General features: G+C 24.8%; 86 protein-coding genes and 9 tRNA genes (2 of these 95 running past the window's edge). 65 read left to right on the top strand and 30 right to left on the bottom strand.

The features are described from left to right. Positions 1 to 30: the 5' end (the start) of an MPN555 family protein chaperone gene (locus MCAV_RS00890; protein WP_391592014.1), read on the bottom strand. The gene continues 621 nt to the left of window position 1, outside the view; the window shows 30 of its 651 coding nt (coding positions 1-30); it begins with the start codon at positions 28 to 30; its stop codon lies off the left edge, out of view. A gap of 12 nt (positions 31 to 42) precedes the next feature. Next, complete coding sequence (locus MCAV_RS00895; RefSeq protein WP_391592015.1) at positions 43 to 1974, bottom strand: hypothetical protein; 1932 nt, start codon at positions 1972 to 1974, stop codon at positions 43 to 45. A 190-nt stretch (positions 1975 to 2164) separates the two neighbouring features. On the opposite strand from MCAV_RS00895, the gene MCAV_RS00900 reads away from it, so the two are divergent. After that, positions 2165 to 3367: a hypothetical protein gene (locus MCAV_RS00900; protein ID WP_391592016.1), complete on the top strand. Its 1203-nt coding sequence runs from the start codon at positions 2165 to 2167 to the stop codon at positions 3365 to 3367. Here the strand turns inward: MCAV_RS00900 and MCAV_RS00905 are convergent. From MCAV_RS00905 to tpiA, 8 genes are all read right to left on the bottom strand, one after another. Next, on the bottom strand, positions 3357 to 4088 hold the full coding sequence (locus MCAV_RS00905; RefSeq protein ID WP_391592017.1) for a hypothetical protein: 732 nt from the start codon (positions 4086 to 4088) through the stop codon (positions 3357 to 3359). The genes MCAV_RS00900 and MCAV_RS00905 overlap by 11 nt on opposite strands. A gap of 108 nt (positions 4089 to 4196) precedes the next feature. Further along, positions 4197 to 5663: a hypothetical protein gene (locus MCAV_RS00910; protein ID WP_391592018.1), complete on the bottom strand. Its 1467-nt coding sequence runs from the start codon at positions 5661 to 5663 to the stop codon at positions 4197 to 4199. A gap of 26 nt (positions 5664 to 5689) precedes the next feature. Continuing rightward, the gene (locus MCAV_RS00915; protein WP_391592019.1) at positions 5690 to 7087 is read right to left on the bottom strand and encodes a DUF31 family putative serine protease; all 1398 of its coding nucleotides are present in this window, start codon (positions 7085 to 7087) and stop codon (positions 5690 to 5692) included. Positions 7088 to 7367: 280 nt separating this feature from the next. Next, positions 7368 to 8090 carry a purine-nucleoside phosphorylase gene (gene deoD, locus MCAV_RS00920; protein WP_391592020.1) on the bottom strand — a complete coding sequence of 241 codons (723 nt, stop codon included), beginning with the start codon at positions 8088 to 8090 and terminating at the stop codon, positions 7368 to 7370. Positions 8091 to 8105: 15 nt separating this feature from the next. Then, positions 8106 to 8870, bottom strand: coding sequence for a 4'-phosphopantetheinyl transferase superfamily protein (locus tag MCAV_RS00925; protein ID WP_391592021.1), 765 nt, complete (start codon positions 8868 to 8870; stop codon positions 8106 to 8108). A gap of 81 nt (positions 8871 to 8951) precedes the next feature. Further along, a complete protein-coding gene (locus tag MCAV_RS00930; RefSeq protein WP_391592022.1) occupies positions 8952 to 9269 on the bottom strand; it encodes a DivIVA domain-containing protein in 318 nt (105 codons plus the stop codon). A gap of 24 nt (positions 9270 to 9293) precedes the next feature. Then, positions 9294 to 10826: a 2,3-bisphosphoglycerate-independent phosphoglycerate mutase gene (gpmI, locus tag MCAV_RS00935; RefSeq protein ID WP_391592023.1), complete on the bottom strand. Its 1533-nt coding sequence runs from the start codon at positions 10824 to 10826 to the stop codon at positions 9294 to 9296. An 84-nt stretch (positions 10827 to 10910) separates the two neighbouring features. Continuing rightward, on the bottom strand, positions 10911 to 11702 hold the full coding sequence (gene tpiA, locus MCAV_RS00940; protein WP_391592024.1) for a triose-phosphate isomerase: 792 nt from the start codon (positions 11700 to 11702) through the stop codon (positions 10911 to 10913). A 389-nt stretch (positions 11703 to 12091) separates the two neighbouring features. Between tpiA and MCAV_RS00945 the strand changes: the two genes are divergently transcribed. The 13 genes from MCAV_RS00945 (at position 12092) to MCAV_RS01005 (ending at position 24375) form a co-directional block, all read left to right on the top strand. After that, entirely contained in the window at positions 12092 to 12853 is a 762-nt protein-coding gene (locus MCAV_RS00945; protein WP_391592025.1) for a hypothetical protein, read from the top strand. A gap of 12 nt (positions 12854 to 12865) precedes the next feature. Continuing rightward, on the top strand, positions 12866 to 13543 hold the full coding sequence (locus MCAV_RS00950; RefSeq protein ID WP_391592026.1) for a hypothetical protein: 678 nt from the start codon (positions 12866 to 12868) through the stop codon (positions 13541 to 13543). A 19-nt stretch (positions 13544 to 13562) separates the two neighbouring features. Continuing rightward, entirely contained in the window at positions 13563 to 14117 is a 555-nt protein-coding gene (locus MCAV_RS00955; RefSeq protein ID WP_391592027.1) for an MSC_0623 family F1-like ATPase-associated protein, read from the top strand. Continuing rightward, the gene (locus MCAV_RS00960) at positions 14117 to 14971 is read left to right on the top strand and encodes an MSC_0622 family F1-like ATPase gamma subunit (protein ID WP_391592028.1); all 855 of its coding nucleotides are present in this window, start codon (positions 14117 to 14119) and stop codon (positions 14969 to 14971) included. Before MCAV_RS00955 ends, MCAV_RS00960 begins: the two co-directional genes overlap by 1 nt. Before the next feature lie 7 nt (positions 14972 to 14978). Continuing rightward, the gene (locus MCAV_RS00965) at positions 14979 to 15527 is read left to right on the top strand and encodes a hypothetical protein (protein ID WP_391592029.1); all 549 of its coding nucleotides are present in this window, start codon (positions 14979 to 14981) and stop codon (positions 15525 to 15527) included. A gap of 32 nt (positions 15528 to 15559) precedes the next feature. After that, entirely contained in the window at positions 15560 to 17092 is a 1533-nt protein-coding gene (locus tag MCAV_RS00970; RefSeq protein WP_391592030.1) for an ATP F0F1 synthase subunit alpha, read from the top strand. Continuing rightward, complete coding sequence (locus MCAV_RS00975) at positions 17080 to 18579, top strand: MSC_0618 family F1-like ATPase beta subunit (RefSeq protein WP_391592031.1); 1500 nt, start codon at positions 17080 to 17082, stop codon at positions 18577 to 18579. Before MCAV_RS00970 ends, MCAV_RS00975 begins: the two co-directional genes overlap by 13 nt. Before the next feature lie 157 nt (positions 18580 to 18736). Continuing rightward, a complete protein-coding gene (locus MCAV_RS00980) occupies positions 18737 to 20587 on the top strand; it encodes a hypothetical protein (RefSeq protein WP_391592032.1) in 1851 nt (616 codons plus the stop codon). A 195-nt stretch (positions 20588 to 20782) separates the two neighbouring features. Further along, positions 20783 to 21277, top strand: coding sequence for a hypothetical protein (locus tag MCAV_RS00985; protein ID WP_391592033.1), 495 nt, complete (start codon positions 20783 to 20785; stop codon positions 21275 to 21277). Positions 21278 to 22090: 813 nt separating this feature from the next. Further along, the gene (locus tag MCAV_RS00990; protein WP_391592034.1) at positions 22091 to 22693 is read left to right on the top strand and encodes an Mbov_0400 family ICE element protein; all 603 of its coding nucleotides are present in this window, start codon (positions 22091 to 22093) and stop codon (positions 22691 to 22693) included. Continuing rightward, positions 22662 to 23027, top strand: a complete 366-nt coding sequence (locus tag MCAV_RS00995; RefSeq protein ID WP_391592035.1) for a hypothetical protein — start codon at positions 22662 to 22664, stop codon at positions 23025 to 23027. Before MCAV_RS00990 ends, MCAV_RS00995 begins: the two co-directional genes overlap by 32 nt. Positions 23028 to 23239: 212 nt before the next feature. Beyond that, complete coding sequence (locus MCAV_RS01000) at positions 23240 to 24097, top strand: Mbov_0400 family ICE element protein (protein WP_391592036.1); 858 nt, start codon at positions 23240 to 23242, stop codon at positions 24095 to 24097. Further along, positions 24097 to 24375, top strand: coding sequence for a hypothetical protein (locus MCAV_RS01005; protein ID WP_391592037.1), 279 nt, complete (start codon positions 24097 to 24099; stop codon positions 24373 to 24375). Before MCAV_RS01000 ends, MCAV_RS01005 begins: the two co-directional genes overlap by 1 nt. 726 nt (positions 24376 to 25101) lie before the next feature. Here MCAV_RS01005 and MCAV_RS01010 read toward each other — a convergent pair. Further along, on the bottom strand, positions 25102 to 26457 hold the full coding sequence (locus tag MCAV_RS01010) for a type ISP restriction/modification enzyme (RefSeq protein ID WP_391592038.1): 1356 nt from the start codon (positions 26455 to 26457) through the stop codon (positions 25102 to 25104). A gap of 306 nt (positions 26458 to 26763) precedes the next feature. Then, positions 26764 to 29913 (bottom strand): DEAD/DEAH box helicase family protein, encoded by a 3150-nt coding sequence (locus tag MCAV_RS01015; protein WP_391592039.1) that lies wholly within the window; start codon positions 29911 to 29913, stop codon positions 26764 to 26766. A gap of 983 nt (positions 29914 to 30896) precedes the next feature. On the opposite strand from MCAV_RS01015, the gene MCAV_RS01020 reads away from it, so the two are divergent. From MCAV_RS01020 to MCAV_RS01055, 8 genes are all read left to right on the top strand, one after another. Next, positions 30897 to 31994, top strand: coding sequence for a thiamine pyrophosphate-dependent dehydrogenase E1 component subunit alpha (locus MCAV_RS01020; protein WP_391592040.1), 1098 nt, complete (start codon positions 30897 to 30899; stop codon positions 31992 to 31994). Positions 31995 to 31997: 3 nt separating this feature from the next. After that, complete coding sequence (locus tag MCAV_RS01025; RefSeq protein ID WP_391592041.1) at positions 31998 to 32984, top strand: alpha-ketoacid dehydrogenase subunit beta; 987 nt, start codon at positions 31998 to 32000, stop codon at positions 32982 to 32984. 53 nt (positions 32985 to 33037) lie between these two features. Then, complete coding sequence (locus MCAV_RS01030) at positions 33038 to 34627, top strand: 2-oxo acid dehydrogenase subunit E2 (RefSeq protein ID WP_391592042.1); 1590 nt, start codon at positions 33038 to 33040, stop codon at positions 34625 to 34627. Between the two features lie 21 nt (positions 34628 to 34648). Next, complete coding sequence (gene lpdA, locus MCAV_RS01035; RefSeq protein WP_391592043.1) at positions 34649 to 36028, top strand: dihydrolipoyl dehydrogenase; 1380 nt, start codon at positions 34649 to 34651, stop codon at positions 36026 to 36028. Between the two features lie 121 nt (positions 36029 to 36149). Next, entirely contained in the window at positions 36150 to 36662 is a 513-nt protein-coding gene (locus MCAV_RS01040) for a hypothetical protein (protein ID WP_391592044.1), read from the top strand. Between the two features lie 9 nt (positions 36663 to 36671). Then, entirely contained in the window at positions 36672 to 37724 is a 1053-nt protein-coding gene (locus tag MCAV_RS01045; RefSeq protein ID WP_391592045.1) for a hypothetical protein, read from the top strand. Between the two features lie 44 nt (positions 37725 to 37768). Next, on the top strand, positions 37769 to 38764 hold the full coding sequence (locus MCAV_RS01050; protein ID WP_391592046.1) for a lipoate--protein ligase: 996 nt from the start codon (positions 37769 to 37771) through the stop codon (positions 38762 to 38764). A 23-nt stretch (positions 38765 to 38787) separates the two neighbouring features. Then, positions 38788 to 39930 (top strand): CPBP family intramembrane glutamic endopeptidase, encoded by a 1143-nt coding sequence (locus tag MCAV_RS01055; protein WP_391592047.1) that lies wholly within the window; start codon positions 38788 to 38790, stop codon positions 39928 to 39930. 193 nt (positions 39931 to 40123) lie between these two features. On the opposite strand, the gene MCAV_RS01060 is transcribed toward MCAV_RS01055, so the two are convergent. The 3 genes from MCAV_RS01060 to rplJ all read right to left on the bottom strand — a co-directional run bounded on the left by MCAV_RS01060 (position 40124) and on the right by rplJ (position 43308). Continuing rightward, positions 40124 to 42058, bottom strand: coding sequence for a P80 family lipoprotein (locus MCAV_RS01060; protein ID WP_391592048.1), 1935 nt, complete (start codon positions 42056 to 42058; stop codon positions 40124 to 40126). A gap of 323 nt (positions 42059 to 42381) precedes the next feature. Further along, the gene (gene rplL, locus MCAV_RS01065) at positions 42382 to 42750 is read right to left on the bottom strand and encodes a 50S ribosomal protein L7/L12 (RefSeq protein WP_391592241.1); all 369 of its coding nucleotides are present in this window, start codon (positions 42748 to 42750) and stop codon (positions 42382 to 42384) included. 69 nt (positions 42751 to 42819) lie between these two features. Continuing rightward, positions 42820 to 43308, bottom strand: coding sequence for a 50S ribosomal protein L10 (rplJ, locus tag MCAV_RS01070; protein WP_391592049.1), 489 nt, complete (start codon positions 43306 to 43308; stop codon positions 42820 to 42822). Between the two features lie 343 nt (positions 43309 to 43651). On the opposite strand from rplJ, the gene MCAV_RS01075 reads away from it, so the two are divergent. Next, positions 43652 to 44296 carry a hypothetical protein gene (locus MCAV_RS01075; protein WP_391592050.1) on the top strand — a complete coding sequence of 215 codons (645 nt, stop codon included), beginning with the start codon at positions 43652 to 43654 and terminating at the stop codon, positions 44294 to 44296. A 90-nt stretch (positions 44297 to 44386) separates the two neighbouring features. Here MCAV_RS01075 and MCAV_RS01080 read toward each other — a convergent pair whose 3' ends face one another. Beyond that, a complete protein-coding gene (locus MCAV_RS01080) occupies positions 44387 to 46702 on the bottom strand; it encodes a hypothetical protein (protein WP_391592051.1) in 2316 nt (771 codons plus the stop codon). 383 nt (positions 46703 to 47085) lie between these two features. After that, the gene (locus MCAV_RS01085; protein ID WP_391592052.1) at positions 47086 to 48093 is read right to left on the bottom strand and encodes a hypothetical protein; all 1008 of its coding nucleotides are present in this window, start codon (positions 48091 to 48093) and stop codon (positions 47086 to 47088) included. A gap of 527 nt (positions 48094 to 48620) precedes the next feature. Between MCAV_RS01085 and MCAV_RS01090 the strand changes: the two genes are divergently transcribed. From MCAV_RS01090 to MCAV_RS01130, 9 genes are all read left to right on the top strand, one after another. Continuing rightward, a complete protein-coding gene (locus tag MCAV_RS01090; protein ID WP_391592053.1) occupies positions 48621 to 49109 on the top strand; it encodes a hypothetical protein in 489 nt (162 codons plus the stop codon). Positions 49110 to 49129: 20 nt separating this feature from the next. Further along, the gene (locus MCAV_RS01095; RefSeq protein ID WP_391592054.1) at positions 49130 to 49432 is read left to right on the top strand and encodes a hypothetical protein; all 303 of its coding nucleotides are present in this window, start codon (positions 49130 to 49132) and stop codon (positions 49430 to 49432) included. A gap of 469 nt (positions 49433 to 49901) precedes the next feature. Continuing rightward, the gene (locus MCAV_RS01100) at positions 49902 to 50228 is read left to right on the top strand and encodes a hypothetical protein (RefSeq protein WP_391592055.1); all 327 of its coding nucleotides are present in this window, start codon (positions 49902 to 49904) and stop codon (positions 50226 to 50228) included. Next, positions 50203 to 52968, top strand: a complete 2766-nt coding sequence (locus MCAV_RS01105) for a type IV secretory system conjugative DNA transfer family protein (RefSeq protein ID WP_391592056.1) — start codon at positions 50203 to 50205, stop codon at positions 52966 to 52968. Before MCAV_RS01100 ends, MCAV_RS01105 begins: the two co-directional genes overlap by 26 nt. Beyond that, positions 52969 to 53400, top strand: a complete 432-nt coding sequence (locus tag MCAV_RS01110; RefSeq protein ID WP_391592057.1) for a hypothetical protein — start codon at positions 52969 to 52971, stop codon at positions 53398 to 53400. Positions 53401 to 53402: 2 nt separating this feature from the next. Then, positions 53403 to 56201, top strand: coding sequence for a VirB4 family type IV secretion system protein (locus tag MCAV_RS01115; RefSeq protein ID WP_391592058.1), 2799 nt, complete (start codon positions 53403 to 53405; stop codon positions 56199 to 56201). A 2-nt stretch (positions 56202 to 56203) separates the two neighbouring features. After that, positions 56204 to 57064: a hypothetical protein gene (locus tag MCAV_RS01120; protein ID WP_391592059.1), complete on the top strand. Its 861-nt coding sequence runs from the start codon at positions 56204 to 56206 to the stop codon at positions 57062 to 57064. Between the two features lie 18 nt (positions 57065 to 57082). Then, a complete protein-coding gene (locus tag MCAV_RS01125) occupies positions 57083 to 57481 on the top strand; it encodes a hypothetical protein (protein ID WP_391592060.1) in 399 nt (132 codons plus the stop codon). A gap of 16 nt (positions 57482 to 57497) precedes the next feature. Beyond that, complete coding sequence (locus MCAV_RS01130) at positions 57498 to 59396, top strand: Mbov_0396 family ICE element transmembrane protein (protein WP_391592061.1); 1899 nt, start codon at positions 57498 to 57500, stop codon at positions 59394 to 59396. Between the two features lie 27 nt (positions 59397 to 59423). Here the strand turns inward: MCAV_RS01130 and MCAV_RS01135 are convergent, their stop codons facing one another. Continuing rightward, a complete protein-coding gene (locus MCAV_RS01135) occupies positions 59424 to 59966 on the bottom strand; it encodes a hypothetical protein (RefSeq protein ID WP_391592062.1) in 543 nt (180 codons plus the stop codon). Positions 59967 to 60065: 99 nt separating this feature from the next. Between MCAV_RS01135 and MCAV_RS01140 the strand changes: the two genes are divergently transcribed. From MCAV_RS01140 to MCAV_RS01270, 27 genes are all read left to right on the top strand, one after another. Continuing rightward, on the top strand, positions 60066 to 63971 hold the full coding sequence (locus MCAV_RS01140; protein WP_391592063.1) for a hypothetical protein: 3906 nt from the start codon (positions 60066 to 60068) through the stop codon (positions 63969 to 63971). A 14-nt stretch (positions 63972 to 63985) separates the two neighbouring features. Further along, a complete protein-coding gene (locus MCAV_RS01145) occupies positions 63986 to 64474 on the top strand; it encodes a hypothetical protein (RefSeq protein ID WP_391592064.1) in 489 nt (162 codons plus the stop codon). Between the two features lie 34 nt (positions 64475 to 64508). Continuing rightward, complete coding sequence (locus MCAV_RS01150; protein WP_391592065.1) at positions 64509 to 65438, top strand: Mbov_0400 family ICE element protein; 930 nt, start codon at positions 64509 to 64511, stop codon at positions 65436 to 65438. Positions 65439 to 65623: 185 nt separating this feature from the next. Further along, positions 65624 to 66772, top strand: a complete 1149-nt coding sequence (locus tag MCAV_RS01155) for an Mbov_0400 family ICE element protein (protein WP_391592066.1) — start codon at positions 65624 to 65626, stop codon at positions 66770 to 66772. A gap of 101 nt (positions 66773 to 66873) precedes the next feature. Next, positions 66874 to 68010, top strand: a complete 1137-nt coding sequence (locus MCAV_RS01160) for an Mbov_0400 family ICE element protein (protein ID WP_391592067.1) — start codon at positions 66874 to 66876, stop codon at positions 68008 to 68010. A gap of 367 nt (positions 68011 to 68377) precedes the next feature. After that, positions 68378 to 69799 (top strand): UPF0236 family transposase-like protein, encoded by a 1422-nt coding sequence (locus MCAV_RS01165; RefSeq protein ID WP_391592068.1) that lies wholly within the window; start codon positions 68378 to 68380, stop codon positions 69797 to 69799. A 915-nt stretch (positions 69800 to 70714) separates the two neighbouring features. After that, on the top strand, positions 70715 to 72217 hold the full coding sequence (locus MCAV_RS01170) for a dicarboxylate/amino acid:cation symporter (protein WP_391592069.1): 1503 nt from the start codon (positions 70715 to 70717) through the stop codon (positions 72215 to 72217). A 196-nt stretch (positions 72218 to 72413) separates the two neighbouring features. After that, a tRNA-Cys gene (locus MCAV_RS01175) sits at positions 72414 to 72488 on the top strand. Between the two features lie 5 nt (positions 72489 to 72493). Beyond that, positions 72494 to 72570 (top strand) — tRNA-Arg (locus tag MCAV_RS01180). Between the two features lie 54 nt (positions 72571 to 72624). Continuing rightward, a tRNA-Pro gene (locus MCAV_RS01185) sits at positions 72625 to 72701 on the top strand. A 6-nt stretch (positions 72702 to 72707) separates the two neighbouring features. Continuing rightward, positions 72708 to 72784: transfer RNA gene (locus MCAV_RS01190), tRNA-Met, on the top strand. 66 nt (positions 72785 to 72850) lie between these two features. Beyond that, positions 72851 to 72941: transfer RNA gene (locus tag MCAV_RS01195), tRNA-Ser, on the top strand. A 1350-nt stretch (positions 72942 to 74291) separates the two neighbouring features. Continuing rightward, positions 74292 to 75158, top strand: coding sequence for an Mbov_0400 family ICE element protein (locus MCAV_RS01200; RefSeq protein WP_391592070.1), 867 nt, complete (start codon positions 74292 to 74294; stop codon positions 75156 to 75158). A 985-nt stretch (positions 75159 to 76143) separates the two neighbouring features. Next, positions 76144 to 77064, top strand: coding sequence for an ABC transporter ATP-binding protein (locus MCAV_RS01205; protein ID WP_391592071.1), 921 nt, complete (start codon positions 76144 to 76146; stop codon positions 77062 to 77064). Between the two features lie 9 nt (positions 77065 to 77073). Beyond that, a complete protein-coding gene (locus tag MCAV_RS01210; protein WP_391592072.1) occupies positions 77074 to 77958 on the top strand; it encodes an ABC transporter permease in 885 nt (294 codons plus the stop codon). 192 nt (positions 77959 to 78150) lie between these two features. Continuing rightward, positions 78151 to 79074 carry an Mbov_0400 family ICE element protein gene (locus MCAV_RS01215; protein ID WP_391592073.1) on the top strand — a complete coding sequence of 308 codons (924 nt, stop codon included), beginning with the start codon at positions 78151 to 78153 and terminating at the stop codon, positions 79072 to 79074. 113 nt (positions 79075 to 79187) lie between these two features. After that, positions 79188 to 79562: a hypothetical protein gene (locus tag MCAV_RS01220; protein ID WP_391592074.1), complete on the top strand. Its 375-nt coding sequence runs from the start codon at positions 79188 to 79190 to the stop codon at positions 79560 to 79562. Between the two features lie 572 nt (positions 79563 to 80134). Next, a tRNA-Met gene (locus tag MCAV_RS01225) sits at positions 80135 to 80211 on the top strand. Positions 80212 to 80216: 5 nt separating this feature from the next. After that, positions 80217 to 80293, top strand: a tRNA-Asp gene (locus MCAV_RS01230). A gap of 164 nt (positions 80294 to 80457) precedes the next feature. Beyond that, positions 80458 to 80533, top strand: a tRNA-Phe gene (locus tag MCAV_RS01235). A gap of 1024 nt (positions 80534 to 81557) precedes the next feature. Then, entirely contained in the window at positions 81558 to 82031 is a 474-nt protein-coding gene (locus tag MCAV_RS01240; RefSeq protein ID WP_391592075.1) for an NfeD family protein, read from the top strand. 38 nt (positions 82032 to 82069) lie between these two features. Continuing rightward, positions 82070 to 82984 carry an SPFH domain-containing protein gene (locus MCAV_RS01245; protein WP_391592076.1) on the top strand — a complete coding sequence of 305 codons (915 nt, stop codon included), beginning with the start codon at positions 82070 to 82072 and terminating at the stop codon, positions 82982 to 82984. A gap of 103 nt (positions 82985 to 83087) precedes the next feature. Then, positions 83088 to 83177, top strand: a tRNA-Ser gene (locus MCAV_RS01250). Positions 83178 to 83342: 165 nt separating this feature from the next. Then, a complete protein-coding gene (locus MCAV_RS01255) occupies positions 83343 to 84050 on the top strand; it encodes an RDD family protein (RefSeq protein WP_391592077.1) in 708 nt (235 codons plus the stop codon). 47 nt (positions 84051 to 84097) lie between these two features. After that, positions 84098 to 86353 carry an ATP-dependent helicase gene (locus tag MCAV_RS01260; protein WP_391592078.1) on the top strand — a complete coding sequence of 752 codons (2256 nt, stop codon included), beginning with the start codon at positions 84098 to 84100 and terminating at the stop codon, positions 86351 to 86353. Between the two features lie 2 nt (positions 86354 to 86355). After that, positions 86356 to 87201 (top strand): TIGR00282 family metallophosphoesterase, encoded by an 846-nt coding sequence (locus MCAV_RS01265; RefSeq protein WP_391592079.1) that lies wholly within the window; start codon positions 86356 to 86358, stop codon positions 87199 to 87201. A gap of 146 nt (positions 87202 to 87347) precedes the next feature. Continuing rightward, positions 87348 to 87959, top strand: a complete 612-nt coding sequence (locus MCAV_RS01270; RefSeq protein ID WP_391592080.1) for a dephospho-CoA kinase — start codon at positions 87348 to 87350, stop codon at positions 87957 to 87959. Positions 87960 to 88051: 92 nt separating this feature from the next. Here MCAV_RS01270 and MCAV_RS01275 read toward each other — a convergent pair whose 3' ends face one another. From MCAV_RS01275 to MCAV_RS01290, 4 genes are all read right to left on the bottom strand, one after another. Beyond that, complete coding sequence (locus MCAV_RS01275; RefSeq protein WP_391592081.1) at positions 88052 to 89002, bottom strand: hypothetical protein; 951 nt, start codon at positions 89000 to 89002, stop codon at positions 88052 to 88054. Positions 89003 to 89029: 27 nt separating this feature from the next. Further along, entirely contained in the window at positions 89030 to 89329 is a 300-nt protein-coding gene (locus MCAV_RS01280) for a hypothetical protein (RefSeq protein ID WP_391592082.1), read from the bottom strand. A gap of 2 nt (positions 89330 to 89331) precedes the next feature. Continuing rightward, the gene (locus tag MCAV_RS01285; protein WP_391592083.1) at positions 89332 to 90084 is read right to left on the bottom strand and encodes a hypothetical protein; all 753 of its coding nucleotides are present in this window, start codon (positions 90082 to 90084) and stop codon (positions 89332 to 89334) included. A 125-nt stretch (positions 90085 to 90209) separates the two neighbouring features. Next, on the bottom strand, positions 90210 to 96443 hold the full coding sequence (locus MCAV_RS01290; protein WP_391592084.1) for an FtsX-like permease family protein: 6234 nt from the start codon (positions 96441 to 96443) through the stop codon (positions 90210 to 90212). Positions 96444 to 97078: 635 nt separating this feature from the next. Here MCAV_RS01290 and MCAV_RS01295 point away from each other — a divergent pair. The 3 genes from MCAV_RS01295 to MCAV_RS01305 are packed head-to-tail and all read left to right on the top strand — an operon-like array spanning position 97079 to position 99648. Further along, on the top strand, positions 97079 to 97504 hold the full coding sequence (locus MCAV_RS01295) for a TM2 domain-containing protein (protein WP_391592085.1): 426 nt from the start codon (positions 97079 to 97081) through the stop codon (positions 97502 to 97504). 3 nt (positions 97505 to 97507) lie between these two features. After that, a complete protein-coding gene (locus MCAV_RS01300) occupies positions 97508 to 98923 on the top strand; it encodes an MFS transporter (protein WP_391592086.1) in 1416 nt (471 codons plus the stop codon). Continuing rightward, complete coding sequence (locus MCAV_RS01305; RefSeq protein ID WP_391592087.1) at positions 98923 to 99648, top strand: glycerophosphodiester phosphodiesterase family protein; 726 nt, start codon at positions 98923 to 98925, stop codon at positions 99646 to 99648. The genes MCAV_RS01300 and MCAV_RS01305 overlap by 1 nt, the downstream gene beginning before the upstream one ends. A gap of 132 nt (positions 99649 to 99780) precedes the next feature. On the opposite strand, the gene MCAV_RS01310 is transcribed toward MCAV_RS01305, so the two are convergent. Continuing rightward, complete coding sequence (locus tag MCAV_RS01310) at positions 99781 to 101475, bottom strand: restriction endonuclease subunit S (RefSeq protein ID WP_391592088.1); 1695 nt, start codon at positions 101473 to 101475, stop codon at positions 99781 to 99783. A 586-nt stretch (positions 101476 to 102061) separates the two neighbouring features. Beyond that, the gene (locus MCAV_RS01315; RefSeq protein WP_391592089.1) at positions 102062 to 108478 is read right to left on the bottom strand and encodes a hypothetical protein; all 6417 of its coding nucleotides are present in this window, start codon (positions 108476 to 108478) and stop codon (positions 102062 to 102064) included. A 135-nt stretch (positions 108479 to 108613) separates the two neighbouring features. Here MCAV_RS01315 and MCAV_RS01320 point away from each other — a divergent pair, with 135 nt between their 5' ends. Then, positions 108614 to 108898, top strand: coding sequence for a hypothetical protein (locus tag MCAV_RS01320; protein ID WP_391592090.1), 285 nt, complete (start codon positions 108614 to 108616; stop codon positions 108896 to 108898). A 63-nt stretch (positions 108899 to 108961) separates the two neighbouring features. Next, positions 108962 to 109129 carry a hypothetical protein gene (locus tag MCAV_RS01325; RefSeq protein ID WP_391592091.1) on the top strand — a complete coding sequence of 56 codons (168 nt, stop codon included), beginning with the start codon at positions 108962 to 108964 and terminating at the stop codon, positions 109127 to 109129. Between the two features lie 225 nt (positions 109130 to 109354). On the opposite strand, the gene MCAV_RS01330 is transcribed toward MCAV_RS01325, so the two are convergent. Beyond that, a complete protein-coding gene (locus MCAV_RS01330) occupies positions 109355 to 109642 on the bottom strand; it encodes a hypothetical protein (protein ID WP_391592092.1) in 288 nt (95 codons plus the stop codon). Positions 109643 to 109739: 97 nt separating this feature from the next. Here MCAV_RS01330 and MCAV_RS01335 point away from each other — a divergent pair, with 97 nt between their 5' ends. Beyond that, positions 109740 to 109922 carry a hypothetical protein gene (locus MCAV_RS01335; protein ID WP_391592093.1) on the top strand — a complete coding sequence of 61 codons (183 nt, stop codon included), beginning with the start codon at positions 109740 to 109742 and terminating at the stop codon, positions 109920 to 109922. Positions 109923 to 110121: 199 nt separating this feature from the next. Here the strand turns inward: MCAV_RS01335 and MCAV_RS01340 are convergent, their stop codons facing one another. The 5 genes from MCAV_RS01340 to rpsL all read right to left on the bottom strand — a co-directional run. Then, positions 110122 to 111672 carry a hypothetical protein gene (locus MCAV_RS01340; RefSeq protein ID WP_391592094.1) on the bottom strand — a complete coding sequence of 517 codons (1551 nt, stop codon included), beginning with the start codon at positions 111670 to 111672 and terminating at the stop codon, positions 110122 to 110124. A 382-nt stretch (positions 111673 to 112054) separates the two neighbouring features. Beyond that, the gene (locus MCAV_RS01345; RefSeq protein ID WP_391592095.1) at positions 112055 to 112513 is read right to left on the bottom strand and encodes a hypothetical protein; all 459 of its coding nucleotides are present in this window, start codon (positions 112511 to 112513) and stop codon (positions 112055 to 112057) included. Between the two features lie 136 nt (positions 112514 to 112649). Further along, complete coding sequence (gene fusA, locus MCAV_RS01350) at positions 112650 to 114722, bottom strand: elongation factor G (protein WP_391592096.1); 2073 nt, start codon at positions 114720 to 114722, stop codon at positions 112650 to 112652. A gap of 95 nt (positions 114723 to 114817) precedes the next feature. Beyond that, the gene (gene rpsG / locus MCAV_RS01355) at positions 114818 to 115288 is read right to left on the bottom strand and encodes a 30S ribosomal protein S7 (protein ID WP_391592242.1); all 471 of its coding nucleotides are present in this window, start codon (positions 115286 to 115288) and stop codon (positions 114818 to 114820) included. 54 nt (positions 115289 to 115342) lie between these two features. Next, position 115343, bottom strand: a 1-nt sliver of a protein-coding gene (rpsL, locus tag MCAV_RS01360) for a 30S ribosomal protein S12 (RefSeq protein ID WP_391592097.1). Its footprint extends 422 nt past the window's final position; just 1 of its 423 coding nucleotides falls inside the window; its start codon lies beyond the right edge, outside the window; the stop codon is cut by the window's right edge — 1 of its three bases falls inside, at position 115343.

Below are 115343 nucleotides of genomic sequence, written 5' to 3' on the forward strand. Positions count from 1 at the left end.
TGATTTGATTTTTGATTTAAGTATTTCCATAATTAATTACTTTTATTGTCATTGATTTAAATTATCTAAAAAGTTTTTTAATGTTTTTTGATAGTTTAATTCTTCATTTTTTAGATTAACTAAGCATTGATTAAATGTTTGTTTTAAAGAGGAGACATCAACATCAGGAATGGTGTTTAGATTAATTAGTTGTTCAAACTCAGCTTCATCACGTTCCTTATAAAGTTGTCGTGTTTTCTCATTGTATTGAACTAAAGCCTTAGCGATGTTAATATACAATTGATATTCTGGTGAAAAACCACGTAAAGATTCACCAACATGATTTAAGTATTCAGCACTTAAATTAATTAATAAGTAATCATGCATCCAACCACGTTTGTCATTTGTTCCTTTTCACAAATGAGTTCAAGGAGCATTTTCATAATGGAATTTTGCTAAAAACTTACGAGCTTCAGAATTAAACTCTAAGTTAACATTAGTTCAATATTGTTGGTGTTGATCTAAAATATTAGTTGTAATATTTTCAACATCTAAACGTAATTTTTCAATTGTTTTTTGAAAATCAGTTTGAATGTATCCAATATCTGATTTAATAAAATTATATTTATTGTCAAATAATTCAACTAATTTTGCTTTACTTGCTTCAAATTCTTTAGTAAACTTACCAACATTTTCATTTTCTAAAAATTTCAATTGACTTAATTGTTCATGTAATTTACGACGATCAAAAACATAATCACGTTCAATTAACATTTCCATATTTTGAAAATCATCAATTAATGGTTTAATTTTATTACTGTATTTATGTTTTAGTTGTTCAATCCGAATTTTTAGTTCTTGACGATTTAAATTTAGTAACAAATCAATTTCATCTTGACTTAAATAAGCTTTGTCATTACTATAAATTGATTCTTGTAATTTCAGATTTTTTTCTAATTCTTTAATTTTTTCATCATAACGTTTTTTAGCATAAGAGATCAATTCGTTCAAATATTGATTAGCTTTAGTTTGTTTTTTTAATAACATCCGTTTGTAATGATTAATTACTTGAACAATTTGTTGAAAATCTTTATCTTGTTGTTCGCGAATTTCACGAACCATACGATCAATTTGTTGCACATCAAAATCATAAAACTTACCAAAAGGCACTTTTAATGACTGGGCATTAATTAAACGTGATTCTAATTTTGCTTTTAAAAAATCTTGAAATTTGGTTAATTCAGTAGGTGGCAAATCAAAGTGACGTAAAATTTCATTAAACTGATATTCATTATCAATGTTTAATTGTTTTAGTTGTTCACGATAATTATTTAATTCTTGTTTTACATATAATTGATAATCTAAATATAAATTACCAACTTGATAAAGACACATACGGTTTTTATAACCAATAATGTTATTGCAATATTCGCGATTGATTTCAACAGTTTTTAAATGATGTGATCAAGCAATATTACGCAATCGGGCTAATTCTTCTTTAGAATCAGGAATTAACTCAGCAGGATTATTTTTTTGTTTTGTATAATCTGCTAATAAAATTTTATTTTTATTGATATTAGCATATGCTGTATCAATTTGAGAACGATAACGATTAATTACAAAAGCTAAACGTCGTTTAATAAATTCAACATCTTCTGAAACTAAGTCTAACTTTTGAATTTCAGAACGTTGTTTTTTATAAATTTCAATTAACTTGTTGCAATTTTCAATAATACTAGAATACAAAAAAGAACTCAATTTAGATTTAATTAAATTTTGTTCATACATTTGCTTCAAAGCCAAAATTCGATTTTGTTGACTTGGTCGAACTAAATCAATATTTAATTTTTTAGCTAATTCAGATCGATCTTCAATACCAGTAATGTTATTTAGCGAATCAGAACTAAAAGTTTTTTGTTTTTTTAATGCGTTATCTTTTTCAGCTAAAGCACTACTAGTTTTTTTCTTTTCTGAATTGTTTTTTCTTCTTGCCATTTTTATTTCAATACCAACTTGTTTGTAAATGGTTTTATATTTAGCCTAAAACATTCTTAATTTTTCAGAATAAATTTTCAAACTAAAAGTAATTATAAATAATTTATTTTAAATTTTAAAAAATATAAATTACATTTTTTTGTAAAATATTTTTGAAATCAGTTTAATTATTTTTTATAATTTCTAAAATATGAAAATTCCTCATCTTAATTTTAAAAAAATTATTTCCTTAAAAAAGGCTTTAATTATTAATGATGATTATCGTTATAACAAACGTTTTTTTGAAACAATCATTCATTTAGTGACTAAAGAAAACCCAGAAATTGAAATTATTTACTTTGCAACTGAACATTATGTCAAAATCGGTTATCAATTAGAGAAAATTTGAGAAAACTTGCAAAATTTATTGCAACAAAAAAATAATCCTAACCAATTAGTAATGCTTTTAATGGATGGATTAGAATACTTTAGTAAAAAAAATTTTAATTTTAATTTTAATGATAACTTTATTTTTTATGGTATATGTTCTAATTTTATTCACTGAAACAACCGTAATTTATTTTTACAACTAATTCCTAAATTTTATTGTGAACGTGTTTTAAACTTAGCTTATTTACTAGAAAATCAAAAATGAAATGATTATAACCAACTAATTTATCATTATGCCTTTCATCTATCTGAAGCTAATAATTTAGTTAAAACTAATGATAATTGAAACATTATGATTGAAAATTTGATTAGTCAAAAATTAGGTTTTCTAGAAAATAAAAAAATTAATAGTTGGACTTTAAGAAAAATTATTCGCCAAATTGCTAGTTGTAGTTTTGGTGCTTTTTCAATTGGTAAGTTTTGTGATGACTATGATTTACGTTATGAAAGTGTGATGTTAGGCATTAAGTTTTTAATTGAAATTAAGTTAATTACAGAAATTAAGTATATTTTATTTAATGACTTTCATAGTAAAAAACGACAATCAATGTATCTTTTAAACCACACTTTTATTTATTTTTATTTATGTCACTATTCACAAATCAACATTCCTGTAGAAAATATTGTCTTATCACAACTAATTAAGGATTTTAATCAATTTAACCAACACGCACCAACTAGTTATAGTTATCAAATGATTAAAAGTGATGATGATTCATTATTGAAATGTAAGTTTGGGTTATTAGAATTTAAGATTGATTTAAAAAAAGACAGTTATCAGAAAATCATTTTAAGTGCTAGTATGATGCAAAAAATTTATAATGTTGATACTGAACATTTCAATTGTCTTCCAATTAATCATAAAAGTTTTTTTGAGCATAAAAAAATTAATATTATTTCTGATTTAACTTATCAGAAAAATAATATTAACTTATTTGATTATTTAGTAAAAATTAGTCTTTAGCATGAAATCCAAAGCAAATTTGATCAAAGTCAATCTCTTCTTTTCAGTTTTGAAAAGAAATGTGACTATAACAATTAGATGTTAAATTATCAATTGCCACAGTGTAAATGTTAGCTTCAAAAGCAGTTTTAATTAAATGAGAATTTTTAGCAATAACAACAATTTGGTTATAACGTAATTGATATTGTGATGCTCAATCTAAAATATCTTGACTAGAATCAAACCGAATAAAATGATCTTCTAAATATTTTGTTTGATACTCTTTTGGGATCGAAAAACATAATTTAATAAAGGGATATTTTTTAGCTAAATTAAGTTTTTCTCAAATTCAGTTAGTAAGTTGAGAACAATTATAAAGATAACTTGTAATATCAAAAACTTGGTATAAACGTTGCAACTCTAATAAAAAATGAGGATTAATAAATTCTTCACTAATTTCCTGATTTAATACTTCTAGAAGCGATTGGTCATAAAATTTTAATAAAACTAATTTGGGTAACTCAGCAATTTTAGGATAAAGTTGAGCACACTTGTTTTGAAATTCTTGTCAGAATATTAGTTTTTGATTGGAAGTATTAAGTGTAATTAATTTTTTAATTAAAGCATTTGAGAGTTTAAATTCAGGATCGATTTTAGCAAAAACTTTTTTTCAAGCTTTAGTTTTATGATATTCTAAATGGATGAAAACATCATTAAATTCAATTATGAAAGCTTTTAGCATAAATAAATTAAAAACTATTTTATATCTTAAGAATAAATTATAAATTGATTTTTAACCCTAATAAAAAAATCTATTTTAATCATAATTCTTGATTAATTATTGGTGATTTTAGCAAAAACTAGGTAAAACTAAATGCTTAGTCTGAGATTTATTATAATCTGAAGTTGAACTAATACTATAACTTTCTAAAACTGATCGATTCTGATTTTGCTTGCTAATTTCATCTCTAAGATAATTGCAAAAAGAATTATTAGCTGGTGTGTTTGACAAATTAGTTTGTGAACTTCCAATTAAATCATAATGCCCTGGATCAGTAAATTTAGTAATTCATCCGTGTGAATCAACTAGTAATGGTTGTTTGTTTTGCTTTTTTGAATTATCATCATCATTTACTTCTGCAGTAATACCTCAATAAATACCATTTAAATAAACTTCTTGATGATTATTATCATAATGAACAAAAATTGAACCTGATGCTCCTGGTTGCAAATTTAGTTGGTTAATAACATAATCACTAACAAGACTTGTAAAATAAGTATGATTTTGAAAATTGATCGTTGCAATATTTTGATCATTTTGAAAAACATATGGTGGATAAAAATTGCCACCATCTTCTAAATTAGAGTTTAAATTTTGTTGACTTAATTTTAAGTTCACCATGCCAATTTTAGTTTTTGGATTATTAGCTTGATTAATATTTTTAGGAAAACCTAAAATATAACCATCAGTATTAGACTGATAATTGAATTTAACATCTTTATTTAAAACGTTATTAATAAAAAGTGTTTGATATAAAGATCAATTATTATTTAATTGATGTTGTTTTAAACTAAATAAATTAGCAAAATCTAATTTTAAAATTGCCAAATCTGCTGCAAAACGGTGCTCAATTCCTTCTTGATCAAAAAAGGAATTTTTTTGTTGCTGATTCGATTTAATTATTTTTCATTTATTGTTATTATTTTCTGACACTAAAATTTGATAATCATTAATTTCAAGATTAGTAGCAGTTCAAACAATAGGATTAGCATCATAATGATTTTTAAAATTTAAATAATTATTTGCTAAATCAAAACTAATTTGCTCTTGATCTAATAACTGATCTTCAGTTGGTTGTTCTAATTGCAAATATGGGTTGTAATGAAATTGAGCCTTAAAATTTACTTGATTGTAATTAAGAAAATTTTTAGCAAAATGTAAATTAGTAGCAACATAAAAATGATAATCATTTTGATTAGAACTAACTTTTGCTAAAATTGTTCCTGTACCAATATTAATAACATTTTGATAAGTTGTTGTTAAACTAATCACACGTGATTTTAAAAACTGAAAAATATAAGCATTTGACTGATTATACTTAGGTATTGAATAAGTGCTGTTTTGAGCATTTTCAGGATTATTAGTATGATTAATGCTATTTTTTAAATAACTTAAAATGGGAAAGTTACTTGTTTCAGCAATCGGATTATTAACTAAAAAATTACCCTTATAACTACAAGCAGATAATAGTAATAATGATTTTGTTAAAACAAAAAAGAATAGATTTTTCCAAGAAAAAAGTGTTTTTAATTTCATGAAGGATTTTTGTTTTTATTAAGATATTAACAATAACTTAAATTTCTTAGAAAAAGATTGTCTTTTTTTACACTACTAATTGCATTACACAAATTGTTTTCTGTTACTGGAGTTTGTTGGTTATTAGCTTTAATTAAATTATAAGTATTGGAATTAATGAATCTAGTAATTTTGCCTTGAAAAGAATTTTCATCATCAGCATCTTGAAATCCACCCCAATAAATTCCTGCAATTTTAAATTTATTTTTTTCATTTTGATTTGGATCATAATTAAGTAAAACTGATCCAGAAGATCCACCACCAATTTTTAAACTATTAATTGAATATTCAGAAACTGGAGAATAAAATTCTTCTGTTGTATTAGGAGTTGTATTAACTTTTAATAAGTTATCAAAACTATCATCAAACAATGGGTTGTTTCTAATAAGAACCCGATCTTTAGGAATGCTATTGCCTTTGACTTCAAAGTTAACTAAACTAGTTGCACTAGTAATTGTATTGTCATGTTCAACTGATGGATAACCAGCTAAATAACCATGAGAATCAATTTGGTCACTAAATTTAGTATCATTTTGTTTTTTAGCAACATTCTCTCTAATATACTCTAAATAACTTTTTAATAAATGATCATTTTTAGCAAGCGCATACTGATAACTAAGACTAAAATTAACTTCAATGACACTAGCATCTGCAGCAAATTTAAAACCTTCAAAATTAGTTTGATTTTTTGAAGAATTAATTTTTTTTGGTGAAATATTATTTGATTGGGTTACTGTTTTATTAGTTTTAAAATTAGTAGCATTTCAGTGAAACCCACTTCTACCTAAGTTAAATGGAACATAATCACCAGTATTTCTTAAACTATTAAAAACTGAAACAGTACTATTACTAAATCCTAATAATTCATCACGAGAAGGTAAATTTTTTGTTGCTAAATAATTTTTAAAAAAGGGACTATAAGCAAAATTGTATAAACTAACTGGTCCATTATTAAATATTTTTTCATAATTATTAATCGATTGACTATTTCGATCGTATCAAAAATTATTAGCAACATGAACATTAGTTAAAACATAATATGATCAATCTCGCCCCTCAACTGTTGCTTGATTAGATGGACCTAAAATTCATCCAGTCCCAAAAGAAATTTTAGCACTACTATCAAATCCAGCACCATATTGAATTGCTGAAATAGAAATTGCACGAGAATTAATGTATTCAAATAATTCTAAATTATTTTGATTGTATTTAGGAATATCAAATTGTAAGTTTCGTGTTGAGCGAGCAATTTTGTTTTGAGCAAACGTTCATGCTTCAATGTTAGTTCTAGGGATAAATAAATCATCAGGAAACAATCCACAACTTGTAACAGTTATTGGGATTAGAGCAAAAAAGAATCCAAAAATTTTTTTATAAAATTTCATGCTGACTACTCCTTGTAACTTGATCAACAAATCATTGATTATTACTTTAAAATTGAATTTTTTATTATTATTAATTAAAAAAAGTAATATTGTTTTTTACATTAAGATCAACAATATTTACTTTTTTAGTTTTATCAATCTTAAATACTTTATTATAAGATAATTATTAAGATCATTAAACAATTAGATTTACTTATTTTAATCATTATTAACAAAGATGATGATCAATTTTTAAAATTAAATTAGTAATTAAATTAATGATCAAAAGCAAATTAATCAATTATTGATTAATCAATTCTACAGCCATATCTAAACCTAATTGTATCATATTTTTAAATCCAGTTTGTCTTTGATCAGCTGACATTGATTCATGAGTTATCAAAGAATCTGAAACAGTTAGTAATACAAGAGCTTGTTTATTAAACTTAATAGCATTAGCATATAAAGCAAATGCTTCCATTTCTACTACTGCAGCTTTAGTTCTAGTTACTGTTTGCTGATAATTTTCCACATTATAAAAAACATCAGAAGCATATGATCGAGCTGTTTTAGTAGCAATATTTAAATTTTTGGCTTTTGCTTGTGCTAATGTTACTAATGATGAAGATGCTAATAATACACCATGATCAGTTGTGATCCCAATTCCTTTGGCATAAGAACTTTCTGAATAAGTTTGATCAGCAATAATAACATCATTTAGTTTGAAATTAAGATCTAAACTACCACATGAACCAACGCGAATAATAGTATCAACATCAAACATTTCTGGATTAAATAGTTCATAACTATAAATTCCCATTGATGGATTACCCATACCATGACCCATAACACTAATGCGTTTGTTTTGATATTTACCAGTAAATCCTAACATCCCACGAACATCATTAATTTGAACTACATCAGTTAAAAAATTATCAGCAATTCACTTAGCTCGTAATGGATCACCAGGCATTAGTACAACTTTAGCGAAATCAGATTTTTTTGCTTTAATATGTGGAGTCATAAATTTTAATAATAATTAATTAATTTTCATTACATAGTTTAATCGATCAATTAACTGATCAATTTTATTAGTTAACTTGTTTTCAATTTCACCTAATGAATGAGCAACTTGATTTAAGTTATAATTATTTTTATTAGGATCTTCTAATTGATCTTGCATTTTAGATAATGATTTTTTAATATCTTCTAAACTATGAATTAAATTTTGATTGTTGGCTTTTGGATCAAAATTATTAATTAGTGCTTGAGTTTTTTCTGATAATTGTTGCACCATTTCACTAGTTAGTTCATGATTAGTTTTTTCTAATGATTTTGTTGCAAGATTTGGTTTAAAACCATAAGTATCAGTTGTTTTATTTCAATTACTAATTTGCAATCTTAAAGCTTCATCATTAGTATCAATATCTAATGGTCTAATTGTTAAATCCCGTTCAATTAAAACACAAGCAGCAGCACAATGGCCTTCTGAATATGTTAAACTTAATAACCCTTCAACTGGTAAGTTATTAGGACGAAATGATAAATGACCATTTTCTAAACGGATTAGTTCAATTTTATCTAAAGCAATATCATTTCGTTTTAGTGCTTTAAAGACAGCTTCTTTAGCACATCAATGCGATGTTAAAAACCGCACTTGACCTTGATGATTGTTAATTTTTTTAAAAGTTTGATATTCTTTGGGGCTTAAAAAACGTTTGATCAAAAATTTATTTATTTTTGAAATTCGATGATCAAAACGTGCTAATGGTTCTAAATCAACACCAAATCCAATAATTTTCATATTTTATTTTTTCTTTTTTAATTTATTTAGTATTAATAATTTTATTATGATTTTTTAAATAACAATTAAATCATAAAATTTTTAAGAAGTAATTTTTTTAGTAGTGGTATTTAAAAAACTATTATATCCTGCTTCTTCTAGAGAATGAATTACTTTTTTTAGTTCAATAATTTCATTATTTAAATTTTTATTGATTGAATTAGTTTGATCAACCTGGCTTTTTAGATCAATGTTAGTCTGTTTTAGAGTTTGCAATTGCTGATATAAAATACTAATTCGATCTTCTAGTTCATCTAAAAATGAATCAACATGCACCATATTATATCCACCAGTTGTTGCTTGTTTAAATTTATAATTTTTAATAATGTGGATAATATTATCTTGAATTTTTTTCTGCATTTTTTAACAATAATTATAATTGATTTAATTTTTTTTAATTAAACTAGTTCCTGTCATTGATTCAGGTTGTTTAATATTTAAGTATTCTAAAATGGTTGGTGCAATATCTGCTAAAATGCCATCAGTGCGCAGTTTAATGTTAGGATTAGAATCAGTAATAATTAAAGGTACAGGATTAGTTGTATGACTAGTTGCAGGTTGATTAAATTGATCTAATTTAACTTCAGCATTACCATGATCAGCAATAATAATGCAAACCCCATTTAATGATTCAACTGCTTTAGTAATAATGCCAATTTGTTGATCAACTGTTTCAACCGCTTTAATCGTTGCCATAATGACCCCAGTATGCCCCACCATATCAGGATTAGCATAATTGAGAATTACAACATCAAAATTACTTAATTCAGGTAAGAGTTTTTCAGTAATTTCTTGTGCAGACATTTCTGGTTTAAGATCATAAGTAGCAACTTTAGGTGAAGGAATTAAAATTCGTTTACATTGGGCTAAAACCACTTCTTTACCACCATCAAAAAAGAAAGTGACATGAGGATATTTTTCTGTTTCAGCAATCCGTAATTGTTTTAGTTGGTGCTGAGCTAAAACATCACCTAAAGTATTAGGAACTGAAAATGGTGGATAGATAACATTATCAATAATGATTTTTTCATAAACCATCATTGTTGTTAAATAAATGTTTTTTAATTTAAATGATGGTTGATAATCATATAAGTTTTCTGAACCACGGATTAAATGTGCTAGTTGTCTTGCTCGATCAGGTCGAAAGTTAAAAAAGAAAACAACATCATTATCACTAATTTGTTTATTAGCAAAATCTTCTGGCAATGCTGGGTGAATAAATTCATCAGTAACATTATTATTATGTTCACTTTTTAAATAAGTAATTACATCATGATAACGTCTTTGACATTGGTTTTGACTTAAAGCATTATAAACCAATTCAGTGCGTTCTCATCTACGGTCTCGATCCATAGCATAATATCTTCCTGAAACTAAACCTCATGAACCATTAGTAGCTTTTAATTTTTGATCAACAACAACAAAATCAGATAACGAGGCATTTGGTGATACATCCCTACCATCACTAAAAGCATGTAAAATATAATTTATTCCATGTTCTTTAGCAGCATCCATAAAAGCAACTAAATGATCAATGTGTGAATGGACACCACCATTTGAAACTAAACCAATAACATGTAATTTAACTTGGCGTTTTTTAACAATTTCAAAAATTTTTAAAAATTCAGGTTTATGATAAAAAACTTTATTTCTAATATCTTGATTAATTAGTGATAAACCAGTATAAACAATTCTTCCAGCACCTAGATTCATATGTCCTACTTCACTATTACCCATTTGATTATCTGGTAGACCAACTGCTGCTCCTGAAGCTTTTAGTGTTGCATGTGGATACTTATTTCATAATCGATCATAATTACTAGTGTTTGCTAAAGCAACAGCATTACCTGGATTAGCATTAGTTAAACCTCATCCATCCATGATACATAAAACGATTGGTTTTTTAATTTGATTCATACTAAAATTTCTTACTTTTTAAAATTAAATTACAACTAATTTTGTTTTATATAAAAAAAAAAAAAAAAAAATTAAGCAAGAACACTAGTTTTGCTTAATTGATTTAATTTGCATAATTTTATGTGCCATATTAATAAAAGTTTGTGGACTTAAACTTGCTCCACCAACTAATACTCCATCAACATCAGCTAAGTTAATAATTTCAGCAACATTATTTTCATTAACAGAACCACCATATAAAATAAAATTATCAATTGCTACTTGTGAATTTCACATATTAGCAATAATTTTATATCTAATGTAATGAATAATATTTTGAATTTGTTCTAAAGTAGCTGTTTTACCTGTTCCAATTGATCAAATTGGTTCATAAGCAAAAATCACTTGCTTATAATATCTTGTGTCTAAATCTTTTAATGTTGTTTCTAATTGATCTTTTAATACGGCTTCAGTTCTATGGTTTTCATAATCTTCTAATGTTTCACCAAAACAGAAAACAACAGTTAGATTAGCAGTTACTGCTGCTTTAAGTTTTTGAGTTACAACATTAATGTCATTATGAAATAATTGTCGTTGTTCTGAATGACCAATTAGTGTGTATTTAATACCATCAGCAGCTAATTGATCAGCAGAAACAGCTCCAGTATAAGCTCCTGATGGTTGATCAAAAGCATCTTGAGCTAAAATAACAATTTTATTATTTTTTAATTCTTTTTTTACTGTTAATAAATGTAAAAAAGTAGGAGCAATACCTAAAATACAGTTTGATTTTTCTTCTAATCAATGTTGATTCAAAAAATTAATATAATCACTTACTTCTTGCAAATTTTTATTACATTTTCAATTGCCAAACAAAAGTTTAGGTCGTAGATTCACAATGTTATCTCAGTTCTTTATTTAATAATTACTAATTATAATACTTTTAAACTAAGGATATCAAAATAATATTGCACCTTTTTGATTATCATTATTTCAAATTCAAAAATGATAATCGATCATAAGACTAAATCCTAATCAAATTAACTATTTAACTTTTTGGTTGTTAATTTGAAAATATTATCTAAATTTAAAAAAATTAATGATGATTTTTTAAAATTTAATATTAATTAATCAAATTGCAAAATATTATTAATTTATAATTTATTAATAATTAATCACAAAAGAATTGTTAATCATTGTTATAATAGAGAGACATTTAAAAATAAAATAGATTAGATTGAATTGATTATTGGTGTTTTAATTTGATAATTGAAAATTAAGTTAATATGAAACAAAAGTGAATTTTTATTCAGCAAAACGATCTTTCAGAAGTAAATTATGGCAGTATTAAAAAATATCAACAATTCAGTGTTTTTCTTACTTATGCAACTTTATTTGTCTTATCATATTTGACAATTCATTTTTTTTCAAATAATGTAAGTTCAATTGTTGGTTCAAAAAAAAGCATTGTTTCAAATGTTGCTGATTTTATTTTTCAAATCATTCATACTGGATTTGCATCTTATTTTTTAAGTTTATGTTTTGCTCGTTTTTATCATAATCACAAAAGTTTTAAATATTATTTAGTCTGAATGGTGATTTATTATTCTAGTGGTATTATTAGTTTTGGTTTATGATTCCAATTTCAAAAATTAATTGTTTTTGAAACGAATGATTGAATTGATTTAATTTTTTTCAGATATGTCGTTTATTTTTTATTGTATGCAGTTTTATTAGAAATTATTTATGCGATTTATTTTATAAAAGTTAATGCCAAAGTTGAACCACTAAAGATTTTGAATTACAAAGTTAAAATTTTTAATTTAGTTGTTTTTTCAATTTATGTTTTAATTCTTTTAATTCTTTTTAGTGGTAATTTAGATCAAACGATTATTTTTGTTAATGAAAAATTAGTTCCCTTTTTTTTATTAGAAGATTTTAATGTCGCTAATATTCTTAGAAATGTTTTCATTATTTTTATTGCTATAATTCCAATCTTATTTTTATTTGGTTTAAACATTAATTTAAAAAAATATGCTAATCCATAAATTATTACTCGTTTGTTTAGAAGTCGTTTAACTATTTCTTTTTTATTAGCTAATTTTTTATATTTTATTATTAATCAATCTCAATCAATTCGTACTTTTTATTTTGGTACGATTAATTATGTTTATTTAATTTTTGTAATCATTGCCATTATTGCTTTTTTTGGTTTATTAATTTGAAATCGAATTTATTTTAATTCTTCAATTTATTATTTTTTACTAGTTAGTTTTTTCTGATTTTTAATGTCATGATTTTTAGTTATTTTATACATTAGTAGAGATACAGTTAATTTCTTTTCTAAAGTTAATTCGATTATGTTAGCAATCATTATGATTGTTGTTTTAATCACTATCTTTTTTAATAATTATTTATTAAAAAAATACATTAATTTTATTTTTAATACTTTATTACAATTAACAGGATTATTATTTATTATTTTGTATTTAATCAATTTTAATTTACCTGAAATTAATCTAACTACTACAGATCCATTTTTAATTTTATATTTTTTAATTGCGATCTTTTCACTCTTGAACATTAATATTTTATTAATTGTGTTTATGCGTTCACTAAAACGTTTAATGAAAACTAAAAACCAGAAAATCAATTGATGGACTCATCTAACTAATCGCTCAAAAATTCAAAAACCAAATAAAGTTAAATTAACTAAAAAAGCAGCAGCAATCATTTAAACAATAATCAACATTAATTATGAAACAGACAAATTTGAAAAATTGACAAAAAAATTTAAATAAGTTTTTTACTGATTTTAAATCTAATCATAAAAACATTAAACATTCATTAAGCGAAGAAATTGCTATTCAGTTTGATAGTATTATTAATAATCCCACAAGTTATGTTAATCGAATTGAAAATTATCAAAACATTATTTACTTACAAAATTTTTTTAATCAAGATAATCCTGCTTTTGATCAATTAATTAAAGAGATGCAACAAGCTTTAAATTTAAAAAAACAAATTATTTTTTCTGAATTTATTATTACTTGATGATCTAATACTGATGGTTATTCTAAACTACCAATTTTAGGTAATAAAAAAAATAATTTAAGTAGTAACATTGAAATTTATGATCCACTAAATTCTAAAAATCCTGATTTGATTACTACATTTAAAGCATTAGATCATTTAATTGTTCATGAATTAAAACATAGCAATTTACATTTACTTTTAAATGATTCAATTATGATTGCTTATTCAAAAAATAATGGTTATTTTTTATTGTATAAATTTGGAGTTAATCATTAATGAAAATTAATCAACAAGCTGAACTAAAAGTAAAAAATCTAAATATTCTAAAAAATTATTTAAATGTTTATTTTTATGAAACTTTATCGTTACTAAAAATTAGAAGTCGTTTATTTAATAATAAATTAAATGAAATGTGATACATTAGAAGTTTCTTTTTAGAAATTGAACATAAATATCATCAAAAATCATTTTTTTATTACAATAATCGCAATAGTGAAAAAAATAATTTTAGTTGCTTGTATGTTTATATTTCTGAAAAACTAAAACTTTCAGGTGTTTCATCTGAACAACATGAATTGAACTTATTAAAAAAATTACAAAAAAACGATAAATTAATTGTGATTGGTCAAGCAGCAATTGAGTTTAGTGAAAAATATGATCTTAGTCCCTTACTAACATTTCCTAAAAATCAAATTGAAATTTTAGGTGAATTGAAAACTTTAATTTATGAATATTATTTAACTGGTAAAGTTAATGAAGTTAAATTTGTTTTTGTTAGTGATCGTTTAATTGATGGTGATGTTACTATTTTACCAATTAATAAATTTGTGATTCGTAATGATTGAAATAACAATTTAAATGAAACAGTAGATATTACTAAATATCATATTTATCCTAATTTAAATCAATTTCAAGACAATTTAGCTGCAATGTATGTTGAAAGCGTCATTTATGGAATGATTTTTGAAGCAAGTTTTTATTTATTAAAAAAACGTTTATTAAAAATTCGTAATAATATTAATGAAGTTGATAAAAAAATTTCTGCGTGAAATTATCAAATTGTTAAAAACCGTTATGAAGAAATTAATAATGACATTATCATAACCCATCAAGATGATAATAATTTTTAAAAAGTTTATGAAAAAATTAATTAATATTTTGAGCAAATTTTTCAAATCAATCATTAATCAACAAATTGATTATTTTCAAATAATTTGACCAGAAGATAAAAAGTTATTAGAAAATGCTAATATGGAGCAAATTGACTGGTCGCAATCGTTTTTAATTAAATTACTAATTCATCAAGATTTTGAACCAATATTAGCCAAAAATAATGATTTGATTTTTGAAAAAGATTTATTTATTTCTTTGCATAATAAAAAACACAACTATTTATTTTGGTTTCAAAATGCTTTAATTATTTTTGAAAATAATCAAGCTCATATTAAAATTTGTTCACAAATCCAACAATTTATTAAACCTAAAAAAAATCATCCAAAAAAATTAGTTAAAGACGAATTAGATATTAGTACAATTAAGAAACAATTGCGTAAAATTAGTAAAAATGAAATTTTAGGATTATTTCCTAATGAAATTCTAGAACGGCATCATTTAAATTCAGCACTAAAACTAAAAAAGTTTACTACTACTTATAATATCGAACCATATCAGAAAATTGAAGAATAAAACATTTTTAATAATAGAAAGTTAATTTTAAGATGAATTCATACATTAGATCAGTTCAAGATTATATTGTTAAAATTTCAGGTAATGATAAATATGGCATTAACCAAATTTTTCGTTTTAAAAATGATAAATTTGGAATTGTTGTTAATGCTAAATCTGATCATGCATTTTTAATATTTGATGGTTCTACAAGTGATTTAGCAGTAGGTGATTTAGTGAAGTTAGAAGAGAAGAATTTTGTTGTTGAAACTAAAACGAATTTCTTTGGTACGATTATTGATATTTATGGAAAAAAAATTTTTGGCAAAACAATTATTAAAGAAAAAGTCATTCCATCAACTTCATCAGTTTTTAAAGAAGCATTAAATTTAAATTACCGTCAAAATTTAAATCAACAGTTATATACAGGAACATTTGCTATTGATGTTCTTTTTCCAATTGGTTATGGTCAACGTCAAGCAATTTTAGGTGATGCACAAACAGGTAAAACTAGTTTATGTTTAAAAATGATTATTAATAATAAAAATAATCACAATTTAAAAATTATTTATGTTTCCATTGGTAATAAAAGACTTGATATTGCTCGAATTTATCACATTCTACAAGAACATCAAGCACTAAATAATACAATCATTTTACATGCTGCTAGTGATAATGCTTTACAACAATATTTATTACCTTATGTTGCAATGAATCATGCTGAAAATTTAATGGCAGCTGGTTTTGATGTTTTAGTTTTAGTTGATAATTTAACAAGTCATAGTAACATTATTCGTGAAATTGGATTATTAACTAATACTCCTGTTGGCAAAGAAGCATTTCCAGGGAATTTATTTTATGCTCATGCGCAATTTTTAGAACGAGCTGGTAAATTTAGTAATGGTAAAAGTATTAGTTGTATTCCTGTTGTCAAAACAATTAATAATGATATTACTTCTTTATTAGCATCAAACATTATTTCAATTACTGATGGTCAAATTGTATTAAATTCAGAAATTCGTAATTCAGGTATTTTACCTGCAATTGATTTAAGATTATCAGTTTCACGATTAGGTGGTGCTGTTCAATCACAAATGTTATCAAAAATTAGTAGTCAAATGAATCGTGTTTATAGTTTATATCTTGCTAATTTAAAATTTAGTCAAATTAACTTTGATTTTAATCCATACATTAAAAAGATTTTAAATCAAGGTAAATTAATGATTAATATTTTAAATCAAGCTGAATTTAGTTGTTATTCTCAAGTTAGTTGTTTAATTTTAGGAACAATTATTGCTAATAATTTATTAGAGCCTGACGCTAATATTCAATATTATATTAATATGTTACAAGAATATATGAAGCATGATTATATTGGTAATATCATTGATCAAACAATTGCTAAACAAATTGAAAAACATCGTAGCATTGATGATCGTTTATTAGAAAGTTGTTTAAAAAACTTATTTAAACAATTTGATCTTTTAAAAAAATCTGAAGATCAACTCAGTTTTAATGATCCTGATGTTTTTAAAATATCACCTAATGCCATGAAAATCTTGAAAGGATTATTATGGGTAAAATAATTGTTACTTTACCAGGTGTTTATGATGTGCAATTTCTTAGTAGTAAGGAATTACCAAAAATTAATCATATTTTAGTTGCTGAAAATAAAAAAAATGTTTTATTAGTTGAATCGATTTTATCAGAAACAGTTGTTCGTTGTATTTTAATTAAAGGTTTAGATGGTAATTTAAGAATTGGTGATCATTTAATTGATACTAAAAAACCATTAATGGTTCCAGTAGGTTCTGAATCATTAGGTGGTGTTTTTGACATTTTAGGAACACCATTAAATAGTATTAAACCTAGTTTTAAAAAAATCGCAATTAATTCAACTGTACCAAAACAACAAAATTTCTTTATTAAAAATGAAATTATTGAATCAGGAATTAAAGCGATTGATTTTTTTACACCAATCTTACGTGGTGGTAAAATTGGTATTTTTGGTGGTGCTGGTGTTGGCAAAACAGTTTTAATTAAAGAAGTAATTAATAATATTTCTTCACAAATTAATGATAATGTGCACAATATTTTTGTTGGCATTGGTGAACGAACTAGAGAAGCAAAAGAATTATATGATGAATTAAAAGCAAGTAATTTTTTAAAAACAATGAGTTTATACTTTGCTGAAATGAATGAATCATCAGGAACCAGAATGAAAATTCTGCAAGCAGGAATTACTGCTGCTGAATATGCTCGTGATTATAATCACAATGAAGTTTTAATTTTTATTGACAATATTTATCGTTATTTACAAGCAGGAAGAGAATTGGCTTCTTCATTAGGTAAAAAACCATCAGAATTAGGTTATCAATCAACGATTAATAGTGAAATGAGTTATATTCAAGAACGACTTAATGCTAATCATAATGGTTCAATTACTTCATTTCAAGCTGTTTTCTTACCAATGGATGATTTAAATGATCCAGCATCAGTAGCAATTTTAAATCATTTAGATTCATTATTAGTTTTATCGCGTGATATTGCTAATAGTGGTTTATTTCCTGCAGTTGATGCTTTAAAAAGTATTTCATGAATTGCTACACCAAATATTATTGGTGAAACACATTATCAATTAATTAAAAAAGTAAAATCAATTTTAATTAAACAGAAAGAATTAGAAGAAATTATTGCAATTTTAGGAATTGATGAATTAGATGAAAAATCTAGACGTGAAGTGAAAATTGCCACACAACTAACTAATTACTTTACTCAAAATTTGCACACAACAGTACATTTTAGAAACCAACCTGGAGTTTCTGTACCACTAAAAAACAATATTGAAACAGTAAAACGAATTTTAAATGGCGATTATTTAGAATTAGAAGATTATCAGTTTTTATATATTGCTGATTATAATGATCTTGATCAAATGTTATCAGCCCAAAAATTAGCAAAAGCGAAATTACTTGAATCTGAAAATCAATCTCTTTTAGTTAAAACTAAATCAAAAGCAAAATCAAAAACTAAATGAAATCAATTTTTAAAAAACAGTTTTAAAATTAATTAAGTTTAACTTGATTATAGTAATTAACTTTATTAGTTATTAATATAGAAACAATTTTATAATTTAATTTTTTTATTATTTTTAACTTCTACTTTTTTTCTTATTTTTGTTTATTTTAAAAAAGTAATTATTTAAAATAAAGATATAAGGAGTTGTTATTATGAAAAGAAATTTGAAAAATTTAACTAAATTAGTAGTTATTTTATTTGCAACTACGATTGTTGGATTAGGATTAAGTTATAAAACCAATCATAATTTAGGTTTATCTAAAACAACTTCTGCTCATGTGATTAAAACTAATTTTCATCATGATCAACCTGTTGCAACTGGAAATGATTATGCTCAAATTGCCAATTCAACTTCTAAAAACTTAGTTAAAAATTTGATTAATCAAAAATTAACTAATAAAGTTGATACAACTTTAGCAGCAATTCAAACAGTTTTTAAAACCAAGTTAAATAATAGTATTAATTCTTTACCTAAAAATGAAACTGAAGCTCAAAATAAAGCAATTACTTATTTAGTTCAAAAAATTACTGAAAAAACTAATAATAACCTTTGATATCAACGTCTTAGTGATTATTTGAAAAAAATTTTATTAAATAATTTTATTAATGAAAAACTTTATCATTATTTAAATAAAAACGAACAATATTTACCTCATAAAAAATATTTAGATAATTATAGTTCAATTGGTAATAACTTACCATATGTTTATAACACTTTAACTTTTCAAGAAATTGAAGAAGCAGTTGATAAAGTTTTAAGTACTTGAAAAAATTATTTAATTGATCAATCAAATAATAATCAAAATAATAATGATAATTTTGGATTTAGTTGATATTCTAATATTCCTAATAGTTTAAAACCAACAATTTATTACAATCAATCTTTTGATCAACAAGATTATTTTAACATTATTGATGCAATTGTAACAAATCGTGAAAATAGTGAAATCATCACTCAACATGGTGGTTTAATTGCTGAACAAAATGCAGTTGATGAAAAATTAAAAACTAAATTAGAAGCAGATAAAAAATTTTTATTAGAAAAAACTACTAATCATAAAAACGAATTATTTATTGATCAAGCACCAATTAATTTAGCTAAAATTTTTCAAGATTTATCTCAAGTTGATCTTGATTTTACTAAATTATGAAATTTACATTTTAGTAACTGAAATGATATTAAATTAAACAAACAAATTTTTGAAGGTCATGATATTCGTGTTCAAGTTCGTTCGTTATTTAAAATTGTTAATCCTTTCAGTAGTGTTGATCAACCAAGAATAGAGTGAAAACTATCATTAAATAATGCAATTGTATTAGGACAGACAGACTTTGGATATAATTTAAATATTAATGATTCAGCTCACCAAATTTTGAATCTAATTTATCAAACGATTGAAAAACAAGGAGCAAATTTATTTATTAAATTTAATCCTAAATCAGTTAATAAATTTGACTTAAATTTTAATGGTTATGATTTTATTCTTAATCAAAGACTAGTTCAATATTTAAGTATAAGAAATATTAATTTAAAAATTAATCAAAATGTAGAAAGATATTTTACTAATAAAACAAACATTAATCAATATCAACTTGATTTAAATGGTTCAATTAAATCCTATAATAAACTTGATCAAGTATTAAATAAAAATCTTGTTTATACAATTAATCCTGATTTAGAACGACAATTATTAGAGAGTGCACCATTATTACCACCAATTTTTGATAATAATGAAAATAAAAATATAGAAAATAAACTCCCTTGAGGTTTCACTGATCAACTTGGTGAAATTAAAAAATTTTCTTATCATAATTCTAATCCGATTTTCAATTATAGAACAATTTTGTTTCACATTTATAATGAAAATCAAAATGATACTAATCGAAAAATAAGAGTTGTTACTAGAATAACTTTAAAAGATCAATTTGCAACAAATAAATTTAAAGATTATACAACAATTGTACCTTTTTATGCTTTAAATAATTTAAACCAATTTGCTTAGTTAGCAGCAATTGCAGCAGAACAAATTAATCAAGAAGAAAAACTAGAAGGTGGGGCATTATATAATAAAAATTTAAATCAAAAAACTTTAAACATTTTATTTAATCAAGCATTAGAAAATAGTAATAATGATCTTAATTTATTTAAAAATAATTATCGTTCTTTACTAAAAAATCAAACTGATAATTTTGATAATTTGGATTCAAAAAATATTAAAAGCGCTAAGCAGTATGATGATTTAAGGACGCGGTTAAAAAACGCATTAATTAAAGTTAATATTGATTTAGAAAGTAAATTTGCTAAAAGTTTATTTGAGGAAATTGATAAAGTTGAACAAGATGCCTTAACTAATCCTGATGCCACTTTAAAACCTGAGTTTTTAGAATTAATTGATTTCATTAATAAATCAGAAAATAATTTAAATATTTTCAAACCATTTACAACATTATTACAAAAATATAGTCCTGAAGAAATTAGGTTTGCTTTAAATTCAAGTCAGAAAAGTTTATCTTATGCATTTACTGGTATTAGTTCATTAATTGTTATTAGTTCAATTGGAATGATTGTTCGTGGTTTAAGATTAAATAGTAGAAAATATCAATTAAGAAAATCAATGATTATTACTATTGGAGCAATTCTTTTAATTGTTAGTGTTTCTGGATTATCATACTTACTAACAATTCTTTTATAAAAAAATCATCAGTAGAGATGCAGTTTTAGAGATTATTTTAAAGTTGATGGAATTATAGAAATTATCAACAAAAACACCCTAACAACAAATTAGGATGTTTTTTTATTATCTTCAATCAATTTTGATTCATTAAAAAGTAATTTTCATTCATAAACAAGAATATTAAAATGGTTCATATTTTTTAAAAAATTAATTTAATTTAATAAATTTGATTGTTAAAAAATTTCAAATTCAAAAATGATTGAAACAATAAATTTTTTAAAAATCGATATTAATTTATAAATTAATTAAAGGAAAATAATCATTTCAAAAATCAAGCAACTGTTTTAGAAATTTTAGAAATGTTAAACAAAAATATGAAAGAAGCAAAAACTAATCTAATTGAACTAAAAAATGAAACTTATGAACTAAATGCTAAGTTAACTTTTTTAGAAAATGAAAATTAAATTAAAAGAAAATCAAATAAATAATTCTTAAAAATGGATTAAAAAATCAATATGTAAAAAATTTAGTTAAAATTCTTTTTTTGATAATGAGCCTTGACGAAAGATTTTAATGAATTTAATTGAAGAGTACAACATGAGCAAATCATTATTTAGTGAAGTAAAAAATTTTATTAAAGTAAAAGAAAGAAATTAGTTCTTAAAAAAGACTAAATTCAGCACTAATCTTGAACAAAAAACTTACTGCATACTAGTTAATCATATTTAAAAACGAGAATCAAAATCAGACAAATTTTTTCTTAGATTTAAAAGATGAGTAAAATCAAAAAAATTTAATAAAATAAATTTAATTAAAAAGGAGTAAATAAAAATGAATATTGAAAAAATGAAGCCAATTTTTACTAAAAATAAAACTGACATTACTTTTAGTGAGTTCGGAGAAAACTTAGAACATCATCCAATTATTATTCTTTATTTGGAACGTGAAGATGAATATTGTTATTTAAAAATTCGTAGTGCTAGAGATGATCAAGGAAGATTAAAAAAACCTGAATTTAATGATGTTTTTCTTCCTGCAAATCCTAATGCTAAAGGTATATTAAAAAAGGATTCTTATGTTGATCCTACTAAAATTTATCACATTAAAAGATCTGAACTTGAAGAATATGTTGATCCAAATAATTCTCATTCTATTGGTTCAATTGATCCAATCAAAGGATTAGATATTTATTATGAAGTAATACATAACTTAAATCAAAAACCACCCTTTTGTTCAATAATGAAAGTTAGTTATGATCAAAATTTAAACAAATTTATTAGCAAAACCGAGTATGCTCATGAAGAATTATTAAATCATGAATGAAGATTATTACAAAAAAAAAAAAAAAATAGAGAAAGAATCTGATGAAATCAAAGCAAAATGAAGCATTGAATTTGAAAATTTGAAAAAAACCGTTCATGAAAACGCTCCTAACTTTTTTTGACCTGCATGAACTAACAAACAACTTTGCGAAGACATTTCTTGTTGTATTTCCACAGAAGTAAAATATTATTGAAATGACTTTTTTTCATTACACGAGCCCTTAGATGCAATTTATGAAAAGTTACGTGATCAAAAAATTAAAGTTTTTAAAGCGGCTTCTGATCCTAATCGACCATATAAAATTAAAAATATTATCGAGTTTGAAAACTTTTTAAAAGAAAACAATTATATTCAATATCATACTTATCAAGAAATGGAAAAAATAAGAGAAGAACAAGAAGAACAAGCAAAAAAAAGTAAAAAATCAAATTCATACGAACGATAAGAAATAATAATTAATTAGTAAATATCAAAACAATCAGCATTAATTGTGCTGATTTTTTTATTAAACAAATCTTATTAAAAGATATTAATTTAAATATTTGAAGAAATAATTTTATGAATTAATGAATTATTAAGTATTGAAACGAATTTTTAGTAGTAAAAAAAATTAAAAAATTTAATAAAACAAATCTAATTAAAAAAAGGGGAATAATTATGAATCTAGATTTAGATTTAAAAACAATATTCACTAATAGAAAAGCAGAAATAACTTTTAATGAATTAGGTAAAAATTTAAAACATCATCCAATTATCATTTATTATTCTGAAGTTAAACAAGAATACTACTATTTAAAAATTCGTAGTGCTAGAGATGATGCTGGAAATTTAAAAAAAATCAAAAATAAAGAAATTTTTGTTCCTAAAAATTCTAATGAAAATAAATTTTTGGACCAAGATTATTATGTTTATACAACTAAAATTTTTAATATTAAGCAAGAAGAATTTAATCGATTTATGAATTGAAAAGAAATTTATAATATAGAAGAAATTGATCCAGTATATGGTTTATTAATTTATGATATTTTAGACGAAAATTTAGAACAAAAACCGCCATTGTGTTCATTAATTACAGTAAATTTTGATCAAGATTTAAATAAATTTATTAGTAGAACTGAATATGCTCATAGAGAATTGCTTGATTATGAATATGATCAATTAATTGATGAAGAAAAAACAAAATATGATAAAGTTTATCAATTTTTAATTAAAAAGCGCTGTAAAACTACATTTGAAATTTTACGAAATTGTGAAAGTATTAATAGTGGTTTTTATCATGACCGACGTCATTATCATGATCAATATAGTTATCATATTAATAAAAATAAAGAGTTTTTGAATCAAATTGAAAAATTATTTATTGATAATTGAAACTATTTTCAAAACAAAAATTTATCTAATGAAGATATTAAAGATGCATTAAAAATATTTGATCAAGATTTGAAGTATTTATTAGCAAATAAATATGTTCCATTAAAAAAACAAGGTCACGTAAAGAAATTAAAAGACAAATAATGTTGCTAACTGAATGGTTAGAAAATTTAGATCAAACAAAATTAATTTTAAATCCAACAGAATTAGTGACCTTAAAAAATAATTGTGATTCTGATTTGGTTTATAAAATTGTTGATCCAAAAACAAATGAAATCTTATTGGAACATTTAAAAGATCAAGGAATTGAAGTTGATCTTAATGATAATTTAAAAGAAAAATATTATTTTCAATACATGGTTATAAATGAATACATTCAAAAAGTTAATTTAAAATATTTAAAAAATAAATCAGAATCTTAAGAACTATAGAAGCAATATTTAATTAGTAAATATAAAAAAACAATTAGCATTAATTGTGCTGATTTTTTATTGAAAATACCTCATTAAAAGATATCAATTTAAATATTTGAAGCAATAGTTTAATGAATTAATGAATTTTAAATTAATATCATATTTTTAATAATGCGATCAAACTAAAAATAATGCAATTTTTGAAAAATTTATGAAATCAATATTTTAATAATTCTAAATTAAAAAAGTTTATTAATCAATTAAAGATTAAGTATTAAAAAAACCTAAAAATAATTGTTTAAAATTTCAATTAACGATTAAAAATTTGTGATTGAAAATATGAATTAATTGCCGATTTAATTAAATCAATAAATTTAATCAAACTAAAAACAAAAGAATGGGATCAATTTATTGAACAATGAATTGAACAATTTAATCAAATTTTATCAACTAAAAACAATTCCTGACAGACCCTGTTTAAAAAATGATGAAAATTAAATTTGAAAATTTGAAATTTTTATCTCAATCAAAAATTACTTTTGAAAATTTTTTTAATTTTTTGTTACAATCACTCTCTTATAGTGCAATGTTTTGTTCTCATATTTTTTGGGATATATGTTGTTATTATCTTCAAATTCGTTTATTGGTTCAAAATCATTTCTGTTTAATAAAAAAGATCTCTGATAAAAACAAAGAGATTTTTTTAATGAATTAAATTAATTATTTTAGCGCTAATTAAATTTCTTGATATTCAGGTAATTGATCAATTAAGTCTAGTGTTTCTAAGCTTAGTGTAATTAATGATAAAATTAGGTCAAAAACATATTTACCACCTTTAATTTCATCGAATTTGTTGGGGTCGTTGATAATTTGTGACTCATAATCAATAGAATACCGGTATTCATTTTTAACTCATTCTAAGGGTGACCTGTCACCAACTTTATATTCATATGCTTTTAATGGAATATTTTTAATAGCAATATATTCATTAAATTTAATTGTTTGCTTATTATCTTCGAAATTTATTTTCTTGATTTTATAATCTTCTTTGACTATTTCGATTTTGACATTTTGATAAGGTGGAACTTTTTCATAATTCACATGTAAATTGATTAATTTTTCACCAATATCAACATACTTTCAAAAATCTTTTAAATATGGAATTCATGGGGGTTCTTTCATCAAGTTGTTGCGATATTTTTCATTGTAAGTAGAATGATGAAATAAAGCATATATATATATATATATATGGAAAGCAGTAATATTTAGATCATTATATTTTTTTTGAAATGAATTAACTGATTCTGAATTAATTGCATAATTCTTAATATCAGAATCATTTTCAAATAAGTTAGGTTCTTTATTTTTTTGATATCAATATAATGGATAACATTGTGAGAGCACACTAGAATAAAAAGCTGCATCAATTAATTCATTTGTTACAAAATAAAAGAATTTTCCTGAACCACCCTTTAATGCTGATGTACAAATTAAAATATTTTTTGTATCAAATTTAGGAAACATGTTTAATGAAAGATGCAATGAATGAAAAATATTTTTATTGAAATAAAGATAACGTTTGACAAATGGTTTATAACAGCAAACACGAATTTCGCTTTCTTGATGATCAATTAATTTATTTCTCAACGTTAAAAGTGATTGCAATTCACTAATTTTTATTTTTGAATTAGAATTTTTATGAATATACTCCATAATATATTTTTTTTGATTTTTGATATTTGTTAATGATTTCAATTTTAAATCTTTTTGTAAATCATTTGATAATTCATTAAATTCTTCAATATATTTTGTCATTCTCTCAATTAATAATTGTTTATCAAAAGAATAAACTCATTTATTTTTTGCTGTATTTATTCCAGAAGAATAATTGTTATCAAATATACTTGATTGATCATTTTTACTTTTATTTTTTTCATATGCTAATTTAATCATTTGAAAAGATTTTGGATTTATTTGATTCAATCAATCATTATTTTTATCAGGAATAATTTTTTCAAATTTCAAATCGTATAAAGAGTTATTGTTTTTAAGTTCATTAAGTTTTTTTGTAGTTTTAAAATTATCAGGCATTTGATAATAATTAATATATGGTTTAGAAGTTTTATCATTATTTTTTACAAGAAAGACAATGCTAATAGTTATTTTACAATTAAAAACATTGCCACCTTCTTTTGGATCGTTTTTTCTAACATTGCCTCTAAGATTAATAATATAAATTTGACAAAATTCTTTTTTTAATGCTTCTCGAAATTTTCTAAAAGTAAGATTTTCAATAAAACCACCATTAGTAACAAAACCAATGATTCCTTGATTACCTAAACGATCAGTTGCTCAGCGAAACGCTCTTATATACGAATCATAAAGAGCATTTGAACTTTAAAAACTATCTACATAATTTTCTTTTATACGTTGATCAAGATTAGAATACTCAGTTGATGCATTATTATTGGAATAACTTTTTTGTTTTCTATAATATGGTGGATTTCCAATAATAATTTTGATATCAGCTTGATCTTCTTCTTTAGTTTTAGTATAAACTTCTTGAAACGGATAATCATTTTCAAATAAAGAAATATTGTGATTTTTATTAAAACGTTTTTCAGATAACTGAAACGTATCAGTTAAAACAGCATGATTAAAAGATAAATATTGATTAGTTAATTTGCCATAAGTATCTTCAATGTTGATTAAGGCAATATAATATGCTAATAAATTAATTTCATTACATCAAACATCATTTAAATATTTGTTTTTTAAGGTTTGATTATCTGCACCTAATTCTTTAAACTTTTCTAATAGTCTAACAATAAAAGTTCCTGTTCCTGTAAATGGATCAAGAATTTTAATATTCTCTTTTGCGATTGATTGATTAAATTCTTTTTTTAGAATTTCACTAACAGAATTAATAATAAAATCCACAATTTCAATTGGAGTATAAACAATGCCAAATTTTTCTGCAGTTTTAGGTAAAGCGTGTTGAAAGAATTTTTCAAAAAGCGTTCGAATTAATTCTTGACGATCTTTTGATTCATCAATTCCTTCAACTCTAACTGCAACTGATTGATAAAACTGATCCAAGTTAGTAATTTCATTATTAAGTCCATCAAATTTTTGCACCATTGATTCCATTAATTTAGTTACTGGATTATCATTGATCATACTATTTTCTTTGAAAATAATTTTTAGTACTGGTAATGTCACAACATGTTCAGCTAACATATTAATTACTTCTTGATCTTTAATAGTTGGATTTAGTAAATAACGAATTTTTGCTAAAAACCGATCAAAAGCATTTTTTAATTTTTGATTGTTATTTAATTGTTGTTGAATTCTAATTGCAATGCTATTAGTAACATTACCAATATCAACTGATCAGTCTTCTCAATAAAGTCGATTACCACAATTTTTAACTAATGCTGCTTTAAAACCTTCATTAAATTTTTTCAGATCATGTTCACTTGGAACAATATATTTTTGATGGTTATCAACTAAAGGATGATCAGTATCTAATGCTGCTTGATCTTGAAAATCATCTGATGTTTTAAAATAGTTTAATTTAACAACGCAAATATTGTCAGGTAAATTACCAGTAATACCAGATTTATTAATTTTATTATCTAATTTTTCATCATGTGATCTTAGTGCAGCAATAACTCTTCACACAGTTTTATAATCATCACTTTGTGATAATTGTTGATCAGTTAATTTAACACTATTAACAAAAACAGGAATAATGACATAACCATACTGTTTTTTTCTTTCAGGATCAGTTCGCATCACTCTACCAACTGCTTGAATAATATCAACTTGAGATTGTATATTATTCATAAAAACAACACCATCTAATGAAGGAAGATCAATTCCTTCAGTTAGACATCGTGCATTAGTTAAAATATGACAATAATCATCTTCGATTTTATTACGCAATCATTCTAATCGCTCTTCTCTTTGATCAACACTATAAGATCCTTGAATTAATTTTGCTTTAGGTCGAATGCAATTATTGGTTTTTAAATATTGACTTTGAGTAAATTGATTAAAAACAGTAGCAACATTATCTGCCATTTTAATTGTAGAACAAAAGGCAATAACACGTTTCATTGGATCTGGATCATAACTAAAATCATAAGATCCGTTTGAGTTTTTTGAGATCGCATTTAATGATGCAATAATTTTGGCATTAATTTCAGTATTAAATTTATTGCTTAAAACATCTTCAGCAACTGCAATATTTGTGATTTCAAAAACAATCACCCGATAATCACATAAAATTTTATTTTCAATTGCTTCATTAAAACTTAACCAATGAAATCGTGGACCATAATCTTTTTCTTGATCCATTGAATAAACATTATAACCTTGATTTCTCGCTTGGTTTTTAGCCCGTTCACTATAAATTTTTTCTGTTGCTGTCATATAAAGTCGTTTATCAATTGGTAATTTTGAATCATGAATTTTAACAAAATTAGAAACGTTGTTTTCATCATAACCACCAATTGTTCGATGTGCTTCATCACAAACAGCAATGGCAAATTGAATCTGACATTTTTTAGCTAAATCAATAACAACATCAATTGATTGATAAGTTGAAAAGAAAATGTTGACTTTTTGATCACTTTTTTGATATTCACTAACTAACTTTTCTAAATCTGTAGTTGGTGGAATTGGCATTAGAAATAATTTGTCTTTTAACTCATCTTCTCCTTTTTTAGGTTTTGCTTTGTTTGCAGCAGTAGCATCTGAACAAATACCAAAAGTTCTAACATTGATAAAATCAGTTTGACATTTTCATTCAACAATTGTTTGTGATAGTAAAGAAATTGATGGCACTAAATAAAGGACATTAAAAGATCCATCATTTTGATTATGTTGCTGATAAAGTTGCTCTACAATTTTTAGTGCAGTAAAAGTTTTACCAGAACCACAAGCCATAATTAATTTACCACGGTCATTATTTTTAAAACCATTAATAACATTATTAACTGCTTTAACTTGATAATCTCTTAATTCTTTTTTAGCAACAGGTTCAAGTTTTTGATTTTTAATAAATTCTAATAAATCAAAATGTGCTCATTCAATTCCTGTATCATTAGCAATTTTTTTAGGATTAAAAGTTACTAGTAAATCTTCAGCATTACAACTAATATGATCAGTTGTTGTAAATAAATATTTTCTTGCAAAAGTTTTACCAACTCCATTAATACTAAATTCACTTGTGCTTGCAGCAATAAAACTATCAATATCTTTTTTAGCAACAACACTATTAGGTTGATAAAACTTACATTGAATTGCTCAATATTGCTGATTATGATCTAAAACTACAAGATCAATACCCCGATCATGTTTTTTATTATTACCAGGAAATTGACTTCATTTTCAAACTTGTTTAACATCATTTCTAAAAAGTGGAGCAATTTCTAAAATGCGTTTACATAAGTTTTCAAAAATACTACCTTTTTCAGCATTGCTATTAACTAATTTTTCTAATTCAAGAAGAATATCTCAAAACTTTTCTAAATTGGTCATAATTATTTGAACTAATCTTTTTTAAAATATATTGTTATTACTACTAAATAACAATAGTATAAATAATAATATTTTTATTATCTTTTAATATTAAATATTAATCTATTTTAAGAAATTATTGATATGGAAAAATGTAATAAATTAATAATTAGTTTATTTTTATTGTTTAATGATTGATTAAATAAGATCAAATACTAATTAGTTTTAAATAAAAAATGTTAATAATTATTAGTCTAATTAACTAATAAAATTAAGATAAGTTTAGCAATGATTGAACCTACTTTCATTAATATTCCTTCGATTAACTAATAAGTCTTTTTTAAAAGATGATACTTATTAATAATTTTTTTATAAAAAATATTTAATTGAGATAACTAATCCTCTTTTTTAATTTTGATGAACATTCATATTGCTATTAATAATTTCATTTTATTAATTAATTATCTATATAATTTCTAAGGTGTGATTCCAACAATAAAATAGTTAGTTGATTAAATTATTATTACTAAAAGTTTAAAAACGTTTGATTTTAGACAAATAAAACTTAATTTGGTTGATAAACTGACTAATATTAATCTAAAATTTGTCTAATTTTTATTATACAAGCAAATTTAGTTCGCTAATAATAAACGTTTTTTGTATTAAAGCGATATTAATTTAGTTATAATTTTAATGGGTCCACTTTGTATTAATTTTTAATAAATAATCTATTACAAAATAAATTTAATTGTTAAAATTTATTTCTTAGAAAAATAAATGTGGAATTTCAAAGAAGAAAATCAATATAGATAAAGTTTAAATAGGAATAATAATTTTAAGTTGATGTTAAATATATATAAATTACTAATGTTGAATTTATTTTATTGATTAATCAGCATAAAATTAGTTCTGGTTTAAGTTATTAAAATTGATCAATTGTTGTTTAATATATCATTTTTGAAATATTATTTTTAAAAATAGAAAAAATTGGAAACTTATAAAATATGTCAATTAATCCAAAGCTTAAATTTTTTAAAAGCGAACAAAAACCTTATCAGCTATTAGATGCTGAAGGTCGATGATTATATCCCGATAAAAAACCTCCTTTAAGTGTTGCACAAGTAAAATATGCTTATGAACGCATGATTTTTCAAAGAACTTTTGATGAAAAAATGCTACAAATGCAACGTCAAGGACGAATGTTAACTTTTGCACCAAACTTAGGTGAAGAATGTTTACAAGTTGGTATGGCTTTAGCAATGAATAAAGAAGATTGATTGGTTCCTGCCTTTCGTTCTGGTTTATTAATGCTAGAACGTGGTTTTGAACTAAAAAATATGATGTTATATTGAAATGGTAATGAAAAAGGTTGTTATGTTGGTAAAGAATGAAATAGTTTACCAGTTAATATTACTATTGGAACTCAAATGTCACATGCAGCAGGTATTGGCTGAGCATTAAGAATGGACAAAAAAAATGCTGCTGTTGTTTCATTTATTGGAGATGGCGGAACTGCTGAAGGTGAATTTTATGAATCACTAAATTTTGCAACTTTACGTCGATCAAAATGAGTTGCTGCAATTAATAATAATGGTTTTGCAATTTCAACTCGTACTTCATTAGAAACTAATGTCTCAGATTTATCATCAAAAGCAATTGCTGTAGGAGCACATTACATTAGAGTTGATGGTAATGATATTTTTGCTTCATATGAAGCTTCTAAAGCAGCATTAGAATACGCTCGTTCTGAAGATGGTGGTGGTGTTGTTCTTTTAGAATTCGTTACTTATCGTAAGGGTCCACACACTACTTCTGATGATCCTTCGATTTATTTAAAACCAGAAGAAAAAGTTGCTGGTGAAAAAACTGATCCATTTATTAGAACTGAAAAATGATTAATCGATCAAAAAGCTTGAACCAAAGAAGACACACAACGTACTAAAGATGAAGCTTTAGTTAAAATTAATGAAGCAATTCAACAAATGGAAGCTGAATTAATTCCTGATGTTACTGAAATTTTTGATCACACATATGCTATTTTACCGCCAGACCTAAAACGTCAAAGAGATATGGCAGTAAAAAAATTTGGAGGTAAACAATAATTTATGAACGACAACACAAAAGTACTTAATTTAATTGGTGCAGTTACTGATGCATTAGATGTTGCTATGGAACGCAACAAAGATATTATTATTTATGGTGAAGACTGTGGTTATGAAGGTGGTGTGTTCCGTGCTACTGCTACATTACAACAAAAATATGGTGAAGAACGTGTTTTAGACTCGCCTATTTGTGAAGCAGCAATTGTTGGTATTGCTGGTGGATTAGCAATAGCGGGAAAAAGACCAATTGTTGAAATTCAATTTGATGGTTTTACTTATCCTGCTTTTCAACAAATCTTTTGTCAAATCAGTCGTTACCGCAATCGTAGTCGATCTCGTTGATCCATGTCAGTTGTTGTAAGAATTCCTATGGGTGGTGGGATTAGAGCTTTAGAACACCACAGTGAAGCACTTGAAGGTGTTTATGCTGCTCACCCTGCTATTACTGTTGTTTATCCATCAAACCCTTATGATGCTAAAGGTTTATTATTAGCAGCAGCTGAATCTAAAGATCCAGTTTTATATTTAGAACCAAAAAAACTTTATCGTGCTTTTAAAGCCCCAGTTCCTGCAGGATATTATACAGTAGAAATTGGTAAGGCAAATGTGATTAAAGAAGGTAAAGACATTACTTTTATTTCTTATGGTTCTACTTTACATGAAGGTATTGCAGCTGTTAAAGAATTAAATGGTGCAATTGATGTTGAAATTATTGATTTACGCACAATTACTCCACTAGATTGAGAAACAGTATTAGCATCAGTTCGTAAAACAGGTAAATTAATAGTAGCTCATGAAGCTGTAAAATCATTTTCAGTTTCTTCTGAAATTATTACTAGAGCTGTTGAAGAATGTTTTTATGATCTAAAAGCTACTCCAGTGCGTTTAACAGGATATGATGTGATTGTTCCTTATGCTAGGGGCGAAAAATATCACACAGTAACTAAAGATGATATTTTAGTAGCTTTGAAAGAACTAGCAGAACTTTAGGAGTTATTAATTCTTTTTAATAATTTAGTTTAGAAAATTAATGTAAGGTATATATGTATCAATTTAAATTCGCTGATATTGGCGAAGGTTTACATGAAGGTAAAGTTACTCAAATTTTTGTAAAAACTGGCGATAAAATTAAAGATGGTGACAAACTTTTTGAAGTCGAAACTGATAAAGTTACTTCAGAAATTACAAGTCCTATCACAGGAATCGTTTCTGAAATTAAAATCCAACCCGAACAAGTTATTCATGTTGGTGAAGTTGTTATTTTAATTGATGATCAAAATCAAGATTCAACTTCCAAAACTGAAACAGTTGTTGAATCAACTCCTGAAATAGTTGTTGAATCAGCATCACCTAAGGGTGCTTCAGTAGTAGGACAAGTAGTAGTTTCAGATGAAATTTTAGATTTTAGTTTTGGTTCAAAAAATTCTACTACTAATTCTCAATCTAGTGCTAGTTCTAGTGAAAAAATTAATTTAAGACAAGAAAAAACCCAACTAAAAATTTCTCCTCCATTAATGCGTTTTGCAATGGAAAAAGGGATTAATTTAGATTTAGTGCAGCCAAATCGTGCTGATGGAATTGTGACTAGAAAAGATTTAGAAGACGCATTTAAATTACAATTAGCAAGTTCTATTGAAAAAACAACTTCTACTACTGAACCATTAAAACAAGCAAAACCGCAACTAAAAATCTCACCACCACTAATGCGTTTTGCAATGGAAAAAGGGATTAATTTAGATTTAGTGCAACCAACTCGTGCTGATGGAATTGTAACTAGAAAAGATTTAGAAGATGCACTTAAATTACAATCAACAAGTAGTGAAGTGAAAACTACTCCAACTTCAACTCCAACACCTACTGTTCAAACTACACCAGTTAGTCAAGTTGCACCAACTTCAGTTATAAGTAAAACTAATGTGACTGGATTAGTTGCTAAACGTGAAAAAGCAAGTGGTTTACGTTTAGCGATTGCTAAAAACTTAAAAAATTCTTGAGAAAAAGTTGCTTATACAAATTTAGTAATTCAAGTAGATGTTACTGAATTGTGAAATTTACGTAATAGTATTAAAGATCCTTTGTTAAAAACAACAGGTTTAAAAATTACTTTTTTACCATTTATTGCTAAAGCAACAACAATTGCATTAGTTGATTTCCCAATTTTTCTAGCACAATATGATGAGAAAACTCAAGAATTAGTTTATCCAGATACAATCAACTTAGGAATTGCAGTTGATACTGAAAAAGGCTTAATGGTGCCTAATATTAAAAATGCTCAAACTAAATCAGTAATTGATTTGGCAACTGATATTGTTGATTTAGCTAAGAAGGCTCGTAGCAATCAATTAAAAGGGGCTGATATGAGTAATGGTCATTTTACTATTACTAATTATGGTAGTGCTGGTGCTATTTTTGGTGTTCCTGTAATTAAATATCCTGAAATTGCAATTTTAGGTGTTGGTACAATTATTGATCAAGTACAAAGCGTTGCTGTTGGTGGATCTTCTGGTAATCGTAAAATTATGTATTTAACAATTGCTGCAGACCATCGTTGAGTTGATGGAGCAACAATTGGCCATTTTGGTACAAGAATCCGTCAATTATTAGAAAATCCGTCGTTATTATCGGTTTATTAAAAAAGTTAGAAAGTTATTTAAATGAATCAACAATACGATATTATCGTCATTGGTACAGGTCCTGGTGGCTATCAAACAGCAATTGATGCTGCAAAATTGGGTTTTAAAGTTTTAGCAATTGAAAAAGATCAATTAGGCGGTGTTTGTTTAAACACAGGTTGTATTCCAACTAAAACACTATTAAAAATTGGAAAAATGTACAATTTTTATCAACATGCTGCTGATTTTGGTTTTGTTCATGATCCTAATAGTTTGAAATTAGATTGGTCTAAAGCACAAAAACATAAAGCAAGTGTTGTTAATAAGTTAACAAGTGGAATTGGTTTTTTATTTAAAAGCAATAAAGTTGATTGTGTAAAGGGATTAGCAACTGTTGTTGATCCTCATACAGTTAAAGTTAATGATCAATCTTATACAACTAAGTATATTATTGCAGCAACTGGATCAGTTGCAAGAATGTTGCCATTAGCTGGATTTGAAAAAAGTTATGCTGAAGGATTTGTGATTACTTCAACTGAAGCATTATCATTACCAAAAATTCCTAATCATTTAGTAATTATTGGTGGTGGGGTGATTGGAATTGAATTTGCCTTTTTGTATTCAGATTTAGGTGCTAAAGTTACAATTGTGCAAGGATTAGATCGAATTTTAGAAGTTTTAGATCGTGAAGTTTCAACAACAATTACTGATTTGTTGAAAAAACGAGGAGTGGAAATTATTGTTAATGCTCAAGTAATAAGTGCAGAAAATCATCAGTTAAAATTTGTTGTTAATAATGAAACTAAAATACTATCACCTGATTATGTTTTAGTATCTGTTGGTCGAAAAATAAATTATTCAGGTCTTGAAGCACTAAATTTAGCTAAAGATGATCGTGGTATTGTTCAAGTTGATGATCAGTTACGCACTAGTGTTCCTAATGTTTTCTTAATTGGTGATGCAGTTGGTAAAGCAATGTTAGCTCATGTAGCATACAAACATGGCGCAATTGTTTTAGATGCAATTAAAAATAAAGCAAATCGAATTGATTATCTTAAAGTTCCTTCATGTATTTATTCATATCCTGAAGTTGGTGTTGTTGGTTATACTGAAGAACAATTACAAGCAAATAAAATTGAATATTACAAACATAAAATGCCAATGGCAGCATTTGGTAAAGCATTAGCTGATGGTTCAACAGTTGGTTTTGCAAAATTACTTGTTGGTAAAAAATATGGTGAAATTTTAGGTTGTCATATTGTTTCAGCAACTGCAAGTGATATGATTGCTGAAGTTGCTTTAGCAATGGAATCAGAATTAACAGTAGAAGATTTAGCAAAAACAATTCATCCCCATCCAACAATTTCTGAAGCAATTCAAGAAATTGCTAAAGATCTTTACTTTAAGCATTTTATGAATTAAGTAAATTGATAATCAAATCAAAATTTTAGTTGTTAGATTTTAGTAATTAAATTCAAGCCACTCATTATATTCTATGAGTGGTTTTTATTTTATAAATTTAATTTGTTAAAATTATACTCATATGATTAATTTAAAAAACATCGATAATTATATTACTTTATCATTAACTAGAATTATGGCTAATGAAAATTATGATAATGAATTAATTCATTTTTGTGCTGTTAGATTTGTTAATGATTTACCTAAAGAGTGATTAGATTTATATGTTGAAAATAGTAAGAAAAAATACGATCAAAAAGCTAATAAGAAAGCATATCCTTTAGTATTAATTTTAGCAATGCTACATTGTTGATTTGAAGATGATATTATTATTTTACATGAAGGTGGTCGTAAGGATATTGAATGACTTTCTCAAGAATTAAACCAACATACTAATTTAAGTATTACTAATAAATATATTAATATTGAAGATTTAGCATTATTACGTTTAGGATTGAAAAAAACTTCTTTAAAAAATATTGCAAAACATTTTGGTGTATATCGTGTTAATACGAATAAAAAGATTAGTCGCGATGCTCACAATTGCATGCTAATTAATCGAATATGAACTTCTTTTAAAAATTCTAATGAGTAGTAATTAATTATGGGAACAGTTATAGCAAAACAGTTTAGATCATTAAAACCAATTCAAACTGTTTATTTGAATTTAAGTTTATTACCTTATCAGTTTAATTTAGCAAAAATTAGAGACATTCTTAATCATGCTAAATTTTATTATGTTGAATATCAAACTTCACAATATAGATCTTATATTGCTGATTTTTTATACATTAATCCTATTAATCATTATTTGTTTAATAAAACTTTATCACTTGTTTTAAATCAAAATGTTGATTCTGAACGATTGGTTAATATTATTTATGACACTAAATGTGAACGTTTAGTTTTAAAAATTGATAACTATAATGATCGGTTTTTAGCAATTATTGATCAAATTATGCGTGCTGTTGAACAGAAAAAGATTAGTGAAGTTGTTATTGATTTATATTTTAGTATCATTCCTAATGAAGATGTTGCAAGCATTTATTCAAAACTTTTATATGATCCTGTTCAAGAAATTAATTTTTATTGACAATCTGATCAAGAACTAACTAATTTTGATCAAATTGTTGATGATTGTCAAACATGAGTTTTAAATCATGATGATTGAATTATTAGTAATGATTTAATTAGTGTTCGTCATAAAAATTATTGCAATGCTTATTTAGTTAACATTAATTCAGCTAACAACTATCTTGGAATTGGTGAAAATGCTATTTCCTATATTGATTATTTATTTTTTAAAAGTACATATTCGATTAGTAAACAACAATTTGAAATTGTTCCTTTATACTTTAATAACATCAATCAGTATTTTGAAGCGATTATTGATAAAATAACTTTAAGTTTAATGACAAAATCAAATAATTTAATCATTGATTTAGAAAATTTATTAAACAATTATTTAGGTAAATATGATTTTGATTTCAATTATCTTAAAAACCTTGATCAACAAAATTGAAGTCAGTTAGATCAAATTAATTTTATTATTGATCAATTAAATCAACACTTAAAAATTGATCAAAATTGGTTTCAAAAAATTAATAATCACAATAAAATTAGTGAAATTGTCAGTTTTTTAAAAACTTTTTATTAATTTAAGAAATGCAATTTTTAAAAAAAAGAAATTAATAAGCTTTTATGGAATATTTAAAAAATGCTGAAATTTTTTTAACAACAACGACTGATCCATATTTTAATATTGCACTTGAAGAGTGGTTTTTAAAAAAATATCAATCAGATCGACCAATTATTTTTTTATGACAAAACTTTAATGCAATTATTATTGGACGCAACCAAAATACGCATTTAGAAGTCAATCAAAAATTAGTTGAACAATATAATGTTAAAGTAGCAAGAAGATTAACTGGTGGTGGTGCTGTTTATCAAGATCAGTACAATCAATGTTGGACTTTTATTATGAAAGAAAAATCAGTTGATTATCGTTTTTTTGCTACACCAGTTTTAGAATTTTTAAAAACATTAGGAATTACTGCTGAATTTGTTGGGCGAAATGATTTAACAGTCGATAATCGTAAAATTTCAGGAACAGCACAATTAATTTATGGTGATTATGTTTTATGTCATGGCACGATTTTATTTGATGTTGATCCAGTGATGATGACAAGTCTTTTAACACCAAACATTGAAAAATTATCATCAAAAGGAATTGATTCAGTTAGAAAAAGAATTTTAAATTTAAAAGAAGTTTTACCAAACTATACTTTTAAACAATTTCAAACTGAGTTTTTTGCTTTTCTAGAACAACGTTTTGCTACTAAAATTAAACCAATTCCACAAGATGCAATTGAATTTGCTACATTAGCAGCAAAATCAAAATATAGCACTTGAGAGTGAAATTATGGTGAATCACGCCAGTTTGAATTTATTAAAAAACAATATTTATTACAAAAAGGGACACTTTCCATTTGTTTTAATACCAATAAAAACATTATTGAAAATTTAAAAATTTATGGTGATTTTTTAGCAACAAAAGATTTAAGTTTCATTGAATATTTATTAGTTGGTTGTAAATATGATAAAACTAGTGTTCAAGATTTATTAAAAAATTTTGATCTTAGTCCTTATTTAGGAGCAATTTCAATTAATGATTTCATTGAATGTATGTTTAATTAACAATAGGTTAAAAAGTTTTTGATATGAAAAATTTTAAATTCAAAAAAACTGATTTTAATGTTTGAAACAATTGGTTTACTAATGCTAATTCCAATTATCAAAGCAGTATTTTTAATAACCATTGAAACGCTTATCGAAAACAATATTATTCGATTAGTGATTTTAGAATTAGTTTAATTTATATTGCTTTACCAATTATTTTAATTTATGGTCCATATTTAATTTATGCGATTGGAATTACATATTTAACTCTAACACCAAATTTTAGTAATAATGCAACATTATTATCTTCATGAAAAACTTGATTTACTTTAGTTAGAGTTTATATTCCTTTTTTTGTCAGTTTTTTATTTATCATCTTTTATTCTTTTTATTTTGCTAAAATATTTTGACAATCAGGTGCTTTTGTTTTATTTTTTTATGAATTTTTAGTTAATTTTCCTAGACTATTAAGAAATTTTTTTAATCTTAATTATGGACAATTTGGTCAATGAATTTATTTGCTTAGTTTATTATTGATTTTTATTTTAGCAATATGATTAATTCCAGATTTACGTCGATCATTTTTTTTATTATTTTTTGAATATGAAACAATTAATTTACGTTATCATATTAGACAACTAAAAAAAAGTAAACAACCATATGATCCAATTGTAAGTAGTTCTGATGGAGTTGTTAATGTTTCTGTTCCTGTTGCTCAAAAACTGCGTTTAAATTTTTCTAGTAAAATTTTTTTAGTATTTTTAGGAACATTTGCAGTTTTTTATCTTTTAAGCATTTCTAGTAATTATTTTGCTTTTTTATTAACTCGTTTATTTCCAACAGTTAGTAATAGTAATCAATCATCAATTGATACTCAATTAAGAAATCCTAATTTCTGATTAGTCGTTTTACCACTTTACTTATTAATTTTATTTGGTGCTCCTTTAGTTGAAGAATTAGTTTATCGTTTAAGTTTTTCTAGTTTTGGAGCTAAAAAATGATTTAGTATTGTTGCTTCAGGGTTAGTTTTTGGTTTAATTCATACTCAAAATGATGGCTTATTTAACATTTTAGGTTATGCTTTTTTTGGTTGAACAATGGCTTTTGCTTACAATTACACAGGTAATTATTGAATTGTTTTTTTAATTCATTTTACTAATAATGCTTTTAGTTTAATTTTTTAATAATTTTTAGAAAAAAAGTTTTAATTAATAGATTAGTATTTCAAATATCTAAAAAAATAGTTGTTTTGTTATTAAATTTTAACAAAACAACTATTTTTAAATTATCGTTATTAATTCTTCTAATGATTCAAGTTTTTTCTAACAATTTGTTTTTTTTACTAACAAATTAAACTAATAAATAACTTTATTAAAATTATTTAGATTTGGTTATATATGCAATTAATCCTTGACCAGTAATTGGTTCATTTTTGCCATTTTTAGTTCCAAGATATTTAGTAATATTACTACTATAATTAGCAGTAATAATATCACCTGCTTTATTAAACAAAGCACTTCTATTTTGCTGATCTTGTTGATTTTTTTGAGAATATTGATCTTCAATTTTTTGGAATCTAATAAAATCTTGAATTGATAGTGCTAATGATTTTAAACGTAATTGCTTATCACCACTTGATTTTTGAATTTTATTAATAATTTGTTGATAGTGAACTTGAGATTTTTCTATCGTATCATAATTATTAGCAGTTGGAACAAAATACATTGATTGCTCTTCAATGAAATCAGTTGTTTTTTGATCATTAATTTTGCCATTATACAATCAATCTAAAAATTTGATTAAACCTTTATCTTTAGTTGGATTGGTTTTAATAGGAATTAATGATGAACCACCAAGAACATAAGTTGATTTTTGAGTATCTGGATTATTAGCCTTTTTTAAATCCATCACTTGATGATATCATTTAACTTCAGTGTCTAATTTTGGATATAAAGCAAATTTTTGATTTTTAATAGTAGCATCTTGAATATCACCTAAAGTACTTGTCTTTAGTGATTCAGATTGAACTGATTCTAATAAAGCAACAGATGGGGCAATTGCAAAAGCAGTGTTGAAAGTTCTTAAACTAAGATAAGAATCTTTTCGCGTATAAAAAACATCTTTAATTTTTTTAGTTTGATCATATTTAAAAAGATGATCATTACCAACAAATTGTTTAACACTTTCAATTAAATTTTTTTCTTCATTAGAATTTGGATTTTCAAAAGGATAAACTACTTCATTTTTGCCATTAGCATCTTTTTGATATTTTCAAATAAAACGATCTTGACTTTCACCACTGTTTTGTCAAATAAAGCGATCAAGAATATCAGTAAAATAGTCAACTGATAAGATATTGACATTTTTATCAGTTTCTTGTGCTTGATAATCTGGTTTTTTTTGAATTACACTAGTGATTTTTTGAGAAAATTCAACTAAATTTTGATAGTAATTAAAAGTATCATTAGTAATTGTATAATCTTTTAATAGATCATTTTTTGTTGGAATTAATGGTTTAAATAAAGTTATACTTGAATTTTGTGAATCTATATTTATGTTATATGAAATATTATTTGGATGAGAATATCGTTGAGCAAAATTAGAATTAACTGCGACTAAACGTTTTTGAGCATTTTCTGAACTAGTTTGTAATTCTGATCTGATTTTATCAAAAAGATTTTGTGGACTGATTTGTGGATTGATTTTAAAAGTATCTTGTAAAATACCACTTTTATTAGTTTCAAATTTAATTGTTGCACCATGATCAATTGCTACATCAATTAAAAAACGTAGTACTATTAAATTAACTGCTAAAGTTTCTAAACTAGATGAAGTTAATGGTAGTGCATAAAAACGACTAACATCATCTTTAGCACCAGAAATTTTATTAAAAACTGGTGCAATATATTTAGTAAAGTTACTTGGTTTAATTAAATCAGAAACATCTAAAAGTCTTGCTTGACTTTGAATTGCACTAGCTGAACTAGGTGTATTTAAAATTAATGATGGTGTTAGTGGATCATTTGCTGTTATTTTACTTACAGTATCATTTAATAACTTAGTTTCAGACATTAAATAATGATTTTCTGTTGTTATTAGTCCTATTTCAACAAAATCTTTTTCTTTACTAAATGTTTGATTATAGTAAGGAACTAATTTTGTTAATGCAGCAGCTATTGGAAATCTTGTAGGTTGAGCAATCGAGAAAATAACTTTATTTCCTAAGTTAGATGAACATGCAGTTAATGCTAAAGTTGTTGTTAGGGCTACTAATGATCCAATAATTAAATTTTTAGTACTAATTTTTTTCATTTTTTACTTTTTGTTTTTTTAATTTAACAAGTTAAAAACTTGAATCAAAGATCCAATTTTTAATCTAAGCGGTTTGAATTTTTAATTAATAAAATATTAAACTTATGATTTGAATAACTCATCTAATCGAATTATAAACTTTATTATTTTGATTTTAGGTTTAGAAGATAAAATCAGTGATAATTATTTTGTTTTAAATTAATCATTTTTTCATTAATAAATGATTAAATTTATAAAAAAACACCTATTAAGTAATTTAAAAAAATACTTAATAAGTGTTTATAGTTAAGAGATATTAATATATTGATGTTTTAAAAAATTAACTATTTGAATTCAACTGTTGCACCAGCATCAGTCAGTTTTTTCTTTAATTCTTCAGCTTCAGCAATTGCTACATTTTCTTTTAAAGTACTAGGAGTGTTATCGACTAATTTTTTAGCATCCATTAATCCTAATCCAGTTAATTCCCGAACAATTTTAATCACATTAATTTTACTTGCACCAGCACTAGTAATTACAACATTAACTTCTGTTGGTGCATCATTAGCTTTAGTTTCAGTAGCAGCAACCGCAACTGGTAAAGCTGCTGAAACACCAAAAGTTTCTTCAATTGCTTTAACTAAATCGTTTAGTTCAACTAGTGTTGATTCTTTTAAACTTTCAATAATTTGTTCAATACTCAATTTTGCCATTGGCATTAGATCCTTTTTGATTTTTTTAATAATTAATTTAATTGATAATAATTAATTCATATAATTTTTTTAGGCGGTTTTAGTTTCGCCAACAGATTTAATTACATGCATTAATTTTCGTAATGGAGATTGTAAACACTGACAGAACATAGCATATAAATCTTTTTTAGTTGCCAAGTTAGCAAACTCTTTTAATTGTTCACCAATTATTAAGTTACCATCAACATAAGCAACTTTTAATTTAATGAATGAATGAGTTTTTTGCATTTTAGCAATTGCTTTTAGTGGTTCGATATTATCTGTACCAATAACTAAGGCATTAGGACCGTTAAGATTAGCTGTTGCATAAATGTTAGTTTGTTTTAAACTTCGATTTAAAATATTGTTTTTATAAACTTTCATTTGGCAATTAGCTTTAACTAAATCATTACGTAATTTACTTACTTCTTTAGCAGTAAAACCAGCATATTCATAAATTAGAAACGATTGGCAATCATGCAACTTTTGACTAAGTTGATCAACTAATAAAGCTTTTGGTTCATGATTTTTTTTTAACATGTATATATAATTATTTAAGATTTTTCTACATTATTGCGTACATAAAAAAATCTTAGTTTAAATTTTTAGTTAGTACCAAAAATAAACTAAGACTAAAATCAATTTGAGTTAAATCAACTAATGATCAAAATCAATTATAAAAGTTCCTGAATAATCGTTGTCTTAACAACATTAAGGTTTAAAACCAATTATCTTCTTAGGTACGCACGAGTAATTTTAACATTTTTTATCTCTAATTAAAAAGAAAATTTTTTAATATCAACATTAATCAAATTTAAAACAATGCTTTTTTGAATATAAATAACAAAATTTTAATCATTAATGATAAGTTTAACTAGATATTATGAAAATTTCAACTCGTAAACTATGAAAAAGACGATTTAGATTTTTTACTAATAGTTATATTTATAAATTTATTAAAGATATTATTTGGGCATTTCAATATTGTTTTCATATTTTATTAGATACTTATTCTGCAGGGCCACTATTAAGAGATCAAATCAATTTCATGGATAGATACGTTAAACGTTATCGTTATCGTATGATGATTAGAAAATGAATTAAAATGAAATATTCACCAAAATTACTTTTTAAGCTAGTTTGAGCAATAAAACCAAAAACTTTAGATATTTGAAGATGTTATTTATATTCACAAAAAAAATTTATTAGTGATTATGAAAATGACAATATTAAAAAAACAATCTATTATCAAATCTTTATGACTTTTAAAACCGAGTATCGTGTTTTAAAGTATTTAGAAAGTTTTGGCTGAGAAGTTAGTAAAGCTAGTAGTTTTAATGATCAGTTTCATCAAATTGACTTATTTGCTTTGAATAAAAACAATCAGGATTGTGTGATTCAAGTAACTAAGTTATATCAAAACTTAAAAATTGATAAATTACTAAAATATGCTAAAAAACACAACTGTATTCCTTATTTAGTTATTGTTAGTTTTGATCAAATGACAATACAAAAACTAGATTATTAAAACAATTTGTTTAGTTTAAGAACAATAAAAAACAACCATTGTTGAATTTTAGAATGGTTGTTTTTAATTAATGATCTATTTTATGAATTGTTATTTATTAAAAAAACTTTCATTGTTAATAACATAATTAATGTTGTTAATTTTAAATCCAGCTCTTCCTTTAGATGCGCCAGTATTATCTTTTCTTCATTGATAAGTACTTGCATCCATACCAATACGATATTTATATGAAAAATCATCAATTCTTTCTAATTGAAGATAAAAACGTACGCGCATTGCTGATCAGTTTTTATTTTTAGCCGTATTTTGAAAGTTAAAAATATTTCTATCAAAATTTTGTCAACCATCATTATTGTTTTGATAAGCATACATTTTTTTCAATGTGTAATGCTGATTTTTTCCTTTTATTAAATTGTTAAAAGGAATTTCAAATGAATTGTAATCATCATTAACATTATTAGGATTATAAGGTTGATAATTTTTTTCATTAGAACCTAAATTAACACCTTTATTACCTCAAATTAAAACTCCTTTTACTCCTCTAGGATTATCTAAAATAACATTAGTACGATTATTAGTTGCAGAAAGTCCAGTAAAATTAAATTTAATTTTAACTTGATCAGCAAATTCTTTTTGGTTTTCAACATAACTTGCTATATTTTCAGTTGATCAGTTGCTTCATTTTGTATTGTAATGGAATAAATAAGGATCAATTGATCATCAATCTCATTTTCTTGCTTGTCTTCCATCACGATCTGTTCGATTAAGAGCTTTATTAATTTGAGTATAAACTTCAGTTTTACCACTAGAAACATCACGATTAAAACGATTAACTGCTCTAATATCTTCTTGTTTTAATTCTAATTTATTATCAATCCCTTTTTGGAAACGATTAACTTCAATGTTACTAATTTTCGAATTTAGTTTAAATTGATCAGCACTAATATCATTAGAATTGTTTGATTTTAAATAATTTAAATGATCAACTTTGCCATATAAACCAATAGTAAGTTCACCTTTTAAATCAACTCTAGCAAATAGATTAACTTTGAAAATGCCTTGATTATTATGTCTACCTTGAGATAAATCATAACTAATAATGTTTTGATGATAATAACTAATACCTTTTAAATTAGAAAAGTCAAAATAGCCAAAATAACTATTTTTATACTCTTGTTTTTGACCATATTCAGCATCTAATAAGTTTAATAGCAAGTCAAATTTAATTTGAATTCCTGGATTTGTTGGAATTGCATCTTTTCAATGATTAAAAAAATTAGTTTGTCATTGTGAATGAGTAAATTTTAAACTAACTAATTTTTCGCCAAATTGAGTTTCATCAACTTTAAAACCAGTATTTTGATCAGCATTTTGATTAGATGGTAATTGATTATTATCGGTTTGTGATTTTTGAATAATGTTATCATTATCTTCCAAATTATTAACAGCAGTATATCGTTTTTCAATCAAGCCATTATTTATATAAGTTGTTGTATATTGATTGTTTTCAACAATACTACTATTTTCACTTTTAGGTAATTTAACTTTTTCAGATTGTTGTGGACCTTTAGGAATTGGTCAAAATCAATCACTTAAATTATTAGTTTGATTATTATTTCAAAAAACAATTGGTTTAAAAGCAGCATCTGTATTTTCAGCACTAAAATTTAGTTTTAGTTTGTCATTATTATTAGCATTTAAACTATGATTTTTTAAATCTGAGCCAACTAAAGAAATTTTAGTTTCAAATTGACCCCTACGATCGATGTTGATATTAAGATAAGCAGTAATTTTACCCGTTAGGTTAATAAAATCATCATTTAAAGCATAATCAAAAATTTTATAAGTACGTGATTTAACTAAACTTAAATCATTTAGTGAAAAACCAGTAATTAAATTTTGATAATCAAATTTTAAATCTTCTTTTGATTCATTACTATTAGTTGCAAATTGAAGGTTAAATAAAAAACCTAAATCAGGATCATAGCGATTTAAAAATTGTTCAATAAATTGTTCTTTACTAAATTTAGCATGAAACACTTCTTTAGTTTGTTCACTAAGATTATTGTTTTTTGAAGATAAATTAAACTCAACTACTTTTTGATTTTTTAGAGTTGTAAATTTATTTTGATCTAAATCCAAAGATTGTTTGGCATTAAGATTAGGAGTTTGAATTATTTGTAAATGATTTTGTTGTTGTGTACTGAATTTTTGATACTTATTTTCAAAAATAGGTACTTGAAAATTTTGGTCATAACCCGCTTGAATTGCTGAATAGTAATTAAATATTTGAGGACTAAAACCAATTACAGTTCCAACACTACCGCCAATCACACCACTTAATAAAGATATAAGCAAACCAATTCTTAATTTGCGATTAAACTTAAAAAAACCTTTTAACTTCATGAATTATTTACTAAATACACCTTTCTTACACGATTAGACAACTATTGCACTTAATCAAAATTTGCTTAAGTATCAATAAATTAATAGATTTTATAAGAAGATAAAATTAATTTTGTTCTCAGAAAATCAACTTGATAGTTTTTAGTTAAAAAAATCAAAAAAAGAAAATTTAGTTGATCAATCTGATTAATAATAAAAATTAATTGTAATAATTTCTTCTTGTTTTAATGATTCAATAATATGATATCAAAGATCAAAATTATTATAAAGTTTGATAATTAATTATTTTCAAAGCTAAAATTAAAAAAATGTTGATTAAAATGGCTTAATTTTTCTAAAATTAAGATCATTAACCATAAAAAAACTGAGTTTTTTAAGCAAAATTATTTTTTATGATTGTGATAGTATCGAATTTGTTTTTTCATTTTATTAAATTCGATTGGAAAACAAAACCGATTAATTCCTGCTTGAAATAAAAAAATAAATAAGGCAAACAAACCAATGAATAAAAAATAAAATACTAAATTAGACAAACGACCATAGACAAATTCAGTTTGCTGATTATCAATAATAGCACTAAATGATCCATCATTAGCTCCATTGTAAATTTGTTGGTTAGATTTAATAATTAATTTCCCCACACCATTAATTGTTGAATAGCCTAAATTAGCGTTTAAATTAGTAAATCCGTTATAAACAACATAAACATTAACTAAAGAAATTACTGCTGCATAAATTAAAAAACTTAAAGGATAAACTAAACCTATACTAATTTGTTTTTTAAAATTGACTAATGCAGTTTGTTTTAAATTAAAAGAATAAAATTTTTTAAAATATTCTGCACTTAATAAAGCAATAACAATAGCACCAATCGGAGCAAAAACATGATTTCAGATTGATGCAGCAGCATCAATTCGTTGTTGGTCATTATTATGATTTAATCAAGTTGCATATTTAATACTAATGCCAATGAAAAAGTTATAACCTAAAAATGTAATGGCAATGTAAGCACACATTAAGACAACAATAAAGTAATTTTTAAATAATTTACTATTAGGTTTAATGAAATAAGCAGTAATGACTAAAGTTACAAAGATGTTACTTTGAACAGTAAATGTTCCTAAATTTTTTCATCAAATTGTATAACTATAATTGTTTAATAAGCCATTTTTTGGAAATACTATACCTTGTAAGATGTTTAACAAAATGAATCCTCAAGTAAATAGCATGAAAATAAAATGAAAAAGATTTAAAAAACAGTAACGTTTTTGTTTTTTAGCATCTAATTGAACAAATTGATCTTTAATTAAGGGATCAATTTGGTTTCAATTAAAAACAAAAATAACTTTATTTTTTAAATTTTTTCAATTAGTACGAATTTGTTGTCACATTTAATATCTAAACTCCTAACTTTTACTAATAAACCTGTTGGCTTCTATTTTATCTTGTTGATTCTAATTTATTAATTGAAAAAAATAAATTTTTAATTAGCAATAAAGTTGAGAACTTGAGTAGGGTCAAATGTTTAGGGGCACCTTAAAAAGCAATAAAATCCTAGAAAAAATTATGAACAAACAATACACCCTAACAACAAATTAGGGTGTTTTTTGTTGTTTTCAACTAATTTTGATTGATAACAAAGAACTAAAATGGTTCATTAATTTGTAAAAATAAACTTTGAAAATTATTGATTAATCAAAATTTGTTTTAGTTAATATCTAAAATTTTTTGTGTTTTAAACAAAATAATTAATGAAAAATCAATTTAAAACAAGATTTTCTAGTTCTTGTGATGTTGAATAAACATAGACAAAACGTTTTAATTGCTTTGATTAAAGAGTGCAATATAAACAAATCCTTATTAAACAAATTAAAAGATTTTATTAAAAGTAAGAGAAAGGAATTAATTTTTATAACTAATGGAAAAGGCTCAATTCAGCAATAACCCCGAACAAAAAACTTATTATGTATTAGTTAATCATATTCAAGAACGAGAATCAAAATCAGGTAAATTTTTTGTGATGAATGTTCGCAAAAACTTTTTATTAGATTTAAAAGATGAACAATATCATAAAAAATTGATTGAGATTTATAAAAAAAGAACTGAAGAAGATCGAAAAAAAATCATTAATGATATTTCATTTTATGAAAAGGAAGGGAGAATTTATTGTAATCAATTTTTTGACTGCTTTATTTTCAAAGATAAAAATATTTGTAATGTGGAAAATATTAAAAAAAATAATCTCGTTGTAATCAAAGGTAATTGAATAACTAAATCCAAGGGGAATGAAATTAATGGAAAAAATCATTTTTTAGTTAAAAGTTTGTTTGTTCGATTGAATTTTTTAGATAATGATGTGGCAAAAAAAGTTGAAAATGATCATCCAGCTAATGCTTGAAAAAAATAGAAATTAAAAAATAACTTAAAATGCGATCAGAATTAGAAAACTTGTTTTTGATTTCAGGAAAAATTTTTAGTGTTATTAAAAAAAATAATTTTTTTGTTCTTGAAATCCAACAGAAAAACAATCAAACATTTTATTTTTGAATTGAAGAAGTAGACTTTTTATTTTTAGTTAATGAAAATTATAAAAGTAATCTTAAATCATCAGAATTTAGTGAAATTAAGAAAAAAATTACTAACCAATCAATTGCTATGCAAGGTAAGATTATTTCTCATCATGAAAATAAAAATGTTTTTTTACAACCGGTTTTTCTAAAAATTAGTTAAATAAATTGTTTTGCTTGAAGATGATAAAAAATCAAATCTTACAATATTTAAAAAAGTTTTGTTAATTAAAAATTAGAATGAAATGCTTTTAATATCAAAATTATTGAACTATTAGTAAAAAAAATAAAAAAAATAAAAATTAATTAATGAAAGGAGCAATAAATAAAAATGAACAATAACATTTTCTATATTTCCTTTCATAACATTAGCTTAGAAAGACATCTGAAAATCATTAACAAAAATAAATGATTTACTTTTGAAAAATTAAAAAAATTAATTGCCATAAATAAAATAATTATTTTAGATTCAAAAATGATTGTGATTTTTTTAATTTATTCTACAATGGCACATTTGTGCCAGAAAAAGAACTTAATATTAATAAATATTTTCAAGTTATATTTGCCAATTTTAGAGCAAAATATGTTTTTGATCAATATCAATACAATATGAGAAAAAAAGGTTAATAAAAATGATTGATTTTTTAATTGCTGCTTCAGAAAATAAAACAGCTAGTAATAGTCCTTCGACATCACAAACGTTGTTTTTTATTGGTTTTATATTAGTTATAGTTGGAGTTGTTTCTTTTTTTAAATGAAGAAAAAGATTTAAAAATTTACCTTTCCAAACTTTAAATGCTAATGATTTGAAAACTAAAAACAACTGAAAAATCGCATCAATTAGTATATTAGTTATTGGTTTAGTTTTAATTATTATTGGAATTTCTTTATTCACGCCATCAGATATACCATTAAAAATAAATATTTTCAACTATGAACCAATGAAAACAAAAAATTAAGAATACTAATTTTTCTAAAAAAATAAAATGAAGTTTGTTTAAATTTTTCATTTTAGCAATCTTAACAGAAACAATTTGTCATCTTTTACTTTTTGCAATTATTTTTTTAATTAATTATTTAAATACTAAAGAAATTCCAAATTCATTTTTAGATTTTTTTCAAAAAAGTTATAAGTATTTAACTATTAATATTTTAAATGGTCAATGATTATGGTTATTTATTGTTATAGAAATAATAATTATTGGATTAGTTTTAATTTATGTTGTTAGAGATCTTTATAAAAAAATCAAAAAAGTTGATAAAGATACAATCGAAACTAAAGAAGATGATAAATGATTAATTAATGAATATAAAAACATTAATACACTAAAAAAAAATAAATCTCAAGTATTTTTTGATGATGTTTATGCTAATAATTTAAAAAATCCTGGTTGGTGTGTTAGAGCAAGTTTAAATAACAAGAAAAAACCAAAACAAATTAAATTTAATATGATTAATAATATTTCAGGATTAATCTTAGGAACAATCGGTTCAGGAAAAACGCAAAAAATTATTATTCCTACTTTAATTGGCAACAGTTGTTTGTCTCAAGATAAAATGGCATCTTTAATTATTACTGATCCTAAAGGTGAATTATTTAATACAACTTCAAAAATTTTGTTTAATCAAGGTTATCAAATTAAAGTTTTAAATTTTCGTGATGGTAAAAAATCTTCGAAATGAAATCCATTACATTTAATATGAGTTAATTACCAATTTTGTTTAAATGCTGAAAAAAATATTAAATTACTTGAAAAACAAAAAAATACTTTATGAGATCAAGCGCAAAACCTTTTAGAAATCAACAAAATTAAATCGAGCAAAATTAATGTTCCTAATCTTTTAGAAGCTAATGATTTTAATTTATTAATCAAAGATGAAAATTATCTTTTAGAACCAAAAAGTTTAATTAAATTAAAAAATTTAATTGAAACAATTAAAACAATCAATTTAAAAATAAATGCTTATCAACAAAAAACAAGTTTGCATTTACAAAAATATCAAAAAGAAATTTTATTAGTTGCAGAAAATATTGTGCCAGTAAATGATAAATCAACTGATCGTTTTTGAGATGATTCTGCAAGAAAAATTTTAACTGCTGGTATTTATGCGATGTTAGTTGATTCAAATTTTAATTTAGAGAATTTTAATTTATTTAATTTAGCAGTTAATTTAAATAATGAAGATAATTTTAAAAATTATATCAACCAACTAGATATTAATCATCCTGCTAAAATTGCCATGGGCAATTGAGCAGATCAAACAAAAGACAATAAAACTTTAGATTCGATTTTTTCAACTTTGAAAAGTAAGATTAATATTTTTTTAAACGATGTTAATTTAAATCATATTACTAAATTAAATTCATTTAGTTTAGCTGATCTTGATGAAAAACCAACAGCCTTATTTTTAATTATTCCTGATGATAATACGATTTATTCACAACTGATTCAAATTTTTTTAAACCAACAGTATCAAAGTTTAGTTTATAAAGCAGAAAACTTGCCTGATCAAAAATTAAAACGTAAAGTTTTATTTGTTTTAGAAGAATTTGGCAATATTGGTAAAATCGAAAACTTTGATAAATGAATTGCAGTATCAAGATCAAGAGGTATGCATTGATTAATTTGTGTTCAAGATATATTACAAGTAACAAATTTGTATGGTGATAAAGCTGGTGAAACGATTATTAACCAATGTAGTTTGTGGATTTTTTTAAACTCTAAAAGCGATGCAACTAAACAACAAGTGTTGAAATTAATTGGTAATAAAAAAGAAGGTGAGATTGCAAATCAAAGTTTAAATCCGACTGGTCTTGAACAAAATTTAAGTGAAAGTTTTCAAGAAAAACCATTGCTGAATTATGAAGATTTATCAAGAATGCCAGCTGATGGAGCGTTGTTGCTTTTAGATAATCATAAACCTAGTTTTATTAAATGTGGCATGGCTTATCAATTATTTCAAAATGAACCTGATTATCAAAAATCAGTTGTATTTGCTAGAAACGAAATAATTAAAAACATAAACCCATTTTATCTTTCAGGTAATAAATTTAATTATGGAGCAATTGAAGATGGATGAAAAAATATGCGAACTAAAATAATTAATCATTTTTTTCCAAACGAATTTGATGATGAAGCTAAAATTCGCTTAGATTTAATTAAATATTTATTTATTGAATTTAACAAATTTTTTCAATCAATTACTTCTAAGAAGGAAATTGAAATTATTAATCAACAAAAAAAATTAATTTGAGATGATTTGACAAAATGATCGCAATTAACCCTAAAAGTAATTTGAAAAAAACAAAAAGAAAATTTTGATCAAGATATATATCAAATTGGATGTGATACCATTAGTGATTTTTCATTAAACAACATTGTAAATTTAGATTTAGAAAAATTTGAAACATGAATTAATAATAAAGGTAATTTGTCTAAGCCCCCACACATTAAATTAGATTCTTATATATTGCCAATGAATTCACAAAATAATTCTAATCAAGTTGAAATGTTTGCTTTTGAATATCAAGAAGAAAAAATTGCTATTTTTGAGTTTTTAAAAATTCAAAACATAGTTATTAATCAAATTTATCATAATTGAACTCAATGTGAATTACTTGACTGGACTGAAAAAGATTTAACTTTATTAACAGAATTAAACTTGGAATTAAATAAATTAGAATTAAAGGATTTTTAAATGATTAACAACCAAAAACTAAAAAGACCATACCGATTAAATTTACGCTTTAAAAATGATCAATTACTAAATCGATTTTATGAAGGTTATGAATTAATGACTATTAAAAACGCTGGTGGTGTTTATTCATTGAATGAATATATCAACCAACTTTTAGAATTTAGTTTAAATTTGTTTCTTGCTAAAAATCAAAACGGTTTAATTGCTGAAGTTATTGAGCCGTTATTAGAAAACAATGAAAAGATTTATGAAAAAATCATTCGACAAGGCAAAATTCTTAATAACTTAAATTTAAGTATTAATAAATTAATTAATTGCAAAGAATTTAAATCAAATATTGCTTCTGAAAAAGATAATTCTAATAACCAAAATAATCTAGAAATTAAAAAAAGATTATTTGATCAAGCAAAATTAATGAATGATAACAAATAATCATGAGAAGAAATTTAGTTATTAAAAATTTAAGTGTTTATAAAAGATTATATGCCAACTTTCAAACATATGAATATTTTATTATTCTAGTTTATTTAGGCATTGGTTTTATTACAGGAATGTTAGGTACGCCTGAAAAATGGGATTTAGCAATTAAAGTGTTAATTTCAATTATTTTAATTGCTATGATGGGTATTACTTTTATTCCATTGAAAAAACATAACGCTAGACTACATACTATATTTTTTCGTTGAATTAGGTTTCAAATATCACCAAAAATCAATAATGATCCCAAATATATCATTCCTTATGAAAAATTAGTTGATGAAAATACGATTGCAACTTTTAGTAGTTTTGGAGTTGGAACTGAAAGAATTAGTTCAAGAATTTATATCCAAGCAATTAATATTGACGGACGGGATTTGAATTTAGAAGATCAAGTAAAACAAAGTTTAATTTTAGAAAGTTTAAAAAATTTTTTTGTTAATAATGAAGGTAATTATTCATTAGTAAAAATTGTTGAACCAAAAAACTTTTTAAAAGGAATTGAATCAATAATCAAAAAATACAAAATGGTTAAACCAACTAATTCTCAAGTAAATGATTTTTGAAAAGCAAAAATTGATTTTTGAAAGAATTATGGTGATCATCAAGAAGATTTTAAAGCTGGTTTTTACTTATTTATTTATGATACTAACTTAAATAATCTAAATACAAAAACAAGTAATGCAATTTATTTGTTATCAAACATGGGTAATAAAATAAAAAAATGTACTGCTTTAAAAATTGTTAATGTGTTATCAAGATTAATTAATCCAAATCCTTTTAAAGAAGAAATTAAACAAGATGAATTAGAAGCAAATAAAAATAATTTAAATGTTTTATTAGCGCCTAGTAATATTGTATGAAATCACAATAAGTACATTATTGATGATTTTATTGAAACAAGTATTTTATCAATATCAGATACATATCAAAGCCTACCTGATTTCTGATTAGAAAATTTAGCACAAAACAATAATCTTAATTTTGTTTTCAATTTAAAAAAATGAAGTCAAGAACAGCAAGAAAATGAGATCACAAAAGCTAAAGTCAACATGGAGGCAAGTTATTCACCAAGAAAAAAACAAGTTAATCAAATTCGTAATCAAAACATCGTAAATATTTTGACTGAATTACAAGAGCAAATTGCTCTAAAACAAGAAAATTTAAAAAAAGGTAATTTATATTTAATGCCAGTTGGCTTTGCAATTAAAGAAAAAAATCAAACTAATGTTGGTGTTGAAAGAGTAAAAAAAGATTTAATTTATGAACTTAAAACAAACCAAAGATTTCTAACTAATGATTTACATTTTTTACAAGAAGATGGTTTTTTAGCTATGCTTCCAAAAAACTTAGATCAATTAGCAAGCAAAAATGAATTTACATTAACTTCTGAAACATGTGCTAGTTCTTATCCTTTTAATTCAGTGGAATTAGTTGATACTAATTTACCTGATTTTTGAGGAGTTGATAATAATAATGAAACAATTGCAATTGATTTGTTTGCTCGAACATCAAGTCGGAAAAATTCTAATATGGTGATATTAGGCAAATCAGGTGCAGGTAAATCTTATTTTTTATCAATGATTATTGCAACTAATACTTTATATCAAAGAAGAATTATTATTTTTGATTTTGAACAAGCATTCAAAAAGTTAGCTAATGGTTTTAATGGTGACATTATTGATGTTGCATCAGTTGATAGTAGAATTAATCCATTGCAAATATTTGTCATTCAAGATGCTGATGAAACTGGTAAAGATTTAAAAACTAATTATGTTGGTAATCATATTTTGTTTTTAAAAAACTGGTTTAAAGCCGTTTTTTCTTCTTTTACTTTAACTGGTGAAATTAATGAAAGTATTAATTCTTTTGAAGAAGATTTATTAGCAGATTTATTAAGAGAATTATATTTGGATTTTGAAATTAATAATTCTAATGTTGGTACTAAAACAGTAGATCAGTTTCCAATTTTTAATGATTTGTACAAACTAGCAATTAAAAAAATAAATCTTTTATTATCAACTAATAAAGAATTATCACCATCCAACAGACAAAAAATGTTGGAATATACCAAAATTAGTAGATTATTACAAAGACTAACAACGATTAGATGAAATGAAGATACTAATGATTATCAAAATGAAGAAGGACAGTTTGGCAGATATTTCAATGGAATAACAACTTTAAGAACAATTTCAAACTTAACTGTTTTTGATTTTTATCAAATGGGCGATGATGTTGATAAAAATTGAAGGTATGGGACGCAAATGTTGTTATTGAACTATGTTAATGCTGAAATTCAAAAAAACGATAAAATGGCCAATAACGAAATTTTAGTATTTATTGATGAAGCTCATAAAATGCTTGATAAACAACAACCATTTTTCTTAAATTTTTTAGCAAGAACATATAAACAAATTAGAAAGAAAAAAGGTTCAATTGTAATTGCAACTCAAAATCCAGAAGATTTTTTAGATGATGAAGAAACTAAAAAGAAAACTAAAGCAGCAATTAATAATTCGCAATATTTAGCAATTTTCAATTTAGAAACTTCAAATATCCAGCAATTGCAAGAAACAATTTTTAATCATAGTTTAAATGATAGTGAAGTTAATTCGATTATTCGTGCAGAAACTGGGTGGTGTTATTTAAGAATTTCAGAAAAAGAAAAACATTTTCTTAAAGTTGCTGCTGAACCATGAGTCAAAAATTTAATTGAATTACATGCTAAAAAACCAGAAAATCAAGGAAGATAAAAATGAGAAAAAATCAAAATCAAAGACTTTATTTATTAATGATTTTTATTGGAATTACTTGAACTTGATTAGGTGTAAGTGGTTGTAGCGTTTTTAGTAATAACAATAATAGCAATCCATCTAATTCCAATAAATCTAATAATCCTAATAATTCTAATAATCCAATTAATACTAATCTAAACAATCCTAATAATCAATCTAAAATAATGTTTTGTTCAACAGTTATTAAAAAAGAAGAACAAGAGAAAATGGCTGTTGATGATTATAACAGAAGTGGTAATTGTTATTATGACATTAATTATTTAATGAGTAAAAAACCTTGAACGGAAAACACAATTAAAACTAATTGAACTAATCAATTCGTTCATTTAAAACAATGAAACAATTATGCAGTAGAACAAGTTGAACAATGAAAATCAGTTGCGCTTAAGTATGGTTTAAATAATGAAAAAGATCCTGAATTTATTCGTTCAGTTAAATCGATTGATATTGGCTTAAGTTCTTTAAACAACTTTAGAATATTTTATTTAATTCTTAGTCGATTTGCCTTTTTAAACAAATATCAAAGTGATTGAAGCAAATGAAAACAAGATCATTTAATCAAGTTGAAAAAAATTGTTAGTAATATTTATCAAAATAAAAAATTAAACTTTGATTTAAAAGATCTTAGATTTCAAACTGAATCAGAAAAAATTAATTTTAATTTTTACATTGATGAAGTTAAAGAGTTTTTTATTGATGATGCACAAGATCAATTTAATCAAGTAGTAGTTAAGTTTAATCAACAAGTTATTTTAGATTTAATTCATGATTTAAATAGTTGATATCAAAAACTAAAAAATTATCAAATTAAGAAAAAATAAAGAGAAAAAAATTAAATTATGACAAACATTTTAAATAATATTTTTGCTGAAGCTCCAGATATTAATAAAACGATTGAAAGTACAGTAAGTTCCTTTTGAAGTCAAGCCCGACCTTTTATTTGAGGCATTGGGGTAAGTTTAACAATTGCTTTAGCGATTATTAGTTGTTTAGTATTGTTTTTTAAAGCAAAAATGGCTGCAACTGGTGATGAGCAAATAGCAGCACAAAACAGATTAAAAAAAGGTATTTTATATATTTCAATTTCAGTTGTTGCAATATTTATTCTTTTAGGAGTTTTAGATGGAGTTATGAGCCGATTTGATGGAGGAAGTAAAAGTAATACTTCATTACTGATAAACAATTTAACAAGTGAATTTGTATTTAAATATCCAAGATTTAATTTTTTAACAATTTAATAAAAAGGGGTTGTAAATGGGTTGATTTTTTGATGTAATTGGAAAAGCGATTGGTACAGTTTTTGAAGCAGTGTTTCAAAAAATTATTGCTTGATTTTTTTGAAACTTTATTATAACACCCATTTTACAAATCATGGATGGAGTTGAAAAAGTGTTTACGTGACTTTCTCAAGGTTTAATCCAAAAATTAGTTTACAACGGTGATTTAAGTAATGGGTTTCAATTAGCTAATGTAACAACCGCTTTTTGAATTATGCTTAGTTTAGCGATTGTATTAGGTGTTTTAATACTATGTGCTAATTGAGTGGTTAGTTTTTTTCGCGATGTTGATAGACAAAGACTAAATTTAATTAACGGTTCAAAATTCTTACTTTTAGGAGTTTTTGGTGTTTTTATTTTGCCTTTATTATTATGACTTTCAATTTATGGGATTAATGCCATTTTACATTCAGTTATTAAACAAGCTGGAGGTGGAGTAACAATTAGTGATCAAATGTATTACTTAGGTGCTAATCCAAAAACTAAAGTAGTAGCTCGTGAAGGTGATTATAGTATGCCTGATAATTGAAGAGAATACAATTATATTCTTCAAATTTTTGGTTTAGGATTTGTATTTGTGGGATTAGGCATGCTTGTTTTTTTAGTTGCTGCTAAAACTTGAGACATCTTTTTCTTATTTCTGATTTCGCCATTTATAGTTATGAGCACAACTGTTGATCATGGACGTAGAATGAAATTATGGTTAGAAAGTATTTCAGGCAAAATTTTAGGAATTGGCTTTTTACCATTAGGATTTACTTTATTTAATATTTATATCAAAATAACAACAAGCATTTTAAATGATGGTTCATTTCCTGAAGGTAATGCTTTAGCTCATCAAGTAGCCAAACTAGTTATTATTGTTGCTGGAGTTTTAGGATTGCAAAACATTGGTCAATTAATTGCCACGTTCATTGGTGAAAAAATGGGAATTCAAGAAGCAGCAGAAACAAGTAATCAAATGAAAATGATTGGTGCTATGGCTGTTGGTGGTGTTGCTTTAGTAGGTAAAGCAGCTAAAGGTGCTAGAAGATTGATTGGTGGTCAACGTTCTAAAGAAGCCAATGATTGAATGAAAAAAACTAGGGCTGAAAATATAAAAAATGGTTTAGGTAGAAATTTAACTGATAAACAAAAACAAGAATATCATGAAAAATTTGGAATGCATACTAGAGGTGGTTTGTTAGGTTTAAATGCTAAAGTATTTCGTTTTAAAAGAGAACAATTTGCTCAAGCAGCAGCATATGGTGGTGGGTTAGGCGGTTGAATGGCTGCTAAGGGAATTAATCGTAAATTACCAAGTCATATTAAAAAATCAATGAAAATGGGCTGAGCAAGATTAGGTAAAAACCAAGTTGAACGCAGTGCTGAAATTCAAGCAGGAAGAAAAATGAATGCTCAAGAATGGTTTAAAAAAGATGATTATTTACTAAAAGATAATAAATGAAAAGAAGGTGATTGGGTAGATGAAGAAACCAATCAATTTAAAGACGTAAAAGGAATAAATAAAAATTATCACAAGAAATTAAACGAACTTATGAGAATGGGTGATGACATTCAAGTTGATAAAAAAACGGCTTTATTAAACCGTGAGTATCAAGAAGCATTAACGCACGCTCAAGAAAAAGCAAGAATTGGAATTAATGATAAAAATATTCATTCAGTTGAAAATAAAAGAGTTTTTTTAACTAGCACTGAATTAAAAGCTAAAAAACTTAAAGCCAAATTAATTAAAAAAGCTAAAGGCAATGCTTATAAACTTGATGAAATCCAATACGAACCTAAAATGCAAAAATATCGTCATCAAGCATCAAGAATTGCTGCTAAATATGATACTTCAAAACGAAACAAAAGAGAAGTTCCTAAACCTAAATAAGAATATCTTAATAATTAAGCAAGATATTTATAGATATTTATAAGAGAAATCAGAATAACGACTACTTTCACCTTCTTTAGATTCAAAAATTTTATCCTTTCATTGATGATATTCAGGATGCTTTTTAACAGTTTCATAAAATCATTTTTCATATTTACTTGTGCCACTTCGTTTACCTCTAGCTCCATAAGTATAACCTTCATCATCCTTAAAAATTTTTCGTCTATTTCTGACAATATCTATATTTTCTCTCATAACTCTTTTTAAATAATTAAAAGTTCTAATATCCCAATACTTTTTGTAAATTCATTTAATAATAAAAGGCGAAATAATTAAAAGAAATAAAACAATTATGAAATTAACAAGAACAATAATTCAAGCAAATACATTACCAATCCATCCACTTGCTTCACTTGGAAAGACAGTAATCATTTTATTCCATCATTCTTTAGTCCAAAATAAAGGAGGTCATCAATGTGTAAAAAACTCTACTTCCTCACTATTTAAAATGGGAATAATAATATTACCAATGACTCAAAAAACAACAAGAAAAATTATGATTCGAAGCATTTTTAAAATTTTAGAAATTGAATTAAATTATAGAAATTTAGATAATAAGAATTTTATCAAATTTAATTAAACGAATTAAAAGAAACTAATTAGAAAACAATGAAAAAAACATGATTAAAATCAATTTGAATAATCTTTTTGTTACCATTAGCAGCAATTAGTTTTAATCAAGAAAATAAAACTAATATTATAAAACAAGCAGTATTAGATAATAAAAAAGATAATCTGGTTAATAATAACTTTACTAAAATTTATGCAGCTGATCATGATCAAGGAATAACTTATAGCATACCTAAAATTCATTTTGAAGATTTTAAATCAAAAGGTCTAGGTGGAATAACAAGTTTATATCAATCATTAAAAGATTACGAACGAACTCCAAATAAAACCTATTTTAAATCATCTAAAAAAAGTGTCGATTTATCAGAAGATCAATTTAATCGTAACTGAATTCTAACCAAAATCGATCCATTAAGAAATGCCAAATTGCAATTTAAGTTTAGTAATTTTGCTTCTAGCATCTTATTTAAAAATTATTTTGTGGAACGTTATATAAAAAATGAAGCATTTGGAGGTCGTTATAATGAAGATGAAAAATGAGCTAATTTTAATGGTTATGGCATTAAAGACTTAACTCAATCTAGAGAAAATAATTTAAGTAATAATGCTAAAGAAATCAAATGATCTGAAATTCCTGAAACAAGTAAAGATGATGAAGCAAAAAAGTTTGTAATATTTAATGGTAGAAACAATCAAAGAAAGTATTACAACGATTCTTATACTGATGCTAGCATTAATTTATTCATTAAAAAAGCAAAATGAAAGATTACTTGATGATTTGTAATTAATACTAACTTTCATAATAAAATCAGTTTTCCAAGTGGTAGAACTAAATCATATGATGATGTTGCTGATCCTTCTTTATCAGCTGTTGGTTATAATTTAGATTCAATTAATCTTGCTATAAATTATGTTCCTGATCAGTTTCAAGATCATTTTGATGATTTTAAAACTATTTTAGGTGAACCAATCAATATTCAATCAGATGAATCTAATTTACCAAATACAATCAATAATGCTAATCAAATTCGTAATATTATTAATGAAAGAATTAAAAATTTAAAAGAAAAATCAGCAATTAATCTTGATGAGAATAGAAAATATTACATTTTTAATGATGGTAAATTTAGTGATATTACTTTTGAACCTGAAACTAATAATTTAGTATTAAGTTGAAATTTAAAATCTAAAAACCGCAACTTAAATTGAACTATTAGTATTCCTTGAAATATTACATTAAATGAAGAATATTATAAAAAACAAGTAAAAGATCGGGTTAATTTAATTCCAGGTTTAGTTCCTAAAATTGATCCAGTTAGTCAAAAATTTGTTTTAAATCAAAAAAAGAAAGTTCAATTTGTCAAAGATCAGTATGAACTAATCAGTATTGATAGTAAAGGTTATGAAACAAGAGTTTATCATGCTCCAGTACAACTAAATTTTAGAAGTAATCAAGAACAAACTGAAGTTATTTATGTTAATGGCAAAGCTTTAGATGTTCTAAATTTATTATCAAACCAATTATTAAGAGATGGTCGGTTTGATTTTGTTGATGAGCAAAATAAATTAAAAAATCAAGCAAAAGAGCAAAATAATCAACAAACAACTAAAACTGAATACAAACAAAACGAATATTTGATTGAAGTTAAAAGAGATGATAAAAACAATTTAATTGCTGCTCAAAAAGATCTAAAAACAATTTATCAATTAAAAATTATTGTTGAATCAAATTTAAATAATTTAGATTTAAAATACTTTGCTTGAAATCCAGATGCTGAAGGTAATGAGCATCAAAAATTATGAATTACGCCTAAAATTAAAGATGAAAATGGTGAAGAAATTGATAATCCTGAATATAATCCCAACATAAATCCAACAACAGGAACCATTAAAAGAATTCTTTGAGTTAAAAAACCAGCCAACTTCCCTTTTTTAAGTGATCCTGATATTAGTGATGAAGCAAATATTGGTTATATTGCTGAAGGATCAATATCTTATAAAGGAATTAATCGACAGTTTTCAACTGATGAATTGCAAAAAGTTGATCAATATTCTTTAGGAGAACTAAAAAATAATCGTATTATTAATGGTAATCAATTAAACATTGTTGATCAAAATAGTTGGATTTTTCCAACTAAACCAAATCGTTTGTTTGCCAAATTAAGCAAGCAAAATCAAACAACAAATGATTATTTAATTAGTTTATTTACTTGAAATAGAATTGATCTAATTAATTTATATGCTTACATCAAAAAATCTACAGTTGAAAAAGAAATTTGATTAAACGGTTTAGCTAATGCAATTGGAGAAGCAATTATTAAATTAGTTGACAATCAAAAAAACTTAAGTTCATTAAACTTAAATTTTGTTGCTGCTGATGATTATAACTACAATTTATTTTCAATTAAAGATATTAGTTATGCTAAACCTGTGGAAACAAAAAATAAGGATAAAGCAGACCAAGTTGCTGAAGCAAAAACTAATTTAGTTAATACTATTAAAACAAGAATTGAAACCGCAATCAAAAATTATGGTAGTAGTTTAGATTTTAATAAAGTAAAACTAAATCATTATTTAGAAAAAGATATTAATCCTGATACAGATAATACTTTTCAAAGTATTTCTGGTTGATATCAATATTCAATCAACAAAAACAATAAATCCTTTGGCGCTAAAATTGTACAAATTCGTAGAGAAAATTTATCAAACAACCAAAAACCAGAAGATATTTTAAATGTCATAAATGAAAAATATGCTGTTGATTTTTGAACAACAATTCAAGCTAAAAAATTATTAAACTTCTTAAAAAAGGTTTATAAGATTGATGAAAAAGCAGCAAAAGAATTGCCTTATGAAGCAATTATGGCTGCTTGAAATGAATCATTATTTTTTAATTTAATTAACAATGAATCAATAATTAAGTTAAATGTTAATAATATTAATGATGATGATAACAATTTAACTAATCAACAAATTAGTGGTGATGATAATAACTTAATTAGTTCAAAAAACTATTTAATTGATCCATTTAAAACTAATCAACCTGATCCAATTAAGTTAGAAAATCAAGTAACTAGTTATGTTGCTAATAAATTAAATGATTTTGGCATTAATGATTATCAAATTCAAGCAAATGAGCAAACTTGAAAAGAATTAACTACTTTTAGTGAAAAAAGAAGAACAAACAAAGTCACAATTTTAATTGACTTTGGACAAAATGAGTCCTATCAAAAATTAAAACTAATTGTAATTAATAGTTTAGATCTTGAAGTTAATAAATTAGTTGATTTATCTAAAATTTATTTTCCTGATTTAACAATCAATTCTACTGATCCAAATTATATAAAAAAATTAATTCCTAGTGCAATTACAGAGTATTTACGTAGATGAACTAAACAACATGATTTATATCCAGATCTAAAATATAAAACTGATTTTGAATGAAAAATCATCAGAATTAATGGAGTTGAAAAAGATAATTGAACTATTAGTGACTTAATTTGATCTAAAAAAGAACCAGAAAAAATAGCAGCAATCGCAATTAATTCAATTACTGATTCATTAAAAACAACTAATTCTAATAAGTGGGTTTTAATTAATAGTAATCAATTTGATCCAAAAAATAATCCTGTAATTGATTTAGCAAATTGCGTGGATGATGTTTGTTCAATTAGCAATTTACCAGGACTTGATAATGTTGATCCATTTGATATTAATAATAAAATTGTTGAAAAAAATCAAAGTGAAACAACAAAAAGAATTTTATATTGAACTGTTCCATTAGCAACAATAACAACAACAGGAGCAATTGCAGGTGGTCTAACTTGAAGATGAAGAAGATTTAATAAAGCAGGAATCAAAATTCCAAAATCAATGATTCCAAAAGAAAGTACAGTAGCAAATAAGAGTAATTTCAAATTTTTTATAAAAAGAAAAAATAAATAATTAAAGGTAATCTTATGAACAATAAAAATAAAATTGAAACAAAAACATTGAACAATTTAAACAATAATACTAGTATTAAAAAAGCAGAAAATGATTTTAAATCTTTAAATAATTTCAATCATTCAACAACTAAACAAGAAGAAAGTACAACTAAAATGCCGATTAATTCCAATCAAAATCTAGAGCAAAAACAAGAAAAATCAACAAATTCAATAACTAAAGCAGCAGTTGAATTACAAACAATAAAAAAAGAAGAGCAATTAAGTCCAATTAAAAAAATTAATCATAAAAAGAATTTAAAATGGCTAGAAAACGAAACCGATTTCTTTCATCAACAGTTTAAAAAAGTTAATAAATTGTTTAAAGAACTACAACATTTAAAAAGTGTTCATGAGGATTTATTAGCTAAACAGAAACAAGCAGAACTTGATTTAGAGCAAAAAGTTCAAGAATATCAAGAAGCAAAACGAATTTTCAATAGTAATAAAATCAAAAAAATTTAATAAAATAAATCTAATTAAAAAGGAGTAAATAAAAATGAATATTGAAAAAATGAAGCCAATTTTTACTAAAAATAAAACTGACATTACTTTTAGTGAGTTCGGAGAAAACTTAGAACATCATCCAATTATTATTCTTTATTTGGAACGTGAAGATGAATATTGTTATTTAAAAATTCGTAGTGCTAGAGATGATCAAGGAAGATTAAAAAAACCTGAATTTAATGATGTTTTTCTTCCTGCAAATCCTAATGCTAAAGGTATATTAAAAAAGGATTCTTATGTTGATCCTACTAAAATTTATCACATTAAAAGATCTGAACTTGAAGAATATGTTGATCCAAATAATTCTCATTCTATTGGTTCAATTGATCCAATCAAAGGATTAGATATTTATTATGAAGTATTACATAACTTAGATCAAGAACCACCTTTTTGTTCAATAATGAAAGTCAGTTTTGATCAAAATTTAAACAAATTTATTAGCAAAACAGAGTATGCTCATGAAGAATTATTAAATCATGAATGAAGATTATTGCAAAACAAACTAAAAAATAAATCTTCTGAAATCAAAGAAAAATGAAGTATTGAATTTGAAAATTTGAAAAAAACCGTTCATGAAAACGCTCCTAACTTTTTTTGACCTGCATGAACTAACAAACAACTTTGTAAAGATATTTATTGTTGTATTTCCACAGAAGTAAAATATTATTGAAATGACTTTTTTTCATTGCATGAACCCTTATATGCGATTTATGAAAAGTTGTTTGATCAAAAAATTAATGTTCGTAGATCAGCTTCTGATCCTAATCGACCATATAAAATTAAAAATATTATCGAGTTTGAAAACTTTTTAAAAGAAAACAATTACATTCAATATCATACTTATCAAGAAATGGAAAAAATAAGAGAAGAACAAGAAGAACAAGCAAAAAAAAGTAAAAAATCAAATTCATATGAACGATAAGAAATAATAATTAATTAGTAAATATCAAAACAATCAGTATTAATTGTGCTGATTTTTTTATTAAACAAATCTTATTAAAAGATATTAATTTAAATATTTGAAGAAATAATTTCATGAATTAATGAATTATTAAGTATTGAAACGAATTTTCAGTAGTAAAAAAAATTAAAAAAAGGGGAATAATTATGAATCTAGGTTTAAAGTTAAAAACAATATTTACTAATAGAAAAGCAGAAATAACTTTTAATGAATTAGGTAAAAGTTTAGACCATCATCCAATTATCATTTATTATTCTGAAGTTAAACAAGAATACTACTATTTAAAAATTCGTAGTGCTAGAGATGATGCTGGAAATTTAAAAAAAATCAAAAATAAAGAAATTTTTGTTCCTAAAAATTCTAATGAAAAACAATTGTTGTATAAAGATTCTTATGTGGATACAACTAAAATTTTTAAAATTAAAAAAGAAGAACTTGATCAGAATGTTGATTTAGAAGAAGTTTGTTATATTGAAAAAATCGATCCAGTATATGGGTTATTAATTTATGATACTTTAATAGAAAACTTAAAACAACAACCACCATTGTGTTCATTAATTACAGTAAGTTTTAATCAAAATATTGATAAATTTACTAGTAAAACTGAATATACTCATAGAGACTTAGTTGATTCTGAATATAATGAATTAAAAAAAGAAGAAAAACCAATTTATGATGAAGTTTATCAATCTTTAATCAAAAATCGTTGTAAAACTACATTGGAAATTTTAGAAAATTGTCAAAATCTTGAAAGTTGGTTGTATAATGATCGCAGTCATTATCGTGATCATAATAGATATCATATTAATAAAAATACAGAGTTTTGTAATCAATTTAAAATATTATTTAAGAATAATTGAAATCATTTTCAAAACAAAAATTTATCTAATGAAGATATCAATGATTCATTAGAAAAATTTGATCGAAATTTGAAATATTTATTAGAAAATAAATATGTTCCATTAGAAAAAACAATATCACGCGAAGAAACTCAAAACAGAGAATTAATTTTTTTAATTCAATGATTAAAAAATTTAGATCAAACAAAATTAATTTTAAATCCAAAAGAATTAGTAACTTTTAAAAAAAATCCTAATTTTAAATTGGCTTATGAAATTGCTGATCTAAAAACAAAAAAAATTTTATTTGAACATTTAAATAATCAAGGAATTGAAGTTGATCTTAATGATAATTTAAAAGAAAAATATTATCCTCAATACATGATTATAAATCAATACATTCAAAAAGTTAATTTAGAATATTTAAAAAATAAATCCAAATCTTATGAACGATAAAAAGCAATATTTTTATCAATTAAAAAAATTTAGGTATTTATACGAATTTTCAATAGTAACAAAATTAAAAAATTTAATAAAAAGTAATACAATAAGTAATTATGAATCTAGATTTAAAGTTAAAAACAATAATTCCTGATAAAAAAGCAGAAGTAACTTTTAGTGAATTAGAAAAAAATTTAGAAAATCGTCCATTTGTTGTTTATTTTCCTGATGATAATTATGATTATCGCTATTTAAAAATGCGTAGTGCTAGAGATAATGATGGAAATTTAAAAAAAATTAAAAATAAAGAAATTTTTGTTCCTAAAAATTCTAATGAAGATCAATTTTTGGACCAAGATTATTATATTGATACAACTAAAATTTTTAATATTAAGCAAGAAGAATTTGATCGATTTATGAATTGAAAAGAAATTTATAATATAGAAGAAATTGATCCAGTATATGGGTCATGAATTTATTGTACTTTAATAAAAAACTTACGACAAAAACCACCATTATGTTCATTAATTACAGTAAATTTTGATCAAGATTTAAATAAATTTATTAGTAGAACTGAATATGCTCATAGAGAATTGCTTGATTATGAATATGATCAATTAATTGATGAAGAAAAAACAAAATATGATAAAGTTTATCGATTTTTAATTAAAAACCGCTGTAAAGCTACATTTAAAATTTTACGAAATTGTGAAAGTATTAATAATGGTTTTGATGAAGATTATCATTATCATTATAGTCAATATAGATATCATATTGATAAAAATACAGATTTTTGCGATGAAATTGAAAAATTATTTATTGATAATTGAAACTATTTTCAAAACAAAAATTTATCTAATGAAGATATTAAAGATGGATTAGAAAAATTTGATCAAAATTTGAAAAATTTATTATCAAACAAATATGTTCCATTAAAAAATACAAGGTCACGTAAAGAAATTAAAAGACAAATAATGTTGGTAACTGAATGATTAAAAGATTTGAATCAAACAAAATTAATTTTAACTCCAACAGAATTAGTGACCTTAAAAAATAATTGTGATTCTGATTTGGTTTATAAAATTGTTGATCCAAAAACAAATGAAATCTTGTTGGAATATTTAAAAGATCAAGGAATTAAAATTGATGTTAATGATGTTTTAAAGGAAAAATATTATTTTCAATACATGGTTATAAATGAATACATTCAAAAAGTTAATTTAGAATATTTAAAAAATAAATCAGAATCTTAAGAACTATAGAACCAATATTTAATTAGTAAATATAAAAAAACAATCAGCATTAATTGTGCTGATTGTTTTATTGAACAAATTTTATTAAAAGATATCAATTTAAATATTTGAAGAAATAATTTCATGAATTAATGAATTATTAAGTATTGAAACGAATTTTCAATAGTAACAAAATTAAAAAAATTATATAAAATAAATAAAATATTACTTAAATACTTAAATTAATAAGTTTTAAGTAATTAAAATTGATGAAAATTTATGAATAAAATATTTCATAGAAGATAAAATATTATGTGAATATATTAAATAACTTAATTTAAAATATTTAAAAAATAGATTCAAAATTTTAAGAACGATAAAAAAAACAATGTTTAATAATTTAATTTTTAATAGAGAAACTAAGTTGAAAATAGTGCAATTAATGAGAAATTTATGGAATAAATACTTTAATAATCTTGAATTAAAACGAAAGATTTTTAGTCGATTAAAAAAAATAAATAAAAGTAAACCTAAAAATAATCTAGAACCAGAATTGAATACTAATGATTATGTCAGTTGACAATATGAATTAGTTGATGATTTTTTATATTGATTAATTCGTTCTGAATTAAAAATCAAACTTCGTTTTAAAGAGTATGTATCTAAAAAAATTTGAAGTGATGAGTTCAATAAAGAAGTTTTAGTTAGGCGTAGAAAATATACTTTTTTAAATTTAGAAACTAATAAAGAAGAAGACTTTTATCCCTTTGATGAAGTATTAGAAATTCAAAAAAATCTTTCTTTTAATAAAAGTTCCTTGAAAAAATTTTATCAAAAATACATTAAATTAAAGTCAACTTATGAATTTTTAGCTAATTTTTATCAGATTTCTAAAACCCGTTTTGCTCGTTTATTAAAACATATTTATCAAAAAAGATATCATAAAAAGGATGATCAATTAAGTTCCAAAAACAAAATTGATTTAACTAATTGTCCTTTTCTTTATATTGAAACTGATGATACTTTCTTAAAACTCGCTAATCAAAATAGCAAAAATAAAACGCTTTTAAGATTGTTTGTTTTTCATACAGGATACAACAATAATGATTCGAAATCTAAAAAAATTACAAATGAACGAAGTTTATTATTAATTAAAAAAAATGATTTTGATAATAATATGGATCTAAAAACGATGTTAAAAAATTTTTTAGATGATAACTATACTAATCGCGAAAATTGTCAAATCATCATTAATTGTGATGGAGCACAATGAATGAAGAAATTAACTAAAGAATTAAACGCAACAATTATTTATGATAAATTTCATCTTCAAAGAAACATTAACAATTTTTTTCTTAATAGAATTTCATGAGCAAAATTTGAACAATTAGAAGATTTTGAAAAGAATCAAGAGCCAATAAAAAGAAAATTACTTAAATATTTTTTAAGAAAAAAACTTGATGATTTAATTAAATCAAAGAATCTAATCAAGTTAAAAAGAAAAGAATGTGATCAATTTATTGAACAATGAATTGAAGAATTTAATCAAATTTTAGCAACTCAAAACTTAAAAAATATCTTGATTGACATTGATTCACCAATTATTATTAACTTAAAAAAAGCAATTAATTTCATTTTTAATAATAAGTCTGGAATTAATAATTTATATCATTTACCCCAAAGTATTGGTTGTCGAATTGAAGCTTTTATTGCTAATAAAATTAAAAATCCGCTTAAAAATCGTGTTTTTAAAATCGAGAATTTCATTAATTTAGTTAATCAAAACTTTAAAAAAATTGTTTGCATTTAATTAATTAAGTTATAAAAATGATTAAAAACTGATCCAAATTAACGATTATTTTCGTAGTTTTTGTTTCAAATTAACTAAAAATTAATTGTTTTTTAACAAAAATTGATTAAAAAAGTTAGTCAAAAATAAACTTAAAAAATATTAGTATTGAATATAACAAAAAATGACTAAAAATAGGTTTGTACCAACGTTTGAGCTATTCAAAAACTTAGATAAATAAAGGGTTTTCAATAAAATAAAGCAATCTTTGTGTCAAATTTTGTGTATTAAACACTATTTTTATACGATTCAAAAAACTAGACCACAAAAAAACGTTAATTTTTGCTATTTTATGTTATGTTTTGGTTTAGGATTTTGTTCTGCTATTTAAAAAGAAGATAAAAAGGGGATCAAAAACGATTTTTAACAAATCCTGTTTAAAAAATGATGAAAATCAAACAAAAAAATTAAAAATAAACTGAAATTAAATATGATTTATGATAAATAATTAAAAATTTTTAATTTTTTTTAATTTTTTGTTATAATACTCGCGTTAGGCTGTAATGACCTGTTCTTACTTTTTGGGATTGTTGTTGGCCGCCCCTAAATTTATTCTTCGGCTCTAATTTCTATTAATTTTTATCTTTTTTATTAAAAAATAGATTAGAATTGTTCCAATAAATCACATAATTTATATTTCAAACAAATTTCATGGTTAATAACTATCAAAAACAATTATTATCATTAGATACAAAATGTTGTTGTTACAACTTTTTGTATTTGTTTCATGATGATAAGAACCATTTTTTATAGTTAAGAAGTCAAGAACTTTGAACAAAATGAAGCAGATACAATACTATGTAAAGTAATGTATCTGCTTTTTTTATTGAATTTTACTGAAATTACTGAAAATTAATCAAATTCAAAAAATCTTACATGGAAACCTCTAAAATTGATAGTAATAATTTCTTAAGATCATTTCTTGGTGTATCTTTTAATGAATCTTATATTTTTTTAGCCTTATTTGCATTATTAGTTGTTCTGATCATTGCTGTACGTATTTTAACAAAGCGATTTTGACCACAAAAAGCTAATTCAGCTTGAAATTATAGTTTATACACTGCTATTATTTCAGCATTAGTTTTAGGATTAGGTTTTGCAGGAATTAATCAATTTTCTGGTTTATCAACATCTAGAGTCAATGATGTTGTTAGTTATCAGTATAATTGAGTTTATGAAATTAATTCGATTGCTAATGTGTTATCAAATGTTTTTCTTAGTTTAATTAGTTTAGTTGTTGGTCCTTTAATCTTTTTTGGCATTAGTAGTAAAATTGCTACATATGTTCCTTCTAAATCATTAGTTCATGCCATTAAATATATGTTAATTGCTGTAGTTTTAGCAACATTATTAGGTATTTTATTATTTCAACTATTTCGTTTATTACCTAACATTAATTTATTGTTAGTAGAAAATAATATTAATAAACCAGCATACACTAGTATTTTAGTAACAATTGTTGATTGATTACCAACTAATGTTTTAGCATCTAGTAATTTTAAATATTTCACAATTAGTTTATTAATTTTTGCTTTAATTTTTGGATTTGCTGTTTATGCTGGTAGAAAACGTTGATCAAATGATAAACACTTATCATTAACAAGTGATCTTTTAACTGGTGGTTTTAAAGTTTTTTCAATTATTACTGATTTTATTTTAGAACTATTACCAATTGGTGTTTTTGGTTTATTTTTAAGCGCTATTATTAAAAATGGATCACAAATTTTTATCTCTTTAAGTTGGTTTTTATTAGTATTCTTATTAGCAATTATTATTATTTTTGTGCTGCAATTAAGTTTTATTTGATATAAAGCTAGAATTAATCCAATTACATACTTAAAAAAGGCGGCAAAACCATTATTAAGTGCTTTTTTAACTTCTTCTTCAAATTTAACAACACCATTAAGTCAAAAAGCATTACGTGAAAATTTTAATCTTGATCAAACTGTAGCATCAACAATGCCAACTTTGGGCACAACAATGGGAATGGTAGCATGTGGCGCGCTATATCCAACTATGGCTGCAGGTTTTGTGTTGTTTGTTGATAATCCTTTTGGTGATTTAGATATTTCTTCACAAATCACTTTTTTAGTATTTTTATTTTTCGCAACATTTTTTAGTTCATTTGGATTATCAGGTGTTCCTGGTGTTGCTTCAATTGTAACTAGAAACGTTTTTTCAGTTGTTGGTTTACCATTTGGTAGTACATTTGGAGCATTATTAGCAATTGATCCAATAATTGATATGTTTCGAACATTAGTTAATGTTAATGGGATATTAACAGCTGCTATTAGTGGTGATCATCAAAATCGTAAAAAACTTAACAATTCTAAAAAATGAAGATTATTTAAACCAAATTATCTTCTAAAATTAAAATAATACTTTTTGTTTTAGATCCAACATAAATTCTTAAATTAAATTTAATTTAGAGATAACAATGCAAATTTAGTTTATTTTGATTTGCTTGAATTGTTGGTCTAATCAGTTTTAAATTGTGATTTAAACTTAAAAAGAATAAAAAAATTGATATAATCTTATTAGTTTTTGTTTGCTTTGTTTAATAATCACAATTTGCGGTGTCTTAGCCAAGTGGTAAGGCCTGGAGTTGCAACCTCCATATACGTCAGTTCGAATCTGACAGACACCTCCATTATTACATCCGTAGCTCAGTTGGATAGAGCATCAGTTTGCGGAACTGAAGGTCGTAGGTTCGATCCCTATCGGGTGTGCCATTTTATCATTTTTGATATATTAGATTTAGTTATTATTCTAATATATCTTAATTTCGGGATGTAGCTTAGCTTGGTAGAGCGCTTGGTTTGGGACCAAGAGGTCGCAGGTTCAAATCCTGTTATCCCGACCATTTTATGGCTGAGTACCTCAGCTGGTTAGAGGGCTCGGTTCATACCCGAGACGTCGTGAGTTCGAGTCTCACCTCAGCCACCATATTAAACCCAAAATTTAATTTACTTTGTTTTATTGTTAAAATTAATAATAACAAAGTATCGATTTGGAAGCTTACCCAAGCGGTTGAAGGGATCGGTCTTGAAAACCGAAAGGCGTCGCAAGGCGCGCGGGGGTTCGAATCCCTCAGCTTCCGCCATTTTTTGAGAATTGTTAAAAAAGTTTAAAATTTTTGTAAAATTTTGATTTTTTTAGTACAATATTAATTGTGCTAGGGATGAACCTAACTTTAGCATACTGAAAGATTCTTGTATTAATTTACAGAATCTTTCTTTTATTTTATTGAAGTTTTAATAATTATCTTTGATTATGATCATTAATCTAAAAAATTATTTTTAAACTACAAAATCGCGTAGTCAACCATTTTGTATTCTTTTTACATTTTACTTACGTCCTTCTTATATTATTCTCTGTTTGATAAGTTTTGTTTCGTTTAGTCTGTTTGTGTTAATGATATCTCTTTTTTAAATTCATAGATTGTTTGCTTTCTTTCTTTTTTTGTTATTATTGGGGTTTTTATTTTTTTATTCATAATTAATCTCCTTTCTTAAATTAGTCATTTTGACATAACTCCTTTTATATTATTATTTTGAATTTAAAATTTATCTTTCTAATAAAATTTAAATTCTATTTTAGATTTATATGATTATTCAAATTGATTGTATAATTCTTAAATTAAAAAGGTTTTAATAATTATTCCTTGGTTAAATAGATAATTAATCTAAAAAATTATTTTATTTGTCAAACATAATAAAATTGTATGATGTGACATTTAGATAAACATTGTATAATTACTTTAGATCGGTTTTAATAGTTGCATTCCTTGATTAAGATACTGGTTATATACTTAATCTAAAAAACTATTTTTATAATGATAGTTATTTTTATAAAAACAAATAACATGTCATTGTTAAGGATTATATTCTTATTAAAAAATTGCGCGTTTTTATGATCCTAACCAAAAAGGTTTTAATAGTTTTTCCTTGATTACGATACTGGTTATATACTTAATCTAAAAAACTATTTTTTATTGTGGGATATTAAGCAATTGGTTTGCTTCTTTATAGATTCATATTCTAAAATGTTAAAGGTTCAAATCCTTCTTCCTACAACCAGTTTTAATTTATTGTTTTAAAGTTTAATATCATTGAAAGATAAAAATTTAAGGTTTAAATCCTTAATAATTTTTGTTTTTTTAATATAATGTTTTTGTCTTAAGAACGAATTTAACTTTAGTATGATTTAAAGACTCTGTATTAATTTACAGAGTCTTTTTTTATTATAAAAAGTTTTAATCGTTTTTAATTAATATGATTAATCCTAAAAGATTATTTTTATTGATAGAGTTATAAAGCAATTAATTAGCTTCTTTTAAAATCACAATCTGAAATTAAAAAAGTTAAAGTTCTTTCAGTAAAATAGATTTTCAATAGTAATAAAATCAAAAAAATTTAATAAAATAAATCTAATTAAAAAGGAGTAAATAAAAATGAATATTGAAAAAATGAAACCAATTGTACCTCAAAATAAAACGGACATTACTTTTGGTGAGTTAGGAGAAAACTTAGGTTTTCATCCAATTATTATTTTTTATTCTGAAGGTGATGAAGAATATTATTATTTAAAAATCAGTAACGCTGTAGATAAAAATCGGAATTTAAAAGAACCCAAATTTAATGATGTTTTCATTCCAGCAAATCCTAATGCTAAAGGTTTATTAAAAAAAGATTCTTATGTTGATCCTACTAAGATTTATCGCATTAAGGAGTCTGAACTGGATCAATATGTTAAAGAAGATGATATTTGTGGTATTAACCAGATTGATCCAATTAAAGCATTAAGCATTTATGATGAGCTATTATATAATTTAACAAAAGATGATCCATTCTGTTCAATTATGGAAGTAAGTTATGATCAAAATTTAAAAAAATTTACTAGTAAAACTGAATATGTTCACCCAGATTTATTGGATGATGAATGAAATAAATTACAAACAAAAATAATTGATAAATCTGTTCAAATAAAGCAAAAATGAAATGCAAAATATCAAGCAGTTCAGTTAAAAACAAACAAAAACAATGTAAGTGTTGCTAGACCTAATCGAACTAATTTTGAATTTTGTGATTATCTTGCTAATGTAATTGTTGAAGAATTGGGAGATTATTATAAATATAGTTGATTAGAAGTTTTGCATAAAAAACTAATAGAAGCAAAAATTAAAGTTCGTCAATCAGCCCTTGATTCTAATCGACCATATACAATTGAAAATATTATCGAGTTTGAGAACTTTTTAGAAGAAAACAATTACATTCAATATCATACTTATCAAGAAATAAAAAAAAGAAGAAAAGAATAGCAAGCAAAAAAAAGTAAAAAATCCAATTCATATGAACGATAAGAAGTAATATTTAATAATAGTAATTAAAAATAATCAGCATTAATTGTGCTGGTTTTTCATTAAATAAACTTTATTAGTTAAAATATCAATTAAAAATTTGAAGAAAGAGATAGTTTTATAAATCAAAAAAAGTTAATGATCTAATTAAATCAATGAATTTAATCAAGCTAAAAAGAAAAGAATGTGATCAATTTATTAAGCAGTGAATTCAAGAATTTAATCAATTTTTAGCAACCCAAAACTTAAAAAATATCTTAATCAGCATTGATTCACCAATTATCATTAACTTAAAAAAATAATTTCATTATTAATAATAAATTTGGAATCAACAACTTATATCATTTATCTCAAAGTATTGGTTGTTGAATTGAAACTTTTATTGCTAATAAAATTAAAAATCCACTTAAAAATCGTGTTTTTAAAATCGATAATTTTATTAATTTAATTAATAAAAATTTAAAAAAATTGTTTGTATTTAACTGATTAAGATATAAAAAAATCAAAAAGAGATTTGTGACAGTTTTTGTGTTGTGAAAAAATTTAGATAAATAAAGGGTTTTAAGGAAAATAAAATAACTTTTGTACAAAGTTTTGTGGCTTAAGTGATATTTTTTTATCAAGAATTTTAAATTTTTTTAGAAAATGATCGATTAAGATTTTTAAATTTATATCACTATAAAATGATTTATCTTTGAATAATTCATTTATGTTTTAAATTTTTTATTAAATAAAAATATCTTATAAAAATGTTATGAATTACTTTTTTAAAACAAAATTATTCACAACTAATTAAATTTGAAAAACTGAATGTAATTAAGATATTAATAATTTATCAAAAGCATTTATTAACTTGTCAATATTTGTTATTATAACTTTAATTAAATATTAATACGTTAAAAGTAGTATAATAGTTGATATTATACGGACAAAACACAAATATTATATGGACAAAACACAAAAAGATATTGTCTTACAAATAGATAATTTAAATAAAAAATTTGGTCAATTTCAAGCTTTGAAAAATTTAACTTTTAGCGTTCAAAAAGGAGAACTTTTTGGTTTTTTAGGAGTCAATGGCGCTGGAAAAACAACCACTTTAAATATTGTTTTAGGTTTTTTAAAAGCAGATTCAGGAAACGTATTAATTAATAACAAAAATGTCGATGATTTTCCAGAATATATTCGCAATCAAATTGGTATTGTTTTTCAAAATTCTATTCTTGATGATTATTTATCTGTTAAAGAAAATCTTTATGAAAAAGCTTGTTTATATTTAAAAGATAAAAAAGAAGTCATTAAAAATAAAGTACAAGAATTAATTAATTTATTTGAGTTAAATGAATTTGAAAAGAAACTTTACAAAGATTTATCAGGTGGTCAAAAAAGAAGAGTAGATTTAGCCAGAGCGCTTGTTCATTCTCCAGATATTTTATTTTTAGATGAACCAACAACTGGACTTGATCCAAATTCACGAAAATTAGTTTGAAAAATTTTGAATAATTTACGCAAACAAAAATTATTAACAATTATTTTAACTACTCATTATATGGAAGAAGCAACTAATTGCGATCATGTTATTGTGCTACATAAAGGAGAAATTCTTGCACAAGGAACAGTTGATGATTTAAAAAATAAATATACCTATGCTAGATTAAAAATTTATTCGAAAAAAAATAATAATCTTGAAGAATACATTCAAAAAACTAATAAAGAATTTGTATTTCAAAACAATTGTTATGTTATTAATTTTAAAAATACCAAACAAATTAGTGATTATCTTTATAAACATCATCAAACCTTTAATGATATTGAAATCATTAAAGGTGATATGGATGATGTATTTATTTCAATAGTGAGTAAATAAGGAGAGTTTATGGGTACTTATATTTTATTTAGAAGACAATTTGTTTCTTTATGAAATCAAAAGTTTCGTTTTTTCTTTCGTTTATTTGTTCCAATATTTGTTTTTTTATTTTTATTATTAATTTTTAATTTAGTTTCAATGGAACGTGAACCCACATTATTAGCAAGAGAAAATTTTCAATTCGGAACAGGATTAATTTTTTTAACTACTATTACTAATAGTTTTTCATTAACTGTGGTTCAAATTCAAGATAATATTAATAATACTATTAATGATATTAAAGTGACTCCAATTAAACATTGAAAAATTAGATATAGTTATTTTTTGTTTAATTTTGCAATTAACTTTATCACTACTTTATTTGTGTTTATGATCTTTATTATTTTCGTTATAGGTTTTGATTATAGTCAAATTGTTAATATTTTAAATTCATCAAAAGTGTCTTTAAGCTTTTTATTAATGGTTTTTGGAACATTGTTTGGTTCACTAATTTTTCCAATTTTGTTATCACGTTTAAAATCTCTTACTCTTTATCAAGCCTTAAATATTATGGTTTTTTTATTTGGCGGATATCTTATCGGTTCATTTTTTCCACTTTCATATTATCCTGCTTGATTAAGATCGTTTTGTTCTATTATTCCATCAACCCATTTACTTCAAGTTACTAGACACACATTTTATCTTGGAACTTTAAATGAGGCTTCTAATTTAGTTTTAAATCCAATTAGTTTATTTAATTACAATATTTCAGTTGCTTCAAGTTTAATTTATGTCTCCTTGTGAGTTTTATCTTTATTTTGAATCAATATTTTTCTTGATAAAATCATTCTAGGTTGAAATAGAGTTAAAAAATATTTAAAAGAATATTTTAAAAAATCATTAAAAGAACAATAACTAAGTTTAAACATATGAAAATAAAATTTTTAATATTTTAAATGTTGATTTAAATCAAAATAGAGCATGAAATAATTATTGAAAAATTATATTTATGTTTATTAAGTGCTCATTTTTTTATTAAAAATTCAATAAAATTATTCAATATAAAAATTTAATAAAATAAATCTAATTAAAAAGGAGTAAATAAAAATGAATATTGAAAAAATGAAGCCAATTTTTACTAAAAATAAAACTGACATTACTTTTAGTGAGTTCGGAGAAAACTTAGGTTTTCATCCAATTATTATTTTTTATTCTCAAGGTGATGATGAATATTATTATTTAAAAATTCGTAGTGCTAGACATCGTGATGGAAGATTTAAAGAACCTAATTTTAATGATGTTTTTCTTCCTGCAAATCCTAATGCTAAAGGCATATTAAAAAAGGATTCTTATGTTGATCCTACTAAGATTTATCACATTAAAAGGTCTGAACTTGATCAATATGTAAAAGAAGATGATATTTGTGGTATTAACCAAATTGATCCAATTAAAGGATTAGATATTTATTATGAGGTATTACGTAACTTAAATCAAGAACCGCCCTTTTGTTCAATAATGAAAGTCAGTTTTGATCAAAATTTAAATAAATTTATTAGTAAAACCGAGTATGCTCATGAAGAATTATTAAATCATGAATGAAGATTATTACAAAAAGAAATAGAGGAAGAATCTTCTGAAATCAAGGAGAAGTGAAGGAATGAATTTGAAAATTTGAAAAAAACCGTTCATGAAAACGCTCCTAACTTTTTTTGACCTGAATGAACTAACAAACGGTTTTGTGAAGATTTTGCTTGTTGTATTTCCACAGAAGTAAAATATTATTGAAATGACTTTTTTTCATCACATGAGCCCTTAGATGCAATTTATGAAAAGTTACGTGATCAAAAAATTAATGTTCGTAGATCAGCTTCTGATCCTAATCGACCATATACAATCGAAAATATTATCGAGTTTGAAAACTTTTTAGAAGAAAACAATTACATTCAGTATTATACTTATGAAGAAATGAAAAAAAGAAGAAAAGAAGAGCAAGCAGAAAAAACCAAAAAATCCAATTCATACGAACGATAAGAAGTAATATTTAATAATAGTAATTAAAAAAAATCAGCATTAATTGTGCTGATTTTTTTATCAAACAAACATTATTTAAAAGATATTAATTAAGTATTTGAAGTAATAATTTCATGAATCAAAGATATTTAAATAATTATCAGATTTTCAATAGTCAAACTAAGTTGAAAATAGTGCAATTAATGAGAAATTTATGGGATAAATACTTTAATAATCTTGAATTAAAACGAAAGATTTTTAATCGATTAAAAAAAATAAATAAAAGTAAACCTAAAAATAATCTAGAACCAGAATTAAATACTAATGATTATGTCAGTTGACAATATGAATTAGTTGATGATTTTTTATATTGATTAATTCGTTCTGAATTAAAAATCAAACTTCGTTTTAAAGAGTATGTATCTAAAAAAATTTGAAGTGATGAGTTCAATAAAGAAGTTTTAGTTAGGCTTAGAAAATATACTTTTTTAATCAAAAATCATTTTTAAAAAATTTTTATTAAATTTTTTATTTATTTAATATAATAACACTGTGTTTAGATAAAGGAAGTATCCTTAATCTTTAGCAACCTTAATAAGATTTTTGTATTAATTTACATAATCTGTTTTTCCGTGTAGTATCTTTTACTCTCCTGTTTTTTTAAGGTTATAATAGTTTTTCTTTGTTTGATTTATTTGATCTAAAAAGCTATTTTTTATATTGTGGGATGTTAAGTAATTAATAGTTTCTTTTAAAATCACATTTTGAAAGTTAAAGGTTCAAATCTTTCTTCCTACAACCAGTTTTAATTTATTGTTTTAAAATTTAATATCATTAAAAGATAAAAGTTTGAAGTTAAAATTTTGATAATTCTTATCTTTTTTTAATTATTTAAGAGAATTTAAAAAATTTTTGTGAAATTTTTATTTCTTTTAATATAATAGTAATGTGCTAAATACGAACCTAACTTTAGCATATTTGAAAGATTTTGTATTAATTTACATAATCTTTCTTTTATTTTAAATAGGTTTTGGTAGTTTTTCCTTAATTAAAATAATTAATCTAAAAAGCTATTTTTAATCGCGGGATAGAGCAGTTGGTCAGCTCGTCAGGCTCATAATCTGAAGGTCGGAGGTTCGAATCCTTCTCCCGCAACCATTTTTGGAATTGTAGTGTAGAGACCTAACACGCCACTCTGTCACAGTGGAGATCGCGGGTTTGAATCCCGTCAGTTCCGCCATTTTATGAATCTGTAATTTGTTTGGTATAAAATACCGTGGAAATTTTGATAGTTCGATTCTATCCAGATTCTATAGTTTATTTGGAATTGTATGATTGTATAATTTTTATGATATAATCTTGTGACAAGCAACACCAAGTTGAAATCTCAACAGTTCCATTTTTGGCTTTGTAGCTCAGTCGGTAGAGCAACGGACTGAAGATCCGTGTGTCGGCAGTTCGATTCTGCCCGAAGCCACCATTTTATTGATAGATTCTTTATTAATATCAAAATTAATTAGTTTTTCATTCTAATTATTTTGTTGTACTCATTTTTAATAAAATTCAGATAACAAGTAATATATAGAAACAAACTTTATTAGTAACATTTTATTTCTAAATTTATTCATTGTCTTGGTTATCTTTTAATAGTAAGTCTGATTCTTAAGAAATTTCATTTAACCTTTTTAGCTATTTTTCGCATTTTTTGTGAGAAAAATAGTTTTTGTTTAATGATTGCGTCCTTGTTTATTTAATTCATAATTTAATTTATTCTTTTTAAAATTATTATTTTTTAAAGTTTTAAAATACACAACCAACTTATTATCCTCTTTAATTTTTCAGTTTAAAAGTCCTTTCGAAAAAATAACTTTTTTGTTACATCAAATATATTTTTCTAATTCTAAAGATCTGTAATTTAAGTCTCTCTTTAAATACTAAAACCTTTTTTTATCCATAAAATTCCTCGATCTTTTAATTAATCTCTATTTTATTTTTATTACTTTCATTTAATTACCTATTTAAACTAGTCTATAAAACTTTTTAAATATTTAAGAATCAGATGTCACAAGTTGGAATAAGTTATAATATACCTTTTTAATTTTTAATTGTTTTTTAGTTTTTCTTATTTTTTTATTCTTTTAAGTTATTAATAAACTAAAACGTTTCTATATTAAAATCAATTAAAGAACCAGCATTGTTAAAGATGCTGGTTCTTTTTGTTGAATATCTATTCTAATCTCTAGTTATATTTAAGCAAATTAATAGATTAAATATTGTATAATTTAACTAGTATGAAGTTATTGATTTTTAAATATTAAAAATAATTTAAATTTAAAATTAAATTCAACAATATTTTTCAAATTAAAACTTATAACTCAAATAAATTTTTTAAATTAAGTTTAATAAACAACAATCAAGATATTAATAACTAAATTTTTATTTTTACTTTTATTGAATTAATAAAATTTATAGATGAATTGCTAAAAAAATAGGAAAAACATAAAATGACCGTTGGACAAATTATTTTATTATGTTTATGAGCAGGTATTATTTTAATTGCAATCATAATTGAACTTTTTTTAACTTCTTATCTTTTCTTAATCACATCTTTAAGTTGTATTGCGCCATTAGTAATAGTATTTTTTTATAAAGAGTGATGGTCGATTTTAGTGCAATTGGGAGCTTTTGGAGCTAGTTGGTTTATTTTATTTTTCTTATTTTGAAAAATATTTAAGAAAATTAAATTTTTTAATTCTTACAGTAGTAAACTTTTAAACACATTAGTTGGTCGAACAACAGTTTTAACAAAACCAAGTTATATTAAAGATCATCCTGATTTTCAGTATGGGATTGTCAAAATTGATGGTAAATATTTTCGTACTATTAATGAAAATGAAAAATATTTACCTGAAAGTACTTTAGTTATTATTGATAAAATTATTGGTAATAAATTAATTGTTAAAACATATAATAAATAATCAATAAATATAAACAAAGAAATACATCAAATCATTTTATGATCGGTTTAATTATTGGAATTACATTTTTAGTTTTATTTCTACTCTTTTTAATTCTTTCAGTTGTTTTTTCAATTAAGATTGTGGCTCAAGCTGATTTTGTTGTAGTTGAACGTTTAGGTAAATATTCAAGAACTTTAACTACAGGTTTGAATTTTATTATTCCATGAATTGAACGTGTTGTTTTAAGAGAAAATTTAAAAGAAAAAGTTTTTGATTTTTCTAAACAAGATGTTATTACTAAAGATAATGCCACTATTAAAGTAGATACAGTTGTATATTTACAAATTACTGATCCTAAATTATTTGTTTATGGCGTTGAACATCCAATCGCAGCAGTTGAAAATTTAACTGCTACAACTTTAAGAAACTTATTAGGTGAATTAGAATTAGATCAAACTTTAACTTCACGTGAAACTGTTAACTCTAAATTAACAATTATTCTTGATGAAGCTTCAGATAGTTGGGGCATTAAAGTGAATCGTGTTGAATTAAAAAATATTATTCCTCCATTTGAAATTCAATCAGCCATGGAAAAACAAATGCGTGCTGAAAGAGAAAAACGTGCTAATATTTTAGAAGCGGAAGGTTTTAAAGCAGCAGCAATTTTAAAAGCTGAAGGTGAAAAAGAAGCAACCATTTTATCTGCTCAGGCACGTAAACAATCACAAATTTTACAAGCTGAAGCAGTTAAAGAAAGTGAAATTTTAGTTGCTGAAGGTCAGAAAAAAGCAATTGAAATGCTAAAAAATGCTGAACTAGACAAAAAAGTTTTAGTGTGAAAATCATTAGAGCAAATTGAAAAAGTTGCTAATGGTAAAGCTACTAAAATTATTATTCCACCTAATTTACAAAATTTAGCTGGTACTATGGCAACTTTAGGTACTGTTTTAAACGATGAAAAAGGTAGTTAATATTTTTAGTATAATCAAACTTAATAATTAGTTGAATTATTTAGTTTTTAGTAACTAATTTGTTAATTAATTTTTAGTATTAAAATTAAATATTACTAAAAATGGAAGCTTACCCAAGTGGCTGAAGGGGTTGGTTTCGAAAACCAATAGGCACCAAATGTGCGCGGGGGTTCAAATCCCTCAGCTTCCGCCATTTTCAATTAAAGATTTAAACCACTAAAAATCCTTTTGATTTTATAATAATCAGAAGGATTTTTAAATTTAATAATAATCAAATTAACAATATAAAATATTGTTGTCATCATCTAATTGATAAAATTATTAGAATAAAATTAGCAGATTGTTCAAGTAATTACTAATGATTCATAAAAAACCAAAAATTAAATTTAATAAACCAGAAATTGAAGAAGTAAAATTTTTTTTCACAAGCGGTTGAAAAAGAATTTTAATTCGGTTTTTAGATTTATTATTTTTATATAGTATTAATTTAATTTTTATTTTAATGATTTTAGCCTATACTCCTAATAGTTCTTTAGGAAGTGAATTAACAAAATTAAATTATAGTTCATCACTAAATTATCTAATTGATCATTGAAGGGTGATTTTTTTATGAATTTATATTTGATTAATCTATTATTGTTATTTTGTTTTGCTTGTTAAAATTAGTAAAGGTTGAACTTTATTTGGTTGAATTTTTAAAGTTAGAATTGTTAATGAAACAACATCTTTAAAAACAATTAAATTAAAATTATGACAATTATTACGTAAAGAATTAGTGATTTTATTTGTTTTTCCAACTTTTATGCTTTTATTAACAACTGTTTTAATTAGTTTACCAATTGAACAAAATATTTTTATATTAATTATTAACATTTTATTTCGTCAAAACTTAAATAACTCTAATACTACAATTAAAATTTTGTCGATTTTTTTCTCAATTAGTTTTTGAATTATTTTTTTTATGCAATTTTTATATTTACTAAGTACTTATTGAGCTAAAAAAAGACGAACATGACAAGATTCATATGGATCAATTTATGTCATTAATTTTAAGCAAGAACAATAAAATTAAATTAAGATGATATATAAAAATAATAACAAGAAAATTAGAATATGAATTTCAAAATTAATGAACGTCAATTAGAAGCAATTAGTGCTGAATTAAAACCTTGTTTAGTACTATCTGGAGCTGGTACAGGAAAAACATTTGTATTAACAAAAAGAATTTCATATTTAATTAATCATTATCATATTCTTCCATCAAGAATATGAGGTTTGACATTTACTAATAAAGCAAGTGTTGAAATTCAAACTCGAGTGAAAAACGAATGTGGTTTTCTACCCAAACACATTGCTACTTTCCATAAGTCTTGTATTTGAATTTTACGAAAACATATTCAACTTCTCAATCGTAAGCCGAATTTTAAAATTATTGGTAATGATGATCAAATTACATTAGTACGTAGGATCATTAAAAACTTAAACTTTCAATCTCATTTTGAAAAAAAAATTAAACCAAAAGTTTGTTTGGAATGAATTTTATATTTTAAAAGAAATGATATTAGTTTAGATGTTCAATCAATATGAATTTTTGAAAAATTACTGCACCGTCATAAAATTATTGATATTACTGAACCAACTAGTGAACGTAGTTTAGAAATTTATCATGATTTTATTAAAATTTGTCGTCAGTATTGTGATACTTTAGTTGCTGAAAATTTAATTGATTTAGATGATATTCTAATTTATGCAGTTCGTTTATTAAAAATACCAGAAGTGCTAAAATATTGACAAAATGCTTTTGATGCGATTTTAATTGATGAATTTCAAGATACTGATCCAATTCAATTTAAAATTGTGAAACTAATTAGTGCTAAAAAACGTAATGTTTTTGTTGTTGGTGATCCTGATCAGTCAATATATGCTTGGCGTGGTGCTAGTCCAAGCATTATTTCAGATTTTTTAAAACTTTTTCCTGAAGCTAAAACAATTTTATTAGAAGAAAATTATCGTTCAACCCAAAAAATTTTAAATGTTTCTAACACATTAATTGATCATAATAGTGATCGAATTAAGAAACGATTATTTACTAAAAAATTAGGTGGTGAAAATATTTTTTCTTATTATGCTAATGATAATGAAAAAGAGTGTAAATGAATTTGTCAGCAAATTAAAAAATTAATGGCAGAAGATCCTGAAATTAAATATAACGACATTACCATTTTATACCGCAATAATTTCATTACTAAAAAAATTGAAGAACATTTAATTAATAACAAAATTCCTTATGTTGTTTTCAATGGAGTTAAATTTTATCAACGAGAAGAAATTAAAACTTTAATTTCATATTTAAATTTAGTTTTATCAAATGATCCAATTTCAATTGAAAATGTATGTAATCTTCCAAGAAGAGGAATTGCTGATAAATCATTTGAAACAATTTATACTTTTGCTTCAATTCAAAAAATTAATTTGTATCAAGCGTTTGAGCAAGCAGAAAATATTAAAGGATTAAGTAGTAATGCAATTAAAGGAGCAAAGAAATTTTGTGAAACTATTGAAAAAATTCGTCAATTAGATCGTAGTGATGTTGGTGTTTTAATTTGAAAAATTTTTGAAGTTAGTGGTTATAAAGATTCATTAGATCCTTACATTGATGCTCATCGTTTTGAAAACGTTGAATCATTTATGAAATCTCTTTCTGAAATCCAAATTAATGATCCAAGTAAAAAATTAGAAGATATTCTTGATGAAATTACTTTATTTTTAGAATTAAATCAAGAAAATGATCAGGGTGCAGGTGATCGGGTTAATTTAATGACTATTCATGGTGCTAAAGGTTTAGAATTTCCTTATGTTTTTGTAATTCATATGACTGAAAGCATTTTTCCTTCCAAAAGAAATTTTGACTATTTTGAACAAATTGAAGAAGAGAGAAGATTAGCTTATGTAGCATTTACAAGAGCAATTAAAAGATTATTTATTTCTTCTTCAAAAGTTTTAGATTTTGCTACTAATTCATACTTCAATGAATCACGTTTTTTTCTTGAAGCAGAAAAATGTAATGATGTGATTCGTCAAAAATTAGATTCGATTTTAGATTCTAAATGAAAAACAGCGAAAAACTATTATGACTGAAAAGATCAAGATGATCAAAAAGAAGATCGTGAAGAAAACCATCTTTCTAAAATTGATCCAGAAAGTTTTTATGTTGGCGCTATGGTGCGACATGAAATATTTGGCGCAGGTAAAATTGTCAAAATTTTTAATATTTCAACAATTAAAATTTTAAAAATCAAATTTATTTCTTCACATCAAGAAAAAGATATTGTGGCAAATAATCCTAAAATAAGTTTTTTGAAAAATTAGTTATGCGTATTTTATTTATTGGTGATATTTTTGGTAAACCAGGAAGAAAAATGGTTAACCAACATTTAAATCACTTAATTGAACAACATAAAATTGATTTTGTCATTGCTAATGCTGAAAATGCTGCACATGGTAAAGGAATTACTTGAAAAATTTACCATCAGTTAAAACGAGCCAAAATTGATTTTTTTACAATGGGTAATCACACGTGAAATAAATCAGAAGGATTAGAAATTTTAGCCCAACAAGATGATATTATTCGCCCAATTAATTTAAGTGAAGATTTTATTCATTACAACATTGGTGTTGGTTCAAAAGTAGTTGTTGTTAATCAAACAAGAATTCGCATTACTAACATGTTAGGTGGATCAATTAAATTAATTAATGCTAATACAAAACAAAATTGTGTTTTAAATCCTTTTGTTTATTTAGAGAAATTTTTAATTGATAACCAAGATCATGATATTCACATTTTAGATTTTCATTCAGAAACAACAAGTGAAAAAAATGCAATCTTAAGAGCTTTTAATGGTAAATTAAGTGCAATTTTAGGAACTCATACTCATGTGCCTACTAATGATTTTCAAATTTATAATCATACAGCATATATTACTGATGTTGGAATGACTGGACCATTTGAAGGAATTATTGGTGCAGAAGTAAATTCGATTTTAGCAATGTTTTATCAAAAATCAGACAGATTTCGTTTAGATGTTGCTAAAGGATTAAAACAATTATCAGCTGTTGTTTTAGAATTTGATCAAAATCATCAAATTAAAAAATTTTGACCAATTATTTTACGTGAAGATAATTTATCAGGAGCAGTATTAATGAAAAAAGTTAGTTAAATCAAAATTTGTGTAAATTTAATTTTTAAATTGAATCATAAATTAATTAATTAATTAGTGCTAACAACTTTAAGGTAGTGAAAGCAATTTATTAATAAAGATTATGATAAAATTACAAAGAATATTATTTGAGAAATAAATTAAATATGTTAGTTATTCTTTGTGGTTTAAAGGGTTCAGGCAAATCAGTTGGTTTGGAAATTTTAAAAGCGCAAAATTATTCAGTTTTCTGTGTTGATGACTGAATTCATTATATTTATAATTATGGTGAAATTGGTTATAATGCCATTAAAAATAAATTAGGAGCAGAGTTTGTTGATAAAAATCAAGTACGTCGTGATTTAATCAATGAATGAATTTTTCAAGGTCATAATTCAGTTACTAATGAAAACCAAAATTTAATGAAATTAAATTCGGTTATGTTACCTTTAATTAAAGCTAAATTAGTAAAACTAGCAGAAGCAGCTCGTAAATCAGACCAAGTTATTTTTGTAGAAATGGCGATTTATTTAAATCACCAGTACTTTTTTCATGATGTTACTGATGCCATTATTTATGTTAAGCGCGATTATTTAATTTGCGATAATCCTACTCTTCATGCTGCAAAATATTTAAAACCTGAAATTAAAAGTGATTGGTATGTTGTTGAAAATAACACGACAATATCTCAATTTAAAAAAAATTTAGTTGAGCAAGTAGATAATTTAATTAGTAAACTAATGCGTCGTCGTTTACATATTACTACTGATGTAATTTAAACTTAACTTTTTTTTGAAAAAAAATCAATTAAAAAACCTTCTTAAAATGAAATTAATCATTAAGAAGGTTTTTTTATTTTTTTAATAATATATTAATAATTTTTGTGATTTAATGAGTGATCTGATTTTAATTTTCAACCAAAAGTAGATTCATAAATATTAGGTACTAAATAATTTTCAATAATTTCATGCATCACATCAATAATAATTTTACTAATTGGTTGATTAGGTGTGTTTTTTAAAGCGATTGTTAAATTTTTTTGAAATTGGTTTTTATAAGGTAATCAAAACTGTTTATCATTAAGATTAAGACATTTAGGAACAATTGATTCAATTTCTTCTTGTTGTTTTTGAGTGAAATTAGATTGGTCAATAAATTTTTTAAAATAATCATTAGTTAAAAAATTTGTTTGATTTTTCTTTCAACAATAATCAAAAAAATTTTGACTAAATTGTTGGTTTAAAAAGTTTAAGTTATATTTTTGCAATCATTTGTCTAAACGTTTTCATTGTAATAAGTTAACATTAATTGATTTTTGATAACTTTTTCTTTGTTCTAAATATTCAATTAATTCACCATAATCAAATTCAAACTTAAAATTTTTTAAAAGAAAATCATAAAGTTTTTTACATGATAGAAAATAATGGACATTTGTTTGATTAGCTTCAGGAAAGATTTTAAGAAAAAACTTCATTTCTTCATCATCAACTTTAATTTGATGATCATAAATAAACTCTTCAATAATAAAATTTTCAATTTCATCATTAGTATATTTAACTTGATTGTCATGATCATTCTGATCAATTTGATAACAACTTTTAATGTAATTAATTGTTTTAAAAATAAAAGTTTTTTTCTCTAATTCTTGAATTAATTCTAAAAAAACTGATGGTTGTGGTAATGATTCAAAACAATCTTCAGCAAATTTATTTTCTCATTTGCGTAGTACTTTAGCTTGTTGTAAATATTGTGTAGCAATAATTGACTTAGAAAAATCAATAGGAGTTTTAATAAATCGAGGTTTTATTTTTATTTCTGACATAAATTTTAATAGGACAAATTAATTAATTTAAGAAAGTACAATATTACGACTTTGATCTTCTAAATTTTGATAACGAAGATATCGTGGTAACTGATCTTTTTGTACTTTAGGTTTATTGACAACATTTGGTTTAACTTGATATGGTGTTTCTAATATTTCTGTTTCAGTTTTAACTGGGGGTTTAGCAAGATCAACAATCATAGAAACTAGTAAAGAAATTGTTTGAATAAATCCAACAATTCCTAAAATGACACTAAAAGTAACTCCACCACCAACAACTTTCATTTTACTTTCTAAAGAAAGTTTTTTTAATTTTAACTGATTCATAATTAAAAAAAGAATGGCGCTCCAAAAGTAATTGTTGATTTTCTAGGATCAGCATTAACTCTAATGAATGGTTGCATTCGACTAGCATTAATGGCATAACGATCTTGACGTCTTTGACTTTGTGAATAAACACCATCATAATGATCAGATCTTAATTCACGATAAATACCATTTTTATCTTGATAAATTTGTCGCTTAGTTGGTGGTTCATTTAAAATTTCATTTGCTGTTTGAATATTACTAGTTAATCCAGCAAAACTAGATACAACTGCTAATGGTCATATTCCTAATTGATACAGTCGGCTATTACTAATACCAAAAGTTTTAGTTGCTTGACTGTCTTTATTGTCTAAAAATTCCACTAGTTTTGCTTTAGCATTATTAAAAGTCCGTTTTCAAAAACCACTTTGATTTTTCTCATTTAATTGCTCTTGAATTTGACTTTGATTGACTACTAAAGATTGTTCATGAGATGCATTAGTTATTTCAGCACCATTAATATTTTCTAATATTTTTGTTGCTTTTTTAGTTGTTTTAGCAACGATTTTATTATTAGCATTTTTCTTTGGTCTACCTCTTGTTCTAATAGCAGCAGTTTTAAGCTTTATAGTAGGTTTTTTAACAATTGGTTTAATTTTTGTTGAACTTGTCATTTTTGCTAGTTTAGCAATTGATCTAACAACAGTTTGAGCATTTGCACCTGCATAGATAATCGATTTTTGTTCATTATTTAAATGTTTTAAACCTAATATCATATTTTTATCCTTTCTTGACTTCAATTCATATTATTTATTAAAGCAATTTTAGTCAAAAGCAGATTTTAATTGAACTTTTTTGAATTAATTTTTTATGATTTTAGATTTAATTATTAAAAATCGTTCTAATCACCAAATGATTTCATAGCAATTGGTAAAAAGATTTTTTTCAGTTTTAGATAAGATTGAGCAAAGGCAAAAGTAAAGATTGCTAGTAAAATACCAATACTAGATAAGAAATACCAATAAACTAGTTTAATTGGTAAGAAAATGGAAATAACATTTAAAACAATACCAACATATGTTTGTAAAAAGATAATTGATAATGGTATTCCAACAATTGATGCAATTGATAACACAGGAATTAAATAAGTTAAAACTGTAATTGCGTTTTCTCAATTATTAAATCCTAACATAATCATAATTACTGATAATTGTTTTAAATCATCAATTACTAATGAAGTAACCATCATTACCATAATGACTAATAATGGAACAAAAATAATTAAAATAATTGAAATTAAAGATTGAATCGTAGTTGATAATTTATCAAACAATAAATTAGTTGTATTAGAATCATTTAAATTAGTCACAGCTGGATTTAATACAGATTCACCATAAATATCTCTAAAGAAATTAATAATATCATCAATTGTAGTTAAATTAACTGGAATGTTATATTGTGCTTTTAATATTTCTAAATTACTTGGAATATTAATTAATCCTACTTGAGTTTCTGGTTGTAAAATTAATTCTTTAGTTGCAGCTGAACTTGGATCAAATAAAACTGGAGCATAAATTCCAGATTGAGAATATATCGAGACAACATCACTAAACTGAATTGGTTGTTGATAGTTTTGATTATGTTTAGTAAAAATTCCATTATAACCATATTCAGGATTCAAACCTAAAATCAGATTTGCATTTCTTTGAGAAATGAAATAAGCATTTTGATAATAAGTATTATTAAAACCAACAATTTTAAAAGTAACTGGTTTATTGTTTACTACTTTATTAATCTTATTAATAAAACGATTAGTTGTGTTGTTTGGAATAAAACGAATTAATTGGTTTAAATTTAAATTATGTTTTTTAGCAGCAAATAAATTAACAATGATTGGATAGATTGGATTATTATCTTGATCATAAGTTAATTCTTGATATAAGAGATGATTAATTACTTGATTATTTTCATTAGTTAAATGTAAGTAACTTCCCCTTAGATCTTGTTTAATTCCTGTAATTAAATCTTCATTTTCTTGATGATCAAAATGACCTTTTAAATAAGTGAAAGTTTGATCACCATTAACAGTTTTAGTATAATCAATTGCTTGATCACTAAAAGTTGAAGCAGTTAAGCCAACATTTTGTTGAGCATCAACTTCAGGAACACCTGTAGTAGTTCATTGTTTTTTTGGATCATTATAATCAGCTAATACTACTTGATCACCAAAACTAATTTTTGCAGGACCAACTCCTGGAGCAGCAAATTCAGGATCATTTAAAATTGATAATACTAAATATAAATAATCAGGACGAAATAAAGCAAAAACAGAATATTTATTTTCTTTTTTAGTAGAATCTTGCAATGGGTTTAAGTATAAATAAACTGTTTTACTACTATCTAAATAATAAAGTCCAGGAGTAATTTTTCTTTCATCAGGTTGATTGTTTTTAGGATCACTAATACTAGAATCTTGATTATGATTAATACTATTAACTTTTGTGATGTCTTCTGGTCTAATTAAATAACTTGGATGACCATTAAATAAATCACCATCATTAAAATGATTAACTGGATTATTTAATTGGTGCATTGTAAAAAACCTATTTAAGAAAAAAGCACCATAACGACTAGATAAAATATGACGAATTAATTGAATGTGATTTTTTTCAATTTGATTTAAAACAGCTGGTGAAGCTTGATTTAGAATTGGTCGAATAATATCTCACATATTAATGTTTAATTTCAAACCAAATTCATTAACTTTAATTGTGTTATCTAGTAATAATTTAGTTATAACGCGATTACGTAAGAAATTTAAGTTAGTTTGAATTGCATTACGATCATCAATTGAGAAAATTCAGTAATTAGCATTATCACGATATAAACGACTTAAATGTGGTAATTTAATTTTTTTCTGAGTTGGTTGTTGAGTACTAATTGGATCATTATTATTAGTTGGATTAGGATCATCATAACTAAATTCGTGAAAATCTTGATTAGTTGTCATTCAACGACTACTATATTCATTTTCTGAAGAAGTAGTATAAGAAACATATTCAGCACTAGTGCCATTATTATTTTTTAATAATGGTGCTTTATTTTGATACAAATCTGCTAAAGGTTTAAACAATGGTGTTCCATCTGCTGCAAGAACAACATTGTTCTTATTAGGACTTGTATCTTCTTGATTAACTGGAATATAATCAGCATAATAAAATTCTTTTTGATTTTTAATGTTTGGATTAAAAGCGTTTTCATGTTCTCTAATTTTATCTAAATTAATAATGTTAGTATTAGCAGTATTGGCTTTAGATTGAATTGAATTAGCTGCTTCTGATGAGGCATAAAAAACATGTTGTTTTGCATTGTTAACATCAGGAATTGGTAAACTATTTGATTTGAAATGTTTTTTATTTGCATCTCATTCAGAACGTAGTAAGAAATTAGATAGAATACTATCTTGAGCTCAACGATTAGTTTTAGCAGGATCAAAATGTAATGCTTGATTTAAATTATTAAAAGCTAGATTAGGATCAGTTTTTAATTCGTTATTAAATTTTGCACCAAATTTATCAACACTATTTTCAAAGTAATTATTAATATTAGTTGAAACTAATAAAGGATTTTCTTGATTAATTTTTCAATTGAATACTTCTAAATTAGAATTAGTACTATTTCTAAAAATTGTTGGCACATTTTGTTCAATTGGATTTAAATATGTTTGTCCTAATTGATTATAAGACAATAGTGGTGTTTGAAGATATTCATTAGTATTACTATTATATTGAACAGCATAATCAAATTTTTTAGTAGTAATTTCACTATTAGCGATTTTATTGAATTGACCAATGTTAGAAAAAACAAAAATCAAAATAATGACCATTAATGAACTCATTCCTGATAACAAAAAAATTCGTGGTAAAGAATTAGTTGCAACAATTAAACGGAATTTTCATAAAGGAGTGAACGTATTGAAAAGACTATTAACTTTTAAACTAAATTTATTTTGTTTAAAAATCGGATTCTCACGCATTAAAACTAATGAAGATGCTTTAATGGTTAGTCCTGAAGCAATTATTGTCACTAAACTTAGAACACCTAATGGAATTAAAATATAGTAAACTAAAGTTAAAAAATTAAAGTTAACTGGTGCTGAATCTAAAAACCAATAATTAGATAAAATATTAAATAAATTATCTTGAGTAAACAAGCCAATGAAATAACCAATAATTGGTCCAATCACAGCAGGAATTGTGACAAAAATAATTGATGAAACAATAATGCTAAGTTTTGAAATTCCATTAGCGCCTAGATTACCAAAAACTTTAGAATTATTTTTGAAATATCTTTTGACTAAAACAATTACTCCAAATAAAGTTAAAACAACAACAACTGCAATTAAAAGATAACTAACTAAATATAAAACATTAATGATGTTATCAACAAAAACTAATCTGTATGCACTAGCTGAAAAAGTCATACTAGTGTCATTAGCATCATAAAAAATCTTTCCAGTAGATGCATAGTTATTAATTTCTGGTTTTAGTTGTTCAATGAATTGTTTTACTAAACCAACTTGACGAATTGATTCAGGAACTGAAATGGCAATATAATTTTCAGGTGTTCCTGCAGGATTACGTGCTAGAAAACGATTATAGCCATTAGCATTAGTATAAATTAATGCTTCATGATTAGGATCAGGAATCAAACTAAATAATGAAATTGAAGGAAAAACAAAATCAGCAGTAATACCAACCCCAACAATAATTGATTTTAATCCACCTGCATCAAGAATATGACGAGCATTTTTTGGATTTAAAATGAAGTTATTAAGTTGAAATTCTCAATCATTTTGGTTTAATTGTTCTGAATTAGCTAATAATTTAAAGTCATTATATGCTTCATCACTAATTGGAGTTTTATTAAATTTTCGTGCTAATTCAGGAGAGACAATAACAAAATTACTAATAGTATCATTTAAATATGCTGGTGCAGGTACTTGAGTAATTTTTTGTAAGTCAATTGAAATCGTTGATAATGTTTTAAAGAAATCAACCGAAGTAAAATTGAAATTAAGTTGATAACCATTATAATCTCAAAAACCATTTTGAATTTGGTTTAAATAATCACGAATTTGCTCGCGTTCTTGAGGATTTAAAAAAACTTTTGTGGCATCAGTATTTAAGTTACTTGAATCATTATTTACTTCTAAATATCTTAAATATTTACTAAAAACATCATAAATTTTTTGTGAAGAAAATTTGGCTCTTAACAACATCTTAATAAATGGTGTTTCTTGAGATGGTGTTAAATTTTTATTAATTTTACGTAAGTTTAATCAATTTTGTAAAATTTGATAATTACTATATGAAGATGTATAAAAAAGAGGATTGCCATCTTGAATAATTAAACGATTAACATAATTATTATCTGGTTGATAATTACTTTGAATCACTTTGTAATTAATTAAGTCATTATTATTAACTGATGATTGATTTGCAGCAGAGTTATTAGTTAAATCATCATTATTAGCATCTAATACATTTGCATCATTTTTGGCTTGATTAACAATAATTGATTTAAGTTCATTACGATTAATTTTATATTTCTCATTTTTATTGTTAATTGGATTTTTGAAAACAAAATCATTTAAAACATTATCAACAGTTCATAATTTATGATTAATAATAAAGTTTTTAATTAAACTAATTTGATCAGAAGAATGAGCATTATTTTGTGTTGTAATTGAATTTTTAATTGAATCAACTGCTACATCATATAACTGGTTTTTATCTTGATCATTAAGTTGGTTAATAAAATTAATAAAACCTTTTTGACTAGATTGATCAGTTGCAGAAAAAATAAATTTTTTTTCAGGTGAATACTCAGTATATTTACTACTTTGATTAATTTCGTTTTCTTGACCAATATAACTTTTTAATTTTGCAAATGATGATGCTTTTAAAATTTGAACTGATGCACTAAAATCATTACTATGATCAATTTTTCATTGATAAAAAATCGATTTGTAAATGTTTTGTGCTATTTTATTTAAATCATATTTTTTATCATTACTATCAGTCAGTTTATAACTACTAAGATTATTTTTAATTAAATTAATTAGATCGTTTTTATTCAGATCATCAATGTTAGTGCTACTAATAAATGGTTTTAAATAATTTTCTGCAATTTTTTTATCAAAATCACTAATATTAAATTGTTCTAATGGATTAGGTTCATCACTTACTGGATTGTTATTATCAGCAGTTTGATTATTGACTTGATTATTAGTTGTGCTAGTTGCACTTGTTTTTGGCGAATTATTAAATAGATCATAAAACTTTTTAAATCCTTTAGTCCATTGCTGATAATTAGGATTTAAAGTGTTAATTGATTGATCAAGAATTTTAGTAATGGCAGCACGTCCATTATATTGATCTTTTTTATCACCACTAACTTTGACTTCAATTAAATAACTTGAATTAGCATTATTTTCATAAATATCTTCAGATTCACTTAATTTCTTTATTCCTGCATCATCAAAAAGATTTTTAACGTAATTATATCCTTGAACATCATTAGGATTAGGTGAATTAGGGTCTAAAATAGTACTTTCACTAACAATTCCACCAACACCGCATTGACTTGTAACATTAATTTGTTGGCTAATTAATTGACCTTGATTATTAAAAACTAATTCTTCAGGATTTAAAAAATTATAAACTTTAATGTTGTCACTAATGGGCGATCCTGTAGGAAAACACGCAGGTGGAATTGCGTTTTTAGTGTGAAGAGGAACTGCTTGACCATTCAAACTTCATTGTTGAGTTGTTTGATTTTTAATATAAACTTGAGCAGCAGTTGAATTAATTTGAGTTACTAAATGTTTACGATATTGAGGTTGATCAGAAGCAACAAAGTTAGCATTACCATAACCATAATCAGGATTAATGACAGCATCATGGACTCCACTTTCCTGATTAACTTTTTTGACATTAGAACTTAAATTAGTAACTAAATTAGTAGCTGCAGAATATACAGTACTAATAACACTAATAAAGAATACTAAAGAAAAAATTGATAATCAATTATTTCTAATACTTCTGAAAATATTTTTTAGAAAAACCAGCAAATTTCTAGTTTCCTTCCAAAATTTTAAAAATGATTCAATAAATAAAAATGATTATATTAATAAATTATCAATTCTATTTCAAAGTAACAAAAATTTAATCTTAATTAATTTGTTAAATTTTAAAAAATGGATTTGAAAACAATGATGACAATTATTTTTAAGATAATCAAAATATCAACAGTTATTTATTAAAAGAAAGATTATTAATTGTCATTTAATAATTGTTAAATTAATTTAAATAAGATTAAATTTAAATGTTAATTTTTTAAAATTTTATTTTTGTTTTAGTAAGATATTTTACCAAAAAGGATAATAAATTAAACATAACAATAATTATTATTTTTGTTATTAAAGTTATTTTTTGTAAATATTAAAATTTTAAATAATTTTTAAATTAATTTTTATTTTTTAAGATTTGATTGCAATTAAATAAATCTTAAATTTTAATTAAATAAATAATCTTATCAAAATCATTTGTTAAGTTAATTTTTTTATAAAATGAAAAAATTTGATTTTCTATTAACTCAGTTTGATTTAGAAATAATAATAAATCATTTTTAGATTGATTTTTGTTAAAATTATAAATATACAAAAGTAATATATTAAAAAATTTTGGTGTTAATTTCTTATTACTTATGAAAAAAAATATATTTTATTTATCAGAAGAAAAAATTAAAAGCGATATTGCTTATGCTAATCAGTTAGCTAATGAGAAAAAAATTGATGTTTATCCTCTTTTTAGCAAAGAATGAACTGTTGGTGTATCAAACTTAAATTATAAAACTCATTTATTATTAGCAATATTTCTTGGTTTTTTTGGTGTTGATCGTTTTTATTTAAAGAAAAATGTTTCTGCAGTTATTAAAATCTTTTTTATTTGTGTTATTAGTCCAATTTTTATTTGAGTGATTGCTGCAACTAATCTCTTTTTAATTTATCCTGATATTGTTGTGATATTTTCATTATTTTTCTTTTCAATCGCTTTAGGTTTTTATTTTGGTGATATTTATTTAGCAATTTTAAAACCAAGAGACGCTAAACATTTAAGATTGGTAAAATAAAATATGACTTTAAAGCAAAAAATTAATCAATTAGGTTGAAAAAAAGTTTTAGCAATTACTGTTTTAGCAGCGATTGATGTTTTTACAATTGCTGCACCTTATTATTTAAAATCATTAATTCCTAACATTCACTTATATCTTAATGTTGAAGAAAGTGATGTTAGTCAAATGACCGCTATTATTGGATGGGTAACGTTAATTATGCAAATTCCTAGTGGATGATTAACTGATAAATTTAGTTCGCGGTGACTTTTAATTGTTTCAGTAATTATAACAGGGCTTGTTACTTTTTGATTTGGAAGTTTAATTTTGGAAAGTAGCAAATTATCTACATCTGTTTTAAGAGGTCAATATTATGCGATTTTTGCAATTTGGGGTGTAAGTTCTACTTTATTATTTTGAGCACCATTATGAAAACTAGTTTCATTACAAGCAGATAAAGAAAATCAAGGATTAGTTTATGGTCTTCAAGGATCATTAAATGGTGTGATTGGTTTGGTTTTTGTCTTTGCAATTGGTTTAATTGTGCAATTAGTAACTCAAAGTTATGTTTCACAAAATTCAACAAATTCAAATTATCGTTATGACACTGCTTTTGTTGTTTATATTTATATTTTTGGACTAATTTTATTACTAACTGCTTTTGGTTTATACTTTTTTGTTAAAGAAAAAAAATCACTTGAAAAAGTTGGTGTTAAATTTAAAGATTTAATTTTATGTATGCAAGATTGAAGAGTGTGAGCGCTTTCTTTCTTTTTGTTAGGAATGTACATGTTCCAATCAACATTTGCTTATTTTTTAAATCAAATGTTAATTAATGTTGTTGAATTACCAGGAATTGCTTTAATTGTTATTGGTGGAATTCGTTTATATGGTTTAAGATTTGCTATTAGTGCTTGAGTTGGTAAAATATCAGATCGTTTAAGTTCTTTAACATTAGCTTTAATTGTCGCTTTATTTTTAGGTTTTATTTTAGTAGTAATTTTTATTTTTCTACCAGAACTTTATAATACTAATTCAGAACCCGTTAAAATTACTGTTCAAGTCTTTATGGTTTTAATCTTTTTTATGACATCAGTATTGTCATGAATTATGGTAACTTTAAGATATGCTCAAATTGGTGAAATTAAACGTCCTGCTAATTCTTATGGTACAGTAACTGCAGTTTTAAGTTTTGTTGGTTTTTCTTCTGATGCATGATTTTATCAAGTAGCATCAAGCATTCAAGATAAAGCAATATATCAAAAACCTGAATCAGGAAAAATTATTACTAATCAAACTGGTTATCAAATTATTATTGCAATTGGTATTGGTGTTGCTTTTTTAGGATTATTTATGGGATTTTTAGTGTGATATTCTAATTATCGAATGATGAGACCATATGGAATTCGTTATTATCGTTGAAGGGAATTAAATTAATGAAAAAAGCAAAACAGTTATTATTAGCTCATCGGGGTTATAGTAGCATTGCACCTGAAAATACCCAACTTAGTTTTGATACTGCTAATTTGTATGGTTTTGATGGTATGGAACTTGATGTTCATTTAACCAAAGATAAGCAATTAGTAATTATTCATGATGAAACAGTTGATCGAACTTGTTTGTTAAAAGGTAAAATTGAAAATTTAACTTTAACTGAAATTAAAAAAATGAATGCTGCTGCTAATTTTAATGTTGATGTTCCTAAACAAGAAATTATGACATTAAAAGAATTTTATGATCGTTATTTACATTTAGAACAATTAAGTATTATTAATGTTGAAATTAAAACGGATTTAATTCACTATCCTAATATTGAAAAAGCAATTCATGATTTATCAATTCAATATCCTGAAGCAAAAAATAAAATTATTTTTTCTTCTTTTAATTTTCAATCTTTAGAAATAATGCATCAACTTGATTCTAAATGAAAATTAGGATTTTTGTTTTGAACTAAAAAACAATTAAAAGCAGTTGATCCTTTAAGAATTAAAGCAATTTGCTCATACTTACATCCTTGAACAACAATATATGATCAATTTAGTGATGATATTTTAAGTTTTAAAATGCCATTATGTTTATGAACAATTAAAAGTAAAAAAATTTATCAAAAATATTTAAATGATAAAAATGTCATTGTTCAAATTTCTAATTACAAATATTAAATATTAATTTTAATAAAGAAATTAATATACTATTAAATGTTCAATTCAATGTTTTTTATTGGATTGAACATTTTTTATTAATTTAATCATTATTTAATTTATAGTCAATTATTTACTAATTATTTCTTAATATTAATTTGTTGTTAATAATAAATTTTGATAATACTGATATTGTTTATTTCTAAGTTTTATTTCTGCAGGTAAACCTTTAGATAAATCATTAGTTAGTGTTTCAAATTGATCTAAAATATTAACAATATATTGTTGAATTTTTAGACTAGGAAGAAATAATTTTATATTTAAAATTGATTCTTTTGCTAATAAAGATATTCCAGAACCATATGATTGATTTTTTAAAAAATTCTCATTATTTTTAAGAAAGTAATATAAATATTTGTTTAAAAGTATGTTTTGATTTAAACTTTTTATTGCAAAACAATTACTTCCAAGTCAAAATTTTTCTTTTTGAAAATCTACATGTCCAGTACTGCCACGATTAGCAATAGTAATCACGTTACTTTCTTGATTATAGTTATGATAATAACCAGTAGGTGAGACCCCACCACTTATAACTAGATATTTACCATTTTCTAACATATCTTTTTTGCCTATATAGTCACCAACAGTAATTTTGATATATTGTTTTAGTTTTACATAATTATTGTTATTTAAATTGCTTGAATTTGCACTGTTGGAATGTACGAAATTGATAATCTTAATCAATCCATTTTTTCAACTCTCTCTCTCTCTCTCTCTTAGAGTGCTACTTGTAAATGTTAATAATTTATTGCGATAATATTGATATTGTTTATTTCTAAGATCAATTTCTGTGGGTAAACCAATATTTAAGTCTGAACAAATTTTTTCAAAATTATCTAGTACATCAATAATTTTTTGTTGAATTTTTAAATTAGGAACAAAAATTTGAATATCAGAAATTGTAGAAGGATATACGTGTGGAATCGTCCCAGTTGTTTTTAGTGAATAAATATAATTTTGTTTATTTTTTAAAAAATGAAACAAATATTTTTGAAGAATTATTTCTTCTTTTGCATGGACAGTAAAACAATCTCGTGCAAAAATTGGAGTATCTCAAAATGCAACAAATTCAGCAGAACCTGAAGAAGAAATAGTTATAGATTTTTTGTCTCTATTAAAATCATTACTATATCCTTGGATTTTAACTCCACCAGAAACAATTGGATATTTACTAACTTTATTTGCTATAGTGTTTGTAGCACCTTTTTTAAAATCAACAATATCTTTTAATTTGTAAATTTTAAAATCAGTTAAATAATGTAAATTTAAAAGTTTATTTCTATAGAAGTTATATTGTTTTTTTCGGGATTCTAATTCAAATTCTAGTTCTTGTGAATAATCTGTAAATGAATCAAGAATTCTAATAACTTCTTTTTGTTCATTAATATTTGGTAAATTAATTTTTAAATTTAAAATAGATTCTTTTGCTAATGCAGGTATTCCTGCTCCATATGATTGCTCTTTAAGAGTTTTTTCATTATTCTTAAGAATATAATACAAATATTTGTTTAAAAGTATTTGTTGATTTTTTGGTTTTATAACATAACAATGAGCACTAGCCCAAAATTTGATTTTTTGAAAATCGACATAACCAGATGATGCTCCTCCTTGAGAAATTGTAATTGTATTTGCTTCTTGATTATATTGATTAAAATATCCCGAAGGTGAAGTGCCACCATTAATTACTGGATATTTTTCAACTAATAACATTTTGTCTTTGTTAAGTTGTTTCCCTTTAATAATTGTTATATAATCATTTAATTTTACATAATTTTCTTTTTCCTTCATTTTTAAAAGAGTCCTAAAACAATAAAATAATTTTATATTAAAAATAATATAAATAGTTTCAAATAAGATTATTTAAGTTTTAAAGTTGTATTTTGATTTTTTTATTAAAGTTAGTTGAGATTTAATTATCATTAAAATCATTAAATAATTGTTACATGACAAAATTAATTTTATTAAATACATTATTTTTTGTTTTGACAAGTATAGCAATTGATTTTAATGATGACAATAATCTTCATAATTTAAACTTAATTAAAATTTCAAGTAATCAAAAACAATGTTTTGATCAAAAAATTCTTAATTTTTTTAATCAATATCACTTAATTCAATTATTATCAAATAATTAAGTTTTAAATTAAAATCATTTCAAAGTATTAATTATAAATGTATTAGTCAGAAGATCAATCAAACAATTAATGAATTAAGAAATTTTTTAAAAATCAATATCAAAATATATTTTTAAAAAATTTAAATAATTATTATTTTTTAGCAAGAAATTATTATAAAAACAGAGATCTTGTAATAATAATTTATTTAATGTATCAAATTACATCATTTGCTCAAAATTATTAAAAAATTTTTATTATTAAATTTTATTGTTACTTCCTTCCTTCCTTCTCACCACAATCTGCTCCTTCTTAAATCCTTCAAGCACAACTGAGCCAAAATTAGGATGATAATATTTACCATTAGATAACACAGGGTTTTCAACATCAAAAATGACTTTTTTAATCTTTTCAACCTCCACCCCCTGATTAACCATTAAATACGGCTGATTGAAAATTAGTTGCTGACTAGTATTACTATAATACACATCATTAAAATTAATTACTGGTTTAATGCCAAAAGAAGTTAACATCATTTCTAATTGTTCTCGTGCCTGTTCTAATTGACTTTTCTCACCATTTTCTAATTCTTGATCACTAACAACTAATCCTGAACTATCAATTAAACCTCACTGGCTTAGTTTTATCTTATTGGGCAATTGATTATCACTTAAATCAATCACTTGATTATTAGTTTTATTTCTCAACTGCTCAAAATAATTTTGAGCACTAATAGTATTTAATCCTTGAAGTTGCACCACACCAAAAACACTAAAAGTTAATGAATTAAGCTCATCTTGATTTAGTACAACTTGTCGTGTTAGAGGATGAAAATTAGTTCAATTAGGCACTAATTGCAGTTTTAAGGCATTAGTAATACTAACTGTTCGTGTTGCAGTGACAAACTGAAAGTTTTTATTATTTTGATCAAACGATTGAATTGCATTTTTCACTTTAACTTTAATATTAACACTACCATTAACAAAATCAATGTTGTCAAAAGTAATTGATTCAAACTGGGTTTTAGGCACACTTTTAGTTGTTTTAGGACTTTGAGTAGTACTATCAAGATCACTGCTGAACAAGCCATTAGCAATACTATTGTTATAATATTTGTCATTCACTAATTGGTATTTTAGCAAATTAATCGCATCTAAAGATGATTGATATTGTTCAGGACTCAACTTGTTTAATTCAATTTCATTTGACACATACACCTTTTTAGCTTGATTTAATAAGCTTCTAAAACTACTAATAATACTAATGACATTTTGATTGTGTAAATTATTATTAATTACAGTTGTATCTTCTAAAGGAATAATATTTTTTTCTTTAGGTTCAAACCGATCAAAATAGTTTGATAAGAAAAAAGTAATTGGATCACTAAACCACTGATTAGCATTAGCAATTTCAGCACGATCATTACTATTAAAATAGTTGGTGACAAACAACGTGTTTGCAGGAATAGTAATTGACCCTGTTGCATCATTAATTATAATGTTACTAAAATTAAATAAATCAACTGTTGTATTATAAATCGGTTTTGCAGTTGAAGCAAACAAGACATGATTAAGAAAACCTGCTAAAGAACTAAAGTCATTATAATTAATGTTAGTAGTATTATTAGCTTGATTAAGTTTTAGTGCTCTTAATTGAGCTAATCATTCAGATGGTAGTAAGTGTTTTCATTGGGTGTTTAAAGCAGTGTTAATAATGGTTGTACCATCCTTAAAGCCACTAGTAGCACTTACTTGATTAGTTTGTGCTGTGCCTGGACTCACATTTTGGTTGTTACTACTTCCAATGACTTGCAACTTCGTTTGACTTGGATTTAGTTCAACATTAATGTTAGGTAATTTAGTTAGTGGGGTGTTAGCATCAGAACTATTACCAGCAAAAAACTTACCAAAATGATAACCACCCTTAATGCCTAAATTTTTAATTATTAGTAAGTTGGCATCTTGATTAACACTAATGGCTTGAGCTAAGTTAGTAGATGATAGAGGAGTGAAACTATTATTAGCATCAATAATGCCAAAAACAAGTTGGGATTTTTGATCATCTAAAAAAGTAGTACTTAAAGTACTATTAGCATTAGATTGGTTGTTATTATTAAAATAACTAATTTTAATTAAACTTAATAATAAGTTGTTGACAGAGTTGGTTGAACTAGCATTGCTCTGAACTTGTCTTCGTGTTCTTCTAGGAGCAGTTGCTTGATTTTTTAAGCTTTCTTTTAATTGTGCTACAAACTGACTTGGATCAGTTGGAATGGTCCCATTAGATCCATCTGGCTTTATAAAAGCAATATTAGAGCGTTGATCATTTGTTTGAATTCACTCAAAAACTGAAGCAGTAGTATTAAAATGATCAATTGAACTACTAACACTTTTTAGTAATGTTTCAAATTGATCATCATTTTTTTGGTACCATCCCACACTAAAACTTAGCTTACCTGAAAAAGCATCAACAGTTAAATTAGTAATTTTCAAACTAGTATTTTTAGGTAATAAGTTAGCTGCAACCAACATCTCACTTGTTTTGTTTTCTTCTCATGCTTGACTCATCGTACTTGAACCAGCACCAATCCCCCCTGTCTGTGAATCAATTACCCCTTGTTTTAGTAAAACAAGTGGGTGCAACTTCTTAATATCAAGCTGATAATCATAGGCTGATAAGTTAAGTTGATCAGGTTTAGCTGAAGTAATCTCATAATCAAACACATTAAAGCTGTTAATGCTAATATTTTCATTAATATTGACAAAACCATTAGTTGAACTACCACTAATTTGGATGCTAAAACTTAGTTTACCTTTTAAATGATCAATAATGATGTTTGAAACATAATCAGCCTTATTTTTTAAATAGTCTAATAAGAAGACTTGAGATGATTTGATTAAAGAATCAGCTGAGTCTGGAAGCACATTAGAGGTGGATAGATTATTGGGGGAAGTATTGTTGCTTGTGGGTTGACCACCATTACTTCCCATAATTTGATTTCTCTTATTCTCATCAACTTCCAAGCCAACAAAACTAATGCCAAAATGGCTATAAATCCATTGTCTTGCTGCACTTTCATTTTCAGGAACAAAGGTGTTAGGGTAATTATTCTGATCAGAATCAAAATCATTCACAATCTTTCTTGTTGGACTAACTGGATTAGAACCACCCATCCCCTGCTGCTGACTTTTACCCCCAGTTACATACTCCACTTTCTGCTGCTTAAACCCTTTTAAGATGATGTTTTCAAGCTCTACCTTCTGATTAAACTGGTCTTTAACATCAAAAGATAAGGTGACTGATTGAGCATTTTCATCTACTGATTTAACATTAATGACATTAACTTGTTGACTAATAAAATTTTTAACATAAGCTGAAGTGTCAGCTCACTCACTTAAATGGTTTTTTAAGATTTCAGAAGTAATCGTACTTGCAAAATAGTTTTTGAGATTAGTTGTTGTCTTAACATCAAAAGTTCTGGTGGTGGAAGAAGAAGAAGATCCACCATTCTTAGGATCCAATCTATACTCAATATTTTGAACTAAATTAAAATCATAACTATAGTTTCAGTTTTGTAATGGTGCACGAATCACTAGTTTAATTTTGTTGTAGTAGAAGGAAGGATCAGTTGAACTACTATTAGACCCACTAGGAGAATATTTCAATATCTTCTTATCAACCCCTAATGGGTGGATCGAAGATAGTTTTGTTGTTGTACTTGAACCATTGGCAACTGTTCAATTGCCTGCACCCACTCTTCCATTATAATAGGGCAGTTGACCAATTAGTTGAACTAGTGGTGCTGTGCCATTGTTAATGGCAGAAGAACCCCCTTGATTAACCCCAGAATTATTACCATTATTACTATTAGGCACCCCATTACTCTCACCTGGTGAATAACTCATTATCATGTTATCCCCATTCTCAGGCAAACTCAAATCATAATCAAGCCCATTAGCATTCGCATAAAAACTCGTTCAGTCAACGTTGGTTCATTCATTTGGAGTTATTTCTTTCCCATCTCCATACAACTTAAATTCTAGTTTTTGTGGGTGAGTTCTACCACTTAGTCTACCATTATTAGACCCTCATGAGTTTTGGTTGTTACCATTTTGGGGTAATGTTCGTGTGAGTAAATAAGGAATAAAGGAGTTGAATGATTGATAGGCATCATCATCACTAAAGTTGGAAGTACCAACTTGTTTGTATTTGTCATTGGAGGGGGAAGAACTTCCCCCTACCATACCACCCCCGTTTCCTGTGGAGGGGGAAGTAGGGTTCGCCCCTACCATGCCAGTCCCACTATTTGAACTTCCAGTAGAACCCCCAAACCCTGGTAACACCAACCTACTAGAATCATTATCATCCACATGAAAATCAAACGCATAAGTACTAGTTTGTCCTTTAGATAACACTTCATTATCACTTAGTTGATTAAACCAGTGAGCATAAATCCAGCGATCAAGTGCAGCAGTGGCTCATAACTTGTATGAGCCATAGGCGGCTTGATTTGTTCCAAAAAGTTTCAACTGATCAATGTTAGCATTTGTATCAATCCCATCAGAAACATCAGCCACTTGATAAGCAAAATCACGGTTAATCCCCCCTAAATAAGTGTGGCTGAAAAAGGGTGTTTTATCTCCTCCAGTAACCAATCCCGCTAAATTCGCTCCAACTCAAATTCGGCGAAAATAAGGGTTGAAGGTGGTATTGTCTGAAGAAGATCCAATTTGGTTGTTTCATGGAAAGATGGGTTTAGCCATCACATTTGTTGGGTTGTTTTTGATCATAATTTGCTTGGAGGAAGTCCCTGTAGGTTGTGGCATGGCAGTTCCAGATCCATTGGAGGAAGCAGGGTTCGACCCTACCAGACCACCCCCACTGTTTGCCCCACCAAACCCATAAGTAATATTCCCTGTAGGACCTTCCCGATCGTTTGCACCAACCGTCAACTTCGGTCATAAATACCAGCTATCAGTTGATTTTTGCTGTGGTCAAAAATCAAGCAACTGGTTGTTAGCAAAACTAATTTTAGGTAAAGTTTGATTGACATCTGCTAAACCCACTCGTTGGATTTTGTCGTTGGCAAGACCTGTACTATCAAGACTAAACCCAGCTGGCTTCTCATTCACCATCCCCGTACTATAATATCGAACCCAATTCTCAGGATTGGGTCCAGGTCCGTGCAAGGTGTCATAAAACCCTTGTTGATCTCCTGCCACCTTCATTAATGATAAATGATAAAACCAGAACTGCAAGTAAGGTAGAGGTTTAATCCCTAATGGAGGAACATATTTGAGTTTGTTACTACTAAAATTAATATTAGTAAATAAGTTGGGAGATACGGAAATGGCTTCAATTTGATTATGACTAAAGTCAATATTATTAATGTCTTTTGAAATCATTAAGCGGGTGGAACCAAAGTTGAGGCCTTTGGAACGATCATTAGCTTGTTTGCCTTGGATGAGACCATCTGAGTCAGTAGTAATGCCACTTGCTGAGTCATACATGTTATTGTCTGTGTTGTTGGCATTAGAAGAACCATTCACCTGATTAACATACACTTCCCCATCCTTATTATTAAAATAAAAGTCGTCAGATGAGATGGCAGCAAGAAAGGTGGAGTAGTCTGTGATTTGTTTTGTGGAATTGTTAGCAATGGTTCCAGAAGAAGACCCAGGGGTGCCACCCCCACTACTACTACTACTAATAGTAGTAGTAGTAGGCAAATGCCCATAAGTTTTCTTAGGAAGTTCTGTCATCAACCACTTCATAATGGCTGTGACTTCATCCCGATTCATAACATCACTCGCATCATAAGTGTAGGGTTCTTCAGTAGAAGAAGCAGAAGAAGAAGAAGAAGAAGAAGAAGAACCAGAACCACCTTGGTTCTGACTATCATCAGTAGAACCCAACCCCTTCCCACTACTTCACAAACTTTTTAAGTACTGATAATAATCGTATTTGTTGGTAGTAGAAGAAGCAGAAGTAGCAGACCCCCCATTCCCCTGGTTCATATTCATATTTGCAATCTCACTATCACTCAAATACCCCGTATTTTTCTGATTCATCCCATAACTACTAAAATTACCAATCACCCTAATTTGATTATGAGAAGCACTAATAGTTTTAAGTGCTGGAAAATTAGTAAAATTAACATTAGGAAAATAGTGTAATTGATTATCATCAACTTTAAGTGTAGCAATCCCATCATATAAAATGTGATAATTAACTTTTTGAGTAATTGGATCAGGTTTAACACTTGCAACAAGATTGTAAATGCCAAGACCCCAGCGAATATAAGGATTAAAAATTTCAGCAATACTAGTTAAGTTGTTATTTGATAAGTCTAAAGTTAAGTTGGGCTTGTTGAGTGCATTAAATCAGTCATCTCGACTGAAACTAGTTTGTTTAGATTGATTAGTTGAACTAGTTCAGCCTAGAGTGGCAGCAATTGCTTGAGCAATAGCAGGTGTTGGGAATAGTTTGGATAATTTGTTGCCACTTGTTTCAATTTTAGGTCATTGGTTGTTAGTAAACAACCCAGGTGGGGGTGCTTGTTTGACTAGTTTGATTTTTTTAGTACTTTGATCATAATGAACATATCTTAAGTTGATATAGTCATAGGCGTTGGCAGATAAAGTATTATCAACTGAGTTTTTAATAGTTGTTGACATAGTGATAATGCCTGTAGGTGGATTTTTTTGAGTGAATGATAAACCTTGGGATTTGTGATAAAAACTATAAAATATGATTATGAGATAGTTGTTAGTAAAATTTTAACGATTAATGATAAGTTTAACTAAAATATTATGAAAATTTCAACTCGTAAGCTATGAAAAAGACGATTTAGGTTTATTACTGATAGTTTTGTTTATAAAGTAGTTAAAGATTATATTTGATTTTTCCAATATTGCTTTCATGTTTTATTCTTTACATCTTCTCTTAATATTCCAGTTTTTGAAGAAGATATAGACTATACCAACAGATATGTTAAACGTTATCGTTATCGTATGATAATTAGAAAATGAATTAAAATGAAATATTCACCAAAATTACTTTTTAAGCTAGTTTGAGCAATAAAACCAAAACTTTAGAAATTTGAAAGGATTATTTATATTTTAGTGAATTATTTATAACAAGAGAAGTGTATCATAATTTTGAAAAAACAATCTATTATCAAATTTTTTATAACTTTTAAAACCGAGTATCGTGTTTTAAAGTATTTAGAAAGTTTTGGCTGAAAAGTTAGTAAAGCTAGAAGTTTTTATGACCAGTTTCACCAATCGACTTATTTGCCTTGAATAAAAACAATCAGGATTGTGTAATTCAAGTGAAAACTAAGTTATATCAGGATTTAAAAGTGGATAAATTGCTCAAATATGCTCAAAAACACAACTGCATTCCTTACTTAGCTATTGTTAGTGCTAATCAAATCATAATGGAAAAATTAGATTATTAAAATAATTTGTTTAGTTAAAGAACAATAAAAAACAACCATTGTTGAATTCTAGAATGGTTGTTTTTTAATTAATGATCTATTTTATGAATTGTTATTTACTGATAGAACTTTCATTATTAATAACATAATTAATGTTATTAATTCTAAATCCAGCTTTACCTTTAGTTGCACTAGTACTTGTTTTAAATCATTGATAAGCACTAGCATTCATACCAACACGGTATTTGTATGAAAAACCATCAATTTTTTGTAATTCAAGAAAGAATCTAACTCTCATTACTGAATAATTAGCATTTCTGCGATATCTTTCTCATTCATATTTAAATATATCTCTTTCAAATCCACTAACTGAATAATTTTTAACATCATAAGCATACATTGTTTTTCAAGTGTAATTTGCTACTTTTGTACTTAATTTTTTAAAAGGAATTTCAAATGAATTTTGATTATCATCATGAACATTCGCACGATAAACTTTGTCTTCTTGTCTTGCTATATTATTTCCTTGAAAATCAAAACCCTTATTAGCACTAATTAAAACTTGAGTTCTTCCAGGAGTATCTAAAACAATGTTGGTACGATTATTAGTTTCAGAAAGTCCAGTAAAATTAAATTTAATTTGAATTTGATCAGCAAACTCTTTTTGATCTTCAACATAACTTGCTATATTTTCAGTTGATCAGTCACTTCATTTAGTGTTATAGTCAAATAAATAAGCTTGTGTTGGTCAACGTCTTCATTGAACACCAGAACTATTGGAATTATTAGCACCACCATTAATATTAGTAATTGAAGTTTTAGCATTACCACTAGAAACATCACGATTAAAGCGATTAATTGCTTTAATTTCACTCTTATCTATTTTAGTTTTTTCATCGATCCCTTTTGAAAACGATTAACTTCAATGTTACTAATTTTCGAATCTAATTTAAATTGATCAGTGCTAATATCACTAGAATGATTTGATTTTAAATAATTTAAATAATCAACTTTTTCATACAAATTAATAATTAATTCACCACCTAAATTGACTCTAGCAAATAGATTAACTTTAAAAATGCCTTGATTATTGTGTCTACCTTGAGATAAATCATAACTAATAATGTTTTGATGATAATAACTAACACCTTTTAAATTAGAAAAGTCAAAATAGCCAAAATAACTATTTTTATACTCTTGTTTTTGACCATATTCAGCATCTAATAAGTTTAAAAGCAAGTCAAATTTAATTTGAATTCCTGGATTTGTTGGAATTGCATCTTTTCAATGATTAAAAAAATTAGTTTGTCATTGTGCACTGCTAAATTTCAAACTAACTAATTTTTCGCCAAATTGAGTTTCATCAACTTTAAAACCAGTATTTTGATCAGCATTTTGATTAGATGGTAATTGATTATTATCGGTTTGTGATTTTTGAATAATGTTATCATTATCTTCCAAATTATTAACAGCAGTATATCGTTTTTCAATTGCACCTTCTTTGAAAAAAGTTGTTGTATATTGATTGTTTTCAACAATACTACTATTTTCACTTTTAGGTAATTTAACTTTTTCAGATTGTTGTGGACCTTTAGGAATTGGTCAAAATCAATCACTTAAATTATTAGTTTGATTATTATTTCAAAAAACAATTGGTTTAAAAGCAGCATCTGTATTTTCACTACTAAAATTTAGTTTTAGTTTGTCATTATTATTAGCATTTAAACTATGATTTTTTAAATCTGAACCAACTAAAGAAATTTTAGTTTCAAATTGACCCCTACGATCGATGTTGATATTAAGATAAGCAGTAATTTTACCCGTTAGGTTAATAAAATCATCATTTAAAGCATAATCAAAAATTTTATAAGTACGTGATTTAACTAAACTTAAATCATTTAGTGAAAAACCAGTAATCAAATTTTGATAATCAAATTTTAAATCTTCTTTTGATTCATTACTATTAGTTGCAAATTGAAGGTTAAATAAAAAACCTAAATCAGGATCATAGCGATTTAAAAATTGTTCAATAAATTGTTCTTTACTAAATTTAGCATGAAACACTTCTTTAGTTTGTTCATTAAGATTATTGTTTTTTGAAGATAAATTAAACTCAACTACTTTTTGATTTTTTAGAGTTGTAAATTTATTTTGATCTAAATCCAAAGATTGTTTGGCATTAAGATTAGGAGCTTGAATTATTTGTAAATGATTTTGTTGTTGTGTACTGAATTTTTGATACTTATTTTCAAAAATAGGTACTTGAAAATTTTGGTCATAACCCGCTTGAATTGCTGAATAGTAATTAAATATTTGAGGACTAAAAGCAATTACAGTTCCAACACTGCCACCAATCACACCACTTAATAAAGATATAAGCAAACCAATTCTTAATTTGCGATTAAATCTAAATAGATTTTTTAACTTCATAATTTTTTAAAATAATTATTTTTTACTTAAATTTATAAAAAAAACAATTATATTAATATATGCCTTTCTAATATTACAACGAATTGAACTTAATCAAAGATTTGCTTATTAAAAAATGATAATACCTATACTAAGTATTAGTTTTATTTTTATTTAGTATATCAACTTGATCATTTTTATTCAAAATTTCAAAAATAAATTTAGTTGATAAGTTTAATAATAATTAAATAGTTGTAATATTTTTTATAGTCGAATAATTCAATTAAGAATATTAACAACTGCAACTATTATAAAGTTGGATCATTAGTTATTTCCAAGCCTAAAATTAAAAAAATGTTGATTAAAATTACTTAATTTTTATTAATTCAGTTCGATTAAATAATTAATTATTATTTTTCATCTTATTAATTGCTTCTAAACTAGCAAGTTGGGGATAGTAAAAAACAAAATAAGCTAATAAGAAGGCAATTAAATGGAAAACAATTGTTGTTAGTAAAAAACTAATTGCTGTTCAACGAACATAATTAATTTGTCCACTAGCTAAATTAGTACTATAACGTCGTTTTAGAACAAAAAAAATGATCATACTAAAAAACAAACTAATGCCTAAACAAATAAAGGCACTATCAGGTGCACTATTAATACTAAAACTATGATAAACTGAAGTTTTATCAATTATTTCAACAGCTAAAACAGGATTTTTTTGAGAAACTAGTCCAATTATTACTGTAATTAGAAGAGCAATGATGCCCCAAATAACTGCAGTGATGTATAAATATCTATTAGTTGATCAAAAATTAGAATTAATGATTCGAATGAAATAAGTTTGGATTCTAGTCATATTATTATTTTTATATAGTTCTATTAATTTAATATAATAATCAAATAAATTAAAAAAACTATTTAAGATGAATAAAGATCTCAAATAGTTTTTAATATTTTTTAATTGAAATATTTTTTAAATTAATGCACAAATCTTATTTTTTAGTGCGCATTTCTAAAATTTCATTAGTAATTGATTTAGGTGCTTGTTCATAATGAGAAAAAGTCATTGTGTAATTACCACGACCTTGAGTAAATGAACGTAAATCAGTTGCATAACCAAACATTTCTTTTAATGGTACTTTTGAACGAATGATTTGAACATTATCTCTTTGATCAGTTCCTTCAATTTGACCCCGTCGTGAAGAAATATCGCCCATTGTATCACCAAAATATTGATCAGGAACAGTTACTTCAACATTCATAATTGGTTCTAATAATACAGGCTGACACGATTTAGCAGCTTCTTTTAAAGCAATTGACGCAGCGATTCTAAAAGCCATTTCATTTGAGTCAACATCATGATAAGATCCATCAAACAATGTTGCTTTAACATCAATTAGTTGATAACCAGATAATGGTCCAGTTTTCATTGCATCAATTAAACCAGCTTGAATTGGTTTGATATATTCTTTAGGAATTCTACCACCAACAATTTTATCAACGAATTCAAAACCTTTATCTTTGTTAGGCTCAAACTTAATTCAAACATGACCATAATTACCCCTACCACCCGATTGTTTAATGTATTTTCCTTCAATATCAGCAGTATTAGTAAATGTTTCACGATAAGAAACTTGTGGTGCACCAACATTAACTTCTACTTTAAATTCTCGTTTCATACGGTCAACAATAATTTCTAAGTGTAATTCGCCCATACCAGAAATAATTGTTTGACCTGTTTCTTGATCAGTGTGCGCTTTAAATGTTGGATCTTCTTCTGATAATTTTGATAATGCTAATGACATTTTTTCTTGATCAGCTTTTGATTTAGGTTCTACTGCTAGTGAAATTACTGGTTCAGCAAATTGCATTGATTCTAAAATAATTTCATTACTTTCATCACATAAAGTATTACCAGTACCAGTATCTTTTAAACCAACTACAGCACAAATATCACCAGCACGAATTTCTTCAATTTCTTCACGATTATTAGAATGCATTTTCACTAATCGTGAGACTCGTTCTTTAATTCCTTTAGTTGAATTGTAAACATAAGATCCTTTTTTAAGTATCCCTGAATAAACACGAATAAAAGTTAGTCGACCAACAAAAGGATCAGTGGCAATTTTAAAGGCCAATGCTGCAAATGGTTGATGATCATCGTTGTTACGCTCAACAATTTTACCATTAGTAGTTTCACCTTTAATTGCTGGAACATCAGTTGGTGAAGGAAGATAATCAACAACAGCATCTAATAATAATTTAACTCCTTTATTTTTAAAAGCAGTACCACATAAGACAGGGAAAAATTCTGCTGTTAAAACTAATTTTCTAATACATTTTTTGATTTCAGGAACACTAATAGTTGCTCCATCAAGATATTTAGTTAAAACTGCTTCATCAGCCACAACAACTTCATCTAACATTTCATGATGCATTTTTTTAGCTTGTTCAACTAAATCATCAGGAATAGGGATTTCAACATAATTTTCTTCTTGTTGCCCATCAAAACTATAAGCTTTCATTTCAACAAGATCAACAACTCCTCTAAAATCAGCTTCAACACCAATATTTAATTGAATTGGCACAGCTTTTACTCCTAAACGATCAGAAATTGATTTTACTGAACGAAGAAAATGAGCACCAATTTTGTCCATTTTGTTACAAAAAACAATTCTTGGGACATTATAACGAGTTGCTTGTCTTCAAACAGTTTCTGTTTGAGGTTCAACTCCCATTTGCGAATCTAAAACAGCTACTGCTCCATCTAAAACACGTAAAGAACGTTCAACTTCAACTGTGAAATCAACGTGTCCTGGTGTGTCAATTAAGTTTAATTGGTGATTTTTTCAAGTGACAAAAGTAGCTGCTGATGTAATTGTAATGCCTCGTTCTTTTTCTTGAGCCATTCAATCCATAGTTGCACCACCATTATGAACTTCACCAATTTTATGGGTTTTACCAGCGTGATATAAAATTCGTTCACTAGTTGTGGTTTTACCAGCATCAATGTGGGCCATAATTCCAAAATTACGGAATTTATCTAGATCAAACATGCGATTCATATTTTTTTAAGTAACTAATTCTGTTTCTATAAATTGATTTTTGTAAATTTTAATATTGTGATTGATTGAAATGGAAAAAATATTAAAAAAATTAACTAAAAACGTAAATGAGCAAATGCTTTATTTGCTTCAGCCATTTTTGTAGTGTCTTCTCGTTTTTTAACTGATGCTCCAGTATTATTTGCAGCATCAATAATTTCATTTGCTAAACGTAATAACATTGTTTTTTCATTACGTTTGCGACTGAATAAAATTAATCAACGTAAGCCTAAAGTTTCTCTTCGTTCTTTAGAAACTTCAGTTGGAACTTGATAATTAGATCCAGCAACACGGCGCACTCTTAATTCGATTGTTGGAGAAATGTTTTTTAAAGCAGCATGAAAAACATCTAATGCTGGCTTTTTAGTTTTAGATTCGACTAGTTTAAAAGCGTCATATAAAATTTTTTGAGCAGTACTTTTTTTACCTTCATACATAATCATATTAATTGCTTTACTTACAATTCTTGAATTATATAAAGGATCTGGTAGTACGAAACGTTTTGGTGCTTTAGCTTTACGCATAATTGAATAAAAAGTTTCCTTTACTTATTATTTAGATTTAAAAATGTTTAATTTAAAC

This window comes from [Mycoplasma] cavipharyngis (genome assembly GCF_042984175.1).
In the GTDB taxonomy this organism is placed as follows: domain Bacteria; phylum Bacillota_I; class Bacilli_A; order Mycoplasmatales; family Mycoplasmoidaceae; genus Mycoplasma_N; species Mycoplasma_N cavipharyngis.